This window comes from Fibrella aquatilis (assembly GCF_017353255.1).
Taxonomy (GTDB): domain Bacteria; phylum Bacteroidota; class Bacteroidia; order Cytophagales; family Spirosomataceae; genus Fibrella; species Fibrella aquatilis.
Window position 1 is genome coordinate 57,672 of the sequence record NZ_JAFMYU010000014.1, and the last position, 114,285, is coordinate 171,956.

General features: G+C 54.3%; 106 protein-coding genes and 1 riboswitch (2 of these 107 running past the window's edge). Of the genes, 38 read left to right on the plus strand and 68 right to left on the minus strand.

Translation table 11 applies throughout. The features are described 5' to 3' along the window. The 4 genes from J2I48_RS16955 to J2I48_RS16970 form a co-directional block, all read right to left on the minus strand. On the minus strand, positions 1–930 hold the 5' portion of the coding sequence (locus tag J2I48_RS16955) for a DUF6056 family protein (protein ID WP_207336668.1). The gene continues 525 nt to the left of window position 1, outside the view; the window shows 930 of its 1,455 coding nt (coding positions 1–930); its start codon is at positions 928–930; its stop codon lies off the left edge, out of view. A 26-nt stretch (positions 931–956) separates the two neighbouring features. Beyond that, positions 957–1,880 carry a DMT family transporter gene (locus J2I48_RS16960; protein ID WP_207336669.1) on the minus strand — a complete coding sequence of 308 codons (924 nt, stop codon included), beginning with the start codon at positions 1,878–1,880 and terminating at the stop codon, positions 957–959. Positions 1,881–2,008: 128 nt separating this feature from the next. Further along, positions 2,009–3,088 carry an LptF/LptG family permease gene (locus tag J2I48_RS16965; RefSeq protein WP_207336670.1) on the minus strand — a complete coding sequence of 360 codons (1,080 nt, stop codon included), beginning with the start codon at positions 3,086–3,088 and terminating at the stop codon, positions 2,009–2,011. 48 nt (positions 3,089–3,136) lie between these two features. Next, positions 3,137–3,808 (minus strand): metal-dependent transcriptional regulator, encoded by a 672-nt coding sequence (locus J2I48_RS16970; RefSeq protein ID WP_207336671.1) that lies wholly within the window; start codon positions 3,806–3,808, stop codon positions 3,137–3,139. Positions 3,809–4,019: 211 nt separating this feature from the next. Between J2I48_RS16970 and J2I48_RS16975 the strand changes: the two genes are divergently transcribed. From J2I48_RS16975 to J2I48_RS16985, 3 genes are all read left to right on the plus strand, one after another. Continuing rightward, a complete protein-coding gene (locus J2I48_RS16975) occupies positions 4,020–5,333 on the plus strand; it encodes an Nramp family divalent metal transporter (protein WP_207336672.1) in 1,314 nt (437 codons plus the stop codon). A gap of 110 nt (positions 5,334–5,443) precedes the next feature. Further along, positions 5,444–6,283 (plus strand): type IV pili methyl-accepting chemotaxis transducer N-terminal domain-containing protein, encoded by an 840-nt coding sequence (locus J2I48_RS16980; RefSeq protein ID WP_207336673.1) that lies wholly within the window; start codon positions 5,444–5,446, stop codon positions 6,281–6,283. 94 nt (positions 6,284–6,377) lie between these two features. Beyond that, positions 6,378–7,412 carry a hypothetical protein gene (locus tag J2I48_RS16985; RefSeq protein ID WP_207336674.1) on the plus strand — a complete coding sequence of 345 codons (1,035 nt, stop codon included), beginning with the start codon at positions 6,378–6,380 and terminating at the stop codon, positions 7,410–7,412. 10 nt (positions 7,413–7,422) lie between these two features. On the opposite strand, the gene J2I48_RS16990 is transcribed toward J2I48_RS16985, so the two are convergent. Beyond that, positions 7,423–8,406, minus strand: coding sequence for a hypothetical protein (locus J2I48_RS16990; RefSeq protein WP_207336675.1), 984 nt, complete (start codon positions 8,404–8,406; stop codon positions 7,423–7,425). Between the two features lie 64 nt (positions 8,407–8,470). Between J2I48_RS16990 and J2I48_RS16995 the strand changes: the two genes are divergently transcribed. Then, a complete protein-coding gene (locus tag J2I48_RS16995) occupies positions 8,471–10,111 on the plus strand; it encodes an amidohydrolase family protein (protein ID WP_207336676.1) in 1,641 nt (546 codons plus the stop codon). A 22-nt stretch (positions 10,112–10,133) separates the two neighbouring features. On the opposite strand, the gene J2I48_RS17000 is transcribed toward J2I48_RS16995, so the two are convergent. Beyond that, positions 10,134–11,177 carry a T9SS type A sorting domain-containing protein gene (locus tag J2I48_RS17000; protein WP_207336677.1) on the minus strand — a complete coding sequence of 348 codons (1,044 nt, stop codon included), beginning with the start codon at positions 11,175–11,177 and terminating at the stop codon, positions 10,134–10,136. A gap of 79 nt (positions 11,178–11,256) precedes the next feature. On the opposite strand from J2I48_RS17000, the gene J2I48_RS17005 reads away from it, so the two are divergent. Then, positions 11,257–11,871 (plus strand): LysE family translocator, encoded by a 615-nt coding sequence (locus J2I48_RS17005; RefSeq protein ID WP_207336678.1) that lies wholly within the window; start codon positions 11,257–11,259, stop codon positions 11,869–11,871. 83 nt (positions 11,872–11,954) lie between these two features. Here the strand turns inward: J2I48_RS17005 and der are convergent, their stop codons facing one another. Together der and J2I48_RS17015 are read right to left on the minus strand one after the other, a co-directional pair. Continuing rightward, the gene (der, locus tag J2I48_RS17010; RefSeq protein WP_207336679.1) at positions 11,955–13,262 is read right to left on the minus strand and encodes a ribosome biogenesis GTPase Der; all 1,308 of its coding nucleotides are present in this window, start codon (positions 13,260–13,262) and stop codon (positions 11,955–11,957) included. 112 nt (positions 13,263–13,374) lie between these two features. Continuing rightward, positions 13,375–14,505, minus strand: coding sequence for a GTP-binding protein (locus tag J2I48_RS17015; protein WP_207336680.1), 1,131 nt, complete (start codon positions 14,503–14,505; stop codon positions 13,375–13,377). Positions 14,506–15,480: 975 nt separating this feature from the next. Between J2I48_RS17015 and J2I48_RS17020 the strand changes: the two genes are divergently transcribed. The 5 genes from J2I48_RS17020 to J2I48_RS17040 all read left to right on the plus strand — a co-directional run bounded on the left by J2I48_RS17020 (position 15,481) and on the right by J2I48_RS17040 (position 19,912). Next, on the plus strand, positions 15,481–16,137 hold the full coding sequence (locus J2I48_RS17020; protein WP_207336681.1) for a hypothetical protein: 657 nt from the start codon (positions 15,481–15,483) through the stop codon (positions 16,135–16,137). A 23-nt stretch (positions 16,138–16,160) separates the two neighbouring features. After that, positions 16,161–16,778, plus strand: a complete 618-nt coding sequence (locus J2I48_RS17025; RefSeq protein WP_207336682.1) for a hypothetical protein — start codon at positions 16,161–16,163, stop codon at positions 16,776–16,778. Next, on the plus strand, positions 16,778–17,194 hold the full coding sequence (locus tag J2I48_RS17030) for a hypothetical protein (protein ID WP_207336683.1): 417 nt from the start codon (positions 16,778–16,780) through the stop codon (positions 17,192–17,194). Before J2I48_RS17025 ends, J2I48_RS17030 begins: the two co-directional genes overlap by 1 nt. 594 nt (positions 17,195–17,788) lie before the next feature. Continuing rightward, the gene (locus J2I48_RS17035; protein ID WP_207336684.1) at positions 17,789–19,426 is read left to right on the plus strand and encodes a sodium/sugar symporter; all 1,638 of its coding nucleotides are present in this window, start codon (positions 17,789–17,791) and stop codon (positions 19,424–19,426) included. A gap of 126 nt (positions 19,427–19,552) precedes the next feature. After that, the gene (locus J2I48_RS17040; RefSeq protein ID WP_207336685.1) at positions 19,553–19,912 is read left to right on the plus strand and encodes an endonuclease domain-containing protein; all 360 of its coding nucleotides are present in this window, start codon (positions 19,553–19,555) and stop codon (positions 19,910–19,912) included. Between the two features lie 110 nt (positions 19,913–20,022). Here J2I48_RS17040 and J2I48_RS17045 read toward each other — a convergent pair whose 3' ends face one another. Further along, complete coding sequence (locus tag J2I48_RS17045; protein ID WP_207336686.1) at positions 20,023–21,039, minus strand: LLM class flavin-dependent oxidoreductase; 1,017 nt, start codon at positions 21,037–21,039, stop codon at positions 20,023–20,025. A gap of 259 nt (positions 21,040–21,298) precedes the next feature. Here J2I48_RS17045 and J2I48_RS17050 point away from each other — a divergent pair, with 259 nt between their 5' ends. From J2I48_RS17050 to J2I48_RS17075, 6 genes are all read left to right on the plus strand, one after another. Further along, positions 21,299–22,174, plus strand: a complete 876-nt coding sequence (locus J2I48_RS17050) for an inositol oxygenase family protein (RefSeq protein WP_207336687.1) — start codon at positions 21,299–21,301, stop codon at positions 22,172–22,174. An 86-nt stretch (positions 22,175–22,260) separates the two neighbouring features. Then, positions 22,261–22,443, plus strand: a complete 183-nt coding sequence (rpmG, locus tag J2I48_RS17055) for a 50S ribosomal protein L33 (protein WP_207336688.1) — start codon at positions 22,261–22,263, stop codon at positions 22,441–22,443. 66 nt (positions 22,444–22,509) lie between these two features. Next, positions 22,510–22,665, plus strand: a complete 156-nt coding sequence (locus tag J2I48_RS17060) for a DUF4295 domain-containing protein (protein WP_207336689.1) — start codon at positions 22,510–22,512, stop codon at positions 22,663–22,665. Positions 22,666–22,792: 127 nt separating this feature from the next. Further along, a complete protein-coding gene (ftsY, locus tag J2I48_RS17065) occupies positions 22,793–23,755 on the plus strand; it encodes a signal recognition particle-docking protein FtsY (protein ID WP_207336690.1) in 963 nt (320 codons plus the stop codon). A 134-nt stretch (positions 23,756–23,889) separates the two neighbouring features. Beyond that, positions 23,890–24,348 carry a carboxypeptidase-like regulatory domain-containing protein gene (locus J2I48_RS17070; protein ID WP_207336691.1) on the plus strand — a complete coding sequence of 153 codons (459 nt, stop codon included), beginning with the start codon at positions 23,890–23,892 and terminating at the stop codon, positions 24,346–24,348. 180 nt (positions 24,349–24,528) lie between these two features. Further along, positions 24,529–24,984 carry a hypothetical protein gene (locus tag J2I48_RS17075; RefSeq protein ID WP_207336692.1) on the plus strand — a complete coding sequence of 152 codons (456 nt, stop codon included), beginning with the start codon at positions 24,529–24,531 and terminating at the stop codon, positions 24,982–24,984. On the opposite strand, the gene fbp is transcribed toward J2I48_RS17075, so the two are convergent. Next, complete coding sequence (gene fbp / locus J2I48_RS17080) at positions 24,954–25,973, minus strand: class 1 fructose-bisphosphatase (protein WP_374758162.1); 1,020 nt, start codon at positions 25,971–25,973, stop codon at positions 24,954–24,956. The genes J2I48_RS17075 and fbp overlap by 31 nt on opposite strands. A gap of 66 nt (positions 25,974–26,039) precedes the next feature. Beyond that, entirely contained in the window at positions 26,040–27,653 is a 1,614-nt protein-coding gene (gene pckA / locus J2I48_RS17085) for a phosphoenolpyruvate carboxykinase (ATP) (protein WP_207336693.1), read from the minus strand. Between the two features lie 121 nt (positions 27,654–27,774). On the opposite strand from pckA, the gene J2I48_RS17090 reads away from it, so the two are divergent. Then, positions 27,775–29,265: a helix-turn-helix domain-containing protein gene (locus J2I48_RS17090; protein ID WP_207336694.1), complete on the plus strand. Its 1,491-nt coding sequence runs from the start codon at positions 27,775–27,777 to the stop codon at positions 29,263–29,265. Between the two features lie 63 nt (positions 29,266–29,328). Beyond that, positions 29,329–30,648: a 30S ribosomal protein S12 methylthiotransferase RimO gene (gene rimO, locus J2I48_RS17095; protein WP_207336695.1), complete on the plus strand. Its 1,320-nt coding sequence runs from the start codon at positions 29,329–29,331 to the stop codon at positions 30,646–30,648. Positions 30,649–30,722: 74 nt separating this feature from the next. Here rimO and J2I48_RS17100 read toward each other — a convergent pair whose 3' ends face one another. The 6 genes from J2I48_RS17100 to J2I48_RS17125 all read right to left on the minus strand — a co-directional run bounded on the left by J2I48_RS17100 (position 30,723) and on the right by J2I48_RS17125 (position 35,374). Further along, positions 30,723–31,676 carry a PDDEXK nuclease domain-containing protein gene (locus tag J2I48_RS17100; RefSeq protein ID WP_229376406.1) on the minus strand — a complete coding sequence of 318 codons (954 nt, stop codon included), beginning with the start codon at positions 31,674–31,676 and terminating at the stop codon, positions 30,723–30,725. A gap of 103 nt (positions 31,677–31,779) precedes the next feature. Next, complete coding sequence (locus tag J2I48_RS17105) at positions 31,780–32,544, minus strand: hypothetical protein (protein WP_207336696.1); 765 nt, start codon at positions 32,542–32,544, stop codon at positions 31,780–31,782. A gap of 22 nt (positions 32,545–32,566) precedes the next feature. Then, complete coding sequence (locus J2I48_RS17110) at positions 32,567–33,598, minus strand: lysylphosphatidylglycerol synthase transmembrane domain-containing protein (RefSeq protein ID WP_207336697.1); 1,032 nt, start codon at positions 33,596–33,598, stop codon at positions 32,567–32,569. Between the two features lie 7 nt (positions 33,599–33,605). Beyond that, on the minus strand, positions 33,606–34,343 hold the full coding sequence (locus J2I48_RS17115; protein WP_207336698.1) for a glycosyltransferase family 2 protein: 738 nt from the start codon (positions 34,341–34,343) through the stop codon (positions 33,606–33,608). A gap of 9 nt (positions 34,344–34,352) precedes the next feature. Next, positions 34,353–34,685: a DUF2304 domain-containing protein gene (locus J2I48_RS17120; protein ID WP_207336699.1), complete on the minus strand. Its 333-nt coding sequence runs from the start codon at positions 34,683–34,685 to the stop codon at positions 34,353–34,355. Beyond that, positions 34,682–35,374, minus strand: a complete 693-nt coding sequence (locus J2I48_RS17125; RefSeq protein WP_207336700.1) for a glycosyltransferase family 2 protein — start codon at positions 35,372–35,374, stop codon at positions 34,682–34,684. The genes J2I48_RS17120 and J2I48_RS17125 overlap by 4 nt, the downstream gene beginning before the upstream one ends. Positions 35,375–35,569: 195 nt before the next feature. On the opposite strand from J2I48_RS17125, the gene J2I48_RS17130 reads away from it, so the two are divergent. Beyond that, entirely contained in the window at positions 35,570–37,663 is a 2,094-nt protein-coding gene (locus tag J2I48_RS17130) for a DUF7657 domain-containing protein (protein WP_207336701.1), read from the plus strand. Between the two features lie 186 nt (positions 37,664–37,849). On the opposite strand, the gene J2I48_RS17135 is transcribed toward J2I48_RS17130, so the two are convergent. Beyond that, complete coding sequence (locus J2I48_RS17135) at positions 37,850–39,010, minus strand: glycosyltransferase family 4 protein (protein WP_207336702.1); 1,161 nt, start codon at positions 39,008–39,010, stop codon at positions 37,850–37,852. A gap of 26 nt (positions 39,011–39,036) precedes the next feature. Beyond that, positions 39,037–40,077, minus strand: a complete 1,041-nt coding sequence (locus J2I48_RS17140; protein ID WP_207336703.1) for a glycosyltransferase family 2 protein — start codon at positions 40,075–40,077, stop codon at positions 39,037–39,039. A 55-nt stretch (positions 40,078–40,132) separates the two neighbouring features. Here J2I48_RS17140 and J2I48_RS17145 point away from each other — a divergent pair, with 55 nt between their 5' ends. After that, complete coding sequence (locus J2I48_RS17145) at positions 40,133–41,281, plus strand: hypothetical protein (protein ID WP_207336704.1); 1,149 nt, start codon at positions 40,133–40,135, stop codon at positions 41,279–41,281. Positions 41,282–41,290: 9 nt separating this feature from the next. Here J2I48_RS17145 and J2I48_RS17150 read toward each other — a convergent pair whose 3' ends face one another. The 7 genes from J2I48_RS17150 to rfbF form a co-directional block, all read right to left on the minus strand. Next, the gene (locus J2I48_RS17150) at positions 41,291–41,737 is read right to left on the minus strand and encodes a hypothetical protein (protein ID WP_207336705.1); all 447 of its coding nucleotides are present in this window, start codon (positions 41,735–41,737) and stop codon (positions 41,291–41,293) included. 89 nt (positions 41,738–41,826) lie between these two features. Next, positions 41,827–42,573 (minus strand): cephalosporin hydroxylase family protein, encoded by a 747-nt coding sequence (locus tag J2I48_RS17155; protein WP_229376408.1) that lies wholly within the window; start codon positions 42,571–42,573, stop codon positions 41,827–41,829. Then, on the minus strand, positions 42,570–43,418 hold the full coding sequence (locus J2I48_RS17160) for an NAD-dependent epimerase/dehydratase family protein (RefSeq protein WP_207336706.1): 849 nt from the start codon (positions 43,416–43,418) through the stop codon (positions 42,570–42,572). The genes J2I48_RS17155 and J2I48_RS17160 overlap by 4 nt, the downstream gene beginning before the upstream one ends. A gap of 57 nt (positions 43,419–43,475) precedes the next feature. Beyond that, positions 43,476–44,702 carry a class I SAM-dependent methyltransferase gene (locus tag J2I48_RS17165; RefSeq protein ID WP_207336707.1) on the minus strand — a complete coding sequence of 409 codons (1,227 nt, stop codon included), beginning with the start codon at positions 44,700–44,702 and terminating at the stop codon, positions 43,476–43,478. 82 nt (positions 44,703–44,784) lie between these two features. Continuing rightward, on the minus strand, positions 44,785–45,342 hold the full coding sequence (rfbC, locus tag J2I48_RS17170; protein WP_207336708.1) for a dTDP-4-dehydrorhamnose 3,5-epimerase: 558 nt from the start codon (positions 45,340–45,342) through the stop codon (positions 44,785–44,787). Continuing rightward, positions 45,339–46,457 carry a CDP-glucose 4,6-dehydratase gene (rfbG, locus tag J2I48_RS17175; RefSeq protein ID WP_207336709.1) on the minus strand — a complete coding sequence of 373 codons (1,119 nt, stop codon included), beginning with the start codon at positions 46,455–46,457 and terminating at the stop codon, positions 45,339–45,341. Before rfbG ends, rfbC begins: the two co-directional genes overlap by 4 nt. A gap of 18 nt (positions 46,458–46,475) precedes the next feature. Next, the gene (gene rfbF / locus J2I48_RS17180; protein ID WP_207336710.1) at positions 46,476–47,246 is read right to left on the minus strand and encodes a glucose-1-phosphate cytidylyltransferase; all 771 of its coding nucleotides are present in this window, start codon (positions 47,244–47,246) and stop codon (positions 46,476–46,478) included. 245 nt (positions 47,247–47,491) lie between these two features. On the opposite strand from rfbF, the gene J2I48_RS17185 reads away from it, so the two are divergent. Beyond that, complete coding sequence (locus J2I48_RS17185; RefSeq protein ID WP_207336711.1) at positions 47,492–48,709, plus strand: alpha/beta hydrolase family protein; 1,218 nt, start codon at positions 47,492–47,494, stop codon at positions 48,707–48,709. A 103-nt stretch (positions 48,710–48,812) separates the two neighbouring features. Here the strand turns inward: J2I48_RS17185 and J2I48_RS17190 are convergent, their stop codons facing one another. The 20 genes from J2I48_RS17190 to ilvD all read right to left on the minus strand — a co-directional run bounded on the left by J2I48_RS17190 (position 48,813) and on the right by ilvD (position 68,897). Beyond that, a complete protein-coding gene (locus J2I48_RS17190) occupies positions 48,813–49,745 on the minus strand; it encodes an HNH endonuclease (RefSeq protein ID WP_207336712.1) in 933 nt (310 codons plus the stop codon). A gap of 335 nt (positions 49,746–50,080) precedes the next feature. Then, positions 50,081–50,815 (minus strand): hypothetical protein, encoded by a 735-nt coding sequence (locus tag J2I48_RS17195; RefSeq protein WP_207336713.1) that lies wholly within the window; start codon positions 50,813–50,815, stop codon positions 50,081–50,083. Positions 50,816–50,943: 128 nt separating this feature from the next. Next, positions 50,944–52,083, minus strand: a complete 1,140-nt coding sequence (locus J2I48_RS17200; protein WP_207336714.1) for a 2-isopropylmalate synthase — start codon at positions 52,081–52,083, stop codon at positions 50,944–50,946. An 87-nt stretch (positions 52,084–52,170) separates the two neighbouring features. After that, positions 52,171–53,244, minus strand: coding sequence for a 3-isopropylmalate dehydrogenase (gene leuB / locus J2I48_RS17205; protein ID WP_207336715.1), 1,074 nt, complete (start codon positions 53,242–53,244; stop codon positions 52,171–52,173). Continuing rightward, positions 53,241–54,755, minus strand: coding sequence for a hydroxymethylglutaryl-CoA lyase-like TIM-barrel protein (locus J2I48_RS17210; protein WP_207336716.1), 1,515 nt, complete (start codon positions 54,753–54,755; stop codon positions 53,241–53,243). Before J2I48_RS17210 ends, leuB begins: the two co-directional genes overlap by 4 nt. Positions 54,756–54,863: 108 nt before the next feature. Continuing rightward, positions 54,864–55,475 carry a 3-isopropylmalate dehydratase small subunit gene (gene leuD / locus J2I48_RS17215; RefSeq protein ID WP_207336717.1) on the minus strand — a complete coding sequence of 204 codons (612 nt, stop codon included), beginning with the start codon at positions 55,473–55,475 and terminating at the stop codon, positions 54,864–54,866. Positions 55,476–55,594: 119 nt separating this feature from the next. Then, complete coding sequence (gene leuC, locus J2I48_RS17220) at positions 55,595–56,995, minus strand: 3-isopropylmalate dehydratase large subunit (RefSeq protein WP_207336718.1); 1,401 nt, start codon at positions 56,993–56,995, stop codon at positions 55,595–55,597. Between the two features lie 887 nt (positions 56,996–57,882). Further along, complete coding sequence (locus J2I48_RS17225) at positions 57,883–58,044, minus strand: hypothetical protein (RefSeq protein WP_207336719.1); 162 nt, start codon at positions 58,042–58,044, stop codon at positions 57,883–57,885. Next, complete coding sequence (locus J2I48_RS17230; RefSeq protein ID WP_207336720.1) at positions 58,041–58,577, minus strand: hypothetical protein; 537 nt, start codon at positions 58,575–58,577, stop codon at positions 58,041–58,043. Before J2I48_RS17230 ends, J2I48_RS17225 begins: the two co-directional genes overlap by 4 nt. Before the next feature lie 45 nt (positions 58,578–58,622). After that, a complete protein-coding gene (locus J2I48_RS17235) occupies positions 58,623–59,510 on the minus strand; it encodes a helix-turn-helix transcriptional regulator (RefSeq protein ID WP_207336721.1) in 888 nt (295 codons plus the stop codon). 23 nt (positions 59,511–59,533) lie between these two features. Further along, positions 59,534–60,730 carry a hypothetical protein gene (locus J2I48_RS17240; RefSeq protein ID WP_207336722.1) on the minus strand — a complete coding sequence of 399 codons (1,197 nt, stop codon included), beginning with the start codon at positions 60,728–60,730 and terminating at the stop codon, positions 59,534–59,536. A gap of 107 nt (positions 60,731–60,837) precedes the next feature. After that, on the minus strand, positions 60,838–61,881 hold the full coding sequence (gene ilvC / locus J2I48_RS17245) for a ketol-acid reductoisomerase (RefSeq protein WP_207336723.1): 1,044 nt from the start codon (positions 61,879–61,881) through the stop codon (positions 60,838–60,840). 49 nt (positions 61,882–61,930) lie between these two features. Further along, positions 61,931–63,109: a hypothetical protein gene (locus J2I48_RS17250; RefSeq protein WP_207336724.1), complete on the minus strand. Its 1,179-nt coding sequence runs from the start codon at positions 63,107–63,109 to the stop codon at positions 61,931–61,933. An 11-nt stretch (positions 63,110–63,120) separates the two neighbouring features. Further along, positions 63,121–63,654, minus strand: coding sequence for an acetolactate synthase small subunit (gene ilvN, locus J2I48_RS17255; RefSeq protein ID WP_207336725.1), 534 nt, complete (start codon positions 63,652–63,654; stop codon positions 63,121–63,123). Next, complete coding sequence (ilvB, locus tag J2I48_RS17260) at positions 63,651–65,390, minus strand: biosynthetic-type acetolactate synthase large subunit (protein WP_207336726.1); 1,740 nt, start codon at positions 65,388–65,390, stop codon at positions 63,651–63,653. The genes ilvN and ilvB overlap by 4 nt, the downstream gene beginning before the upstream one ends. 49 nt (positions 65,391–65,439) lie before the next feature. Then, positions 65,440–65,856: an ester cyclase gene (locus J2I48_RS17265; protein ID WP_207336727.1), complete on the minus strand. Its 417-nt coding sequence runs from the start codon at positions 65,854–65,856 to the stop codon at positions 65,440–65,442. Positions 65,857–65,953: 97 nt separating this feature from the next. Beyond that, positions 65,954–66,532 (minus strand): O-methyltransferase, encoded by a 579-nt coding sequence (locus tag J2I48_RS17270; RefSeq protein ID WP_207336728.1) that lies wholly within the window; start codon positions 66,530–66,532, stop codon positions 65,954–65,956. 6 nt (positions 66,533–66,538) lie between these two features. Then, positions 66,539–66,928 (minus strand): type II toxin-antitoxin system VapC family toxin, encoded by a 390-nt coding sequence (locus J2I48_RS17275; protein WP_207336729.1) that lies wholly within the window; start codon positions 66,926–66,928, stop codon positions 66,539–66,541. Further along, positions 66,910–67,161 (minus strand): hypothetical protein, encoded by a 252-nt coding sequence (locus J2I48_RS17280; RefSeq protein WP_207336730.1) that lies wholly within the window; start codon positions 67,159–67,161, stop codon positions 66,910–66,912. Before J2I48_RS17280 ends, J2I48_RS17275 begins: the two co-directional genes overlap by 19 nt. 35 nt (positions 67,162–67,196) lie before the next feature. Continuing rightward, on the minus strand, positions 67,197–68,897 hold the full coding sequence (gene ilvD, locus J2I48_RS17285; protein WP_207336731.1) for a dihydroxy-acid dehydratase: 1,701 nt from the start codon (positions 68,895–68,897) through the stop codon (positions 67,197–67,199). A gap of 278 nt (positions 68,898–69,175) precedes the next feature. Here ilvD and J2I48_RS17290 point away from each other — a divergent pair, with 278 nt between their 5' ends. Then, the gene (locus J2I48_RS17290; RefSeq protein ID WP_207336732.1) at positions 69,176–69,457 is read left to right on the plus strand and encodes a hypothetical protein; all 282 of its coding nucleotides are present in this window, start codon (positions 69,176–69,178) and stop codon (positions 69,455–69,457) included. Between the two features lie 80 nt (positions 69,458–69,537). Here the strand turns inward: J2I48_RS17290 and J2I48_RS17295 are convergent, their stop codons facing one another. Then, complete coding sequence (locus tag J2I48_RS17295; RefSeq protein ID WP_207336733.1) at positions 69,538–71,745, minus strand: alpha-amylase family glycosyl hydrolase; 2,208 nt, start codon at positions 71,743–71,745, stop codon at positions 69,538–69,540. 150 nt (positions 71,746–71,895) lie between these two features. On the opposite strand from J2I48_RS17295, the gene udk reads away from it, so the two are divergent. Together udk and J2I48_RS17305 are read left to right on the plus strand one after the other, a co-directional pair. After that, positions 71,896–72,510, plus strand: a complete 615-nt coding sequence (gene udk / locus J2I48_RS17300) for a uridine kinase (protein ID WP_207336734.1) — start codon at positions 71,896–71,898, stop codon at positions 72,508–72,510. 71 nt (positions 72,511–72,581) lie between these two features. Beyond that, positions 72,582–72,728, plus strand: a complete 147-nt coding sequence (locus J2I48_RS17305; RefSeq protein WP_207336735.1) for a hypothetical protein — start codon at positions 72,582–72,584, stop codon at positions 72,726–72,728. On the opposite strand, the gene J2I48_RS17310 is transcribed toward J2I48_RS17305, so the two are convergent. Both J2I48_RS17310 and J2I48_RS17315 read right to left on the minus strand, forming a co-directional pair. Beyond that, positions 72,711–73,625: a DUF4249 domain-containing protein gene (locus tag J2I48_RS17310; RefSeq protein WP_207336736.1), complete on the minus strand. Its 915-nt coding sequence runs from the start codon at positions 73,623–73,625 to the stop codon at positions 72,711–72,713. The genes J2I48_RS17305 and J2I48_RS17310 overlap by 18 nt on opposite strands. 33 nt (positions 73,626–73,658) lie before the next feature. Then, on the minus strand, positions 73,659–76,019 hold the full coding sequence (locus tag J2I48_RS17315; protein ID WP_229376426.1) for a TonB-dependent receptor: 2,361 nt from the start codon (positions 76,017–76,019) through the stop codon (positions 73,659–73,661). 214 nt (positions 76,020–76,233) lie between these two features. Between J2I48_RS17315 and J2I48_RS17320 the strand changes: the two genes are divergently transcribed. Beyond that, positions 76,234–77,133 carry a TraB/GumN family protein gene (locus J2I48_RS17320; RefSeq protein WP_207336738.1) on the plus strand — a complete coding sequence of 300 codons (900 nt, stop codon included), beginning with the start codon at positions 76,234–76,236 and terminating at the stop codon, positions 77,131–77,133. A gap of 61 nt (positions 77,134–77,194) precedes the next feature. On the opposite strand, the gene J2I48_RS17325 is transcribed toward J2I48_RS17320, so the two are convergent. Then, positions 77,195–77,902: an SDR family oxidoreductase gene (locus tag J2I48_RS17325; RefSeq protein ID WP_207336739.1), complete on the minus strand. Its 708-nt coding sequence runs from the start codon at positions 77,900–77,902 to the stop codon at positions 77,195–77,197. Positions 77,903–77,966: 64 nt separating this feature from the next. Beyond that, positions 77,967–78,383 (minus strand): hypothetical protein, encoded by a 417-nt coding sequence (locus J2I48_RS17330; protein ID WP_207336740.1) that lies wholly within the window; start codon positions 78,381–78,383, stop codon positions 77,967–77,969. A 66-nt stretch (positions 78,384–78,449) separates the two neighbouring features. Between J2I48_RS17330 and J2I48_RS17335 the strand changes: the two genes are divergently transcribed. Further along, positions 78,450–78,848: a MerR family transcriptional regulator gene (locus tag J2I48_RS17335; protein WP_207336741.1), complete on the plus strand. Its 399-nt coding sequence runs from the start codon at positions 78,450–78,452 to the stop codon at positions 78,846–78,848. Between the two features lie 9 nt (positions 78,849–78,857). Next, positions 78,858–79,790: an EamA/RhaT family transporter gene (locus tag J2I48_RS17340; RefSeq protein ID WP_207336742.1), complete on the plus strand. Its 933-nt coding sequence runs from the start codon at positions 78,858–78,860 to the stop codon at positions 79,788–79,790. On the opposite strand, the gene J2I48_RS17345 is transcribed toward J2I48_RS17340, so the two are convergent. The 8 genes from J2I48_RS17345 to J2I48_RS17380 all read right to left on the minus strand — a co-directional run bounded on the left by J2I48_RS17345 (position 79,787) and on the right by J2I48_RS17380 (position 87,305). Beyond that, positions 79,787–80,758: a Gfo/Idh/MocA family protein gene (locus tag J2I48_RS17345; protein WP_207336743.1), complete on the minus strand. Its 972-nt coding sequence runs from the start codon at positions 80,756–80,758 to the stop codon at positions 79,787–79,789. The genes J2I48_RS17340 and J2I48_RS17345 overlap by 4 nt on opposite strands. A gap of 87 nt (positions 80,759–80,845) precedes the next feature. Then, the gene (gene ybeY / locus J2I48_RS17350; RefSeq protein ID WP_207336744.1) at positions 80,846–81,268 is read right to left on the minus strand and encodes an rRNA maturation RNase YbeY; all 423 of its coding nucleotides are present in this window, start codon (positions 81,266–81,268) and stop codon (positions 80,846–80,848) included. A gap of 115 nt (positions 81,269–81,383) precedes the next feature. Beyond that, positions 81,384–83,756 carry a TonB-dependent receptor gene (locus J2I48_RS17355; RefSeq protein ID WP_207336745.1) on the minus strand — a complete coding sequence of 791 codons (2,373 nt, stop codon included), beginning with the start codon at positions 83,754–83,756 and terminating at the stop codon, positions 81,384–81,386. Positions 83,757–83,904: 148 nt separating this feature from the next. Then, positions 83,905–84,001, minus strand: a riboswitch (TPP riboswitch). Positions 84,002–84,070: 69 nt separating this feature from the next. Next, positions 84,071–84,409: a type II toxin-antitoxin system HicB family antitoxin gene (locus J2I48_RS17360; protein WP_207336746.1), complete on the minus strand. Its 339-nt coding sequence runs from the start codon at positions 84,407–84,409 to the stop codon at positions 84,071–84,073. Further along, on the minus strand, positions 84,402–84,725 hold the full coding sequence (locus J2I48_RS17365) for a type II toxin-antitoxin system HicA family toxin (protein WP_310587284.1): 324 nt from the start codon (positions 84,723–84,725) through the stop codon (positions 84,402–84,404). Before J2I48_RS17365 ends, J2I48_RS17360 begins: the two co-directional genes overlap by 8 nt. 7 nt (positions 84,726–84,732) lie before the next feature. After that, on the minus strand, positions 84,733–85,464 hold the full coding sequence (locus J2I48_RS17370) for an SDR family oxidoreductase (RefSeq protein ID WP_207336747.1): 732 nt from the start codon (positions 85,462–85,464) through the stop codon (positions 84,733–84,735). Positions 85,465–85,503: 39 nt separating this feature from the next. Beyond that, a complete protein-coding gene (locus tag J2I48_RS17375; RefSeq protein WP_207336748.1) occupies positions 85,504–86,265 on the minus strand; it encodes an SDR family oxidoreductase in 762 nt (253 codons plus the stop codon). A gap of 107 nt (positions 86,266–86,372) precedes the next feature. After that, the gene (locus J2I48_RS17380) at positions 86,373–87,305 is read right to left on the minus strand and encodes a helix-turn-helix domain-containing protein (RefSeq protein WP_207336749.1); all 933 of its coding nucleotides are present in this window, start codon (positions 87,303–87,305) and stop codon (positions 86,373–86,375) included. 117 nt (positions 87,306–87,422) lie between these two features. On the opposite strand from J2I48_RS17380, the gene J2I48_RS17385 reads away from it, so the two are divergent. Beyond that, the gene (locus J2I48_RS17385; RefSeq protein WP_207336750.1) at positions 87,423–88,451 is read left to right on the plus strand and encodes an MBL fold metallo-hydrolase; all 1,029 of its coding nucleotides are present in this window, start codon (positions 87,423–87,425) and stop codon (positions 88,449–88,451) included. Between the two features lie 99 nt (positions 88,452–88,550). Here J2I48_RS17385 and J2I48_RS17390 read toward each other — a convergent pair whose 3' ends face one another. Then, entirely contained in the window at positions 88,551–90,029 is a 1,479-nt protein-coding gene (locus J2I48_RS17390) for a M28 family peptidase (protein WP_207336751.1), read from the minus strand. A gap of 183 nt (positions 90,030–90,212) precedes the next feature. On the opposite strand from J2I48_RS17390, the gene J2I48_RS17395 reads away from it, so the two are divergent. Together J2I48_RS17395 and J2I48_RS17400 are read left to right on the plus strand one after the other, a co-directional pair. Beyond that, positions 90,213–92,564, plus strand: a complete 2,352-nt coding sequence (locus tag J2I48_RS17395) for a PSD1 and planctomycete cytochrome C domain-containing protein (protein WP_207336752.1) — start codon at positions 90,213–90,215, stop codon at positions 92,562–92,564. An 81-nt stretch (positions 92,565–92,645) separates the two neighbouring features. Continuing rightward, entirely contained in the window at positions 92,646–94,331 is a 1,686-nt protein-coding gene (locus J2I48_RS17400) for an alpha-glucosidase (protein ID WP_207336753.1), read from the plus strand. 161 nt (positions 94,332–94,492) lie between these two features. Here the strand turns inward: J2I48_RS17400 and J2I48_RS17405 are convergent, their stop codons facing one another. The 4 genes from J2I48_RS17405 to J2I48_RS17420 form a co-directional block, all read right to left on the minus strand. Beyond that, positions 94,493–96,163 carry a bifunctional metallophosphatase/5'-nucleotidase gene (locus J2I48_RS17405; RefSeq protein ID WP_207336754.1) on the minus strand — a complete coding sequence of 557 codons (1,671 nt, stop codon included), beginning with the start codon at positions 96,161–96,163 and terminating at the stop codon, positions 94,493–94,495. 11 nt (positions 96,164–96,174) lie between these two features. Continuing rightward, positions 96,175–96,600, minus strand: coding sequence for a DsrE family protein (locus J2I48_RS17410; RefSeq protein ID WP_207336755.1), 426 nt, complete (start codon positions 96,598–96,600; stop codon positions 96,175–96,177). 36 nt (positions 96,601–96,636) lie between these two features. After that, entirely contained in the window at positions 96,637–97,521 is an 885-nt protein-coding gene (locus tag J2I48_RS17415) for a c-type cytochrome (RefSeq protein WP_229376411.1), read from the minus strand. Between the two features lie 230 nt (positions 97,522–97,751). After that, positions 97,752–98,258 carry a VOC family protein gene (locus J2I48_RS17420; protein ID WP_207336757.1) on the minus strand — a complete coding sequence of 169 codons (507 nt, stop codon included), beginning with the start codon at positions 98,256–98,258 and terminating at the stop codon, positions 97,752–97,754. 112 nt (positions 98,259–98,370) lie between these two features. Here J2I48_RS17420 and J2I48_RS17425 point away from each other — a divergent pair, with 112 nt between their 5' ends. Beyond that, entirely contained in the window at positions 98,371–99,543 is a 1,173-nt protein-coding gene (locus J2I48_RS17425; protein ID WP_207336758.1) for an LLM class flavin-dependent oxidoreductase, read from the plus strand. Between the two features lie 57 nt (positions 99,544–99,600). After that, the gene (locus tag J2I48_RS17430) at positions 99,601–100,065 is read left to right on the plus strand and encodes a copper resistance protein NlpE (RefSeq protein WP_207336759.1); all 465 of its coding nucleotides are present in this window, start codon (positions 99,601–99,603) and stop codon (positions 100,063–100,065) included. 16 nt (positions 100,066–100,081) lie between these two features. Here J2I48_RS17430 and J2I48_RS17435 read toward each other — a convergent pair whose 3' ends face one another. Continuing rightward, positions 100,082–101,248, minus strand: coding sequence for a glutathionylspermidine synthase family protein (locus tag J2I48_RS17435; RefSeq protein ID WP_207336760.1), 1,167 nt, complete (start codon positions 101,246–101,248; stop codon positions 100,082–100,084). 48 nt (positions 101,249–101,296) lie between these two features. On the opposite strand from J2I48_RS17435, the gene J2I48_RS17440 reads away from it, so the two are divergent. Continuing rightward, positions 101,297–102,331 (plus strand): sugar phosphate isomerase/epimerase family protein, encoded by a 1,035-nt coding sequence (locus tag J2I48_RS17440; protein WP_207336761.1) that lies wholly within the window; start codon positions 101,297–101,299, stop codon positions 102,329–102,331. A gap of 27 nt (positions 102,332–102,358) precedes the next feature. Here J2I48_RS17440 and J2I48_RS17445 read toward each other — a convergent pair whose 3' ends face one another. Next, positions 102,359–102,997 (minus strand): Cj0371 family chemotaxis-regulating polar lipoprotein, encoded by a 639-nt coding sequence (locus tag J2I48_RS17445; protein ID WP_207336762.1) that lies wholly within the window; start codon positions 102,995–102,997, stop codon positions 102,359–102,361. 188 nt (positions 102,998–103,185) lie between these two features. Between J2I48_RS17445 and J2I48_RS17450 the strand changes: the two genes are divergently transcribed. The 5 genes from J2I48_RS17450 to J2I48_RS17470 all read left to right on the plus strand — a co-directional run bounded on the left by J2I48_RS17450 (position 103,186) and on the right by J2I48_RS17470 (position 111,352). Next, entirely contained in the window at positions 103,186–106,422 is a 3,237-nt protein-coding gene (locus J2I48_RS17450; protein ID WP_207336774.1) for an efflux RND transporter permease subunit, read from the plus strand. A gap of 61 nt (positions 106,423–106,483) precedes the next feature. Then, positions 106,484–106,879 carry a peptide-methionine (R)-S-oxide reductase MsrB gene (gene msrB, locus J2I48_RS17455; RefSeq protein ID WP_207336775.1) on the plus strand — a complete coding sequence of 132 codons (396 nt, stop codon included), beginning with the start codon at positions 106,484–106,486 and terminating at the stop codon, positions 106,877–106,879. A gap of 19 nt (positions 106,880–106,898) precedes the next feature. Continuing rightward, positions 106,899–109,529 carry a T9SS type A sorting domain-containing protein gene (locus tag J2I48_RS17460; RefSeq protein WP_207336763.1) on the plus strand — a complete coding sequence of 877 codons (2,631 nt, stop codon included), beginning with the start codon at positions 106,899–106,901 and terminating at the stop codon, positions 109,527–109,529. A gap of 114 nt (positions 109,530–109,643) precedes the next feature. After that, entirely contained in the window at positions 109,644–111,104 is a 1,461-nt protein-coding gene (locus J2I48_RS17465) for a M14 family zinc carboxypeptidase (protein WP_310587285.1), read from the plus strand. 53 nt (positions 111,105–111,157) lie between these two features. Next, positions 111,158–111,352 carry a cold-shock protein gene (locus J2I48_RS17470; RefSeq protein WP_207336764.1) on the plus strand — a complete coding sequence of 65 codons (195 nt, stop codon included), beginning with the start codon at positions 111,158–111,160 and terminating at the stop codon, positions 111,350–111,352. A 124-nt stretch (positions 111,353–111,476) separates the two neighbouring features. On the opposite strand, the gene J2I48_RS17475 is transcribed toward J2I48_RS17470, so the two are convergent. Further along, positions 111,477–112,415, minus strand: a complete 939-nt coding sequence (locus tag J2I48_RS17475; protein WP_207336765.1) for a fructosamine kinase family protein — start codon at positions 112,413–112,415, stop codon at positions 111,477–111,479. 95 nt (positions 112,416–112,510) lie between these two features. Continuing rightward, a protein-coding gene (gene glmS / locus J2I48_RS17480) for a glutamine--fructose-6-phosphate transaminase (isomerizing) (RefSeq protein ID WP_207336766.1) crosses the window boundary here: on the minus strand, positions 112,511–114,285 show its 3' portion. 64 nt of this gene lie beyond the right edge of the window; 1,775 of the gene's 1,839 nt are visible here — the last part of the coding sequence; its start codon lies off the right edge, out of view — the gene reads right to left on this strand; its stop codon occupies positions 112,511–112,513.

Consider the following 114,285-nt stretch of genomic DNA (forward strand, 5'->3'; position numbering starts at 1 on the left):
GCTCACGCGGGCATCAGCGTCGGTCCGCTTGGCCACTAACCCCGCCCCCAGCATGATCCAAAGCGCCGACAGGGGCAGCACCGGCGTTTGCAAAAACCAGCGCGGAAGGGTCAGCGCCAGCCACCGCAGCGACTGTACCATGCCCCCCACCAGATCACCATTGGCCGCGCCTCCCTGCATGCGGACGGCGTTGCCCGGTGCCCGAAACACCAGCCAGCCCGATACCAGCGCCACGCCAAGTTGCAGCAAAAGCTGTTTATCTACCTGCCTGTTTTTGACAAGACGATACACCAGAATGGCCAGCAGTAGGCTGATAATGAGCAGCATATGTGTTTCGCCGCAGCCCACGATCAGGAACACCAGCACACTGGCCCAAACGCCCGTGAGGGTGCGTAGTGTACTTGGCGGCTGGGTTTGCCAGCGCAGCAACACCGCCCCCCAATACATCATCAGGGCCGTGGGTACCGTGTAGACCGCCGCCGAAGCCGTCCAGATAAAGGCTTCGGCCAGGTTGGGCAGGATCAGGATGTAAAGAAAAAACAGCAGGCCGGTCAGGTACAATTGGGTACGGCTGCGGGTAGGAGCGGGGCTGCCCAGGCGGTTGAGCCATTCGCCCAGGAGGGTATAGGCCGCCAGCACCCAGCCAATGGCCAGCAGGGCCGGAATAAACTTGAACCCCGCATACCAGCCCCAAACCAACGGCGTACCGTGAACAATGAAATTGGAGAAGTAACGACCCGTCCAGCCGTCGTAGTAATACTGTTGTGCCTGCCAGAACCCGTAACGAACGGCCGTGTCGGCAAAACAATAATCGTCGGCAGCCGAGGGGTGATTGTAGTATGACAAAACGAGAATGGGCACGAAAACGGCCAGAAACAGCCCCGTTGTGGTAATAGGCAGCAAAAAGCGATGTAGTACTGATTGTTTCATGAATGGACGAGGCTGAGCAGCACAACTCAATTTGTGATCCCCGGCTCTTCTCGCATGGTTTGTTTACTCAAAAATGGGTATGCCAGCACAGCCAGCAGGATCACCAGCGTACCCAGGTAAAAGCCGCCGGTCATGCGTTCGCGGTCGTTGAAAATGAGGACGGCCAGCAAAATGCCATAAACCGGCTCTAAGTTCACGGTTAAAATGGCCATGTAGGGTGAAAATTTGCGTAAAAGGCCTACCCCAGCCGTATAAGCATAGACCGTGCAGACAAACGCCAGCACCAACAGCCACAGCCATTGCGCAGGCCGCTGTGGCAACAGCGTTTCGGGCGACGGATGTACCAGCGCTACATACACTGCTCCCAACACCGCCGAGGTCAGAAAGGCCCCCAGCATCTCCTGCCGGGCAATCACCAGCGAGGCGTAGCGTTGGGTAAAGCGGCTGTTGATGATCGTGAACAGGGCCGCCAGCATGGCCGAAAACACCGCCACCACCAGCCCGGCCACCTTGTCGAACTCGAACCTGAAGATGAGGTACAGGCCAAACATGACCACCGCACCCATCACAATCTCAAGGCCTTTCACCCGCCGCTTCAGCAGTACCGGTTCCAGCACCGACGCCCATAGCGAGCTGGTAGCCATGCCCGCCAGACAAACCGACGCGTTGGCTAGCCGGGCCGCCCAGAAAAACGCCAGCCAGTGCACGGCAATGATGCCCCCCGTAGCCAGCAGTTTCCAATTATCAGTCGGCGTGGGGTTGGCCGCTAGCGGGGTAGCGGGGCGGAAGTATAGTACCGCCCAAAGCCCCAGCGTCGCCAGTCCTGTGCGGAGTACCACCAGCGCAGGTGCACCCAGCGGCTCCAGCAATAGCCCCAAAATGGCCGTGAAGCCCCAAATGAGCACAATGAAGTGCAGGTGCAAATAATCGCGGAAGGTGGGGTTGGGCATGGAGCGTAGGGCAGAGGGCGTAGGGCAGAAGGCATGGAGTGTAGGGCTTAGGGCGAAGAAGATGGTAACCAAGCTTAAATGCTCTATGGCCTATGCTCTAAACCCCCTGCCCTAAGCTCTTCGCTCCTTCATCGTGGTATCGTATTGTACAAAAATACGCCGATGCCTGCGAAAATAAGGTTCGGGAGCCAGACCGCCAGCACGGGGTCCATGGCACCGGAGTCGGCCACGCCCTTGGCCAGCATGTAGAAGAGAATATAAACGAAGGCCAGAATAAAGCCCAGCGCCACCTGCCAGCCCACATCCCGGCGGCTTTTCCGGGCCGACATAATCACCCCAATCACCGTGAGAATAATGATGGCGAAGGGCCGGGTTTGGCGGGTGTACTTTTCGAGCAGATACGTCTCCACACCGTCGGCACCGCGGCTCTGAATCAGGCTGATATAGGCGTCGAGTTCGGGCTTGGTGAGGGTTTCAAACAGGCTGAAATCAGAGTCGAAATCAGACGGTTTCAGGTTCAGCGTCGAATCGATTCGGGAGCCGGGCGTAAGCGTTTCGTGCTGTTGCGCGTCGAACTTACGGACCTGGTAATCGTAGATGGCCCACTTGCCTTTTTTGGTGTCCCACTCAATCCGGTCGGCAGAGAGCTTCTGTTTCAATTCGTTGCCTTTTACCTCTTCCAGCGTGAACTTATAGCCGGTGTTGTTCAGGTTGTTATAGCTTTCCAGATAGGCGTAAATGTTGGGCGCGATCTTGATGTGCGTATTCCGACCTGTGAACGTGTAGGCATCTTTGGTATATTTCAACTCGAACCCAATGCGCGTTTTGTTGGCCACCGGAATAAGGTAATTCACCATGTAGTAACTGAGCAGGGCCAGGATCGCCGCGCCCATGACGTAGGGTACCAGCAGCCGGATAAAACTGACCCCACTGCTCAGAATGGCAATAATCTCGGTCCGTGATGCCAACTGAGAGGTCATAAACACCGTGGCAATAAACACCATCAGCGGGCTGATCATGTTGGCCCAGTGCGGAATAAAATTGAGGTAGTAGTCAATGAAAATGGCGTGGGCGGGGGCATTGTGCTTCCGAAAATCGTCCACTTTTTCGGTGTAATCCACCACGCAAACAATGAGCACAATCAGCAACACTACAAAAAAGTAGGTCTGCAAAAAGCGCTTTAAAATGTACCAGTCCAGAATCTTCATAAGCAGATAAAACGGTCGTACCAGGCCTGCGACATTATGGCTGCGGCATCATGCCTTCGTAGGGCCTACCAGCAGGTTTCTGGCTACGTCGTAACTAACAAATAACGTTTGTCCGGGCGGTATTGTCACCCGCATCGACCGGTCGAAGGGGCTGATTTCAGAAACATTAACAGTGCAGCCCAGCACCAGCCCGCTGCGGTCAAGGTGTTGCAGAAACGCCGCCGAGTGGTCGAGTACACCCAGCAAACAGGCCGATTCGTTGGGTAGCAGATCGGCCATTTTCTGCGACGGGGCAGCAGGCATGTGGCCCGCCGGGGTCGGGATAGGGTCGCCGTGGGGGTCGAACTGCGGGTTACCCAAAAAGCTGTCGAGGCGTTCCACCAGCTCGTCAGACCGGATATGTTCCAGCTCTTCGGCCATCTCGTGTACCTGATCCCAGCCAAAACCGAGCTTATCGACCAGAAACACTTCCCAAAGCCGATGCCGCCGGATGATAGTCAACGCCAGCCGTTCGCCTTCATCCGTAAGCCGTACACCCTGATACTTTCGGTAATGCACCAACTGCTTGTCGGCCAGGCGCTTAAGCATGTCTGTTACCGACGCCGCCCGCGTGGCTGTTACCTCGGCCAAGGCGTTGGTGCTCACCTCATCAGCCCCCCGACTAACCAGCGCGTAGATCAGCTTGAGGTAATTTTCTTCGGTAAATGAATGCGTCGACATAACAGCGGACCATTTTTTTGGCCGTTTGTGAATAGTCCGTGAACAGAACGAACGCAAATGTAGTTGTTTGATTAGCAAAAATAAATTTTTAGATTAGACTAAAAAAAGTTCAAGGTCTAATGTCTAAGGTCTAACGTTGCTTTGCGCATTACACGCTGAGCGCGAAGCAACGTTAAACCTTAGGCATTAGACCTTGAACTTCACCCTTGTAATGACTTGGCGAGACGAGAGCTATACCGAATCACTTTCTGAGGTGCATGCTAGCGTGCGGGTACCAGCGTCGGGCAATTTTTTTCGTACGCTGAAAGCCTACCTCGGTCCTGGGCTGATGGTGGCGGTGGGCTATATGGACCCCGGCAATTGGGCTACCGACATTGCCGGGGGGGCGCAGTTTGGCTACAAGCTGCTGTCGGTAGTGCTGATTTCCAACCTGTTTGCTATGCTCTTGCAGCACCTCTCGCTGAAACTGGGCATAGCTACGGGGCGCGATTTGGCACAAGCCTGTCGGGCGCACTACAGCCGCCCGGTAGCCATTGGCCTCTGGGTCCTGGCCGAAATTGCCATTGCCGCCTGCGATTTGGCCGAAGTTATCGGCGCGGCCATTGCCCTCAACCTGCTCTTTGGCCTGCCGCTAACGGTGGGCATTCTCATCACCGCCGTTGACGTGTTGCTGTTGCTTTGGCTTCAGAACAAAGGCTTCCGGGTTATCGAGATCATCGTGGCGGGGCTGATCTTCGTGATCCTGGCCTGTTTCGCCTACGAACTTATTGCCTCGCGCCCCGACGTGCGGGCAGTGATGGGTGGCCTGCTGCCGCGCCCAGAGGTGGTAACCAACCCCAAAATGCTCTACATTGCCATTGGTATTTTGGGGGCCACGGTCATGCCCCATAACCTCTATCTGCACTCCAGCATTGTACAAACCCGTGATTTTCCCCGGACCGACGAAGGCCGCACAGAAGCCATTAAATTCGCTACTATAGATTCTACGGGGTCGCTGTTTCTGGCGTTTTTCATCAACGGAGCCATTCTGGTACTGTCGGCGGCGGCGTTTCACTTTTCGGGCAACCAAACCGTGGCCGACATTACCGATGCTCACCGCCTGCTCGACCCGCTGCTGGGTGTGAAACTGGCGAGTGTGCTCTTTGCCGTGGCCTTGCTGGCATCGGGCCAAAACAGTACGCTCACAGGCACGTTGGCGGGACAAATCGTGATGGAGGGCTTTCTGAATATCCGGTTCAAGCCGTGGGTGCGTCGGCTGGTTACCCGGCTCATTGCCATTGTGCCTGCCCTGGTGGTGGCCTTTATCTACGGTGAACATGGCACGTCTGAACTACTGGTACTAAGTCAGGTAGTACTCTCGTTACAACTTAGCTTTGCGGTGGTGCCACTGGTCATGTTCACTAATGACCCTCTAAAGATGGGCCGCTTTGTTAATCCAGGCTGGGTTAAGGTGCTGGCCTGGGTTGTGGCTGGCTTAATTATCGGCTTAAATGGGTACTTACTAGTCGAATCATTAATTGGCTAGTTGATACCCTGTGGAAGATTTATTAAGTGGTAGGCGGTTGTAACTGATTGGTACGCTAGTTGCGGTTTATTTAGGTTTTGGAAACGTAGCCCATCGCCAATATTACCTTTATGTTAAAGACGGCCACTAGAATCACCCTTTTTCTTCTGTTAACCAGTCTGCTACAATCAGCCACCGCGCAGGTAATACTTTCGCCCGGCGCCATGGTTAATATGGCGGGTAAGCAGCGATTTTTGTCGCAACGAATGGGTAAAGATTACATGTTTAAACTCATCGGAAAGCAGACCGAAGTGGCCAGTCGGGAGTTGCAGGCGTCCATCGTTTTGTTTGAAGAAAACTTGAAAGCCCTGAAACTCACGATACCCAAGAGTACGTCGGCGCTGCTGGCCAAAGAAGAGTCGTTGTGGAATGACTACCGACGGCTACTATTAGCCGAACCGTCCCGGGAAAATGGACAGATAGTGCTTAACACCAACTCGCTGTTGTTGGCGGCGGCCAATGATGTAGTAGTTGATTTGGTAAAATGGGTTGCCGCACAACCCCGTCGAGAGAACGAAACAGGGACATCGTCTGAGCTTATCACTGAAAACATTAATCAATCGGGGCGGATACGGATGCTGTCACAACGGCTGACGTTCTATTACGGAGCCTACATAGCCGGATTGAACACCCCCAACAATGATATGGTAAAGCAACTGCAACAGATAACTGCGGGCATTCAGGTATGTATGAACGCTCTTGTGACGTCAGAAGCCAACACCGTGGATATTGATGATGCCGTCTCGGCGGCTATTCTGGATTGGCGCCCTATTGAGGAGCGTTGCACAAAAAATAACTGTCTGTCTTTCGAAGGAAAATTGATAGATTCTGGCGAGGTATTCCAGATTACCAACCGCATGCTGAATAAGATGGATAAAATTACCGCCATGTATGCCAAGCTACTCGAATAATCAGTTTTTAGCCTTGCGAACGTATTTTTATGTGGTACTGAGTGTACTTGGTGGCCTGGGTGCTCAGGCACAGAGCAATCCTAAATTAAGCAGAATGCCCCGTGTTCAAATCGAGCAGGAGGGGTTTGCAATAGGGTTTTCCGATACGTTGAAATCGGGTGGTAAACCATTCTGGTTTGAAGCATCGGCTATTCTATACGACGGTAAATCGATACTGGTAGCGCATGATAAACCCATGCCCGACGGCCGGTCGTCTATAGGGTTTTGGCCTGGTATTCGGGAAATGATGCTCAACCCACCCGCCTACTTCACCGACGACGTATTTAAGCGGGGTATTAAATATGAAGAACTAGCTCAAACGCCTGACCGGAAGTGGGTTTTTGCCACTACCGCCTTCGACCGTGTGAAAGAGGGAAGTACCGATTGGGATGGCTATAACCTGCTGCTCTGCTGGCCAGCCGGCAAGCCATCTAAGGCGCAGGTGTTGGGTAACGCTCAGGCCTTCACCACAGAAGGCACGTCAGTCTCATTGCGCGATAAGCTATCGTCGGCTCTGGCGCTGGAGGATCTTACATTCCTGGGTCTTGTTCGGTATTTTAAGATTGAGGGCCTAACCGCCACAGCCAGCCAACTGTATGTGGGCATTCGGGAGGAAGGCAATAGCTTTCAGGACTTTAAATCGGTAGTGCGCATATTAACCATTCCATATACGGTGGTAGGGCGGGGCGACAAGCAGCATATCGAGCTAACCGGCAATTTTACACCGATGGCCACCATCAAGGTAGATGCACAGAGCGACGAGAAACTGCCCGCCAATTTGGGTTTGTCAAGCCTGAAGTATGATCCGTCCCGAGACATATTCTGGATCATAACCTCTCATGAGTCAAGCACTAATGTTGGGTCCTACCTTTGGACCGCCACTGAAGCTGAGTTGACAGCGGGGAAAATGAACATAGTCCGGCTTCCCAACAATGAACCACTGCGGATGACCCACAAAGCAGAAGACATGACGTTTCTAAACCCCCGGACAGTACTCCTGATTAATGACGACGACCGCCTCCCCACGAAGATGTATAATAGTGTACGTAAGCCAAACCAGGCCGCTTATCTGGTTTTGACGGTGCAATAGGCCGCTTAGCTTAGAGAGAAAGCGCCTGTCGTAATGTGCTGTCGGCGGGCGTGTTATGATTCCAGTAATCTGACTGGATTGTTTTTCGGAGCATGGCGCGTGAGGTCAATACTTTCTCTTTCGACGTATAAGTCTCTTCCCAACCCACTATCTTATGGGGAAAAGCCGTCTCGAAAATAAGGGTCAGCTTTCGGCCCGGCGTGGACTTGCCATCGTCTTTGTAATCAAGGATATATGCCTTGCAGGGACCAACCGAAACACCGGGGATATGGGTGTTTGTCCAAGCCACGCCCTGCGCCGAATCGAGGGTGGCCGTTGCCGGAATAGACTCCAGTTTTTTATGACGCAGGCGTGCCGACTGTGTGCCTGGAATCAAGTGCACATCGCCGGTAGGTAACTTGCCGGGATCCAGCCTGATGCGGTTCCATAGTTCGTCTTCCAGCATGGCTTTCTCGACTGTGTAATCCTCAGTAACTTCCTGCTCAAAATAAGACCGCCCACTCACCTGGTAGGCATTGTCTTTGTAGTTTACCTGCACATAGCTATGCCCGCACCACTCCTGCCCCGATGTGCTGACTTTTAACGTGTTAGGAAACTTGGGTGAGCCAATGGGTGTAAACACCGACGTAAACAGCGAGTAGTCGTAGATCCCCGTAACAAACCGTCGTATGTAGTTGGTTTTCAGTACCGGAACAGATACCCCCCGGCTTGCTTCCGACTCTGCTTTCACCTGCTTATCGACCCGGAAATCTTCGGTTACAAAAACCAGCACGGCCTCGCCGGTATGCATGGCCCCGTATTGCGCTTGTTCGAGTTGATAGGTATTCAACTCGGCTTTCCCCCCGAACCAGTAAGCCCGGAACGCTTCTGTCGTGGCGGGCGAGGGAGTTGGCGGTGCTACCGGTTCGCGCTGATAGACTGTGGCTTTCATAGCCACGGCCAGTAACACGGCCATGACCATGATGATAAACAGAAAATTGCGTTGAATGAACATGGCTTCGTAGCGATTGATTAAACCGCAATATCTTGCATCCAATTGACATAACACACTCATCGCCATGCGCCGCCTTCGCAGACTCCTCACCACCGCCCTCATTGTACATTGTACATTATGTGTTGTAAACTCCTTAAAAGCACAGGTCGAAAAAGCGCCGGTGCGAAAAGCAGGCGAAGGTGGCGGACCGTATGACCAGCTCATTATCAGGGGTGTAACGCTCATAAACAGCACCGGCGCGCCGCCCATTGGCCCGGTCGATATTGTGGTAGAGAAAAACCGCATTGCCCAGATTAGGCAGGTAGGTTACCCCGGCGTACCCATCGACCCCAAAAGTCGCCCGCAGGCTACGGTGGGTACGCAGGAATTGAACTGCGAGGGTATGTACCTTATGCCAGGCTTCATAGATATGCACGGTCATATTGGCGGGAAAGACCAGGGTGCCAACGCCGAATATGTATTCAAGCTCTGGTTGGGTCACGGCATCACCACTATCCGCGACCCGTCGGCGGGAAATGGGCTGGATTGGGTGCTGGAACACCGTGCCAAAAGCGACCGCAACGAGATTGTGGCCCCGCGTATCAAAGCTTACACGGTTTTCGGCCAAGGCAGCAAAGACCCTATTACCACGCCTGAACAAGCCCGCACCTGGGTGCGTCTGAATGCTCAAAAAGGCGCCGACGGCATCAAGTTTTTCGGGGCTGAACCGGGTGTATTTCGGGCGGCACTGGACGAAAACAAGAAGCTGGGTCTGCGCTCAGCCTGTCACCATGCGCAACTGGAAGTGGCCCGGATGAACGCCCTGGCCACCGCCAAAGCCGGTTTGACCACCATGGAACACTGGTATGGTCTGCCCGAAAGTCTCTTTGACGACCGTACCGTACAGGACTACCCCGCCACCTACAACTACAACAACGAGCAGGACCGGTTCACCGAAGCGGGCAACCTTTGGCAGCAGGCCGCCAAGCCCGGCACCGACCGCTGGAACAAAGTAATGGACGAACTGATTGCCCTCGATTTCACCCTCGACCCCACGTTTAACATCTACGAAGCCAACCGCGAGCTGATGCTGGCCCGCCGCGCCGAATGGCACGACGATTATACTCTGCCCAGCCTGTGGCGGTTCTACGGCCCAAGCCGCATCTCGCACGGGTCGTACTGGCATGAGTGGGGCACCGAGCAGGAGGTAGCCTGGAAAAAGAACTACCAGCTCTGGATGCAGTTTATCAACGAATACAAAAACCGGGGTGGCCGCGTCACCACCGGGTCCGATTCGGGATTCATCTACCAGCTCTACGGCTTTGCCTATATCCGCGAGCTGGAACTACTCCGCGAGGCTGGTTTTCACCCGCTGGAAGTTATCCGGGCCGCCACTATCAAAGGCGCCGAAGCCCTCGGCATGGCCGACCAGATCGGCTCTGTAGAAGTAGGTAAACTGGCTGATTTTGTGATCGTTAAAGAAAACCCGCTGGCCAACCTAAAGACGCTCTACGGCACCGGGGCTATTCACCTAAACGAGAAAAACGAAGTAGAGCGGGTGGGCGGCGTGACCTACACCGTGAAAGATGGCGTGGTCTACGACGCCAAAAAACTCCTCGCCGACGTGAGGGCGCTGGTAGCCGAAGCCAAAAAGAAAGAAAACTTCGAGATCACCCAACCCGGTGTGCCCATGAAACCCGCGAAAGTAGGGGAGGGGAAGAATTAATGTACATTGTACATTAATTCTTTTACCTCATCACCATAACCCGTTTGGTCTGCGTACCGGTTGGCTCGGCTACGCGCAGGAGGTAGGTGCCACTGGGCAGATCGCGTACGTCAATTTGCAGGCGGCTATCGGTGGTAGCCTGGCGACGGCGGAGTTGCCCATTCAGGTCGAGTAGGTCAACAGTAGAGCCTGCTTCCAGGCCTGTTACGGCAAATTGTTCCGTTGCCGGGTTGCCCAGAATAGTCAATTCGCCGTTGCTCCGAATCAGCACGGCCCGCACCTGCGACAATGCAAACTGCCCGTTGGCATCTACCTGCCGCAGCCGGTAGTAGTTCGTACCTCGGCTGGGCGACTCATCGGTAAAGGTGTATATCTGCCGCGCGGCCGTAGTACCCCGGCCCTCCACGCGCCCAACGCGCGTAAATGCTTGTGCATCCAAACTGCGCTCTACATCGAAATAGGCATTGCCCGACTCGCTAGCCGTGGCCCAGTCAAGACTAGCCATGTGATTATTAGCCTTGGCATTGAACGAAGACAGGGTGACAGGAAGCGTGGCGCTGGTGACGGTAAACGTTGCTGTGTAGTTAGCCCCGCCATTACTGTCATACCGGTCGCCAACCGTCGAGTTAATAAAGAAGTATACTTCTAATGTGTATGTGGCTGATGGTAGCCCGCTGGCCAGATTGATGTTATAATTGTTCTTCTCCCAGCGTTGGTTACCAGAGCCGTAGTCCTGGCCAAAGTCGAAACCAAGCGTAATGAACGCACCAGGCGTGCTGCCTACTTTGTAAACTCGGTAGGCCATGTTAGCGGCGGTCACATCGGCAGAACTTTTGAACGATTTGAGCTGTCCGCCCTTTAAAAAGATGGAGTTTACGCTACCGAAATTGCTGCCCTGGAATGCTGCGTTGGTCACATCGTCATTCTTGGTACCATAGCGGTATTGGTTGCCTGTTGCGTTTATATCAAGGATGACGTACGAATTATAGATGCCTGCGTCAGCACAGGCGTCTTTGGCAAAGCACAATAAGATACCTGAAAATATAAGGGTGTAAAGTAGTTTCATAAATGGCGTCTTGTTTGATACGCAAGTTGCTAAGTGCTAGTGATTTTTCAATGACAGATAGTAATATTCCCTTATAAAAATGCTCTACCTGTTTCTCCTAACCTGTGCCATTAGCTTCCTGGGGTCTGTGCCACCCAGCGCGCTTAGTATAGCCTTGGTGCAAACCACACTAACGAGGGGGTGGTGGGCTGCTGTGTTACTGGCGCTGGGTGGCTGTGTGCCTGAAGTGCTTTACGGGGGACTGGCCGCAGGAGGACTCACACTGCTTTTGCCGAAGTATGTATGGCCTATATGGCTAACGTATCTGCCTGTGCTAGTGCTATTTATCGTTGGTGTTGCCACAATTCGTCAACGCCCTATAGACTCTACGGCGCTATCACCAACAGGGGGCTCCGTGTCATTTGGGCGCGGGTTGTTGCTTTCGCTTATCAGCCCGCAACTGCTCACATTCTGGTCGGCGGTGTGGCTATCCTTGCCGGGTGAACTGGTTGGGGTGGCGGGTGCCCCGTGGGCATTTGCGCTGGGTGCCGCAACGGGCGCTTTCGTCCTGCTCATGGGCTACGCCTGGCTCGCTACGCGCTACCGTCACCGACTGCTCCACTACCTGTCTAACCGCTGGCTGAACTGGCTATCCGGCGGCTTCCTAATCGCCATGGCCTGCTGGCGGTTAAGGGGAACAATGTACAATGTATAATGCACAATGTACAATGGCTTCGCACTGAGCAGGTGCCGAATGCGAAACCATTGTACATTGTGCATTATACATTGTACATTAACCTACTTTTGCCGGAAAAATAACGTCAGCGGCACACCGTCGAAACCGAAATGTTCGCGAAGTTTATTTTCCAGGAAACGTTCGTACGATTCTTTGATGTACTGCGGCAAATTGCAGAAGAAAATAAACGTAGGCGACGGCGTTGGCACCTGAAGCATATACTTGATCTTCACGTGCTTACCTTTCAGTGCCGGTGGTGGATACGCCTCGATCTCGGGCTGCATCAGCTCGTTTATTTTCGACGTTGGAATCTTCTTCGTTTTATTTTCATACACCTCCATCGCCTTTTCCATTACCTGAAAAATACGCTGTTTCTCGTGTACCGATGTAAAGATCACGGGCAGATAATCAATGGGGGCCATGCGCTGAAGGATTTCCTTTTTCCAGACGTCGGCCGTGCGGTGATCTTTCTCTACGGCATCCCATTTATTTACCATCAGCACCACGCCTTTTTTGGCTTTAATGGCCTGCCCGATAATGGTCATGTCCTGGCTTTCCATGCCCCGTGTGGCGTCGAGCATGATGATGCACACATCCGACTCTTCCATGGCCTTAATCGTGCGCAGCGTCGAATAGAATTCGATGTTGTCGCTTACGCGGGCTTTGCGGCGCAGACCGGCGGTATCGGTCAGGATCAGGTCTTGTCCGAAGGCCTTGTAGCGGGTATTGATAGCGTCGCGGGTGGTACCGGCAATGTCGGTTACGATGGTGCGCTCTTTGCCCAGCAGTGTGTTCACAAACGACGACTTACCCACGTTGGGACGGCCAATAATGGCAATACGGGGAATGCCCGCGTCGGGGTCTTCGACCTCTTCCGTTGGAAAATGCTTGATCACGTCATCGAGCAAATCGCCTGTGCCTGAGCCGGTTTGGGCCGAAATAGGGTACGGGTCGCCCATGCCGAACGAATAAAATTCAGACGCGGCCTGAAGGCGGTCGGTGGTTTCGGCTTTATTAGCCACCACATAGACTGGCTTTTTCGAGCGGCGCAGCACGTTGGCAAAATCTTCGTCCAGCCCCGTGATCCCGGTCATACAATCGACCACAAACAGGATCACCGTGGCTTCTTCGATGGCCATTTCTACCTGCTCGCGGATGGCCTCTTCAAAGACATCTTCCGACCCCACCACATACCCGCCGGTGTCGATAACGGTAAAAAACTGGTTGGTCCATTCGGCCCGCCCATAGTGCCGGTCGCGCGTTACGCCCGACTGGTTATCCATAATGGCCTGCCGTTGCTCGATCAATCGATTAAACAGCGTTGACTTACCCACGTTTGGGCGGCCTACAATTGCGACAATGTTTGACATTTTTTTAAAGGAGGAAAGGGAGGAACGGAGGAAGGGGAGAAAAGGGGTAAGGGGTTGTGCATGAGCATCCCTTTCCTCCTTTCTCCCGTTCTTCCCTTTCCTCCTCTCTTATTTATTCGTCATAGCCCAACCGCCGGAGCATGCGCTCTTTTTGGCGCCAGTCGGGTTCTACTTTGACATGTGTTTCTAAAAAGACTTTTTTACCGAAGAAGCGTTCCAATTCTTCGCGGGCCATGATACCCGTTTTCTTGATCATGTTGCCTTTCTCGCCCAGCAGAATGGCCCGTTGCGTAGGGCGTTCCACCAGAATTTCGGCGGAAATAACCAGCATGTCCTCGCGGTCTTTGAACCCTGTGATGACCACTTCCGAGCTGTAGGGCACCTCTTTCTTGTAGTTCAGAAAGATCTTTTCCCGAATCATCTCCGAGGCAAAGAAGCGCTCGGGCTTGTCGGTCAGTTCATCTTCCGGAAAATACGGCGGATGCACCGGCAGGTAACGCACGATATCGTCGAACAGCCGGTCGAGGTTAAACCCGTTCAGCGCCGAGATCGGAATAATCTCGGTGGCCTTGCGGGGAGCGCCAGGGGCGGCTTCTTCGGCAACGGGTTGGGCGTCGGTCTCGTCGTCGGCAAGGTCATCTTCGTCAACCAGGCTACCGTCTTCATTGAAGCGGAGCGAGTCTTCGTCAGGGATGCCTGCTTTCTTGCCTCCTTCACTGCTTTCATCCTCCAGCACAGCATAACCGCCCACGCTGAAGTGCTCTTCCCAGTACCGGATCTTCTCTTCTACCTGTTCGGGCGAGGCCTGATCGATCTTGTTGATAAGCAGGATAATGGGCACGTTGGCGTACTTAAGCCGCTTGATCACGTCGTCTTCGTCGTGTTGCTCGAAGATATCGGTCACAAACAGAATCACGTCCGCGTCTTCCAGCGACCCGCGCACGAAGCTCATCATCGACTCGTGGAGCTTGTATTTGGGTTGAATAATGCCCGGCGTGTCGGAGTAGACGAGCTGGAAGGGTTGCCCGTTGTGGTTGCCGTTGAGGATACCCATGATCCGGTGGCGGGTGGTCTGGGCTTTTGAGGTGATGATCGAGAGGCGTTCGCCAATCAATTGATTCATGAGGGTCGATTTACCGACGTTCGGCTTACCGACGATGCTCACGAACCCGGCCCGAAAATCGGGGGCGGGTGGGGCGCCCGGATTTAGTTCTCCGGGGGGTTGTATGTCAGGTGATCCCATATTGGTCTGATAACCAATGGCTTTGAGGTGAAGGCCATGCCTTATGTTTCACAACGGAAGGCGGCCAGAAAAATATTTTTACAAAGGTACTTGATTTTATTGAAAGTTGCCGTACATTTGCACTCCCAACATCGCGGGATGGAGCAGTTGGTAGCTCGTTGGGCTCAAGTAATTTGCATCATCAGCCAAGTAAGAACAGTAACGCACGAAGCTGTTCTGAGTGAGTCGAAAGACAAACAAACTGATGAAGTATGGGCAGCGTGACTGGTAACGGACACGTGTAAATTTGTCAAATTCGGGGAAGCCGGTAGTGCGGTAATCCCGAGCCAAGCCAAGGCGAAAGCTGCGGAAGGTGTAGAGACTGAATGGCAAAACCCTACCCACGTTTCGGCGTGAAGGGATAAGAGACAGTCCAGACCACAAACTGAGAGGGCAGCGAAAGCTGTAGTGGTAAGCATAACCCAAAGGTCGCTGGTTCGAGTCCAGCTCCCGCTACAAAGAAAACCCCTAATTATCTGACTGTTAGATAATTAGGGGCTTTGTCTTTTAAGGCGTGTACGGTTTGGTGTACGGAACTGCTTTTTACATCTGCTTAACCTAGTGCATAACATGACATTTTCGCAGCGTATGGGTCTGAAGCCAGTACGGACACTGATTCAGAAAGAAAGCGCAAATGCAACATTGAGAGGTCAAATTTGCGGTGGAATCAGAATCTTACAAGTAGTCGAGAGGTAAACAACAGCAAGGCCATGTAAACTGTACTCGTAACGGGTCGGATACGGACAGGCACTATTTCCATAACCAATAGCTTGATATACAGATAATTATTAAAACTGTTGCTTTTATAAGGCATCGTTCAGTTGCATACAATAAAATTTATATGATATTCGACCGATTTACCGTTGATTGAATTTGATAGGCACGCTTAGCGTTGCATATCAATGGTCGTACCAAATGTTACTATCTACTCCTCATATGGCTAAATTGAGAATACCGGATAGGTACAAGCCTGGCTTCACTGCCTTTGCTACCTTATCTGATCAACAACGTCAGCAGCTTGTTGACTTGCTAGCTGAAGTGTCGGTTGAGAATCCCAAATCTTCAACTGCTAAGCAAGTCGCGGATCGATTGCAAATTGATGATGCCTTGGCATTAAGTGTTGTAGATGCTCTGCTCAGTCTGCCTGTTGCTCAGGAACAGCTTGGTAATAGTATACAAGAGTTTGTCGACAACTTCATGGAAGCGCTCGCTTCGCCGGAATACGCGCTTAGCGATGAAACTTTAACGTCAATTCAATCAGTGTTGCTCAGTTTTTTCAATAGCAAGGGAAATTATCATTTAACGAATAAGGCCCGGATGCTCTCAATGCAACGAGAGCGGTTGTATATGAGTGCAAAAGTTTTGACAGATTTACGCCCCCTGTTTGCTGAAGAGGAAGAGAGTCAAATTCAAGCGTTAACAATCATCCATACTCTTCAAATTGAGTATCAAGAAGATAATGGCATCAAAACAATCCAGTTCGCTTTGGACAATGTAGATATCGGAGATTTGAAGATGCAGTTGGAACGTGCCGATAAGAAAGATTCTGTGCTGAAAAAGACGGTTGCCAATCTTCCTGACAAAATTTTGTAGTCTACGATTACTTCACCTGACTTATGGAAACATTTGATTATTTATTTGATGTCCGCGATGAAAAAAGACATTCATCGCTTGACACTGTAGAGAAATGGGTGATTGAGGAAGAGGGTTTCTTACCTAACCCTGACTACTCCTACCGGACTAAAACGGAAAGGCCGAGAGTCTTCACGAATTATGATTATTACAACTTTCAACCGTCACAATTAATTGCCGTTGAAACAATCAATGGCAAGACAGTCAACCTGCCCAAAACATATCAAGCGTGGGCAGACGCAATAAATAAGTCCAAATACATTCTTACCTATATCGATGTTAACGAGGAAACGGAGGAAAGGACTACGTATTGTCCTAAAACTTGGGCGCGTACAGTTGACCTGTTAGTTAGCGTCGCTAATCTCGCCGCGCAGGGCGATAAGCACCTGCCTGCACCAGCTATTTTTGATGGATATGAAGGTAGCATTGATATACATTGGGAAACGCCCCAAATGAGAATGCTTGTTAATGTTCCTAAATCGTTGTCAGAACTTATTTCATATTATGGCGAAGACTCGAAAGGTCAATCTGTAAAAGGAAAATTGTCCGACAGAGACGATCTGAAAAACAATTTGTTAGCTATTCTTAAGTCCGCCTATTGATGCAAGGATCAAACTGGCCAATTGAGCCTATTCCAAATGAGCACGATGTATACTTTAGGGTTCATAAAAACTATATTGTAAATGATGGTCCCTACATGTTTAAACCAAGAGCTTTTGTTGAACGCGGGGATAAAGCAGATCAACACAAAAGCATGTCAACCAATTGGGAAGAGTATTCTACTCCAGAGCAGACCCAATCCGAAGCAAAAATTCCCATGGATAACGGTGTAGTTGCAATGTCGGTGGGGGGATTGCGAAGCGAAAACCTGACAGTTAATCACGCTCCCATTCCTACAATTAGAGCTCATACGGATGTTAATGGACTGCCTGATGATATCAAAGATGTAGAAGTTCGGGTTAAACTTTTCAAGCACTGCCGCTGGGTAATTAATCCCGAGCTTAGTACCAACCCATAACAACAAAAGCCTCCCGGTGAGAGAGGCTTTTGTTGTTATGGGTTGGTACTAAGCTCGGGATTAGGATTATTGCCGTCTAGTTACTTGTAAAAATTAACAGGATAGGTACTATACCAGCGTTCAAATTCGGCGCGGGTACATACACAAATCAGTCTCCCCATCTTAATAGATCTAAGTCCCTTAGTTATGTAATAGTCTACCGTCTTGGGTCTTACGCCCAATTCGGCGGCTATCATTTCGCGGGTCATTAACGGAGTTGCGCCCGGTAAGCCAGCGTGCCGTAGGTACGCCACAACATAGGCGCGGTGGTCGCGTACCTACGGCACGCTGGCTTGCCGGGCACAACTCCGTCTTGCTACAAACATTCAATCGCTACGCGACCAGAACGCTACTTGTAGATAGCTTCCTGACAAGAGATAAATTACAGCACAGATTTATATAGGTTTTCAGAGCTAACCTTAAAATCGGCGTCTTTTAAGGTTAGCTATGAAAACCGACCTTAAAACCAAGAGCACAGTGGCTGTGTCGGTGGGTGAAATGGGTACGGAATAGGGTACGGTTGCCTTTACCACGTACCTAAACTTCTGCCTTCCTATGAACCATCTCGCTGCCGCTGATTACGCGGTGTTCCTGACCTATTTTGTCATTGTAGTCGGTTATGGCTATTGGATTTATCACTCTCGGCGAGCAGGGGAGACCGATACCAAGGCTTTTTTTCTGGCCGAAGGGTCGCTGACGTGGTGGGCTATTGGAGCCTCGCTGATTGCCTCGAATATTTCGGCTGAGCACTTTATCGGCATGGCCGGGTCGGGGTTTGCCATGGGGCTGGCTATCTCGTCGTATGAATGGATTGCGGCGGCGACGCTGGTGATTGTGGCCGCTTTTTTCATCCCCATCTACCTCAAAAACCGCATTTCCACCATGCCCCAGTTTCTGGCGCAGCGGTATTCCGACACCGTCAGCACCATTCTGGCGGTGTTTTGGCTGGTCGTCTACGTGCTCGTCAACCTTACGTCGATTCTGTATCTGGGGGCCATCGCCATCGAGTCGCTGGCGGGCATTTCGTTTACGACCTGCACCATCGGGCTGGCCGTTTTCGCCATTTTCATCACCCTAGGCGGCATGAAAGTCATTGGCTATACCGACGTCATTCAGGTGGTGGTGCTCATCGTCGGCGGGCTGGTGGTAACCTACCTGGCCCTGCAACTTGTGGCCGACAAATCGGGCGTGAACGGCGTCTGGAACGGGCTGCTGGCCCTTCGCACCCGCGCTGACGACCATTTTCACATGTTTTTTGCCGAGGGGCAACCGTATTATAACGCCCTGCCGGGGATGTCGCTGGTGCTGGGCGGTATGTGGATCAACAACCTTTATTATTGGGGCTGCAACCAATACATTGTGCAACGGGCGCTGGGGGCCGATTTGAAGACCGCTCGTAGTGGCATCCTGTTTGCCGCGTTTCTGAAACTGCTTATTCCGTTGATCGTAGTGATTCCGGGCATCGCGGCCTATGTGCTGTACAAAGAAGGTACGTTCGCCGCTGCCATGACCGGTGCTAACGGAGCCGTACGGCCCGACAATGCCTACCCCACGCTGATGAACCTGCTGCCCACGGGCATGAAAGGCCTGGCGTTCGCGGCCCTCACAGCGGCGGTAGTAGCCTCATTAGCAGGCAAGTGCAACAGCATCTCCACGATTTTCACGCTGGATATTTACCGGAAGTTCGTCGACAAGAACGCGTCGGAACAGAAGCTGGTGAACGTGGGGCGCTGGGCAGTGGTGGTGTCGTTTGTAGTGGCCATCATCATTGCCCCCATGCTTCGGTCGTTCGATCAGGTGTACCAGTACATTCAGGAATACACCAATTTCCTAACGCCGGGCGTATTTGCCATTTTCGTACTGGGCTTTTTCTGGAAACGCGCCACCAACCGCGCCGCCCTAACCGTGGCCATCCTGACGATTCCGCTCTCGATCCTTTTCAAATTCTGGCCCGAAATCAGCCACCTGTTTGGTAGTCAGGCCGCCGAAATGCCTTTCCTGCACCGCACCACCTGGGTATTTGGCATCGACATGGCCCTGATGGTGCTTGTGTCGCTGACCGACCCGGCGAGTGTACAAAATCCCAAAGGCCTGGCTATCGACCAGTCCATGTTCCGGGTGTCGCGGTCTTTTTTGGTCGGCTCTATTGTGATCGCAGTGATTCTCGGCGGGTTGTATACGAAGTTTTGGTAGGACCCCACCCCCGGCCCCTCCCCTGAAAGGCAGGGGAGGGGGGCAGAAAGGCGCGTTTTTTCTGTTTGGGTGGACTGTTCATGTAGCTTGTGCTTAAATTAGTTGCTTATGAATAACCCACTGTTTATGAGTCAACTAATACATAATCGAAAAACCGTTGAAGACGTACGTCGGCTACTACGAAAAAATCAGACAAGGCATGAGGCACTGCTTTGGGACAGGCTGCGAAGTAGCCAATTGAAGGGAAGAAAATTCAGACGGCAACACAGTGTGGGCATGTATATTCTTGACTTCTACTGCCCCGCCGAACGGCTGGCTGTTGAGATTGATGGCGACTCCCACACTACTGAAGAGGCTCGGCAGCATGATGTGGAACGTGACGCCACAATGACCCAACTCTGTATTCACACCCTCCGCATTACCAACTACGAAGTCGAAACAGATATAGAAGCTGTTTTGACCAAAATCTCGGCATACTTCAACTAGTCGTAGCCACGCGGACAGTCCACCCAAACGGAAAAAACGTGCCCTCTTGCTCCCCTCCCCTTGTTTAAGGGGAGGGGTCGGGGGTGGGGTAAACTCTCGCCTTGAAACAATTACCCCACCGAAACCATCTCACCCACCAGCGCCTCCCGCGCCTGTGCCGCCAATTCAAACGAATGCAGGCGGGCGGTGTGGTCGAATATTTGGGCGGTGATCATTAGTTCGTCGGCCTGGGTCTGGTCGATGAAGCGGGCAAGGCCCTGCTGAACGGTATCGGGCGCACCCACTACGGCGTAACGCAACATCTGGCCCGCACCCGTCTGCCGGAGAGCATAATCGAGCCGTTCGGGGTGGTCGACGGGGGGAGGCAATTGGCCCGGATTGCCGCTTCGGAGGTTGATAAACTGCTGTTGTGCTGAGGTAAACAACCGTTTGGCTTCCGCGTCGGTATCGGCCGCCACGACATTGACGCCCAGCATGACATACGGTTTTTTCAACGTTTCCGACGGTTGAAACTGCGTGCGATACGTGTGCAGGGCCTGCATGAGCGCATCGGGCGCAAAGTGTGACGCAAAGGCATAGGGCAGCCCCAGCATAGCGGCCAACTGTGCTCCGAACAGGCTGGAACCCAAGATCCAGACAGGTACGTTCAGTCCGGCGCCCGGCATGGCCTGAACGGCCTGACCCGGTTCGGCAGGTTGAAAATAGTGCTGTAGTTCAACCACGTCCTGCGGAAACGTATCTGGCCCGGTCAGGTTACGGCGCATGGCGCGGGCCGTAACCTGATCAGAACCCGGCGCGCGACCCACACCCAGGTCAATCCGACCCGGATAGAGCGAAGCAAGCGTGCCAAACTGCTCAGCGATCACCAGCGGCGAATGGTTGGGCAGCATAATACCGCCAGAACCAACCCGAATAGTCTGAGTGCCTCCGGCAATGTACCCAATCACCACCGACGTGGCGGCACTAGCTACGCCGGTCATATTGTGGTGTTCGGCCAGCCAATAGCGGTTGTAGCCCCACGTTTCGGCGTGTTGGGCCAGATCGAGGGCATTGTTGAGTGACTGTTTGACGGTGTTCCCGGCGGCAACGGGCACCAGATCGAGTACGGAAAATGGAACGTTATTCATGGCGTTGGAAAAGATAGCAGCCCAACTGAGTTGCTTACTGCATTACTTCTTCCCGTAACAAATTGGCCTGCTGAATAATTGCCAAGACAAAGTAGGGAGGTACTGTCTGGCAGCTTTCTCGAATCGGAATAATTATTGATGCCATCGCTTGGAGCGATGGCATCAATAATTGATTGTCCAGAATCCAGCATCCAACACCCAGTATCTTAAGGCTTTACCCGTACTTTTGTTAGTCTATCGCGTCAAATCCTGAATTACCATGCAGACCCAACAGGCTTTTACTCAGCAGGAAACTAACCCCCTCGCCAGCATCGAGCAGTGGGAGGACGATGTGTTGCTGCGCTATCCAGAGCCAACGCATAAAGCGAAGGAGGCTTACCGGAATTATGATAGCCCGGAGCGCGACACCGTACGGGAGTTTTACCGCCTCAATCACCGCTACCAGACGTTCGATTTTGTGCAGGAAAAGGAAGGCGAGTTTCTGAAGTTCGATAAGAAGGAAATGCCCGTCTGGAACGCAATGGAATTTCTAAATACACTCGTTGACGATTCAGACCCTGATACCGACCTCGATCAGCTACAGCACCTGCTGCAAACCGCCGAGGCTATCCGCGCCGATGGTCACCCCGACTGGTTTGTGCTGACGGGCTTTCTGCACGATATGGGTAAAGTGCTCTGCCTCTTCGGCGAACCGCAGTGGGCCGTGGTGGGCGATACCTTCCCCGTAGGCTGCGCACATTCCGACAAAATCGTGTACCCCGAATATTTTAGGGCTAACCCCGACAGTTACGATGAGCGGTATAATACCAAATATGGTGTCTACAGCCACCACTGCGGCCTGAAGAACGTACATATGTCGTGGGGGCATGACGAGTATCTGTATCAGATCACGAAAAATTACCTGCCCGAGCCGGCCTTGTACATGATCCGGTATCACTCGTTCTACTCGCAGCACCGCGAAAAGGCCTATGATCATTTGCTGGATGACCACGACCGGGCGATGTTCCCCTGGGTGGATAAATTCAACCCGTATGATCTGTATTCTAAAAGCCCAAAACCACCCGTGGTAAGCGAATTGAAGCCGTATTATGAAGACCTGATTGCTAAATATCTGCCTGCCACGGTTCGGCTGTAAGAATCTGACCCACAAGTGTAAGCGACGGTTGGAGTTTCAAAACAGCTTTCCTATCTTTGCGCTCCCGTTGAGAAAATAACATAGCCATGGCTAAGAAAGGTAATAGAATTCAGGTAATTTTGGAATGCACCGAGCAAAGGGCAGCGGGTGTTCCGGGTATTTCGCGGTACATCACCACCAAGAACCGCAAAAACACCCCTGCGCGTATCGAGCGCAAAAAGTACAACCCCTTCATGAAGAAGGTAACGTTGCACAAAGAGATTAAGTAATCAACTCATCAATGGCGGAACCCCGGCTTAGCGGCATGGTGGCATACGTCGAAACGACACAGCACAATGGCTAAGAAGGTAGTTGCAACCCTGAAAACGAAGGATAACGGCAAAGCATTTGCCAAGGTTATCCGCGCCGTGAAATCACCCAAAACGGGCGCTTACACGTTCAAAGAAGAAATGGTGCCGGTTGATGAAGTGCAGAACGCGTTCAAAGCGTAATTGCCTTCCATCCCAAACCCAATACAATGAAGTCCCGATGAGGGACTTTTTTTGTTATAGATTTGGTCATTGGCTTCGCTGTCATTTTACTGCGTAGTCATTCGCTTCGCTCTAATGACATTTCACTATGGCCTTCTTCGGATTATTTGGTAAAGAGAAAAAAGAGTCGCTCGACAAGGGGCTGGAGAAAAGCAAAGACAGCTTCTTTTCCAAGCTTGGTCGGGCTGTGGTGGGTAAAACCACCGTGGATGAAGACGTTCTCGACGAACTTGAAGACGTCCTGATCTCCTCAGACGTGGGGGTAGAAACCACTGTCAAGATCATCAAGCGCATTGAAGCCCGCGTGGCCCGCGACAAGTATATGGGCACCGACGAACTGGACACCATCCTGCGCGAAGAAATTGCCGGGTTGCTCTCCGACAGTACCGGCACGGCCATTACTGAACGTGCTGATTTTGAGCTGCCTGCAGATAAAAAGCCGTATGTGATCATGGTTGTCGGCGTAAACGGCGTAGGCAAAACCACCACCATTGGTAAGCTGGCCTCGCAGTTTCATAAGCGGGGCAAGAAAGTCGTGCTCGGCGCGGGCGACACCTTCCGGGCGGCGGCCGTAGATCAGCTCAAACTCTGGGGCGACCGTGTGGGGGTGCCCGTTATCTCCCACGGTATGAACACTGACCCCTCGGCCGTAGCCTACGACGCCGTGAAAAAAGCCACCGAAATGGGTGCCGATGTGGTCATTATCGACACCGCAGGGCGGCTCCACACAAAGGTGAACCTGATGAACGAGTTGTCGAAGATTAAGCGGGTGATGCAGAAATTCATCCCCGACGCCCCCCACGAAGTGCTGCTGGTACTGGATGGATCAACGGGCCAAAATGCCTTCATTCAGGCCACCGAATTTACCCGTGTGACGGATGTTACGGCGCTGGCTATCACCAAGTTAGATGGTACGGCCAAAGGCGGCGTAGTCATCGGTATCTCCGACCAATTCCGTATTCCGGTAAAGTACATCGGCGTAGGCGAAAAGATCGACGACCTGCAAACGTTTGACAAGATGGAGTTTGTCGATTCGTTTTTCAAGAAGTGAGTTTATTGGGCCACAGAGCTACACAGAGTTGAGGGGAGGTACACAGAGTTTCTTTTCTCTATTTTAGTTGAAAAAACTCTGTACACCTCCCCTCAACTCTGTGTAGCTCTGTGGCCCAATAACCTTTTTCTACTATGCGCTATATCCTGCTCTTGCTCAGCTTCTTAACGACCACTACTATAGCGCAGCATCGCAAAAAACCGGTGAACAGCAAGCAGGGTATTTGTGGTGTGGTAGTAGAGCGGAAGGGCAATCAGATGCCCGGCCCGGGTGCTAAATCCTCGCAGGGAGATCCCGTTTCGCGGGAGGTGTTGGTATATCCGGCCCTGATGATGGATGCCGTTGAGGGGATGGAAGAGGGCTTCGTTACCTCAACCAAAGGCGTAGAGCCGATCAAAACCACCCGCTCAGACAAGGCAGGTAAGTACTGCATCTACGGCCTGCCTTCCGGTACGTATACGGTGCTGGTGCGTGAGCCTAAAGGTCTGTATGCCAGCCTTTTCGATATCGACGGGCGGCTCAACCCGGTGACGGTGGAGAAGCAAAAAGTGGCCCGGCACAACATTCAGATTACGTATCAGGCGGCGTTTTAAATGGGAAATGTTTTATTGATCACGTTGCTTGTCCTGCTTCCATTTGGCTGGGTAATTTATAAGCTGATCCGATATAGTGCCGTGACAGTTGGCGACGAAGGGCCACTGAAGCAGCCTGTTCAGTATGCCTACGGTGAAAACGACGTGCTGAAGTGGTCGCAGATACCCCTGGTAGGTGTCATGGTTATTATGTTCACGTGGATCTGCTGGCTGCTGGTATCGAACTTGGCTACGGCGACAAAACCATGGCAGTATGGCCTCGTTATTTTTTCGGCGCTGCTGTGGTTGGCGCTGGTGTATTTACTTCTCGTCTTTTTTCGGTTGGAACGAAAGCTTTGGGGTATGTTGCGTGATACCGTACTTACCCTGGACCCACACACCAAATCAATTTCCGTTGACCGGGCCGGTGACGTCATTGAACTGACGACTGCAAACACGGCTTTGATCGAGCATCACTGGCTGAATCAGGGAAAATTCGGCCATTATTTCTACCGATTCGTTGATCACTCAGGCCGGAGTACTGCCTTTTATGATTATGGGAAAGGCCTTCCAGTTGCCCTGGATGTGTATTTCAAGGGTACACCTTACCGACTTGTTGAGCATCGTTACCCGTTTAAAGACATCCCGTTCAGCTGATTGATCATATCGCTTGAGCCGATGAACAGGGGTGAGCGCTGATGGAGAGATGTGGGCGCTATGGCCAAAATGCGTTGCTCACCGTTGCAGGCACGGCCACCGGCCTGCTCGGCAATGAAGGCCATCGGATAGCATTCGTAGAGCAAACGAAGCTTGCCTTCTGGCAACCGGGCCGTTTGTGGATAAAGATAAATGCCCCCTTTGATCAGATTCCGGTGGAAATCGGCCACCAGCGAGCCGATGTAACGGCCTGTCAGGCGTTGCTGCTTGCATTGTCGCAAATAAGCCTGCACGGGGATGGGGTAGTCGGCTTCGTTGCCGTCGTTGCACGAAAAAATCTGACCCGCACGGGGTTGCCGCAGGTTCGGGTGCGAGAGGATGTATTCGCCCAGCGAGTTGTCGTAGGTGAAGCCGCTTACGCCTTCGCCGGTGGTTAGCACCAGAATCGTGGAGGAGCCGTAGAGGATGTAGCCCGCCGCCACCTGCTGATCGCCGCCCTGTAAGAAATCGGCCAGCGTAGCCTTGCTCCCCACGGGTGTGATGCGCCGGTAGATGCTGAAAATGGTGCCTATCGACACGTTGACGTCAATATTGGACGACCCATCGAGGGGGTCGATGGCCACCACGTACTTGGCGTTGTCGTTGCCGGTATGGATGATGTCTTCGTCTTCTTCCGAAATCAGTGCGCAGACTTCGCCGCCATTCTTCAGCGCCCGGATGAACCGGATATTAGCCACCACGTCCAGTTTCTGCTGCGTTTCGCCCTGCACATTATTTCCCGACCCCGCCGAACCGGTGATGTCCATTAGGCCCGCCCGATTTATTTCGCGGTTGATGATTTTGCTGGCCAACGCCATGTCGCGCAAGAGTTGCGAGAGTTCGCCGGTGGCATACGGAAACGCCGTTTGCCGTTGCATAATGTACCGGTCGAGGGTGGTGCCGACGGGCAGAGCCAGATTGGCCAGCGCAGTCTGAACGTTCATGGTCATACGTGAGTAGTGGTGTAAGCTGTTACTGTTCAGCAAGTTAAACTGAACAGTAACAGGGTGGCTGGCTCAGTACTGATTAATTTCGGCTCGTTTGGCGTCGAAAAGGCCACAGACGTGGGTGGCCTGTTGGTCATACGCAGTGGCGTCGGTCCAGGCGTCGCGGGGGTTGAGCAGCGTGGCGGGCACATTGGGGCAGGTTTGCGGAATGGCCAGCCCAAAAACCGGATGGCGCTGATACGTCACCACGTCGGGGTCGAGGGCACCCGTGAGCGCGGCCCGGATGAGTGCGCGGGTGTGGGTGAGGCTGATGCGCTTGCCCACGCCGAAGCCGCCGCCCGTCCAGCCGGTGTTGACGAGCCATACCTCCGTATTATGTTCCCGGATCTTTTCACCGAGCATGGCCGCGTATTGGGTGGGGTGGAGGGGCATGAACGCTGCACCAAAACAAGCCGAAAACGTGGCTTGTGGCTCGGTAACGCCCATTTCGGTGCCTGCCACTTTCGCCGTATAACCCAGCAAAAAGTAGTCCATCGCCTGTTCGGGCGTGAGGCGCGAGATAGGCGGGAGCACCCCGAAAGCGTCGCAGGTGAGGAAGAAAATCGTGTTTGGATGCCCCCCTACCGATGGTAGTTGGACATTGTCGATAAAGTGAATCGGGTAGGACGTCCGCGTGTTTTCGGTCAGTGTCGTATCGGCGTAGTTGACCTGACCGCTACCGGGTTTGAACCGCGTGTTTTCCACGATAGCTCCGTAGCGGATGGCATCGAAAATCTGCGGCTCGTGTTCGCGGGTGAGGTCGATCACTTTGGCGTAGCAGCCGCCTTCAAAGTTGAAAATACCGTCATTGCTCCAGCCGTGTTCATCGTCGCCAATCAGGCACCGGTCAGAGTCGGCCGAGAGCGTGGTTTTGCCCGTGCCCGACAGGCCAAAGAAGACGGCCACGTCGGGTTTGCCGTCGGGGCGGGCGTGGCCGATATTGGCCGAGCAGTGCATGGGCAGCACGTTTTGCCGGGGCAGCAGGAAGTTGAGGGCCGAAAAAATGCCTTTCTTGATCTCACCCGCGTAGCCCGTACCGCCAATGAGCAGCACCCGTTTCGACAGGTTCAGGATGGCGAAATTCCCGTTCCGAGTACCGTCTTCGGCGGGGTTTGCCACAAAATCGGGCACGGCCAGTACGGTGAAATCGGGTTTGAACGTACCCAGTTTATTGTCAGGTACACGCAGGAACATGTTGTAACAGAATAGGTTATGCCAGGCCGAGGTGGTTAGGATACATAAATTCAACTGATGATCGGCATCGGCTCCGGCGTTGGCATAGCGTACATAGGCGGTCTGGTATTCCAGGAAATTCCGCATTCGCCGGTGCAGCCGGTCAAACTGCGCTTCATCGAACGGGATGTTTACCTTACCCCAATCGACGGTGTCGGCAGTTAGCGCATCGTGTACGATATACCGGTCTTTGGGCGAGCGGCCCGTAAACCGTCCTGTAGCGCACATCAACGCCCCGGTGTCGGTCAGTTGACCTTCGCCACGGCGCACGGCATGTTCGATCAGGGTTGAAGGTGGCAATTGGAAATACAGCTCGGCGGGGTCGCGGAGTTGTAAAAAATCAATCGCCTGATCGGCGGGTGATTGAAGCCCAATGAGTTGGGCAAACGGCTGTCCCTGTTCGATAACCATGTGCTTGTGTGATTGCTACGCTAACTGACATACAAAAGTATAGCGGATTTTATAAAAATAGCGAACGTTCGCTAAATTATTTTCAAACGCTGATTTAACGGTATCGCTTACTTTTGCAGCTATGACCACAGACCGGGAAAAAGTACGGCTCATTTTTGGCTTCAAACTGAAGCAACTTCGGCAGGAGCGGGGCCTGTCGACCTATGATCTGGCCGACCGGACGGGGTTGTCGCCGTCGTACCTCAACGAGATCGAGAAAGGCAAGAAGTACCCCAAGACAGAGAAGATTTTCGCCATCGCCAAAGCCCTCGACACTGACTACGACGCGCTGGTGTCGCTGAAGGTGAGTAAGCAGCTAGAGGCAGTAGCAGAGCTGCTTAACTCGAATATTCTCAATGAGTTGCCCTTGGAGCTGTTCGGTATTGAGCCGGGCTATTTCTTGGAAATGATGGCCGCTGCCCCCGCCAAACTGAGTGCGTTTATCAATACCCTGATCGAGATTGGCCGGAATTATGACCTGCGCGTGGAGCAGTTTTATTACTCGGTGTTGCGCACCTATCAGGCCATGCACGACTCCTATTTTGAGGACATCGAAGCGCAGGCCGATCAGTTTCTGGCCCACCACCCGCTACCCGTTGCCCCCGCCGATAGCCCGGCTTTTCTGGCACAGGTACTAACGGCTGAATTCGGTTGTGCTGTTGAACCCTATGATCAAACCAGTCAGCCGACTATGTCTACGCTACGGTCGGTATTTTTGCCAGAGAAGAATAAGCTACTGATTAACAAAGGGTTATCTGTAGAACAAACGGCATTCACACTGGGCCGTGAGGTGGGCTACCGGCAACTGAACCTGACGCAACGCCCCCTGGAGTCGTCGATGCTGGCGGCGGCTTCGTTCGACGAAGTGCTCAACAATTTCCGGGCGTCGTATTTCGCGCGGGCCATTCTCATGCCCCGCGCCCAAGTGCTGCCCATGCTGACCGACGCATTGGCGCAGCCTACCTGGCAACCCGACCGGATGCTGGCCATGATGGCCTGCTTTGCTGTGACACCCGAAATGTTCCTCTCGCGGGTGATGAACCTGATCGCCAGCCACTTCGGCCTGAAAGATTTGTTTTTTATCCGGTTCGACCAACCCACTGAGCAACAGCGGTTTGTAATTTCGAAAGAGCTACACCTGAGCCGTCTGCACGCGCCCCATGGCGTAGCTCGCGATGAGCATTATTGCCGTCGGCAGGTGGCCCTGACTATGCTCAACGACATGCGTACGCAGCAGGCCGACGGCAGTTGGGATGGGCAGCCTTTTTGCCAGGCGCAGATCACGACCTATGTACCCAATGGGCAGGCGTATTTCGTGCTGTCTATTGCCAAGTCGTCGCCGCCCTCTACCACCAACAGCAGCATCAATATTGGTCTGCCTATTACTGACGACCTTCGCCACGTCATTGCCTTCCTGGATGACCCCGCCATTCCCCGCACCGACGTCGGCGACACCTGCGAACGCTGCTCTATTCCAGACTGTCAGGTACGTGCCGCCCCCGCCACGGTACTGGCTAAACGTGAGCAGGTTGAGCATATAAAAGCGGCGATTGCTGGGTTGAGGGAGGAATGAGTCCGAACTTTGCTACCCAAAACCCTCGTTACCCTCTAGCGACGCTTACAACCGCGACTTGTTTTGAAAACCAAAGGCTTACTTAAGAATAAAATTAATATTGTCACACTGGGCTGCTCGAAGAATCTGGTCGATTCGGAGACATTGTATACCCAACTGCGGGGCAACGGCATGGCCGTGACCCACGAGTCGAAAAAGGATGATGCCAACATTGTGGTGATCAATACCTGCGGCTTTATCGACAATGCTAAAGAAGAATCGATCAATACCATTCTGCGGTATGTGGATGCCAAAGAAGCGGGCGTGGTCGATAAAGTGTACGTAACGGGTTGTCTGTCGCACCGGTATAAAGATGAATTGGAGGTGGAAATGCCCACCGTCGACGCGTGGTTTGGTACGAATGAACTGCCCCGGTTGCTGAAAACCCTCCGCGCGGACTATAAGCATGAACTTGTTGGCGAACGGTTGCTAACAACCCCGGCGCACTACGCCTACCTGAAAATTGCCGAAGGCTGCGACCGCCCCTGTTCATTCTGCGCCATCCCGCTCATGCGCGGTCACCACGTCTCCCGCCCTATGGACGAGCTGGTGATGGAAGCCAAATCACTGGCCCGGCGCGGCACTAAAGAACTGATTCTCATTGCCCAGGATCTGACCTACTACGGCCTCGATCTGGACAAAAAACGCTCTCTCGCCACCCTCGTTGACCGTCTTGCCGACGTGGAGGGTATCGACTGGATCCGGTTGCAATATGCCTACCCGTCGGGCTTTCCGCTGGACGTTTTGGACGTGATGCGCGACCGACCCAACGTCTGCAATTACCTCGATATGCCCCTCCAAACGGGTTCGACGGAGTTGCTGAAGCTGATGCGCCGGGGCATTACGCGCGAAAAAACGGAGGAGCTGGTGCATACCATCCGCGAGAAAGTGCCGGGTATTCACCTCCGCACCACGCTCATTGTGGGACACCCCGGCGAAACAGACGCCCTTTTCGAGGAAACGCTGGATTTTGTTGACCGGATGCGCTTCGACCGGTTGGGTACGTTCACCTATTCGCACGAAGACCAAACGCACTCCTTTTCTATGCCCGACAACATACCCGCGGAAGTGAAGCAGGAACGCGCCGATGCCATTATGGAGGTGCAGGAAGGTATTTCGCACGAAAAGAACCTCGCTAAAATTGGTCAGACCTACAACGTGCTCTTCGACCGCAAAGAGGGGGGCTACTTTATTGGCCGCACCGAGTTCGACTCGCCGGAAGTCGATAACGAAGTGCTCGTGCCTGTCACCAAAGACACGTATATCCGCCTCGGTGACTTCGCCCCCGTCCGCATCACCGACGCCCAGCCGTTTGATTTGTACGGGGAGCTGTTATTTCAGTAGTTCGTCTCGCTTCTCAAGACCTGCTTTTCGCTGGTGACTGCCCAGCCCATCACCTCGGCGGAGGAAGATGCTTGCTATTGATCGACTTTGGTAGCCTGTGATGATTCGCGCTCAAGGTCTTCAACGCTTGGTAACGTACCTTGTAGGTCGGCGGGAATGCTCTCTGTAAGGCGATATTCGGCAATACCGATAGGCTTATTAATATCCTTTAGCGCATATTCGGCAACGACTTTGTCTTTGTCCTGACAAATCAATAGACCAACACTGGGTTGATCCGCGGCTGTTTTTAACTGGTCATCCACAACCGACAGGTAGAAATTTAGCTTACCGGCAAACTCAGGCTGGAATTTGCCCCGTTTCAACTCAATTACTACGTAGCAGTGTAGTTTCAAGTGGTAAAACAGTAAATCAATGTAAAAATCCTGGTCCCCTACTTCCAAGTGATATTGCTTGCCAACAAAGGCGAATCCGGCACCCAATTCAAGCAAAAACTTGGTGATATGGCTGGTCAGCGCATTTTCGAGATCTTTCTCTTGGTAATCGTCCTGCAACGTCAAAAAATCAAACAGGTAAGGATCTTTGGTCAGTTGCTGGGCAAGGTCTGACTGTAGCGCTGGCAAGCGATCATCGAAATTGGATATTGCTTTACCCTGCCGTTCATGCAACCCCGACTTGATTTGCAGGCTTAGTATGTCGCGTGACCAGCCGTTTTCAAGCGATTTAGCAACGTAGAAGTCGCGTATTTCGGCAGTCTTCACTTTGTCGAGGAGGATGACGTGGTGCGCCCACGGCAATTGTGCAACTGGTCGTTGCACAAATTCATTACTCGGATAGGCTTCCGCAAATTTTCTCATGTAGAACAAATTGCGACGCGACAGACCATGCATATCGGGAAAATCTGCCCGGAGGTCGTCTGCTAACTTCTCTATTACTTTATATCTCCATTTCTCGGTCTTAGCTGAACTGAGTGAGGTTGTTGTGGGCTTTGCGCTACGCGCCCCTCGACTGCGCTCGGGGTGACAGGCCAATAAGCAACTAGCCTAGCTTGAGTCAAGGTCGTTGTCACCCCGAGCGCAGTCGAGGGGCACGTAGCGCAAAGCCCACAACAACCTCACTCAGTTCACTGAGCTGCTACTCCTCTACTCCACTAGCCCCCAGCGCCTCAAACAGCGTGTGCCAGTACCGCGTGATGGTGGGCTTGTTCTCTTTTGCTGAGGCTGTGGCGGAAAAAGGGAGTACCAGCCGAATGCTGGGCGAACCAATGGGGTACTGTTCACCCAGAAGTTTGGCATCGGTTTTAGCCCACTCGTCGGCTTGGGCGGTGGTGGCGGGGGGTATTTTGTGAAAATCGCGTCGGCCCGGACCGGTCATGCTTTCCACCATATCGCTCAGGTAATAAGCCCGCACCGTCCGGCCTGATTCGTTGGCCTGGGCCAGCACGGCGAGGCTGCCCCAGAGGTCGGTATGCTGATTGGAGAGGCCGGCATTGGGCTGATCGAGCCTGGCGAGCACCTGCCGCTGGATGGTGGCCTGTTCGCGGGTGAGTTGCAATTCGTAGTCGGTTTGGGCGGCGTCGCGGTCGGTGGGGGAGGCACCGTCGAGGTCGGGGAGGGGCGTGCGGGCGGTCAGCGATAGAGCGCGGGCTTTGGCGGTGTTGTCGTGAATGAAATAAACCGCTACCCGATCTCCTTTTTGATGCACGTTTTTGGCAATAGCCTCACGGACAGCGTGTTCGTAGATGGCGTGGGCTTCTGACTTAGTCCCTCCGGGCTGGTTGCTCAGGCTTTTGTCAATGAAAAAAACCGTGTAGCTCGGTTCATCTGCCGCCACGGGACGGTCTTTTTTGGCCGAACAGCCGACGAGAAATAGCAGGCAGAGGAGAAGGAGGCGGGTCATACCGCAAAATTGACCAGCAAACCTATACCGTTTTTGAAACCTTATAGGTTTTTGTTTTTTCGCCGCCCCGCAAAAAGCGAAGTGCGGCCAGGAAGCCCAACGCGCTGAAGGCGAAATTCACCAGCGTAATAATCGCGTGCGAAAACGTGGCCCAGATGGTACCAGCCATCAGCGTCATGCCATAGGCCACCAGCCCCCGGCTGGCCAGAAAATGGTACGAGCCGATGTTAGCTTGCGTGGGGATGGTGAGGCTACCCAGCGACGTCAGCGCAAAAACCGTCAGCGAGGCCGAATTGGGCAGGTTTTCGGTGATGGGCAGCGCCCGAAACAGCGACGCCAGCACCATCAGCGACAGGCCGTGGATACAGAACGTAGTAAGCCAATACAGACTGGGTTGCTTCACGGTGCGAATACTCAGCAGCCCCCGCCGGAACCCCTCTATCCGTTCGCGCAGGCGGATGCGTTCGGCCAGCCGTTGCACCGATTGCCAGCGCATGACGCTCCGCAAGCTAATGACTGTGAGGGCAATACAAACCGCCAGGCCTGCCAGCAAGCCCGCCCACTGCCCACCCGAAAGGACATGGAACCAGTTGGGCAACTGCATGTACTGCTGCACATAAGCCAGCAGTCGGCCCGATTCCAGCAATAGGGTTAGCGACAGGAAAACGGCCGTGGCCAGCAAGTCCACCAGCCGTTCGGTGATGATAGACCCGACGCTTTCGGTGATGGGTACGTTGTCGCTGCGTTGTAGCAGCGTACACCGCAGCAACTCGCCCGAACCGGGAATGATGACGCTCGAAGCACTCCCCGCCAGCATAGCCGACAGCGCCCGCCCGGCAGAGGGCGCATGGCCCAGCCCTTGTAGCAGCATCCGCCAGCGCACGGCCCGCAACACGGTTTGGATACCCATGACCAGGGCCGTTACGGCAATCCAGCCACGCGACGCTTTCTGAAACTGATCGATCAAACTGGCCAGCGGCATACCGCGCAGGGCGTAGGCGAGCAGGGCGAACGCCAGAACGACGGGGATGACCTGTTTTAGCAATTTCTTCATAAGCTAATCAGCGGTGCTGGCCGAGGCGGCGATAAACTATTCGTAACCAGAGAGTTAATGGTGGCTGAATGCCATTTATGGTCCAGGCCGAAGTCATTTCGCGGAGGCCCTGCACCACACTACGCCAGCCATTGTTTGATGCCCCACCGGCCCGCATTCGTACCAATACGTCTGGCAGGTGGCGGGCGCTGTAGCCTGTCATGTGCAACACCCGGAACATGATTTCGTAGTCGGCGGCCAGTGTAAGCTCGGTGCGGAAACCGCCCGTCTTAAGCAGCAGTTCGCGACGTGCAAAAAAGGCAGGGTGGGCGGGCGCGTGGCCCTGTGCAAACAATTTTTCCGAGAAAGGCCTAACCTGCCAGTGGCGGGTTATCTGCTCCTGCGCATCGACATAGACCAGATTACCATAGACGGTGCCCACGGTGGGGTCACGAAATTCACCCATTACCTGGGCCAGTACCTGGTCATGGGCGTAAACATCGTCGGCGTTGAGGAAAGCAATCACGTCGCCGGTGGCGCGGTGCAGGCCTTTATTCATGGCGTCGTAGATACCCTGGTCGGGTTCCGAAGTCCAGTTGGTAAGCTGGCTATCGTAGCGCCGGAGCAGTTCGACGGTGCCGTCGGTAGAGCCGCCATCCAGAATAAGGTATTCCAGATCAACTCCCCGCTGTGCCAGCACCGACTGTATGGTACGTTCCAGCACGGCGGCGGCGTTGTAGGCCACGGTGACAATGGTAATTTTCATCAACTGCCCTTATGCCTGATTCAGGGGCTTGGCCTGGTTCAGGGTCATGTTGCGGATGATCTCGGTTTGGGTGCGCTCAATCCGCCGGAGCTTGGAATACAGCACGACCATGCCAATAAAAAACACCACCCCGCCAACGTAAATTACCAGATCGACGCCGCGCCCCACGCCCACCGCCACGGCAATTTGGGTTGAGAGTTCGGGGAAAAGCACCAGCGTTAGTCCCACCAGGGCCACCAAAATCAGCGAGAGGCGGTAGAACGTCTGGTTTTGCAGGCGGGTTAAAAACAGCAGCACCAGGCCCAGCAGGGGCAGAGCGAGCAGAATTTTTATGGGTGTCATAACAGTAACTTCTTCAGAATGAGGTCGATCAGGATATTGAAGGCGTTCAGCGCGCTCTGTCCTTTCTGTTTCGAGTAGTCGGTGTAGACAATGTGGACGGGCACCTCCTGGTAGCGCAGCCGATTCTGCCGAATCAACGACAGTACCTCGGTGGCGTGGGCCATGCGGTTTTCAGTGATACGGATGGCCTCGGCAGCGCGGCGGTTCATGGCCCGAAACCCGTTGTGCGCGTCGGTGAGCCACAGGCCGGTAGTAAGGCCGTTAACAATGGTGGCCACTTTCAGCAACGCCCGGCGCAGCACCGGCACGGCATCAACATCATTGGCCCGCTGAAACCGCGACCCCAGCGCAATATCGGCCTCACCGGCTTTCACAGGGGCCAGCAGGGTCTGAATTTCGCGGTGATCGTGTTGTCCGTCGGCGTCGAAATGCACCACGTAGGCGGCTCCCTGTGCCAGCGCATAGCGCATACCGGTGTGCAGGGCCGCGCCTTGCCCCAGGTTGATGGGGTGGCGCAGGTAGTGTAGGCTCAGGTCCCGAATGGTGTCGAGCGTATTGTCGGCCGAGCAATCGTCAACCACCACCACCGAATAGCCTTCGTAGACCAGCGGCAGCAGCGTTTGGCGCAGGGCAGTAGCTTCGTTATAGGTCGGCACCACCACGAAGGTAGACGCGTTGGACGTGGGCATACGGTAGGGGCGGCTGGGCGCGTTTGGGTCTGTACAACAAGCCTTACCAAAGATAATGCCAAATTACGGGCAATTCTGGCATGGTATTCGTAGCGGGCGAATGGAAGTTTTAGTGATTTAATAACGCCCTACGCCCGTAAGGCCTTAGTTTTATGGTGTAAACTCACCTGAGCGAACGTCTGATCGTTGTCCCCAATGTCAAAGAAAAAACGGCAGGCCAGCCCGGATACGCAGGCGGCCCCCCCTACCCGAAAACCCGTTACCGTACCGGCTCCTACCCCAACCCTGGCCGCCAAACCACAGCCCGTTGCCCCCCTGCCCCCCAAACCCGCCGACCCCAACGAGCTGATCCGTTTCGACCGGCGCACCAACTGGACCCTGGGCATCATTGTCGGCCTGTTTTTGCTGATGGTGCTGGGCAAACTGCATTTTGTGTCGCTGCCTGCCTGGAATACCCTTGTGCCCGACGGTTCGCCCGTGAACCGGGGTTTGGTATCGGGTACGGCCAAAACCATCCGCATGGACGATTATGCCGTTGGGGCGCCCTGGATCATTTCCAACATAAACCGAGGTTATCCCATTGAAAATGAAGGCATTGGCGGCTTGAAATCGGCCATGTTGACGGTACCGGCCAAGCATATCGTTTCCTTTTTTAAGCCGCACAACTGGGGCTTTTTTGTGCTCGATGCCGAACGTGGCTACGCCTGGATGTACGACCTCTGTATTCCGCTGTTGCTGATCGGGTCGTTTTTGTTTTTCATGATGATCACCCGCAACCAGTATTTTCTGTCGCTAACGGGGGCCATTGCCCTGCTGCTGTCGTCGGGTACGGTCTGGTGGACATTTATTCCGGCCAGTATGATTGGCTACTGCGGCCTCACTGCCGTTACCGCCGTGTATTTGCTGCGCGAACGGAAACCCCTACGAATAGTCCTGCTGGCTTTCGGTCTGGTCTACCTGTGCATTGCTTATTTGCTGCAGCTTTATCCCCCTTATCAGGTGCCCATGTCGTACCTGTATATACTGGTGCTGGGCGGGTTCTTGTATAACGAGCGCAAACGGTTCTTCCCCATCAATGCCTGGGTGCTCAAGGCTGGCCTGCTGGCTGTGGCCGTGGCCGTGTTTGGCGCTGTGGTTTACCTGTTCTACAACGACGTAAAAGAGACCATTCAGGCAGCCAGCAGCACCGTATATCCCGGTCAACGAAGTGAGTCGGGTGGTTCTGGTTTTATAGCTAACTGGTTTTCAGAGTATTACAGCTGGGTGACCAATTATCAGTCGTACCCCAAAGGCTGGTTAAACATCTGCGAAATGTCGCACTACCTGACGTTTGCTCCTGTGATTTTGCCCCTGACGGTGGTGCTGTTCATCCAACGCAAACGTATCGACTGGATGCTGGCGGGAGCGGCCCTGTTCACCATTGCCCTGGCCATTTATGTAGAATATGGCTGGCCGAAATGGCTGGCCGAGAAAACGCTCGTCAGCATGGCCCCCTCGCGTCGGGCGCAGATTCCGCTGGGGGTGGGCAGTATTCTGCTGACGGTGATCTACCTCAGCGCCGTTCGTGATTATGTGAAGCAGGTGCCTGCGTGGGTCAACGTGGCGGCGGTGGCGGCTATTCTGGGTTTCATGATCTACACGGCCTGGGTAAACGTCAACGATTCGGAGGGGATTATCACTAGTTCGCAGACGTTCCTGCCGGTGCTGTTTTTCACGGCCATGAACGCCCTGCTGCTGTTTACGATTCAATCCAAATACCGCATCGCTCTATTCTGTACGGGCCTGATTCTCTTTTTGTTACCTAACCTGGGGGCCAATCCCCTCTCGAAAGGCCTGACACCCATTACCGACCACCTGCTCTACCGCGCCGTGCGGCCCCTGGTAGAGCAAAACCCGGATGCCCGCTGGATTGTCAACGGCAGTCAGTACGTTACCTACCTGGTTACGGCCACGGGTGCCAAGCAGATTACGGGGGTGAAATACCTGCCCGAACGCAAGCAGATTTTCAAGGTGCTGGACCCCACCATGAAGCGCGATTCGGCCTACAACCGCTACGCTCACGTCACGTTCCAGACTTACATAAACCCGCAACAGCCCGACACCACCATTTTGGCCCAACAGTTTGAAGACGGCTATATCATTGCCGGTGATCCCTGTTCGCCGAAGTTCAAGAAGCTGAACGTGAAGTACATGCTCTACGACCACGCGCCCCAGATCCCCTACGAAGTGCGCTGCATGAAAAAAGCCGTCGAGCTAGGATCCATGACGATTTACGAGCGGGTAGATTAGAGAGGTGGTTAGTGGTTTGTAGTTGCTACGCGCTGGTGTGGGCTGACGCCTGGCCCTTCGACTGCGCTCGGGGTGACAAGACACTAGAGCAATTTTCCTAAACTGATTCAAGGGTGTGTCACCCCGAGCGCAGTCGAGGGGCCAGGCGTCAGCCCACACCAGCGCGTAGCAACCACCAACCACAAACTACAAACCACTAACTTCTTCCAAAACCCCACTAAACACCTCGTGGGTGAGTGCCCAGTTAAATTGGGCGGCGTGGTGGATGGCGCCGGCCGAGAGGCGGTGCCAGAGAGTATCGTCGGTGAAGAGGCGTTGCAGCTGCCGAGCCAGTGACTCGTCAGAATCGTAAGCGAAATACAGGCCCGATACCTCGTTGGTAACGGTTTCGGCAGTACCACCAGTGCCGGTTACCACGGCGGGCGTACCGCAGGCCATAGCCTCGATGGGCGACAGGCCGAAAGGTTCATTATGAGCCGAGTGGACAAATACCTGACTGGTGCAGAGCAGGTTAGCCAGCTGTGAAGTGTCGTAGAACGCGTCGATAATGGTCACGGCGTCAGCGAGTTGCAGCGAGTTGGCTAGTTGCAACAGTCGCTCTTTTTCAACGCCCCGCCCTTTGATTTTCAACTCAATATCGCCGCAGCCGGGTTGCGCCCGCAACAACGCCAACGCCCGCACCACGGTATCGACCCGCTTAAACTTGTTCAATGTACAAACCATCACGATCTGCCGGTTCCGGGCCATTTCTGGCCGGGGGTAGAATGCCTCATGGTCAATGCCGCAGTATACCAGCCGGAGCCGGGCGGGGTCGAGGCGCGGAAATGTCTGGGCAATAGTCCGCTCTGAATACTGCGAATTGGCCACTACGCGGTCAGTGACGGGCATCAGCGCGTGTTCGATACGGCGGAAGATGGGGTTGAGCAGTTTCAGCCCCCAACGCATGTAATCGGGCTTGATGGAGTTTATCCAGGCGTGTTCAAAAATAAAGGCTGTGGGTTCGTGGCAGACGTAGACCAGTTGCACGGCCGGGTGTAGTTTTTTGTAGAACCACCCCCACCAGTTGGCCGGAAATGGCTCCGACACCACCACCGGCGACCCAATTTGCCGCGCCGCCCGGTGCACCCGCCAGTACATAAGCGGATACTGCACCCAAAACCAAATGGACGATGACAGCGGCCCGCCCACGTCGACAAACCGAACCCCCGCTGCCGCTGCCTCACGCACAATGACCGGATTAGACTGGATAGACACCACATATACCGGCCAGCCTGTCAGCACCAGCCGCTTGCTCACCTCCAGCAACACCGTAGTAGCCCCCCCCGCCAGCATACAATGCGGGTGCATAAACGTGATTGGCGGTTTACTAGAAGCTAAACTGGGCGTTTGATCCATTTCTGCGCGTAGATGTAAGCATCATACAAACTTGCTAATAAAGGCCTGCTGAACATACTCAAGGGTTTCTTAAGCAGCAACCGAATGAGTTTGGTGAAACTGGAAGGTAGGGCCAGAGACGTGGCTACTACGCTCAGCAAGCTCTCCGCTTCGCTGGCAGTAGAACCCTTTGTGAAGAAGTCGATTAGCACTGATAATTCCATGCGACGTGCCTGATACTGACGCCAGTTGGCCAATATGCTATCTGTCACATAGCCACGAAGTGTAGTTGACGTTTCTACTAATTCGACACACCGGCCGGCATCTCTGATAATCTCGCCAAGTCTGTTGCCACCTAACTTGCCGTCTTTGGCCGCCCAGATTCGGAACTTGCCAATGGGTTTGTCAACATATAAAATGCTCCCCGCCTCATGAGCTTTCAGCAGTAGGGCTACATCGAAGCCATACGTAATTCGTCCATTCAGCACGTCGCGGCAATGCTGATAGGCGTCGCGCCGAATCATGCCGCCGGGTATCCAGGCAAAAAACGGACGCTGCCCGATGAGTTCGTTTAGTGACTGGGCAGGTGTGCGAAGACCCGTGGCCTTGCGGTTGTAATAAAATTTGATCTGGTCCAGATTCTGAAAATCAACACTGGCTAATTCGCCATAGGCAACGGCGGCACTGTCATTGTTGGGCAGATGATTTACCAGCGTTTCTACGCATGTAGGGTAGAGATAGTCGTCAGAGCAGAGATACAAAATCCAGTCGCCCTGCGCCTGATCAGCGGCAAACTGAAAATGCTCGACCATAGGTAAAAACTGGTCCGGCTTCACTACGCGTAACCGTGTATCGGCCTGCGTAGCCAGCCAGGCTGGCACCTCATTGGTGGAATGATTATCTGAAACGATAATCTCAACAGGCCCGTATGTCTGGGCCAAAGCACTGAACAGTGCTTCCCGAAAATAAGGCAACTGCTGGTTGTACAGCGGAATAACGATACTGACGTAAGGGTGCTTGTTTAGCGATTGTGATACCATCGGCTACCAGGTGTATATACTTAATCACTATCATTGTTCAATCAACTGATTTACTATGCATCACCTACCCACCTTTGTAACATTGCTCTTCATATTTTTTCATAGCATTTCGTCAGTCGCTGCTAAATCAGATGAACGACCAGCGAGTGTAGATAACCCCAAAAGTAGCACATGCTCAACCGTAACGTTCAGCTATACTGTTACTGGTGCCAGAGCGACTACACTTTCCAACCAAAACGGTTCCAGTAGTAGTACAGTTGTTATTGTAGCAGGTAAGTACATGGTTGTTAGCGGGTTAACTGCCAATGTGCCAACGGCTAACCTCCGGTTTATTGAAGCACTGGCTTCTAATGGTAATGTAGTTTTCACGGGTAGTCGTGTTCCTGTGATGCGTGCACCACAAGATTATTCAACAGCTTATTTCGGGCAAACATATGGACCTTATACGCTCGTTAACCCAGCCGTTAGTGGCGCGCTCAGCGAAACCTTCACGCCTTACATCGATCTGAACAACAACCGGCAGTATGACGCTGTTTCAGAATGCCTAGGTGATCCGGTTGTGCTGAATTACGAAGTAAAGCCAATGGCTGTCTTTAGCTATACGGCTACCGGCAGTACCAACGCTTTTTTATCCAATCAGGCAGCGTCGGCCATTGGCACGGTGGCAATTTGTGCTGGTGGGTGGATGGCCGTCAGCAAGCTTATTGCCAACGTTCCAATCAGCAACCTGCGGTTTATTGAGGCAACTACGTCAAATGGAAATGTTGCCTTTGGGGGGTATACTGTGCCAGTTAACCGGTCATCTCAAGATCTGTCGAGCAGCTATTTCAATCATATATACGGAATCTACACCCTGCTTAATCCATCCATTACAGGTACACTGAGCGAAACATTTACCCCCTACATCGACACAAATACGAATGGCCGTTACGATACCGAAACAGAATACCTGGGCGACCCTGTAGTGTTGAACTATGAAGTAAAGTCAGGTGCCGCACAGGCAACGATTCAAGCTGGCACCTGGTCAACAAAGTCCATTTGGTCATGTGGCCGCCTCCCTACCAGCCTTGAATCGGTGCTTATTCAACATACTGTTACTGTTCCCGCCGCCTACAACGCTCAGGCAAAACAAGTTTTGTATGCCCAAAATGGGTCTTTGTTATTCTCGCCCGTCAGCACATTATCGATTCGGAACGACCCTTAGGTTGGGTTCTTATCTGGGCGTTCTGGATGCTTGTGCCAATGAGTTCGTTCCATTGCGCAAATACGACTCAGTGTAGGTGAGCATCGACTCACTATAGGTAACATTATCCCAGTTAATAAGTCGAATGTCTCCCGAACTCAAGGTGTAAGCGATTTTGGTCTTGTCGTTATTGACGAAAGTCCACGTAAAACTGACCGAGTTGCCCTGCCAGTTTGTAGTACCAGTACCGTCTAGATTAAACTTGATGATGGCATCGTCAAAGTTGACATTGTTGCCGTTACCTCCCCGCTTGTAGTAGTAGCTCGTATTGTTCTGTAAATAGCGAATTTCATTCATCTGCCACACCTTGCCAGTCAATAGCTGAAGAGGGTCAGGATCTGGATCGGCTTTCTTACAGGAAATCAGGCATAGAAGAAGGCAGAGTGACAAAAAAGGAAAGTATAGCACCTTTGACATAGTATGTAGTTTTGATGGTGGTTTGTAGCCGTAAATGTATACAAGCCATATCTTCTAATCAACCTACAGCCATTTCTTGCTGCTACAGTCTACTTCACCCGCTTCAGATACCCTTCTGGTGCCACCGAAATCAGCAACTTATTATCAATCTGATGGTCAATCTCGAAGTTGTCGTTGGTTTTCAGGTATTCCCAGACGGCCGTTTTGGGGTTGTTACCCACATCCCAGGGGCGGTCGTAAGCACCTTTGGGCATGTCTTCCACAATGGTGTCGAACACAACGCAGTAAGAGCCGACAGTAACGAACGGAGCGTACAATTCCAGTTCGCGTAGAACGTGGTCGTGGGTGTGGTTTGAGTCTAGGCAGACCATAACGGTTTGTTTGCCTTCGGCCCGGCGTGCCACCTCGGCAACCAGATCCTCATCAATGGCCGACCCCTGAATCATCTGAATCCGCTTGAACATAGGGTGCGCCTCGATCTCGCGCCGGTTATGTTCGCGGATGTCGATGTCGATACCCAGCACTTCGCCCTTGCCAATCAGCTCCATCAGCGAGGCGTAATAAATCAGCGACCCACCGTGGGCAATACCCGTTTCAATAATCAAGTCGGGCTTAATCTCCCAGATCAATTCCTGCATGGCAATCATGTCCTGCGGGTACTGAATAATGGGGCGGCCCATCCACGAAAAATTGTACGAATACTGGTCACGGTTTGAGACGACGTTGAATGTGTCGGCAGCGGCTTTTAGCTCGACATTATCGGCATAGGCGGCTACACGCTCGGCACGTTCCTGCTTAAATTCTTCGACGGGGTTACTGGCTGTTGTGGTCATCATTGGGTTATGAATTTCAGTTTTGTGTTGTCCCCCCAGAACGCCATGGGTTCATAGTCGGGGTAGGGGTAATGGCCCAGGTTAAGGCCGATTTTGGCATTCAATTTCTTCACATGGTCTTCTACCAACCGCCGCACCGAAATGGGCTGGCCGCTACAACAGTTGATTGGCCCGGTTACCTTGGTTTGTTCGGCAATCTGACATAGGTATTTAGCTACGGTGTCAACCGGCAGATAATCACGCAGTTGTTCGCCACCCGACATGTTAAACACTGGTTCGCCCGCCGTTACGGCCCGCTCCAGCAGGGGCAGCAGTGAGGTTGGGTTCTGGCCGGGGCCGTACATGTAAAACAGCCGCGCCCACTTCAGGCTAAAGGACTGTTCGGTCTGAAGCGTCTCTAAAAACCGCCGCAACGAGTCCTTCGCCAGGGCGTAGGCATTGGCGGGGTAGGTAGGGCCATCTTCGGACAAACAACCGCTTTGCATACCATACTCAAAACACGTGCCAGTAGCAGTAATGTTTATCAAGCCATTGACAATCAGATTCTTGAGAAAATGGTAATGCCCAAACAGATTCTGGTCTAGGTGGAACGAGGCTTTGTAGTTGGGCAACCCCTGCCAGGCCAGATGCAGCAGCGCGTCGGGTTGGCCGAAGTGGGCAAACAGATTTTGCTCGTCAGCATTCGGTGTGAGCCTGTATGGTACCACCGTCACCTGGTCATACCAGTCAACGTAAGCAAAGCTATCTACCCGCGTAGCCGAAACCGTGACGCGGTGCCCCCGCGTCAGCAACGCCCGCACCACGTGCTGCCCCACAAACCCCGATGCGCCGGTAACGAGAATATGCATGTACTGATTTACGATTTACGATGTAAAGGCACCATTGAGCCCATTCCAACGGTATACTTACAACACCCTCACCTCCGGGATGGGCACGACAAACTGCCCGCCCCACTCCTGAATATACGCTAGTTGCTTCGTGATTTCGTCGCGGAGGTTCCAGGGCAGGATCAGGACAAAATCGGGTTGGCGGGCTTTCAGGACGGCTTCGGTCACGACGGGAATGTGGCTGGCCGGCATGAACTTGTCCTGTTTGGCGGGGTTTGCATCCACCACAAAGTCGATAAGGTCGCTTTTGATGCCGCAGTAGTTTAGGAGTGTGTTGCCTTTTGCCGCAGCCCCGTAAGCAGCCACGGTTTTGCCCGCCCGTTTTTGGCTGCTCAGAAAATCGAGCAGGTCGAGCTTCACGGTCAGGGCGCGTTGCTGAAAGCCTTCGTAGTAGGCCATCGTAGTCAGGCCCGTGTCTGCTTCTTTCTGAAGCATGGCATCCACGGCGGGTAGCACGGGTTTGCTCTCATCGGCGGTGTGCCGGGCGAAGATGCGCAACGAGCCGCCGTGGGTAGGCAACTCTTCAACGTCGAACAGCGTAAGCCCCTGTGCGGCAAAGATTTGCCGGACGGTGGTGAAGGAGAGATACGAGAAATGTTCGTGGTAAATGGTATCAAACTGGTTGTTCTCTACCAACTGCAACAGGTGCGGAAACTCCATCGTGACCACGCCCGTGGGCTTTATCGCCAGGGCCATCCCCGCCACAAAATCGACAATGTCGGGCACGTGGGCCAGCACGTTGTTGCCCAGCAGCAGGTCGGCTTGTTGGCCGTCGGCGGCCAGTTCGCGGGCCAGTTCGGTGCCGAAAAAACGGGTGATGGAAGGCACCCCTTTGACAATAGCCGCCGCCGCCGTGTTGGCCGTGGGTTCGATGCCCAATACCGGCACGCCTTTTTCCACGAAATACTGCAACAGATACCCATCATTAGACGCTACCTCAATTACCTGCGACTCTTCGTTCAGCCCAAACCGTGCGGTCATAGCCTCGACGTAGCGCTTCGAGTGGGCCAGCCAACTGGTTGAGAATGAAGAGAAATAGACGTAATCGCTGTCGAAAATCGCGTCCGATTTTTTGTACTCGTCAACCTGCACCAAAAAGCAGGTGGGGCAGGTGAAGACTTTCAACGGATAAAACGTTTCCGGCTCGTTCAGTTGTCCGGCGGTCAGAAACGAGTTCGACGCGGGCGAGTTGAAGAGGTCAATAAAGACGTGGCTCAGGGGCGTATGGCAGAATCGGCAGGTCATGGAAGAGAGGATTTACGATGTACGAATTACGAATTACGATTTGGGCTGACGCCGGAGTATTCTCGCCGCACCGGCGGACCGGTCAGCCCAAATCGTAATTCGTAATTCGTACATCGTAAATCAGTTCAAACCCCAGATCCCGTTCGGAAATATCCGCTACGGGGAGGGGCCAGGTGATGTTGATTTTGGGGTCGTTATAGCGGATGCCGTCTTCGTGGTCGGGGGCGTAGGCAGCACTATGGCAATAGATCAATTCGCAGTTGGGTGTCAGGGTTTGAAAGCCGTGGGCGCAGCCTTCGGGAATGTACAGCAGTTGCCCATTTTGGGCCGACAGTTCGGTGCCAAACCACTGGTAGCGCGTGGGCGAATCGGGCCGAAGGTCTACCAGCACGTCGAATACGCGACCAGCCACGCAACGCACCAGTTTCACTTCGGCGGCGGGGGCGTGCTGGAAATGCATCCCCCTGATGCTGCCCGGTTGGGCGGTCATGGAATGGTTCATCTGTACCCAGTTACCACACAAACCCCTGTCAGCGAATAAGTTTTGATCGAACGTGCGCATGAACCAGCCGCGATGATCGCCACGGGGGGCAGGCGTAATGACAAATGCTCCGGCTATAGGTGTTTCAGTGAAGATCATACGGCCCAGGGGAGGCTAGCGGCTTGGGCCTGTGCTATGTAGGCCCGCAGGTCATGAGCCGTGCGAATCTTGCCAAGTTCATAATAATGCCAGTACCAGGTCACTGTGTGTTGAATGGCCGTTTGGGTGTTCCAGACGGGTTTCCAGCCCAGTTTTTCGTGCGCTTTGGTGCAGTCCAGACTCAGCAGATGCGCTTCGTGGGGGTTGGCGTCTGAGGCGTGTTCATGGCATTGAATGGCACCCCAGGCGGCTTTGGCCTCACGAATAACATCGCGCACAGGCAACACGTCGGCCACGTCGGGTCCAAAGTTCCAGCCCTCGGCGGCGGCTGGTTCACCCGACATAAGGTGCTGACCCACAAGCAAATAGCCTGATAACGGTTCCAGCACGTGTTGCCACGGGCGCACCGCCAGTGGATTGCGAATCTCGACCGATTGGCCGTTGCCAGGGGTGCCAATACCGACCTCGTCCTGTTGCGTACTGCGAATAAGGTCGGGAATGAGTCGGTCTGTGGCCCAGTCGCCGCCGCCGATAACGTTACCCGCCCGGACGCTGGCTATCAATACGTTATGCGTTTTTCCATACTGCGCCAGATTGAAAAACGAGTTGCGGTAACTGGCCGTAATCAGTTCCGCTGCCCCTTTCGAGACACTATACGGATCGAAACCACCCATGGGGTCCGTCTCGCGCAGGGGGCGACCATCTTCCGGGTTTTCGTAGCATTTGTCGCTCGTGACAATCACCACGCCCCGCACCGACGGTGTTTGCCGGACGGCCTCGAGCAACCGCGCTGTACCCAAAATGTTCGTTTCCAGCGTTTCCAGGGGGGTACGGTACGATTCGCGCACCAGCGGCTGGGCCGCCATGTGAAACACAATATCGGGCTGCGCAGCCTGCATCGCTCTTGTCAGGATACTCAAATCGTTGAGGTTAGCCAGCGTTTCCGGGAAGCCCGGCCCCAACAGCCCATGGTGGCTGGGCACCGTTGGCGCAGGCAGCGAATACCCCACCACGGTAGCCCCCAACTGCCGCAGCCAATACGCCAGCCACGAGCCTTTGAAGCCCGTATGTCCAGTCAGAAAAACAGTTTTGTTGCGGTAGGCGTCGTTGAACATAATGAGTCTCCTGTTTTATTACCATACTTTCCATTCCGCCTGCCCGGTGGTCCAGGCGGTTTCGAGTTCGGTTTTGTCGCGGAGGGTGTCCATGGGTTTCCAGAAGCCATCGTGGCGGAAGGCCATCATCTCGCCGTTGGCGGCCAGGGTTTCCATGGGGTAACGCTCCCAGGTAGTGTCGTCGCCTTCGATGAGGTCAATTACGGAGGGGTCGCAGACGAAAAAGCCGCCGTTGATCCAGGCCCCGTCGCCTTTGGGTTTTTCCAGGAAAGACCGCACGCCGTCGGTGGGGTTTACGTCCAATGCCCCAAAACGGGCCGAAGGCTGCACGGCCGTGAGGGTACATTTTTTGCCGTGGGCCTGGTGAAAAGCCACCAGTTTGGTAATGTCTACGTCGCCCACACCGTCGCCGTAGGTCATCATAAACGGCTCATTGCCAACGTGATGACGTACGCGCCGGAGCCGTCCGCCGGTCATGCTGTCGCGGCCGGTATCAACCAGCGTCACCTTCCAGGGCTCGGCCTGTGAGTTGTGCACGTCGATCTGATTGGTACTCAGGTCGATAGTTACGTCGGACTGGTGAAGGAAGTAGTTGGCGAAAAATTCCTTGATGATATACCCTTTGTAGCCCAGGCAGATCACAAATTCGTTGTAGCCGTGGGCCGAGTAAATTTTCATGATGTGCCAGAGAATCGGCATACCGCCAATCTCGACCATCGGTTTGGGTCTGAGGACCGTTTCTTCGCTTAGGCGGGTGCCAAGGCCACCGGCCAAAATCACTACTTTCATGGGTGCGCGGGCTACGCGTGGGTTAGTATGGGCAAGATAAGGCCATCTGCCCGATGTCTGATGAGGGGTTGTCAATTTCCGTGCCAGACGAGGGTGTAAGCAGTGGGCGGCGGCAGTGGAGCGGACAGGTTGGGAACCGTACAGGCAATAAATAGGTGTTCTTGTGGCCTACGTTGCCAACGCCTGCACATTCGGGCGTATTTTTTCGTTGGTAAAAGACAACGTCTGTCTTGTGCTGTCACTCCATGAAATCGATTCGATCTACCTCCTTCTGGCTTGTGCTGCTAACGCTGAGCCTGAATTTTACCGCCTGTAAAAATAACGGCGACGTTACCCAGCCCGCCGCTAACGTAACGCTGGTTGGTAGTACGCCCATTACCACGCTCACCAAAGCGCAACTGGTAGAGCGGGTGTCGTCGTCGGGTTTGTTACCGGCTCAACTGACCAGCTTGCTGAACCTGCTGCTTCAGCGCGACGTGAAGGCCTACCGGCTTACGTACAAAACCAAAAACAGCGATGGCACCACCATTACGGCCTCGGGCGCGCTGATCGTGCCTGTGCCCGTTGGTAATGAAACCTACCCGATGATCAGCCAACAGCACGGCACGCTGTTTAACGAACCCGACGCCCCGTCTTACTTCGGCAACAACAGCGAAGCCGCTAACATTGGTGCGCTGTTTTCGTCGGCGGGCTACATCCTCGCCTGTCCCGACTACGTGGGCTACGGCGAGTCGAAATCGGTGCCGCACCCGTATTTGCACCGGCAAACGGAAGCCCTTGCCAGCCTCGACATGCTGCGTGCAGCGAAGGAGTTTATGGCCCAAAACGGGGTGAAATGGGACAACCGGGTGTTTATCACGGGCTATTCGCAGGGGGGGCACGCCAGCATGTCGCTGCTGAAGATGATGGAGGAGCAGTACCCCGGCGAGTTTACCATTACGGCGGCTAGCTGCGGCGCGGGGCCATACAACGTGGAGGGCTTTATGCAAGACCTGGTTAATAAAGATACCCACGGCATTGCCGCCTATAACAACCTGTATGTCTGGGTGTTGCAGACGTTCAATCGCGTTTATGGCCTCAACCGGCCCATGAGCGCCTACTTCAAAGAGCCGTATGCCACCGACGTGCAGGCCAACGGCACCCGGTCGAACATCAACGTAAGCATCAACAAAGCCTTTTCCGATGCCTTCAGAAACGGCATTAACACTGGCAGCGACACTGATTTCCTGAAAGCTGTGCGCGACAATAACGTATACGACTGGGCACCCAAAACGCCCCTGCAACTCTACCACGGCACCGCCGACAACCAGGTGTTCTACCGCAACTCGACCGACGCCCTCACCGCCATGAAAGCCCGCGGCGTCACCACGGTGGAACTCATCACGATCCCCAACAAAGACCACGGCCCCGCCATCCAGGACTACATTCAGGGCACGTATACGTTCTTTAGTGGGAAGAAATAATCATTGGTCGTATCCAGCTACCAATGACTATTGAATGACAGCGCAGCGAATGACTAATGACCTACAGCAGCACACATTTCCATGCACCCTTGCTGTTCTGATTTTATGGACGAAAAATATATTGGTTGTGGTAGTCTAAATAATGCGATGAGGGCCTGTTAGAAATAGGCTTTGGCAGCACAAGCAAGTCTTTTCCATGATACTGATAGTACTCACGACCATTTTGAAACTCCTCTCTAATTCGAGTACTGACTTCCACTTTCAGTTCGGAAGTAACCGTGATATAGCCATCGTCGAAAAGCTTATGCATGTCTGACCTGAGAAGTAGGCCATTCGTTAGTTGGTGAGGTCCATCTTCTGAGTAAGGCCTTATGTGAGCAGCTTCCAGGACAGGCAATGTCTTTTCGCCTGTTATGGCGCATCGCTTTTGATAAGCATCCATTACAGAAAGCCGGAAAGCCCCTTGACCAAGACGAACTTTTCGTAAGACGCTCTTACCATATTGTGACACTCCTTCTGACACTTCAGAACGCTCATAGGGGTCTGACGTAGACAACCTGTATCGGTTAAGAACTTCTTCAAGCTGTTTCCACAGAGATAAACCTATTTCGCTGGTAGTACTGTATTTCTTCCCCTGAACGATACTATTACTCCAATCTGCGGGAATCGTTATCCAGTCTTCCTCCTTAAAAAAGATTGGGCTTGTTAATGCTATGCAGCCAATTGTGGGATTACGTTCATTGGAATTTCGGTAGTGTTGAATAGCTATCCTGAATTGTTCCAAGGTGTCGAAACCATTGCGCTTCTGAAAAGTATCCCATGCCACTGACAGAGGCAATTGACTTTGCGCGGCAAAAAAACCGATACCGCCGATGGCATTGTAAGGACTTTTCAATTTGAACAGAAATGGGCCGTTTACGTCAAGAGCGCGAAAAGCAGTGCGCCCCCCAGGTTGCCAGAAGTTCACATCTTCTGGATTTTGTTTATGTAAATAATTGTACCAACGCCAATCGGTTACGCCCAAATAGTATTCCATACCGTCAAGATGAATAATTATAGATTCTGTAAGGTGTGGGTCAGAAACACAGAGCATACATCGCCGGGGCCGCTAGGCGAAATTATGATTAACCTGCGGAACGGTGCAAAGTCAGTCGAATTACTGCTGTATCCTGACGATCAGCGCAAGTTTGTCTGTCTTAGCACTGATGAACCGCCACAGCAAGGACCACTTACGCCTGACTCACTCCACAAAATCATGCTTTGGCTGAATAGGTAAGCTATTCGATTATTTTATAAGCACAAAAAGGCGAGTGGCTGGGATACCTAGCCACTCGCTTCGCTTCAGACGTGTATGTTCGTTGCTTGCTGATGCTACCGGTTTTTGTTGGCCCGTTCCATGCCGTTGTAGATTTTGTCGGCGGTGCTGTAGGCTTCTACGTAGGCGGGGCCAGAGACCATGAATTGCTTGCCATCGGGGCTGATCTTTACGGCCATGTCTTTGGCAGTTGAACTGATCGATACCGTGAAATGGGCCTCCCCGCTCTTGGGCGACCATTCGGGCGTGGCTTGGCCAATGCGTTGCATGACTTCGTAGGGGTAGCGCATCATCATTTCATAGGCTTTGCCGGTGCAGGCCACGGGGGCCTCTACCGTCAGCGAAAATTTGCTGCGGAGGGTCTTAATCATCTCGTCAATCATAGGGCGGTTTTCCTTTTCTACCTGCTTGTCATCAACGGCAAGGGTCATCAGATCGCCGATTTTCTCGCGCTTGGCGTACTCCACGGCGTAGCGTACCCAGTAGCGCATGGACGGGAAACCCCCTTCGTTGGTGTCGATGTTGGGGTCGGTAAACTTGGTCCAGCAGGTGGGTGAAAACTTAAACGTGAAGCACTTGTCCACAATTTGGGCGTTGAGGTAGGATTGCTCCGAGAAGAGTCTGTCTACAAATTCGGCCTTTTTTTCTTTGTCTTCAGCCGGAGCCGTCGAGGCTGGGGCGGCCGCTGAAGCAGCGGCGGTGGCGGGTTTGGCAGCGGCCGTTTTTGCCGATTGGGCCTGGGCGAGGTAGCCCGCGCTGAGTAGAGCAAGGGTAAGTAATGGTCTGATCATGGGTTAATTGGGTAAGTTGTCACCGCTATAGTACACCCATAGACTGACTTTTGCCAATGTCATTTAGCAATAGGCAACCAGGGCACAAAAAAGCCCCCCGCTATGTAACGGGGGGCGCGGGTTGGCAGCTATCGAACCAACTCCATTAAATCTTTGTCATTCACCTCTTTACGTACGTCGGCCATGTCGAGAAACTGAGTGTAGATGGTGTCGAGGGTGGGTTTGTCGTAGCGGTAGCCCAGCAGTTCGAGGCGGTGTTTCAGGGCGTGGCGACCGCTGCGGGCGGTCAGGATAATCAGTGATTTATCAACCCCCACGTCGAGCGGGTTCATGATCTCGTAGTTCTCCGTATGCTTCAGGTGCCCGTCCTGATGAATGCCCGACGAATGCGCGAAGGCGTTGCGGCCCACAATGGCTTTGTTGGCCTGCACCGGCATCCGCATCAGGTCCGATACCAACCGGCTGACGGGGTAAAGCCGCCTCGTGTCGATGCCTGTTTCAAAACCAAGCTCGGAATGCACCTTCATGGCCATCACCACTTCTTCCAGCGAGGTGTTGCCCGCCCGTTCGCCAATGCCGTTGATGGTGCATTCAATCTGCCGCGCCCCGTTCATGATGCCCGCCAGCGAATTAGCCGTGGCCAGGCCCAGGTCGTTGTGGCAGTGAATGGAGATGGTGGCTTTGTCTACATTGGGTACGCAGTTATAGATGTATTTGATCTTCTCGCCATATTCGCCCGGTAGGCAGTAGCCCGTGGTGTCGGGGATGTTGACCACCGTGGCGCCAGCTTTGATGACGGCCTCGGTAAGGCGGCAAAGGAACTCCAGATCGGCCCGACCGGCATCTTCGGCATAAAACTCTACGTCGTCCACGTAGGTCCGGGCGTGCTTCACGGCACGTACGGCCTGCTCCAGAATGGCTTCGCGGGTGCTGCTGAATTTATTCCGAATGTGAATATCCGATGCACCGATGCCCGTATGAATCCGGCCCCGCTTGGCATGTTTCAGGGCTTCACCCGCCGCGTCGATGTCGCCAACTACGGCCCGCGAGAGGGCACAAACGGTAGGGTTGGTCACGGCCTTGGCAATCTCGACCACCGACCGGAAATCACCTGGACTAGAAATTGGGAAACCTGCTTCGATCACGTCTACCCCCAGTCGCTCCAGTTCAAGTGCTACCTGCACTTTTTCGCCTGTAGTGAGCTGACAGCCAGGCACCTGCTCGCCGTCGCGAAGTGTAGTGTCGAAGATATAGATACGGTTTGCCATAGTTTGTAGTGAAATACCGCGCTTAGCGAAATTTCACTACAAAAATAGAACAGCTTACCTAACAGCCAAATATGCCGCGCAATTTTATCAGGCCAACTGAGCCAGCACTTGCGCACCCATTGCCGCTGTGTTCAGCAGTTTGTCGGCGGGGGTGTTAGCGTCGGCAATATCGCGGGTCCGGTAGCCCGCTTTCAATACGGCATCTACGGCGGCAATGACGGCTTCTGATTCGGCTTTCAAACCAAACGAAATATCAAGCAGCAGCGCCGCCGATAGCACCGACGCCAGCGGATTAGCCACGCCCATGCCCGTGATATCGTGCGCCGACCCGTGAATGGGTTCATACACGCCCGTGCTGTCGCCTACGGAAGCTGACGCCAGCATACCCATCGACCCGGCAATTTGGCTGGCTTCGTCGGTGAGGATATCGCCGAAGAGGTTGCCCGTCACGACCACGTCGAAGCGTTTAGGGTCCTTAATCAGCATCATGGCGGCAGAATCGACAAACTGATGTTCGGTCTCCACGTCGGGGTATCGTTTGGCCACTTCCTGCACCACTTCGCGCCATAAGCGGCTGCTTTCCAATACGTTGGCTTTGTCAACCGAGCATACTTTGCTGCGGCGGGTGCGGGCGGCTTCGTAGGCTTTCACGGCAATGCGCTCGATCTCATAGCGCTGATACACCATCAGATCCGAGGCTGTGTTGCGATCTTCCGAGCGTTTCTTTTCACCAAAATAGACATCGCCGGTTAGCTCGCGGAAGAACAGAATGTCCGCCCCGCGCAGGATTTCGGGCTTAATGCTCGATGCATCCAGCAGTTCGTCAAACAGCTTAATAGGCCGCAGGTTGGCGTAGAGACCCAGCTCTTTCCGCATCTGCAACAGGCCCTGCTCCGGCCGCACCTTAGCCGAGGGGTCGTTGTCGTATTTGGGGTGGCCCACGGCACCAAACAGCACGGCATCGGCAGCGCGCATCTTGGTCAGTGTCTCGTCGGGCAGGGCCTTACCCGTGGCTTCGATAGCTACGTGGCCAATGAGGGCTTCGTCATACGTGAAATCGTGCCCGAACTTGGCGGCAATGGCTTCCAGAACCTGCTTGCCAACGGTGGTTACTTCCGCCCCGATACCGTCGCCGGGGACTATGAGGATGTGTTTTTTCATTCTAAGTTATTCAACATTTTCTGCGTTGCCTTGATGGCCGACACGGTTTGGTCAGAGTCGAGGCCGCGGGTTTTGAACTCGTGGACGCCTGATCGCCAGGTAATGATAGTTTCGCAAAGGGCATCGGTCCGGCCCCCCGTCGGGATCCGCACGGCGTAGTCGATGAGGTCGGGAAGGGTCTGGTTTTTGTGGCTGTACACCTTTTTCAGGGCATTCATGAAGGCATCATATTGCCCGTCGCCCTGGGCGTTTTCTTCAAACAACTCATTGTCGACCCGTACGCGTAGCGTGGCCGAGGGTTTCAGGTCTTTCGAGTGCGTCAGAACATAGTTTAGCACTTCCACCCGCGCCACAACGGCCGTATTGTGCAACACGTCGGCTATCACATAGGGCAAGTCTTCTCGTGTGACGGCCTCTTTCAGGTCGCCGAGTTCGATTACCCGGTCGGTTACTTTCTTCAGATCATCGTCCGAGAGTTGAATGCCCAACTCGCGGAGGTTGTTCTCGATATTGGCCTTGCCCGACATTTTTCCCAGCGCATAAGAGCGTTTCCGGCCAAAGCGTTCGGGCAGTAAGGCGTTGAAGTACAGGTTGTTCTTCTTGTCGCCGTCGGCGTGGATACCCGCCGTTTGGGTAAAGACGTTGTCGCCCACCACGGGTTTGTTGTCGGGAATGCGCAGGCCCGAAAACGTCTCCACGATCTTGCTCACCTGGTACAGCGATTTTTCGGCCACTCCCATGCGCAAATCGGGCATGAAATCGCGGAGGGCGGCCAGGGTACTGGCCAGAGGCGCATTGCCCGCCCGTTCGCCTAAGCCATTGACCGTCAGGTGGATACCGTGTACCCCCGCCCGAACGGCTTCCATCACGTTAGCCACGCCGAGGTCGTAGTCGTTGTGGGCGTGAAAGTCGAAGTGGAGGGTAGGGTAGCGGCTTACCAGCTGATTGACAAAGGCGTAGCTTTCGGCGGGCGTCAGCACCCCCAGTGTGTCGGGCAGGAGCACGCGGCGGATGGGCTGTGTGGCCAGGAAATCGAGGTATTGCAAGACATATGCCGGCGAATTACGCATGCCGTTGCTCCAGTCTTCCAGGTACACATTTACCTGTAAATCAGCCGTTTGTGCGCAGGAAATGACCTGCCTGATGTCGGCAAAATGGGCTTCGGGCGTTTTCTTGAGCTGGTGGGTAAGGTGATTCAGCGATCCCTTCGTGAGCAGGTTCATTACCCGCGCCCCCGACGCCCGCATCCAGTCGAGCGAGGCGTGGCCGTCTACGAAGGTGAGCACCTCGATCTTGTCGAGCATACCCACGCCGGTAGCCCAGCGGGTGATCTGCTGCACGGCTTCCAGTTCACCCGCCGACACCCGCGCCGAGGCTACCTCCACGCGATCTACTTTGACCTCGGTGAGCAGCAACTGCGCCAGGGCCAGCTTTTCGGCAGCCGAAAATGACACCCCGCTGGTCTGTTCACCATCGCGGAGAGTCGTGTCCATGATTTCTAAGTAGCGCATGGTAGAGGAGTGATGAGTGGTGAATGGTAAGTGATGAGTTTGCTGCCGCAGGCGAACTACTCTGGCGGCAGCAAACTCATCACTTACCATTCACCACTCATCACTTAGTCAAAAGGGTCTCGCGTCAGCAAACTGGACGATCTCGTCTTTCATGGAAAGCAGGTAGTCGATATCGTCGTAGCCGTTGAGGAGGTTGTTTTTCTTGTAGCCGTTGATGTCGAACGACTCGCTTTCGCCGGTTGTCAGGAGCGTGATGGTCTGGTCGGGCAGGTTCACTTCCAGTTCCGTGTTGGGGTCGGCGTCGATAGCGGCGAAGATGCGGGCCAGAAACTCGGGACTAACCTGCACGGGTAAGATGCCGATATTCAGCGCGTTACCTTTAAAGATGTCGGCAAAAAAGCTCGACACTACGCAACGAAAACCGTAGTCATAGATGGCCCAGGCGGCATGTTCCCGGCTCGAGCCGCTGCCGAAGTTTTTGCCACCAACCAGAATTTTGCGGGGCAACCCTTCGCCAGTGTATGTTGGGTCATTTAGTACGAAATCGGCTTTTGGTGAGCCGTCGGCAGTGTACCGCCAGTCGCGGAACAGGTTGTCGCCGAAACCTTTGCGCTCGGTGGCTTTCAAAAAGCGAGCAGGGATAATCTGGTCCGTATCGACGTTCTCGATAGGCATCGGAACGGCGGTGGAGCGAAGTATAGTGAAGTGGTCGTAGGCCATATTTTTTGAACGATGAGTGCTAAACGATGAGCGGTCCGCCGCTGCGGTGATGAGTTTGCTTACGCGCGAGTTGTAAGCTTGCGACAGCAAACTCATCACTCATCGTTTAGCACTCATCACTAAATTAGTTCTCTTGGGTCTGTTACTACGCCTGTGACGGCGGCGGCGGCGGCAACGAGGGGGCTGGCTAGGAGGGTGCGAGCACCGGGGCCTTGCCGACCCTCAAAATTGCGATTGGAGGTCGATACGGCATATTTGCCCGCCGGAATTTTGTCTTCGTTCATAGCCAGACAAGCCGAACAACCGGGCTGACGAAGCGCGAAACCGGCCTCGGTCAGCACGTCGAGAATACCCTCTGCCTTAATCTGCGCTTCCACAATATGCGACCCCGGCACGAGCCAGGCCGTCACGTTGACGGCCTTTTGACGGCCCTTCACGATGGACGCAAACGCCCGGAAATCTTCGATGCGGCCATTGGTGCAACTCCCCAAAAACACAAAGTCGATGGGCTTACCCAGCATAGACTCGTTTTCGGCGAAACCCATGTACGTCAGCGACTTCTGGTAGCTGGCATCACCGTCGGCCTGATTGGCCGATAGCGGAATTTGCCTCGTCACGCCCGTGCCCATGCCAGGGTTGGTGCCGTAAGTAATCTGGGGTTCAATGTCCGCTGCGTGAAATGTCATGTCCACGTCGAACGCAGCTCCATCGTCTGTTTTGAGGCTTTCCCAATAGGGCACCAGCTTGTCCCAGGCGTCACCCTGCGGAGCCAAATCGCGGCCTTTCAGGTAAGCCAGCGTGGTTTGGTCGGGGGCCACCATGCCGCCGCGCGCGCCCATTTCGATGCTCATGTTGCAGACCGTCATGCGGCCTTCCATGCTCATGGTGCGGAACACGTCGCCGGCATATTCAACGAAATAGCCCGTGGCGCCGCTAGCCGAAATCTGCGAAATGATGTACAGGGCCACGTCTTTAGGCACCACACCCTTGCCCAGCGTGCCGTTGACCGAAATCCGCATTTTCTTTGGCTTGGGCTGCATAATGCACTGCGTAGCCAGCACCATCTCTACCTCCGACGTGCCTATACCAAACGCAATGGCCCCAAACGCCCCGTGGGTAGAGGTGTGCGAGTCGCCGCAGACGATGGTCATGCCGGGCAGGGTAATGCCGTTTTCTGGCCCCACCACGTGCACAATGCCATTTTTCTGGTGCCCCAGGCCCCAGTGCGAGATGTTGTATCTGGCACTATTCCGTGCCAGCGCATCCAGCTGATTCGCCGACAGCGGGTCGGCTACGGGCAGGTGCTGATTAAGCGTGGGCGTGTTATGGTCGGCAGTGGCGAAGGTGCGTTCCGAGAACAGCACGGGGGCATTACGGCCTTCCAGACCCAGAAACGCCACTGGCGAGGTTACTTCGTGGATGAAGTGCCGGTCGATAAAGAACACGTCCGGCCCATCATCGATGTGCCGGATCACGTGCGCGTCCCAGACTTTGTCAAAAAGTGTAGTGGGGGTAGGCATAGTTGACGAGGAGGAAATTGAGTACGATAGTACAAAGTTGTCTCTTCGCCCTCACCCACACATCCCGCCATTCGTCCAGTAAATAGCGATTTTAGTTCACGGGGTAATGATGGCCGTGGAACTGCATTACCGTTCAGGCTAAACTTAACACTGTAGTACCTGAAGGAATTTTATTCAGCAGTGCTTGATGTAGCGGTTTTAGCAAGGGTATAGTATTGCTAAAAGCAGTAAGCAGTTAACCTTCAGCAAGGGTAACGAGTTTGGCGCTGCACTTGTACAAATTTATCTTGATCACATGGTATGAATAAGTATAGTTCTGGCTACTTTTGTGTATAGGAAAGCGATACAGTTAGACGATATCTAGTACAGAGTGCATTATAATTTTAAAATTGATAGGTCAATGATTAAAATAGAGTGCCCTACCTGCGGTGATGTAACTTATGCAGGAAAAGAGAAAACAACTAATCGCACGGTTGAGGTAGTGTATGGTCGGTGTACAGATGGTAGTGGTGAATATGATTGCTCTGTGTGTTGCACTGACACCAGTCCACGAGAAAGTACCTTATTTATAAAGGGTGATTTCGATGACATCGTGGTGGGTATTGAGAGCAAATACACAGTTGATGAGTCAACGGGAACCCAGAACTGTTTTTAACGAGTTGAGCTTTTACGGATAGATTTTAGAGGATCCTTTTGGGGACCTCTTTTTTTATGCCCTAAATTCTTTGCTGATTTCGCCTCGTCTTACGTGCTGCTTTGATCATTGCACTACGTTTGGCTTTATTCGCAGCAATGAATTCACTGAGTAACAATTTTTCTCTTTCCGTCAGTGGCCTTGGGTCAACTACGAAGTCAACGTCAATGGGTTCTTTGAGCAGGCCCATAGCTTATGCAGGGTGCCGTTTTGGGCTGACTATTCTTCCTGTAGATGCTTTGCGAATTAGTCGTTGTTTTTTTGATGCGAAATAGCGCGATAGGGCTTGTTCTTCCTCTTTGGTCAACGGTCCCTGACCACCAATAAAATCAGGTTCGATTAATGGCTTTTTCATAAGCTGTCAGTTTTAAAATAACGGTTAATCAGTTTTAGAGCGGCTCTGGTCTCGATTATCATCACCCGACCACCGAAATGAAATGCACCCAGTGTCTTTTCATAATGGTCAACTAGTTGAGTCTTAGAAATGAAAGAGACATTGCCTTCAAAACCATTCTCAAACGCTTGTTTACAAGCAAAGGCAACCAAATTACCCGCCACACCCGCGTAAATTTTTGTTTGACCTTTGTTAAATGGTGCGTTTTCGACAAGGTGCATATATACGTGATCAAATTTGATTTCAAGGCAAATTAACCCCTGAACGATAGTCGGATTACCTTGAATTGTCAACTTATAAACAGCTCGCTGAGGCTGTTTATGCTCGTGTTTCCAATTAAAAAGCCATCCGTTCTTCTTTGTCACTTTTTTCAGATCAGCAAGCGAAACGAGTGTTATCTCCGTCGGGAAACTATCTCCAGTGATGGCATTTTCAATGCTGTTTGTCAGCTTGTCAATCAGGAAGTCTTGTGCTTTTGGAAACCGTTTTGCCATGTAGTCGAAGTTACGAAAAAACAGATTATAATTGCCACAACTGCTTCACACCGCCTGCTTGGGCGTGGCCCCAAATTGCTGTTTGTAGGCTTTGATGAAGTGTGAGACGCTTTCGTAGCCGATCTCCATACTCACTTCCGAGACGTTTTTGGGCGTGTTGCGCAGGAGGAACTGGGCATGTTCGAGACGTTTGTGGCGAATCCATTGGCCGGGTGGTACGTGAAAATGGGCCTCGAAATCGCGCTTAAACGCTGATAAACTCCGGCCCGACAGGCGTGCTAACTCGCTCATGGAGAGGGGCTTGAGCAGGTATGCACTCATGAGGTAGTCGAGGTCTGCTTTCTGGCCCTGGTAGATTTGGAGCAGGATGGTCTGTAGCTGTCCGGCGGGGTTGGCGGCGGCGTCGAGTTCGAGCAGATGGAGCAGTAGTTCCTGGAATTTGAGCCGCAACAACTCATTCAGATACGGCGATTTCCCCCCGAAATAGGTCAGCAGTGACCGGGTGAAGGTCACAAACGTTGGCGAGGCCGTCATCGCCAAGATCAAGTCGGCGGGGGGCGGGGTGGGGTGGGGGCGGAAGAGGCTAAGGTGCTGACCGACAAACTCTTTCAGCATCTTTTCATTCATAAAAAACACCAGACTCCGGTAGTTAGCGTCGACCGTTTCGTTCATGGAATAGCAGCCCCGCTGGAAAAACAGAATCTGACCTTTGCGTACGTGTAGCTCCTGGGTAGGTGAGCTGAATTTCTTCTCGCCTTCCAGCACCACCACCACAGCATGCTCCTCGAAAAAGATCTCATTCCGGGCGGGGTACACATCGCTCCGGTAGGCCACAAACGTCATTTCCGAAGCGTCAGCCCGCGCCTCATCGGCTCGGCGGATGCTCAGCATCTCGAATTGATTAGCCCGGATAGAGGATGGAACGCGTAGCATTGACAATCAATTAACCACCTTTTCTACATTAACGGAATGCCGTTCAAAATGCGCAATCGGTTGGGGAGTGGGCTGATGAGCAGGCTGCAAACGATGACGAGCAACGCCCGCCGCAGTTCGGTTTTGGTGGTGAGTTGCGTAAGGGGCAGCAGAGCGCAGAACAAGGCAATGTAGCTGTAGGAAATGGCCCGGTTCACGTCGCCGACAATGAAGCTGAGGTTGATCGTGATGGTCAGCAAGCCTAGCAGCATGACGGCGTCGAGGTAGCGGCGGTTGTAGATGAGCAGCACCGCCGATAGTCCCACCAGCAGCCAGGCACCTTGAAAACCGCTCCAGACTTTGAAGCCGATGATCTTGGCGTTTTCGTAATAGATAGAGATGAATTCGGCCAGGAAATCGCCCCCGGTGGGTGGCAGCGCAAAGTGGCGACTGATCCAGTAGCGCAGCAGCAGGTATAGCAGGCCACTGCCCACCACGGCTGCTTGTGTGCCTGTGAGGCGGTAGCGCGTTTTGTCTGTGCGGGTAGTGAAGATGTGCCAGAGCAACACAAACCCCGCGCCCGGAATAGCCCGTTCGTCGGTCCAGAAGGCGGCTTGCAGGGCCAGCACCACCACCAGCGGATGGCGCGTGTAGATAGCGATGATCAGAAACAGGTACGCGAAAAAATCACCGTAGGCCGTCATGTCCAGCCAGGCCGACCGCAACGGATACAGCAACGAAATGGCCAGCGCCACCAGCGACGAGTTAACCCGGTCGGCGGTAAGTCGGAAAGCTAACTTGCTGGTTATTAGCATAAAAACGGTGCTTAGTGCCAGTTGTAGTAGCCAGAACGTAAGGCTTATCTTCGAGATGCCGAACGTGGCAGCCAGGGCGGGTTGCAACAGCCGAAATTGCATTTTAGCGTTATGACTCCGCGACTCGTAGCCCGCACCCGTGAAGTGCGACAGCCCCAGGTCGGTATAGAACGTGGCTGCCTGCGCCTTCACGGTATTGTAGGCGTCGAATTCCTCTCCGTTCTGGATTGTGCCCAAAAAGCCCTGGTAAAACCACAGACAACTGGGGTTGGTCACCACCATATGCACTATCGAAATCAGCAGGCAGCTCCAGATAATGCGCCATTGCCAGTGTTTCCCCGATAGCCACCGCTCCAGCGCCTGGTCAAGGTTAGCGAGCAGCGACGTAAGTGAACGGGGCGAGAGGGGTGGTGGGTGGGTGGGCATGGGTGGTACAAATGTAGCATGTACAAAAAACACGAGACTATCCACCAGGTTGGTTACTAATCTCGTGTTTCTATGCGAACGTATAAGCCCAAAACGGGCCGATTTGTCTAGCTCCGCTCTGGGCGCAGGTTGCGCACGGCGGCACCGGCCTGCCACATCTCCGATTCACGGAGTTCAGCCAGTTCTACTTCCAGTTTTTCGCGGTAGTCAGGTTGCGAGTTGCGGGTAATGCTAATTTCGGCCTGCTCCTGGGTTTTCACCGAGTTGTACAGCTGCTCGAAAACGGGCTTGGTGGCGTCGCGGAAGGGTTTCCACCAGTCGAGGGCGCCGCGTTGGGCGGTTGTCGAGCAGTTGGCATACATCCAGTCCATGCCGTTTTCGGCCACGAGCGGCATCAGCGACTGGGTCAGTTCTTCCACCGTTTCGTTGAACGCCTCCGATGGGCTGTGTCCGTTGGCGCGGAGTACTTCATACTGCGCCGCGAAAATGCCCTGAATAGCGCCCATCAGGGTGCCGCGTTCGCCGGTGAGGTCAGAGGTAACTTCTTTGTAGAAATCGGTCTCGAACAAATACCCTGACCCCACGCCGATGCCCATGGCAATGCACTTGTTGCGGGCGTTACCGCTGGCATCTTGGTACACGGCGAAGCTGGAATTCAGCCCTTTGCCTTCCACAAACAACCGCCGCAGCGACGTGCCCGAACCCTTCGGAGCCACCAAAAACACATCGACGTCAGGTGGGGGTACAATGCCGGTTTTCTCTTTGTAGGTTACGCCAAAGCCATGCGAGAAGTACAGCGATTTGCCAGGCTTCAGGGCGGCTTTCACCGTGGGCCACAGCTCAATCTGGGCGGCGTCTGACAGCAGGAAGCAGATGATGGTGCCCTTTTCCAGTGCCTCTTCAATCTCGAACAGGGTTTCGCCGGGCACCCAGCCGTCGGCCACGGCTTTGTCGTAGGTTTTGCCCTTGCGCTGCCCCACAATGACGTTGAAGCCGTTTTCGCGCATGTTCAGCGACTGACCGGGGCCTTGCACACCATAGCCGATGACGGCAATGGTTTCGTCTTTGAGCGTATCCAAGGCTTTTTCGAGAGGAAACTCTTCGCGGGTGACGACGTTTTCGACGGTCCCGCCAAAGTTGATTTGTGCCATTTTATTACTTGGTTATTGAAATTGGTAAGATGGGAGATACAATAGGTTGTTATTCGAACAAGTACATAATTTCGGGGCGATACAGCAGCAGGTATCGCGTAGGAAAAAACACGCAGAACAAGGCTACAATGAGCAATAGGTGTTGCAGCCGCGACAGCCGCAGTTGCGCCAGCGCCGGGGGCAGCACAATCAGGAACAAAACCAGTCCGTAGCCCATGCTCCGGCTGGTATCGGCCACCATCACCGACACGACCATCGACACCGTCAATGCCGCTAATGTGCTGATTAGCAGGAGCGTTTGGCGCTGCTGCCACAGTCCCCACAGCCCCACCAGCACCAGCGCCCAGAGCAACTCATACGAGCGCCCCAGCTTCAGCAGGTTGCTGTGCAGGGGAAGCGTGGTCAGGAAATCGAAGCCAGCGCTGTTGGTGGGCGTTTCCGCATGATAGAGGTAGCCCAGCCCAAACCGCAGGCCCAGATAAGCTATCCAGCTACCCAGCACTGCCCCACCGGTAAGCCAGTTTTGTCGGCCAAAAACGGGCTGGTCTTTGGCAACTACCAGACATCGGTAAATCAGCACATAAGCCGAGTTAATCAGCGACCGTTCATCAACCCAATAGGCCAGGAATAGGCTGATAGTCAACACAAAGCGATTGCGACTCACGGCTGCCAGCAGCAGAAAAAAGTACGCGAAGGCATCGCCGCAAATGATGAAATCGAAGGGGAAAGCACCGCCAATGTAGAGGCCCATAACCGAGAGGGTCAGGTACAGAGCTACCGACCGGCTGTGGGTCAGTTGCTCGGCTTCGCGGGCGAGGAGGTACAGGAACACGGGCCAGCAGAGCAGTTGCACAGCGTACACGCCTATGCGGCCGCGGACAACGGCCAGCAGGGCGGGCAGAAACAGCCGGAATACCATTTTCTCTTCGTGGCAGCCGGGCTTTTCGTCGTAACAGATGATGGGCTGTAGGGGATGAATGAGCTGATCTTCAATAGTATCCCAGAAGTAGAATTTGGTCTGGAAAGCGGCCCAATATTCTGTGGGGAGATTCCAGAGGCCGGGGTGGGTGGGGAAGAAAATAAGCGGCGTTATCAGGCCCAGCACTACCACTTTCCACAGCCAGTTGTCACCCTGTAGCCAGCCATCAACCAGCCTATGAAAACGGGTTAGCAGCGTGGTAAACGACGAAGATGATGGGGGTGAAACGGCGGAAGTTGGGGTAGGCATTGGCTTGACAATCAGAGGGTATAGGCCCAGTCGGCTTCGGGGAGGTACTCGACCAGTCCTTTCTCGGTTTTACCCACGGCCACCCGACCTGAGCGCACAAACTCCAGGATCTCGTACTGCCGCAGGTAGTCGAAAAAGGCAAAGATATCGGTTTCGTTGCCCGTCTTCTCGATCACCACATAATCCAGCCCCCAATACACTACCCAGGCTTTGTGCTCTTTATTGATCGTTTCTACATCCAGCGGTTTGCTGCCCAACGGCGTCGAGATCTTGAACAGCGCGATTTCGTTATAAACAATTTCGTCGTTGAGGTAGCCAAAAACGGCCAGCACCTCCACGATTTTCCGAATCTGCCGCACTAATTTCTCCACTTCATCGCGTGACTCGTGCTTGATCACAATCGTAAACCGCGACACGCCATTCCGCTCTGTTTCTGAGACCGTCAGGCTCTCAATATTGATTCGTCTGCGCGTGAAAATGATCGTAATCCGGTTCAGCAGACCAATCGAATTCGAGGTAAAAACGCAAATAGTATACGTCGTCATTTCAGTCTGATCTGGGCTACTGATGCACCGGCTGGCACCATGGGGAATACGTTCTCTTCTTTTTCTACGATCACTTCCAGCAGATAGGGGCCGTCGTGGGCCAGCATTTTGTCGAGGGAGTCGGAGAGGGCTTCGCGGGCCTCGCAGGTGTGGCCTTCCATGCCGAAACCCCTGGCAATCATCACGAAATTGGGGTTTTGCAATTCGACAAACGAGTATCGACGGCTGTGGAAAAGCTGCTGCCACTGCCGCACCATGCCCAGGAAATTGTTGTTCAGGATGATGGCCTTTACGGGCTGCTTATTCTGCACGATGGTACCCAGTTCCTGCAACGTCATCTGGAAACAGCCATCGCCGATGATGGCCACCACCTGCCGGTCGGGCGCACCAACCTGCGCACCAAAGGCGGCGGGCAGGGCAAAGCCCATGGTACCCATCCCGCCCGACGTAACGAGGCTATTTTTCCGCCGAAACTGATAATATCGCGAGGCCATCATCTGGTGCTGCCCTACATCCGTCACCAGCACAGCCTCGCCGTTGGTCTTCCGAGAGAGCAGGTCAATGACCTCGGCCATCTTGATTTTCTCGGTGTCGCCGCTCAGTTCAGGTGTCGTAATGGTCTCGTTTTCAATGACATCGTATTTCCTAAACTCATTGCGCCAGATCGTGTGGTCATTATCATGCACCAGCGGCAATAATGCTTTGAGCACTTCTTTCGCATCGCCAACAACGGGGGCGTGGGCCTTAATGATCTTGTCAATCTCCGACGGGTCGATCTCGATATGCACCACTTTGGCCTGCCGGATGTACTTGCTGGCATCGCCCGTAACGCGGTCATCGAAGCGCATCCCGATGGCAATAATCACGTCGGCCTGATCGGTGAGTACGTTGGGGCCGTAGTTGCCGTGCATACCCAGCCAGCCAACGTAGTTGGGGTGGTTTGTCGGAATGGTTGATTGCCCTAGCAGCGTAGTGGCCACGGGAATGCCCGTTTTTTCGGCAAAAGCGAGTAACTCGGCTTCGGCTTTGCTGATCTGCACCCCGTGCCCTGCGAAGATATAAGGTCGCTTGGCCCCATTAATCAGCTTAGCAGCAGCCTGTAGTTGCTCCATTTTGGGCAGCAGGCGGGGGCGATAGCTGATGATAGTTCGGCACTTCTCGTATACAAACGGCTGCGTCATCAACTCTAATTGCGCCGATTTGGTCATGTCGATCAGCACCGGACCGGGGCGACCTGCCTGGGCAATGTAGAACGCTTTGGCCATGACCTCCGGCACTTCGTCGGCAGTGGTAATCTGGTAGTTCCACTTGGTAATCGGCATGGTCACGCCCATTACGTCGGCCTCCTGGAAGGCGTCGGTGCCCAGCAGCTTTTTGCCCACCTGCCCCACAATGCACACCAGCGGCGTAGAGTCAATCTGCGCGTCGGCGATGGCCGTGACGAGGTTAGTGGCACCGGGACCAGACGTGACCAGGCAAACTCCTGCCCGACCCTGCATACGGGCGTAGCCCTGTGCGGCATGACCTGCGCCCTGCTCGTGGCGTACCAAAATGTGGTTAATCTGCTCCTGGAAGTCGTAAAGGGCGTCATAGACGGGCATGATGGCTCCGCCGGGATACCCAAAAATAGTGTCGACCCCCTCGGCCACGAGGCATTCCATCAGGGCCTGCGACCCCGACAGCAGCCGGGGCATCTCGGCAGGTTCCAGTTCGGGCATTACGCTAATCGCTTGCATAGGCGTTGGTGCGTTGGCTATTGATAGGTACGATGTGCTAATCAACTTGTCAGTTTGTTCGGCGAAGTGCGCCGATTGTTATCATCATATCGGTATTGTTCACCACGTCCCAGTGCTCAACAATATTGCCGTCAACTAACCGATACAGATCGGATGCGTAAACTGTAACTTCCTGATTCGTAGGGACGTGACCTAGAAAGTTGCCCTCATGACTACCCTTCCATTCCGTATAAATAGTCACCAGGTCACCATCTGCAAGCACTTGTATAACCTTTACCATCCGATTTGGAAAGGCGGCGTTCAGCATGGAGAAGTACTTGCTCACACCATCCCGGCCTGGAATTGCGTTGCGGGAGTGATTGACAAAGTCAGCACTAATGTAGGCGTTGATTTTGTTGAGCTGTTTCTGGTTCAATACAACATTTACGAACTCGAGAACACGGGCTTTATTGGCGGCAGGCGACATGATCATTGTGGATTGGGCCAGAACGAGTGGGCTTATTAGAATATTAGCTATTAGCGCTATGGATGTCTTTGTAAGCATGTGTGTGATGTGAGCCATGTCACTTTTTCGTGGCTAGCAAAATTCCCGTCGACCAGGCTAACCGAGCTACATGCAGGTCGTCGCGGCTTTCGAGGTCGGCAACCAGCCGGTCTACGTTGTCGCCGTGGCCGTCGGGCCAGTTGGGCTGGGGCAACATATCGTCAATGACGTACAAACCGCCCGTTTTCAGGGTGCCCAGCGTGGCATCTAGGTTGGCGTATTTGCCGGGCCAGGCATCCGCAAAAATTAGATCAAACTGTTGATCCTGAGCATTTTCGAGCCAGTTGCCCGCGTCGGTGCAGTGCAGTTGCAGGCGGGTGTCGTCGCCCAGGATGTTGTCGGCCACGGCCTGGTATTTCGCGTCGTTATCAATGGACAACAGCGTGGCGTTAGCATCCATCCCGGCCAGGAGCCAGGCTGTGGCGAGGCCCGTTCCAGTGCCCAATTCCAACACCCGCGCCCCCGGCTTCGACCCCACCAACGCCTTCAGCAACGCCCCCGTCTGCAAATCGGAAGGCATGGAAAAGCGAATGGCTTTGCTGGCCGTTTCAATGGCTGCAAACCCTCTTGGTAGTGTGTGGATTGCGTCGGTGAACATGCCGATTTAGTTAGAGAGGCTTTGATATTTCAACGTACTAATTCGTTGAAAATCAACATCATTGGTTGACAATAGCGTAAGTTTATTGACCATAGCCGTGGCGGCGATGATTGCATCGGGTAGTTTCAGGCCTTTGTAATGACGGCGTAGTTTGATGGTCTGCTGAATGATGGGTTCGGATAGTGGCAACACTATAGAACTGTCTACGATGTTCTGGACAGTTTCTTCAATTGCCTTGTTGCCTGGTATCCAGCTAAGCAATTCCATTCTTGTGATAACAGACAGAATGCTTTCTTCACGAATGACTTGTTCAAAGAAAATGTACGGTCCTTCTACCAGCCTTTTAGTGATATAATAGCTATAGGCGGAGGTGTCAATCAGATATCTCTCTCCCATTCGTTCCGCATGTTGTCTAAATCACCAAGCATCCTATCTGTTGCTTCGCTGGATAAGTAGGCGAACTTTCCGCCAAACTGCGTCAAATCAATTTTGGGCTTTAGAACAGGTACAGGTTCTACCTCTTCGTCCAATATCAGTTTAAGTGTGGCCCCCTTTCCTCTCCAGTCTGCTGGGATTGGCACGGTCAGGGTGTCGTCGGTCAGTTCTACATGTTGTTCGATGACGTTCATATGCTTGTCGATTAGCGTTTTATCGGTAACGTAATCTAGGCCTCATCCGTCACACAACCTTCGCTGGCGCTTTTCACGTTGCGGATGTATTTGCCCAATATGCCTTTGGTGAACGGCGGGGCGGGTTGGGTCCACCTGGCGCGGCGGGCGGTCATTTCGTCGTCGGAGATGTGCAGGGTTAGTTCGCGGCCAACGGCGTCGATGGTAATGCGGTCGCCGTCTTTTACCAGGGCAATGGGGCCACCCTCGAAGGCTTCGGGCGTGACGTGGCCCACCACAAAGCCGTGGGTGCCGCCCGAAAAACGACCGTCGGTGATGAGCGCTACTTTGTCGCCCAGGCCCGCGCCCATAATGGCCGAGGTTGGTTTCAGCATCTCGCTCATGCCGGGTCCGCCTTTGGGGCCGCTGTTTCTGATCACGATCACCTGACCGGGTAGAATCTCGCCTTTCGAGAGAGCCTCCACTACCTCGCTTTCGTGTTCGCAGACCTTTGCCACACCCTCGAAACGCAGGCCTTCTTTGCCCGTAATCTTGGCTACCGACCCCGTGGGGGCCAAGTTGCCCCGCAGAATCTGAATATGGCCGGTGGCTTTGATCGGGTTGCTCAGCGGGTGTACGATAGTTTGTTCCTCGAAATCAAGGTCGGGTGCATCGGCCAGGTTTTCGGCCACGGTTTTGCCCGTCACCGTCATGCAATCGCCGTGGATCATACCGTTTTCCCAAAGGTACTTCATCACGGCCGGCACCCCGCCAATGGCGAGCATGTCTTCCATATAATACTTGCCGCTGGGCTTCAGGTCGGCCAATAGCGGCACGCGGTCGCTGATCGCCTGGATATCGTCGATAGATAATGGCAGGCCAGCCGAACGGGCAATAGCCAGAAAATGTAACACCGCGTTGGTAGACCCGCCAAGGGCCATCACCACCGTCAGGGCGTTTTCCAGGGACTTTGGGGTGATAATGTCGGCGGGCGTGATGTTCCGTTCGAGCAGTAGGCGCATGGCGGCACCAATCTTTTTGCACTCGTCCTGCTTGCCCTCGTGGGTGGCGGGGTAGTTGCTGCTGAAGGGTAAGCTCAGGCCCATGGCCTCAATGCTGGCCGCCATGGTGTTGGCCGTATACATGCCCCCGCAGGCCCCCGCGCCGGGAATCGAGTTGCGGATCACGCCCTCATAATCTTCGTCCGATATCTTGTTGGCGTATTTCTTGCCCAGCGCTTCAAACGCCGACACGATGTCGAGCTTTTGTCCTTTATAATGCCCCGACCGGATGGTGCCGCCGTAGACCATAATGCCGGGCCGGTTTATGCGGGCCATGGCCATCACGGCACCGGGCATGTTTTTGTCGCAACCCACCACCGTCACCACGCCGTCGTACCACTGCGCCGTCACTACCGACTCGATACTATCGGCAATGAGGTCGCGGCTGGGGAGCGAATACTGCATACCAGCATTACCATTGGTCATGCCGTCGGATACGCCGATGGTGTTGAAGATTAGTCCAACCAGGCCGTTGGCCACAATACCCTGCTTTACGTAGACAGACAACCCGTTAAGGTGCATGTTGCAGGTGTTGCCTTCGTAACCCGTGCTGGCAATGCCAATCTGGGGCTTTTGCATGTCTTCGCTCGTTAAGCCCACGCCATAGAGCATGGCTTTGGCGGCGGGGTTGTCCATCTGCTGGGTGAGCGTCTGGCTAAAGCGGTTTAGGTTGTCGGTGGCGGTTTCTGCAATCATTGTCTTTTAGCGAAATTTCGCTGGCTGCGTAATCACGCTGTAAAGAAAAGGATTGTTTTTGGCTTACGAAAAATTTTAGGCAGAATTAATCTAGCCGGTCAATAGTCAATTACTTAGGTAATACGCTGAATATCTGATAGTTTGGCCAATGGTTTAGCTTATTACCTACCAACCACCTAACCAACACTGCTTACATGAAGAAAACGTACACATCTCTTTATGGCCAAATGGCTTATGTTATCATAGCCGGCTTACAGCTAACGTTCATTCCTAACACCTTGCTAACCTTGTTTGGCTTCGCGTCTACCAACGAACTCTGGATTCGGGTATTGGGCGCACTGGTGCTTACGCTGAGCTTCTACTACTACGCCATGGCCCGCCACGGCACCCGGCCCGTGGTAGCTGCCACCGTGCGCGGCCGTTTATTCTTCTGCGGGACCTTAATCGCCTTCGTTGTCCTGGGCCTAGCCAAACTCCCACTCCTCGGCTTCGCCATCCTAGAAATCGGCCTGGCGCTGTGGACGTGGAGAGAACTGAAGAGAATGAATAATGAACAATGAACTGACGCGTTGGCTTCGCGCTCAGAACCCGTTGAGCGCGAAGCCAACGCGTCAGTTCATTGTACATTATTCATTGTTCATTAAATTCTTCCCCCCAGCACCTGAAAAGGCTTCAGCGTGATTGTCAGCGTGTTGGCGGTGGGTTTGATCATCATGGCGAAGCCTGTGTAGACATCGGTAAGGGAGCGGGCGGTGGTGGCGGTGGGCAGGGTGATGGTGGCGGTCTGGGGTTGGTCGCTAAAGTTGGCGAGGACTAATGACGACTTGCCTGCCAGTATGCGTATACCGCTGAAAATATGCGGGTTAGTGCTGGTGACGGCTTCCAGCTGCACCGCTCCGCCGATGAACTCCGGCAATTGCCTGCGGAAGGCGAACAGGCTTTTGTACAGGTTGTATGTTTTGCCCTGCTCGTCGTCGGGGGTGAAGGGATTGTCGGGATCACCGGCAAAGACTTCGGGGATGCCAAATAGGGCGTGGACGGCTTCGATGGCCATGAATCGCCCGTCGTACCCGTTAAACTTGTCGAACCAGGAGGTGTCGTGGTTGCGGGCAAAAAACACGCGGTTGGCTCCGGCGGGCAGCAGGTTATATACGCCCAGCAGGTGCTGCTTGTAATCGTCGGCGGTGTAGGTGCCCACGGCCATGCGGCGTTGCAGGAGGGCAACGGCCTCGGTTTGGTTGTCGTGCCCGAAGTTGCAGACGTTCAGAAACACCGGCCCGAAAATTTCGCTCAGCAGTACCGCATCGGGGTGCTGTCGGCGCAGAGCCGCCAGCATCTTTTTCAGCAAATCGGGGGCTGCCGAGCCGTCGCGGTAGGCGGGGTAGGGCACGTTGGGGTTCCAGCCCGCCCCCTTATACGCCGCCGCATCGACCCGGTAGCCGTCGTTGCCATATTCGCGCTGATCATGCAGCACCAGATCGATCATGTATTGCTGATAGGCGGGGTTGGCCCAGTCGGGGGTGATGCTGCCCCAGGTGGGGTGCATGCCCAGCCGCCCGTCTTCTTTTCGCACAAACAAATCGGGCCGTTCGCGGGGCACCTTCGATTCGACGTTGAAGCCGTGGATCACCATGTCGAAAATGACTTTCATACCCAGCCCGTGCGCCGTTTTCACCAGGGCTTTCAGGTCTTCGGGCTTACCAAATTTTGCATCAACCTTATATAGATCGAGCGGGCTGTAGCCGCCGTCCCAGTGCGGCATGAGGTAGATCATGGTAAACCCCACCGATTTATAGAACGGCAACCGCGCAGCCAGTTCGGCCAAACCACCTTTGTAGTATTTCGGGTACACCTCCAGAATAACCTGTTCCCGCACCCAGGCAGGCGTTTTAGGGTCAAGCGGCAGGGTGCGCGTGGTCAGTTGCTGGTACTGTGCCATAGCCAGCGCGGGCGAATCGGTCAGATCGAGGTGGTGGATGTCTGAGCTTACCATTTGCCCCGGCGCGAGGTAGTATGCCCGTTTGTTGTCGTGGCGCATGGTCACGGTTTGGCCGTTGCCTTCCAATGACGAGGTGTAAGTCACTTCGCCGCCCGTTTCCACGTAGCTCGCCAGGGTGTGCCGGTTGGCCAGGTTGGTCAGCATCAGGAAGCCAAAACCCAGGTCTGGAGCGTTGTGGAAACTCTTTCTTGTCCGTGCCAGCGAATCATACGGCGTAGCGGGCCGCACCAGCGAACCAGCCCAGAATGGTCCCGGCACGGTGAACCGGCAATCCTGCGTGTCGCCCACGTGAACGCCCGGCACCTCGAACCGAAAGCCGTCGAAATGTTGCCGTTGCGCAGCCGTGGGGGCATCGGTAGCATTCCGCAATACCTGTACCTGCCGCTCCAGTTGCGCCACGCCGGGCAGCAGGCGGTAAGTAGTGGTGAGTTCGTAGGCGTGTTTGCCCGTGGTTTTATCGAGTGGGCCGGTGCCCACCGTTACGCTCAGGGTAGCCCCCCGTCGGTTGGGGTCAACGGCGTAGGCGTGGCGCAGGTAGGTGGTGCCAAACGTAGCTGCCATGTAGGCATTACCGACGCTGAAATCGGCCGTGGGTGAGCCGGTGTTGGTGGTTGCGGAGGCTGGTGGGGTAGTGAGCAGTTCGCCCCGGAAATCGCCCCCGTCGGCCAGCAGACTCAGCCACCGCCCGGTTTGGCGATCAATGGTGAGGCGGAGGCGCTGGTTGCCCAAAATGAGTTGGGTGTCGGTTTCCTGCCGGTAGATATCCTCGAAAAGGGGCGTGGCGGGGCCAAAAGACAGCAGGGGCAGGAGTAAGAGCAGGTAAATCGCAGACCGGAGTAAAAGCACCATAGCAGGTTGAGAAAGAAGGGTCGTTTAAGGTATGAATGGTACTAACTGCCAAATTTCCTCATTTACCCGCCTATTCGTGCCGTACCTTTGCCCGGTTTTTGGCCTGACTTAACAAATAAACCGGCCACTATTCATTTCGTCACCAAGTCCATGAAGCCATACATTGTGGGTATTACCGGCGGCAGCGCGTCGGGGAAAACATCATTTCTGAAAGGGCTGCTCAATGCGTTCCACGAAGAGCACATCTGCCTTATTTCGCAGGATAACTATTACCTCGACCTCGACAAAATTGCCGTTGATGACCAGGGTGTCCATAATTTCGATATGCCCGAAACCATCGACCACCATCTCTACGCCCAGCACATTGGCCAGTTGCGGCGGGGCGAGCCGGTTGTGCAGAAGGAATACGTGTTCAACAACCCCGACGCGTTGCCCACTATGCTGACCTTCAACCCCGCGCCCATTATTGTGGTCGAGGGCATCTTCGTCTTCCACTTCCGCGAACTGGCCGACCAGATGGACCTGAAAATCTTTATCGACGCCAAAAACAGCATCAAGCTGGAACGCCGCGTGAAGCGCGACGCCGAAGAGCGCGGCTACGACCTCGACGATGTGATGTATCGATGGAAAAACCACGTTAAACCCACCTACAAGCAGTTTATCAAGCCCTACCGCGCCGAAGCCGACATTGTCATTCCCAACAATATTCATTACCAAAAAGGCCTCGACGTGGTCATCGCCTTCCTGAGATCGAAGATTGTCTGACGAACTTTTGCGACTGGTATAAAATTTGAATAGGGATCAGCTAATCACTTGGTTAGCCGATCCCTATTCTGATGAAAACTGTACTGCTACCTGTCCTGACCATCGCAGCTTTTGTTGCGGCGTTCATTACCGTATCCTGCTGCGCCATTTTCATTGGCGGTATGGCCGTATACACCATCTCGCGCCGGATGCTGGGCTTGTCAGTCCCCACCGCGTAGGGTTTCTTTGCCCACAATGGCTGTGCGGGTCCGCACCGGCGATACCAGGAAGAAGCCTACGGCGGCAGGCCCGGCGGCGTTGGTGTTGCGGATGTTGCTGGGCACGTTGGCGGGTGGGGTGGCAAACAAGCCCGCGTTTTGCAACTGCGCCCGCAGCAATTCCCAGAACAAATACCCCTCGGCCGTCATCGTCCGCATTTCTATGCGCATGGTGTCATTCAGGGCAAACAGCTTTTCGGGGTTTAGCGACTGCCGGATGGGCCGGATAAACATCAGCCCGTCGGTGTTGGCGCTGCCCCTGAACGCCCCGTCATAGGCCAGACTGATGTCCTGCGGGCGGTTTTGCAGCACCCCGTTTCGGTAGTAGCGCAGGTAATAATAATCAATAGCCCCGGCTGGGTCGGTGGCATAGAACTCACTTCGGTAGCCCTCTTCTTTCGACACCGGCGTAATGGTCTTCTTCCTGAAAATCAACGAATCGATGCTCGTAGTACGGGGCATTTGCGCCACCGATACGTAGGTATTGCCTTGATACTGAATGCCCAGCGTGTATGTCCGGCCAATGATGCCCAGGCGCGTGGTGTCGCGGGTGCTGGCGGGTTTCCAGGTGTACACGCCGTCGTTGTCGGGGTCGGTGAAGGCAAACGTACGGCCAGTATTGTCGCCTACTACCACGCTGGCACTGGTAGCGGGCGTGCTGGGGCCGTTATTGAAATAATTGGCCGTTTGGGTCAGCGTAATGCGCTGTTGCCCCGGCTGATCGGTAAGCCAGGCGTCAACTGCCAGCTGCGTTGGCCCCGATGCAATATTGGCGTCGATAATAGTTTCGCAGCCCATGAGACCCCAAAGGGAAATCAGGACTACGGCGAGTTTTAGAACTACTAAACTACGTTTCATGGCGAGGAACCACCCCCTGTAAGGGCGAGGCTTTTAGAACTTGAAGTTGTACGTTACCGAGGGTATGATCGTGGCGAAAACCGAATAGCGGATGGCCTGGGTCTGGGCCAGGTTGTCGGGGTTGGGCCGGTAATATTCCGAGAAGGGGTTCTTGCGGGCGTAGGCGTTGTAGACCGAAAACACCCAGCTATCTTCTTTCTTTTTACCAGGCCGCTTGCGACCCTGTAACGTGGCGGCCAGGTCGAGGCGGTGGTAGGGCTGGATGCGGTAATTGTTGCGCACGTTTTCGGCGTTGGTGCCCACGGCAATGCTCTCAAAGTCGAACCGGTTGCTGAAGAACGTGGCGGGCGTACCCGTGGCAAACACAAACGTGGCCGAATAACTCCAGCGACTTCTAGACCCGTCGGGGCGGGCCTGCGGATCATAGAGCAGCACGGCGTTGAGCGTGTGCCGCTTGTCGAAACGGGTTGGGTACCAGCGGTTTGCGTTCACACCATCCACTAACCGTTCGGTTTTGGCCAGGGTGTAGCTAAGCCAGCCGTTAAGGGCACCTTTGTTCTTTTTCAGGAAAAATTCGGCCCCATAAGCGCGTCCTTTACCCGCCAGTAGGTCGCCCTCCAGGTATTTGTTGAGCACCAGGTTGGCCCGGTCAATGTAGTCGATCTGGTTTTGCAGCGACTTATAATACACCTCCACAGAGGCCTCGTACAGGTTACCGTCGCTCCCGCCAAAGTTTTTGAAGTACCCACCCGCCACCTGATCGGCCAATTGTGGCGCTACGTTGTTGGTCGAAGGGGTCCAAACGTCGAGGGGGGTAGAGGCGGTGGTGTTCGAGAGCAAGTGGACGTACTGCGCCAGCCGGTTGTAGCTCAGCTTGATCGAGCTGCTGGGCGAGAGGTCGTATTTCAGCGCAAACCGGGGTTCCAGGTTGCCGTAGGTCTTGATCACCTCGCCCGAACCATACGTCTGCGTATTCAGCAACGGGCGGGGTCGCAGACCGGGGGTTTCAGCGGGGCCAAACGTATATACTTCACCGGGACCGAGGTATTGGTAAAACGAATAGCGTAGGCCATACTGCAACTGAATCCGGCTGGTAGCCTGTTGTTCGTTGCCAATATAAAGTGAGCTTTCCAGGGCGTATTTGCTGTTCAGCCCGAAGGTGCGCACGGTGCCTGCACTAGCAGCGGTGGCCGTGCCGGGCTGGAAATCATAGAGCAGGGCCTGCCCGCCGAAGGTGACAGTGTTCTTGTTCAGAAACAGCGTAAAGTCGGGCTTGATGCTGTAGTTGACAATCTTGGCGTTGGTGCGGAAATAATCGCCGGTGTTTTCGGGTTTGCGGCGCAGGTCAGAATCCAGCGAATAGTCGTAATTGCTGTAGAAGGCGGTGGTGTTCAGAAAGAGCTTGTTGTTGAAGACTTTATTCCAGCGTAGCGAGGTGGTGGCGTTACCCCAGTTGAACCCAAAGTCGGCCCCGAACACGTCGCGCCCAAAATAGCCGGAGAGGAAAATGGTGTTCTTCTCATTAAGCCGCACGTTGGCTTTGGCCGTGAGGTCATAAAAATAAAACTGCGACCCCTTCAGATTGCCCGTCAGAAATGGTTGTGCCAGCACGTCGGCATACGACCGCCGCCCGGCAATAATGAATGACCCTTTACCTTTGAACAGGGGACGTTCGTAAGACAACCGGCTGAAAATGAGGCCTATACCCCCGTTGATTTCCGGCTTCTTGGCGTTGCCCTCCTTCAGCCGAACGTCGAGAATCGACGCGATACGGCCACCATACATGGCCGGAATGCCGCCTTTGATGAGCTTCACGTCCTTCACCGCGTCGGGGTTGAAGATGGAAAAGAAGCCAAACAGGTGCGACGAGTTATAGACTGGCGCTTCGTCGAGCAGGACCAGGTTTTGGTCGATGCTGCCCCCGCGGACGTTGAAACCCGTAGCGCCTTCGCCCACCGTACTCACACCGGGCAGCAACTGAATGCTGCGTACCACGTCTACTTCACCCAGCAGGGCCGGAATGCGCTGAATGGTCTTGATGCCCACCCGGTTCACACTCATTTCAATGTTTTTGACGTTATCATCTTCGCGACGGGCTGCTACAACCAGCTCCTGCAATTCGCGGCCTTCTTCAGCTAGTTCAACGTCCAGCCGGACATCTTTGTCGGTCAGTTCTACGGTGCGGCTCTGGCGTTTGTAGCCCACATAAGTGACCACAAATGTGTACGTACCTTTAGGCAACGTGACCGAATAAAAGCCGTAGTTGTTGGTTACGGCTCCGGTTCCCGTTTCTTTGCTATATACCGACACCCCGATGAGGCCTTCGGCATTGGCAACATCTTTTACGTAGCCGCTCACGGTCAGCTTGTCCTGCGCGTTGGCCAAAAGAGCCATCAGACTAAGCAAACTGCTGAGCAGAACGGTTTGTACGAGTTGTTTCATGGTGGTTGATCGGCCCGCACAGTAAGGTTACTCACCACTGAGGCACGCTATTTGTTACTATAAAACAAAAGTGTAGTCTGATGTTTTGGCTTTCGTGTTAAATTAGACAAAAGCCTGAAAACAGGGGTTAAACGGTCCAAAGTGTAGTACATATCCAACTTTCACCATGCGTCGGCTCTTATTCATTTCGCTCTGGTTGCTGAGTTTATCCACTCAGTCGCAATCGCTACTCTGGCAGATTTCCGGCAACGGGCTAGCCAAGCCGTCGTATCTTTTTGGTACCTATCACATCCTGCGCGACAGCTATTTGCAGGGCGACTCGCTGACCCGTGCCCACTTCGAACAAGCCGAGGGTGTGGTGGTGGAAATGGTGTTCGATTCGAGCGAACGTGCCAAAGTGGTGCAGTTCAGTACTATGCCCGACAATAACTTGATTCGGCTTATCGATGCCAACGACTACAAGCTCGTGGCCGACGAGTTCAACGCCGTTACGGGGCAGGAATTATCTTTCTATAACCAGATAAAACCGGTCATCATTGCCACGGCCCTCAGCACGGCCTACGCCCGCCGAGAGTCCGATACGCTCACCCATTTCACGGGCCAACCCATCGACCTGTTTTTTGTGCGCCAGACGCAGGCGGCCAAGAAGCCCCTTTTGGGCCTGGAAACGCTGGAAGAGCAACTCAAGCTCCTTTACGACCGGCAGCCCGTAGAGCAACAGGCCGACCAACTGGTGCAGATGGTAAAGCACCATAACGAATCATCGACCCGCAAAGGCCCCGGCCTGACCGATATGTATCTGAAAGCTAACCTCGACGGGATGTGGGACCTGTTCCAGCGCGAAAGCAGCAGCCCCGCCGATTTATACACCCTGGTGGATGATCGTAACGTGCGGTGGATGAGCCAGTTGCGCGAGACTATGGCGCTCCGGTCTACGTTTATTGCCGTCGGTGCCGGTCACCTGCCCGGCCCAAACGGTCTGCTGAAACTCCTCCGCGAAGCCGGCTACACTGTAGAGGCCATCCGCAACAAAGAAGCCGTCCCCGATTTAGCAGCGGTGAAGTGAAGGGAATGAACAATGGGCTGACGCGAACATACTCTCGCGTCAGCCCATTGTTCATTGTACATTAATATTCTTGCTCCAGCGGGTGGACCATAAACTCGTCGATGACGACGTGGGCGGGGCGGCTGATGATGAAGAGCATCGACTCGGCCATGTCTTCGCTTTTGAGGTAGCCTTTTGAGGATTCGTGGCCGTGGCCTTTGGCGTGGAAATGTGAATCGACCAGGCCGGAGTAGACGCCCGTTACTTTGATGCCCAGGGGCCGAACCTCCTTCCGCAACGCGCCCATAAACGCCTCCTGCGCATACTTGCTGGCTGTATACAGCGATCCACCCGCGAAAGTGCGCTTGGCTACGTCAGAAGCCACCACCACAATATGGCCGCTGCCTTGGGCTTTCAGGGTGGGCAAAGCCGCTTTGGTGAGCACGAATGTGCCCGTTACGTTGGTAGCCATGGTGGCATTCCACTCGGCAAGGCTGATTTCATCTACGTTCTTGAAAACGCCCACACCCGCATTATTGATCACAATGTCGAGCCGACCGAATCTGTCAAGGGCTGTTTGCACCACGGCAGCCATGTCGGCTTCGTTGGCTACGTCGCCCGCTACAGCCACGATATTGCCATTACCTTCAGTTTCGAGGGTTTTCAGTTCCTCAGCATTGCGGGCTGTGGCTACGACTTTTGCTCCGTTTTGGGCTAGTAGTAGGGCTGTAGCCCGCCCAATGCCCCGCGAGGCACCAGAAATTATAACTACTTTGTTGTTTAGATTCATAAAGCAAAAGTAAGCCGCAAACCAACGCTACAAAGTCAATTATCAACCAGTCTTTAGAAACTAGTTAGGGTCGATTAGTCAGGCCCATTACCAAACCAGTCATTTCTTTGGTCTCAACTGAATCACCCATTTTTAGCGAAACTGGGCCTTTGTTTGGCCGAATAGTAAGTTGAAATTTTAACCACGGACAGCATACCCGCTCGAACTCAATAAATTCTATCAACTCAGCCAACAGCTTGTCATCAGGCTGTTGAAACACTATTTCGTAACTATGTTTATACTCGGTCAGCCTGTTAATCTTCTTAAAAAGCGTTTGATGTAATTCGTTCATCCGTTTAATCTGCTCAGGGGCTGTCAATTGGCAGGCCAAGGCAATCTTTTTGGTCATTTTTGCTTTATGAGTCATAGCCTGCGTAGACGTTTGCCCGGCGGCACAATGGCTGATTAGCCAGAGTAGGGCGTTAAATAATACAGTTTTCATTGCCTTTTTTGCCAAATCTAAACGCTGGAGTATACTCCATTGTCAAGCACTTTATTACAGAACAGTATGTTGATCGGTGAACTTTCCAGTCAATCCGGGTTTTCTCGTGACACTATCCGGTATTATGAAAAACTGGGCTTGCTTACCTTGCCCCGTTCAGCCCGCCGGACAAATAATTATAAAGAATACACCGCCGTTACGCTTGCCCGGCTACGGGCTATCCGCGCGTTGAAAGACATCGGTTTCACGCTCTTAGAAATTCAGCAAACAATTCAATCGTTTGATCATGAGGGCATTGATTGCGCTAAGGGTGTTCAGCAAATTCGCGCAAAACTGGTTTTGATTGATGAGCAGATCAGCCAGTTACAGCTATGTAAAAGGCAGTTGCTGGACGTTTTGACCCACTGTTCAACGGAGTGCCAGGTAAACGCCATTTTGCATGATATATTCCACCGTCCTACTTAATGAGTACACATGATTTACCTCTTTGCCAGCATTGTGCTATCGGTGATACTGCTGTTGAATTTTCGGCTGTTTCCGCGCTTCAATGTCAATACCGTTCAGGCTATCAGCCTCAATTACCTGGTCTGTTTTGCCACCGGATATGCCCTCCTGCCCGGACCGGTACGCCGGTGCGGCGGGACCGCACCCGATGTGCCCTTTTCGCTCGATTTTGGCCAAACCTGGACGTGGGTGGCGCTGGGCATTGGCGTGGCATTTGTCGTTACATTTTTGCTATCTGGTGCCTCCACGCAACGCAATGGCATCACGGCCACGTCGCTGGCCAATAACCTGTCGCTGGTGATTCCGGTGTGCGTGAGCCTGTTTGTGCTGGGGGGCGGTGGTCGTGCCTTCGACGGCTGGAACTACCTCGGACTGGTGCTCGCCGTAGTAGCCGTGGGGCTTAGCACTTACAAAAAAAGTGCCCCCGACGAACCAAAAACGGCCAAAACGTCGCCATTAGTAGCCTTGTTACCAGTGGCGGTGTTTTTGATGTACGGCTTCACCAACACCATGATCAACGTCATGAACGTACGCTACATCGCCAAAGGTGCCAGCCCCGTGGTGGTCACGCTCACGATGGTGGTAGGAGCCATTGCGGCGGGTACGCTTTTGTTTGGGTATCGCCTCATCCGGGGTATCGACCGGGTAGAGAAGCAAAACCTGATCGGGGCCGTTACGCTAGGCATTCCAAACTTCCTCAGCTTCTACACACTTGTGCTGGCGCTGTCGGCATTCAAGGGTAACGGAGCGTTTGTGTACCCCCTCTACAACATCGGCGTGATCCTGCTGGCGGCGGCGGTAGCGGCGCTCTTTTTTCGGGAAAAACTGCTGACTGTCAATAAGATCGGGCTTGCCCTGGCCGTAATTGCCATTGGACTGATCTCGTGGCAGGAGCTGTTTTAGACTGTTATCCAGTCCAGAATCTGGCTGGCTCGTGCACCGGTCTCGCCCGTGCTGGGGCTTTTCGGCCCGCCGCGTAACTCGTTCACTATCAACTCAATCAGCGGCTGTTGTACGTGTTCTGGAAAAGGTACGGTAAGGGTCTCCGTTCCCGCTGCTGTGTCAACGGTAATGACAAAATTTTCGAAGAACGAGAACGTGATTTTGCCCTGACTGCCAATTAGTTGCGTTTGCTCCAGGCGCTGTTCTTTGTTCACCGTAAAGCACCAGCTTCCGGTACCCACCACGCCGGATTCAAACGCAAACGAGGCTACCACCATATCGTCGGCAGCATACAGACCGGCCTGGTTTCTGGCTATGCCGCTGGCCGATTGAATGGGGCCAAGCATAAATGCCAGCAAGTCGAACTGGTGCGAAACGAGGTCGTGAAACAGCCCCCCGCCCGACACGTCTGGTGATACCCGCCACCCGCGCCCGGCCACGGTTTCGCGGTCGTCGGGGGGCCAGTTTAACTGTACATTTACTACCCGAATATCGCCAATTGCTTTATTATCAATGAGTTCCTTCACCCGCAGGAAGTAGGGCAAGGCCCGGCGGTAGAACGCTACAAACAGCGGCATACCCGTTTCGCGGCTTACCTGATTCATGGCTGCGCACTCAGCCGCGTTCAGCGCCATGGGCTTCTCTACATAGACGGGCTTACCCGCCTGCATGGCCCGGATGGCGTAGTCGGCATGGCTATCGGGTGGGGTAGCCACGTAGACAGCATTCACGTTGGGGTCGTTGATGAGGGCATCAGCGTCGGTATACCAAGCAGGCACCCCATGCCGGTGGGCGTAATCGGCGGCTTTTTCACCGTCACGCCGCATCACGGCAACCAGCTGTGAATGAGGTGCTTTGCTAAATGCCGGACCGCTTTTTACCTCCGTCACGTCGCCACAGCCAATAATACCCCAGTTGATTTGGTTCATGAGAGTTAATGTACAATGGATAATGCACAATGCACAATGGTTGCTGACGCGAGAGTAGGTTGGCGCGAAGCCATTGTACATTATACATTATCCATTGTACATTAATAACCACTCCTCTTCCTTCATCCGCATCACGGCCACTTCTTCTTCGGTTTTGTCGCCGTAACCGCAGAGGTGGAGCAGGCCGTGGGCCAGTACGCGGCGCATTTCTACTTCAGGTGCAATACCAAGTTGGGCGGCATTGTCGGCCACACGGTCTACGCTGACGTAGATATCGCCCTCGATGGGGTCGTCGACATACTCGCGGTTATCGAAGGTGATGATGTCGGTGTAATAGTCGTGTTGCAGGTATTCCTTATTCACGTTCAGCACGTACTCATCCGTGGCGAAAATGTAGTTCAGATCGCCCATGTCGTGCCCCTCGGCTTTGGCCTGCGCCGTGAGCCATTTCTTCACCGCCAGCTTCTGCGGCAGCTTAAAGTCAGTGTCTTCGTTGAAAAAGCGAACCATGATTTGATTTACGAATTACGATGTACGATTTACGATTTTTGCTGACGCGTCCATTTACGCTACAGCAAGCTGACGCGTCAGCAAAAATCGTAAATCGTACATCGTAATTCGTAAATCAAAACTTCACCCTCACCCCCGCCAGGAAGTTCCTGGTGGCTTGGGGGTAATAAGCATTATAGGAGGCGACTTTGCCTTCGCTGATATAGGCGTAGGTATAGCCGTTCGATTCGTACAACTCGTTGAACAGGTTGTTGATCAACAGTGTGAAGGCAATTTCCTTAGCAAAGGTCGGTTTCAGCGTGTAAATAAACCGCAGATCGTTGACGAAATAGGGGTTTAATTTCCGGTCGGTGCTGCTGGTGTTGTCCAGAAACTGCCGCCCCACGTATTTCGATAACAGCCCGATTTCCAGGCCATTAACTGCTGTTAGCAACAACTGAGACCCCGCCACCACATTGGGCGAAAAAGCAATGTCGGTTTGGGTAAACTGACGCTTATCCTGCCCGGTGTCGGTGTCGAAGAACTGCGTGTAGTTCCGAATCTTGTTTTGGCTGAACGTGCCGTTTACGCTCCAACGCAATGTCTTGGTGAGCAACGTAGTGGCCTCCACTTCGACCCCGGCGCGGTAGCTGCTGGGTACGTTGATGCGGTTGAACGCGCCCACGTCGTTGATGGCCCCGTTGAGCACGAGTTGGTTCGTGTAGTCCATAAAATAGCCATTCACACTTAGGGCCACGCGGTTGGTGCGGGTTTTCACACCCGCTTCCCAGTCGTAGAGCGTTTCGGGCAGGGGGCGGCTGCCGGGTGTCGATTGCGTGTAGTCGTCGCGGTTGGGTTCTTTGTTGCCCACGCCAAACGAGGCATACGCCGTGGTGCGGTCGTTAACGGTGTAAGTCACGCCTGCTTTGGGGTTGAAAAACGTGAGCGAGGCTTGCTGCTGCACATTTTTTAGCTGGCTGTTGAAACCCAAAAACGAGTAGTTCACCTGCCGAACCTGTAAATCCACGAACGCATTCAGCTTTGGCGTAAACTGGTAAAAGGCTTTTCCATAGGCATTTACGTCGGTTTTGGAAGCATCGTCCTCGTAGTAGCGGAACGGTGTGGCGGGCACAAACTGCCCCGAAACCACTTCGCCATAGTGCTCGCCCGTGTACCGGTTCAGTCCCCCGCCAATGTTGGCCGTGAGCCGGTTTTTCGAGTCATAATCAAATGAGAAAACGGTGCCGTAGAAGTCGTTATCCAGCCACCGCCGACGCACCAGATTCGTCCGCGTCGTGACCGAATCGCGGATGACCACGTTGGGCAGGCCGTACTTGCTCAGCTTGTCATTTTCTTTAAACTCTTCGTAATAGCCCCGCCCTTTGGTGTAGAACAACGACACGTTGGCCCGCCAGTTTCGGCTTAGCTCGGTTGATGTAATCAGTTGGTACTGATCCTGTTGGTAATTATCGGTCTGGTTGGGATAGGTGAATTCGTTGTACCGCCGGTTTGTAGCCAGGATGTCTTCCGGTACGCCATTCCAGGCCTGATAGGTCTTCTCCTGCCCCGAAAACACGTTCAGCCGCACGAAGCTTTTCTGGTTGTAATACCCACCCGACACGTAAAACGATTTCAGATCCGACGCCGCCCGTTCGATATACCCATCCGACGCGATTTTCGACAGCCGGGCATCCACGACAAAGTGTCCTGACATAAGGCCCGTACCTGCCTGCACCGTGGCCCGGCGCGTGTTGAACGACCCGCCCGACAAGTTCACTTCGGCATAGGGTTCTTTCTGGAGGGCGTTGGTTTGCACGTTCACGCTCGCGCCGAAGGCCCCGGCCCCGTTGGTGCTCGTGCCCACGCCCCGCTGAATCTGCACGCTATTGACCGACGAGGCAAAATCGGGCATGTTCACCCAGTATGTCCCCTGCGATTCGGCGTCGTTGTAGGGAATACCATTGAGGGTAACGTTCACCCGCGTGGCATCGGACCCGCGAATGCGAATGCCCGTGTAGCCCACGCCCGCGCCGGCATCAGACGTGGTTACGACCGAGGGCGTGAAGTTGAGCAGCAAGGGCAGGTCCTGCCCCAGATTGAGTTTCACCAGGTCGCGCTTGGTCACATCGGTGTAAGCAATGGCCGATTTTTCGTTAGCCCGCGTGGCCAGCACTACTACTTCGTCCATAACCACTTCTGACCGGCGCAGGGTCAGTGTCAATGGTTCGGAAATGGGAACAACAACTGGCTGATCAATAGGCAGATAACCAACCAGTGAAGCGTGAAGCTGATATGTACCTGGCCGTAAATTGGTGAGCCGAAATGCCCCGCTGGCGTCGGTGTTGGTGCCTTTCAACGACCCGTCGAGCGTGATGGCCGCGCCGGGTAGTGTGCCGTCGGCATCACGGACGGTTCCCGAAAGGGTAAGCGATTGCGCCCAGGTGGGCAGGTGAAACAGGCTCCACAGCAGCAGTGTGGCAGCTATACGATAGGTCGTAGCGTTGGTCATGACGACAACGGTTTACGAAAGGCTAGGGGCCGGGGCCTATCTTGGTGAGAAAGAGAGTTTAAGGTTTAACGTTTGATGTTTAAAGTTGGCTTGCGCAGGCATATTTATTGCTCTCGCGCAAGCCAACTTTAAACATCAAACGTTAAACCTTAAACTGTTTTTACGTTCCCTTCGGCGGCATTACCCGCATCAGGTTCTATGGGTATAATCTCAGCCCGTTGTTATAAGGCACCCCTGTAAGATTAACGGCGCAAAGGTAAAGCGAAAGGCCGTCTAAATCTTAGTTCATCTGAATTAAAAGTTGCCTTGACAACCTATTTTGAAGCAACGTAACGAGTAACAGCTTCGCTGACCAACTGATTTAGGGAGACTCCTTTTTCTAAAGACCGCAGAGCCGCTTTTCGATGTAACTCCGGTTGCATACGTACATTGAATGTACCAGCAAATGCTTTCTCTGGTTTCTTACCAACAGCTTCACAGAGTATAACGTATTCATCCACAGATTCCCTAAATGCCTGTTCAAGCTCGTCTACGCTGCTGCCTTCAAAGGAGACCAAATCGACAATAAACTCAAGTTTACCGTGAAAAACGTGATCGTCAGCGCTATACGCAACGCTTCCTACAAAATCCTTATATGTCATCAAATTATTCATCGTCGCTCAAGTCTAATGTCATCAAAACCTGATCAAGAATATATCGTTTTACTGTGTTCTCAGGATGAGGTTTATGTAAACTGATAATCTGACCTGTTTTAACGTTTACGAACGCCCTGCGGCTTCCGCCCGTTTTTCCTTTTGTGCGTTCCTCAAATCCATGGTAAGCAAGCACTTTGACCAATTCATCCCACGTAAAGTCAGTGGGTTTTCTTAACAGACGAGCAATTAACTTGTCAATCTTGGTCATTATAGGATGGCCTTCTTTAGAACAAAGCAACTGATTTTTAGTTGCAAAACCGAGCGAAGGTGACACAAAAAATTTACCCGTTCATCCGCTCAAACATCATGTCTAGTTCAGCGCGCGACGACTGACTTAACTTTGCCGATATTTGATACGTAATCTCTTGACTATCAGTAGCTAATTGTTCCATCACGCTGTCGGCGTATTCATCCAGAGCTACACCAAACGAATGGTCGGTGCCGCCGAGGTTGGTGTGCACCGCCGGCGGAATGATCTCGATCACCTGCACCGGCGTGTGAGCCAACTGATGGCGTAGCGACTGCGTGTAGGAATGAATGGCTGCCTTGGTGGCACTGTAGATGGGAATCCGCGCTATGGGAGCAAATGCCAGTCCCGATGATACATTCATGATGACGGGGTTTGTCTGCTGCTGTAAATACCTGGTAAACAGGGCTACCAGGTGAATGGGTGCTTCGAAGTTAATGGCAATCTCAACGGCCCGGGTTTCCCAGTCTTCATCTGCCTCGCCAAGCTGTACTTCCCGCTGAATGCCCGCGTTGTTGAGCAGTACATTCAGGTGCGGAGCCTCGGTAATGGCCCACTCGAACAGCCGCTGACGTTCCGCAGGTTTGGCCACGTCGCAGACCAGCGTACGCAGACCGGGCAGGCGGTCGGCGGCGGTTTGCAGTTTGGTAGCATCCCGTCCACAGATCAGCACGGTGTTGCCCGCCGCATGGAATCGCTCGGTCAAGGCCAGGCCGATGCCCGCGCCACCACCGGTAATCAAAATCGTGTTTTGCGTAAGTTTCATGAAGTTCGTCTATGGTATATGTACTGATCGGATGTAGAGCTACAGGCGATGTCCACCCGACACTTCAATGCGTTGCCCATTGATCCAGTGGGCATCGTCGCTGCACAAGAACGCCACAACGCCGCCAATGTCATCGGGCAGCCCTACGCGGCCAAGTGCCGTTAGTTGGGCCAAATGCTTGTTAATCTCCGGGTTGTCGCGTACCACACCGCCACCAAAATCAGTTTCGATAGCACCGGGCGCTACCACGTTGACGGAAATGCCCCGGCTGCCCAGTTCCTGTGCCATGTAGCGCGAGAGCGTTTCAATAGCGCCTTTCATGCTGGCATAGGCCGCGTAGCCCACGCCTACAAACCGGGCCAGCCCCGTTGAGATGTTGATGATCCGTCCGCCGTCGTTCAGGTAGGGCAATGCCTTCTGCGTCAGAAAAAAGACGCCCTTGAAGTGGATGTTCATCAACTGATCAAAATCGGCTTCTTGGGTGTCGGCAAAAGTGGCGTACACACCCGTACCCGCGTTGTTGATCAAAAAATCGAAACGGTCAGTGCCGAAAGTGGTTTGCAGTGCGGTAGCCACTTCGCCAAAGAACGCGTCGAAGCGTGAAACATCGCCGGTATCCAGTTGCAGGGCGGCGGCTTTTTGACCAAGGGCCTCAATCTCGGCTACGGTGGCCTGCGCTTCGGTTTGATTGTTGTGGTAGGTCAGCAATACGTTGATGCCTTTTTTGGCCAGGCTGAGGGCCATGTTTTTGCCCAGTCCGCGGCTGCCGCCGGTAACGAGTGCTAGTTTGGGAGTTGCCATGTGTTAGACAATTGAGGGTGAATAAATACGCCACAAAGGTCTGCCCTACCCAAAGCCAGACTGTTGCAAGCATCAATCCGATGTTTGCAAAATTCAAATCAATCCCTTCACGCCCGGAAAGCCACCGGCGAAAGAGATGTCTGTTTTTTGAAGAAATTTGAAAAGTGCGCCACTTCGTCGAACCCAAGGCTGTAGGCAATTTCCGACACGTTCCAGTCAGTTTGTTTCAGTAGAATTTTGGCTTCCTGCGCAATCCGACTGCTGATGATGCTTGTGGTGGTTTTGCCTGTATGCTCCTTCAGCACCTTGTTGAGGTGGTTTACGTGAATGGCCAAGCGGTCGGCGTAATCCTTGGCCGTGCGCAAACTTAACTGCTGCTGCGGCGACTCAATCGGGAACTGCCGTTCCAAGAGTTCAATAAACAACGACGATACGCGCGCCGAAGCCGTATGGGTTGGATAGAGCGACGTGGCCGGTTGCAACTTCTGTCCGTAGTGTATTAATTCAACTACATAATTGCGCAGTAAGTCATATTTATGAACATAATCTGACCCTATTTCTTTCTGCATTTTGCGGAAGATATAGGCAATGTCTGCTGTATCGTCGTCTGTCAGCCCAAAAACGGGGTAACCTCCTGGTTTGAAAATGGGTAGCTCGTCGAGTACCACGCCGCTTTTAGCTTGTAGCAAAAACTCGTCGGTGAAGATGCAGAAGTAGCCGCCCGACTGATTGGCGTCGAGTGGTACATAATGATAGGGCACTTTGGGCGTAGCAAACAGTAGGGCATTTTTGTCAATGTCGATCACCCGGTCGGCATACTCGGCTCGGTTGCGTCCGCAGATCAGGCTGATCTTGTAGTAGGCACGGCGATTGTAGGGCATGCCCGGCTTTTGCTTCAGGCGTTCACGCAGATCATCTTGACTAAACACGTTGAAGTGCCCAATTTCTTTGTTGATGCCCTTTGGCAAGAGCGCCTGTAATTCGGTTTCCGACCCGAAGGCAATCTGCTGGTAAAAGCTTTCTACAGAGGTGATGTTCATAGCATGATCAGTTATAAAATTCAAATATAGCTTCTTTATGGCAAGCAGGCTTTTTGAGTAGCTGTTATCATTTCGGCCGGGCTTGTCGTACTTTGACCACATAATCCTGTTGTGCCAATGATTCGCCGCTACTCAACGTTAGTCTTTCTGTTGCTTGCCGCCTGCGCCCCGCGCTACAAAGGGCCGGTGACGGACCATTTCAATGGCAAAAAATTTGTCAACACCGGCCCACCCGTGGTGCGGCAGGGGGGACTGTTCAAGTGGCTGCTCCACCGCGACAAAGGCCCTTGGCTAGACAACCCCAATGCGCAGCCCGGACCCAAACCCCAAACCCGCATCTACGGCGACAGTCTGGTGGTCACGTTTGTAGGTCATTCCAGCTTCCTGTTGCAAACCGACGGCCTCAACATCCTGACCGACCCTGTGTGGAGCAACAAGATTGGTCCCACCAAATGGCTGGGTATCAAACGCCGCCGTCCGCCCGGCATCCGCTACGAAGATCTGCCGCCTATCGACGTGGTGATGCTGAGCCATTGCCACTACGATCACCTTGATTTACACACCCTTAAACGACTAGCTAAGGATTTCAATCCACTCATGGTTACGCCGCTGGGAGTGTCCTACCTACCTAAAAAAGTAGGCGGCAAAACCACCCGTGAACTGGACTGGAACGACACGCTGCGGGTATTGCCCAACCTGACCGTAACCGCCACTGAGGCCCGCCACTTCAGCAACCGCGGCATGGGCGACCGTGACCGAACGCTCTGGGCGGGCTATCTGCTTCATACCCGGTTTGGCACGATCTACTTCGCGGGAGACACCGGCTACGGCGATTTATTTCCCAAAATTGCCCAACGCGCCGCGCAAAGCCCATCTGGCCCCGTCAAGCTGGCCATGCTGCCCATTGGCTCTTACCGCCCCACGTGGTTTATGGCCCCGGTGCATATGTCGCCCATCGGGGCGGTGCAGGCCTTTTCCGACCTGGGTCGTCCGCAGACTGTGGGCATTCATTTTGGCACTTTCCAGCAGGGCGACGACGGCCTGTTTGAACCCCGCGATGACTTGACGGCTGAACTCCTGAAGCAAAAAATTCCCCTCCAACGCTTCACCGTGCCGGTAGAAGGGAAGGGGGTTGTTTATAAGTGATAAGTGCTGAGTGGTAAACGGTGAGTTTGCTTACGCTAGCGTAACTACTATGGCGTAAGCAAACTCACCGTTTACCACTCAGCACTTATCACTATTCTCTCACCGCTCCAGCTTAAACCCCACATCCACAGCCGGTTTCGTGGCGCCGTTGGCTACGCGCCAGGCGGTGAGGTACATCCAGCGGGTCATACGGGTGAGCTTGGCGTAGTCGATGCGGGCGGGTTCGTCGCGGGGGGTGTGGTAGTCGGGGTGCAGGAGCGTGGTGAAGCAAATAGCCGGGATACCCGCGCGGGCATAAGGCAGGTGGTCCGACCGGAAATACCAGCCTTCGGGGTGGTCGGGGCGGTCCCAGAGCGTGTCAAGTTTAAATTTCGTGTCGGCCCTATTGGCTTCCATCGCGTCGTTGACCAAGGCTATCGAGTTGCGGTGCGGCAGTTGCGACCCCAGCAAGGCGGCTGAATCGGGGTTGTTGCGGCCCATCATTTCGCCATTCAACACCGCCACAATGCTTGATTTGGGCACCATGGGGTGTTCCACAAAATACCGAGACCCCAGCAAACCGCGCTCTTCGGCGCCGTGGAAAACGATCAGCAGGCTGCGCTTGCCTGGTTTTTGCACAAACGCCCGGCCAATAGCCAGCGCCGCCGCGCAACCCGTAGCGTTATCATCGGCCCCGTTATAAATCGAATCACCGGCCACAGCCCGCCGAATGCCGTCGTGGTCCTGATGGGTGCTGATAAGCACATTTTCGTCGCGCAGTTTAGGATCAGTGCCGGGCAGTTTCGCCACAATATTCACCGACGGGTAGCTAAAGCTTTCTACGTTCACCACGTTGGTAAACTGTTGATTAGGCTGTTTCACCAGTGGCAACTTGTCGGCGGGCATCCAGAGCAGCGGCGCCTGCGAAAATACCCGCGTGTTGGGGCCACCCGGCAGGTCATACCGGCCCATTTCCATAGCGCTGCTCCACCAGTTATACACCGCCTGCGCCCGGTCGTCGGAGATAAAAATGGTGGCCACGGCCCCGGCTTTGACCAATTCGGCAGCGCGTTTGTTCATGGTGCTCAGCATAAACCGCCGGAAACTCAGATCGCCCGGTGGGTTGCCCGAAAACAGAATGGCCACCGCCTTCCCCTTCACGTCGACGTTGGCCATGTCGGCGGGGGTGCCCGTGCCGACGTACACTAGTGGGGCGTCAACCGAGGCAATGGCGGGGGCCAGGGCAATCACGTCGGGGCCGTAGGTAAAGGCTTTGCCGCCCAGCACAAACCGGCTCGTTTCGCTCACTCGGGTACGTTGGATGTGGAAAAACTGGAAGTAGGTGCCGTCATCACCAGCCGGTTGCAGGCCCATGGCCCGCAGTTGCTCAGCGATCCAGGCTGAGGCTTTTAACTCGTTGAGCGACCCCGCCACGCGCCCCTGAAAGTGGTCATCGGCCAGTTTATAGAGATCACGTTTAATGTCGGCCTCTTTAATAGCCTGCCGGTTGTCTGAAGGCACTTTTTGGGCAAAAACGGCGCACGAAGAAAGAGACAGTAGGAGAGCGGCCAGCCCAATACGTTGAGTAAGGTTGATCACAGAAACAGTCGGTTAGATGAAGAACGAAAGTAGCCTATTCTACATAAATGCAGTGATAAAGAAGGTATGATGTGGCTTTGCGAGTGTTGGCTTCGCGTCCGGACGCGAAGCCAACACTCGCAAAGCCACATCAGTAAAATAGGTTGACACACTGGTTATTAACTAAATCAGCATCAACGTGTAATGACCCTTCTAGCTGCATCGTTCTGGCTCTGGCAATTGCTGGGGCGGCTTCATCCGCTTATCGTTCATTTTCCGGTTGGGCTGCTATGCGTCGCGGGTTTGCTCGAACTGGTTGGGGCATTTCGGCGGTCGGGCGAGTGGCGGGCTGGTGTTCGGGCTATGGTCTGGATCGGAGCTGGTAGCGCGGTTGTGGCGGCGGCATTGGGGCTGCTGTTGGTCAATCAGGAAAGCTATACCGGGGCCACCGTTGCCACCCACCAATGGCTGGGTGTAGCTACCATGGCCCTCGCGCTCCTGACGGTCATTGCCCTGCAAGCAAAGCGTATCGTGCTGTACCGCAGCTTATTAGCCATAACCGTTATTGGCCTCAGCCTGGCCGGACATTACGGGGCCATGGTTACCCACGGCGACGATTACCTCAGCAGCGTGCTACCTTCCGGCCAGCCCGCCACCGCGCCCGCCGACCCGAAATTTGCCTTCGCCAGCACCGGTCAACCGCTTGATGCCAAGCAGGTGGCGCAGCTAAATCTAGACGTACGGTCTATTCTGGCCCACAACTGCTACAGTTGCCACGGGGCCAATAAAGTGAAAGGTGGTTTGCGGCTCGACAGTCGGGCGGCGGTGATGACAGGCGGCGACGATGGCCCTGTGCTGGTGGCCCATTTTCCCGAAAAAAGCGACCTCATTCGACGCGTGAAACTCCCCGCCGGGCACGACGATGCCATGCCCACCAAAGGCAAGCGACTGACCGATAGTGAGATCGCTTTGCTCGAATTCTGGATAAAACAGGGTGCGCCCTGGCCCAATGGCCCGGAAAAGAGCCTGTATCGTGTGGCTGCGCTGGAACCCCGTACTCCTGCTCTGCCCCCCGCCACCGCTGACTTGACAAACCCCGTCGACCGGTTTGTGAACGTGTATTTTCGGCAGCACCATATTGCCTGGAAAGCTCCTGTGGATGACCAGACGTACCTGCGCCGGGTGTATCTGGACGTGGTGGGGCTGTTGCCGTCGCCGGAGCAGGTAAGCGCCTTCACAGCCGATACCCGGCCTGACAAGCGGGAACGGCTGGTGCATGAGCTGCTAACCCGCGATGCCGACTACGCCCAGCACTGGATGACCTTCTGGAACGACGCCCTACGCAACGACTACACCGGCACGGGCTATATTACGGGTGGCCGGTTCGACATTACCAACTGGCTCTACACCTCGCTGAAGGCCAATAAGCCTTACAATCAGTTTGTTCGGGAGTTGGTTAGCCCCACCAAAGCGTCGGCGGGATTTATCAAGGGGATTCACTGGCGCGGCACGATCAACGCGAGTCAGAAAACCGAGATGCAGGCGGCCCAAAACGTGTCGCAGGTGCTGCTGGGGCTAAACCTGAAGTGCGCCTCCTGCCACGACAGCTTCATCAGCGACTGGAAACTGGCCGACGCCTATGCTTTCGCTAATGTGTTTTCCGACACGATTCTGGAGATCAACCGCTGCGACAAACCAACCGGAAAGATGGCCGACCGGAAAATTATTTTTCAACAGCTGGGTACCATCAACGGAAAGGCACCAACGGCTGAACGCCTTCGCCAACTGGCCGAGTTTATGGTGCAGCCCAAAAATGGACGGCTCTACCGCACGGTGGTGAACCGGGTGTGGGCGCAGGTAATGGGCCGGGGCCTAGTGGAACCCGTCGACGTGATGGACAACGAACCCTGGAGCCAGGATCTACTCGACTGGCTGGCCACTGACTTTGTGTCTAACCGATACAATATCAAGGCGTTACTGGCCCAAATCCTGACTTCCCGAACCTACCAGCTACCCACTGTTGGCGTAAAAGACCCGGATGCGCTGATGGCCCCCGGCTTTGTATTCACGGGCATGGTGCGCCGCCGACTCACCGCCGAACAATTTGCCGATGCTGTCAGCGCCGTGTTTACCCCGATCTATCCCGACTCGGCGGTGGTGACGACGCTTTTGCCCAGACAGATTGGGCGGGAGATGCCTTTTGCACGGGCCGTTTTCGTGAAAAATGACCCGTTCCTGACCGCGTTGGGTAGGCCCAACCGCGAAACCGTCAGCACCAGCCGGACGTCGCAGGCGAACCTGTTGCAGGCGCTGGAACTGACCAATGGTGAGCAGTTTAACAAAGCGCTCAGCCGCGCCGCACAGCAATGGAAAACAAGGTATCCGGCGGCAGATGTATTGGTTAAACAGTTGTATAAGAAGGCGTTAGCTCGTGAACCAACCTTAAAAGAGCAAGCAGTTGCCGAGCGAATTATTGGCGCACAACCGGGCACCGAAGGCGTTCAGGACCTGATTTGGGCTATCAGCCTGCACCCCGAATTTCAGTTGATTTACTGAAAAAGTACGGAACGCAGACGAGGCGGCCAATAGGAGAAAGCTTGTGCTTACTTTAGCCAAAACTTATGCGCAGAAATAGTAATGCCCGACTATAAAGAATCCATTATTTACCAGATCTACCCGCGCTCTTTTGCCGACGCTGACGGCGACGGCGTGGGCGATTTGCGGGGCATCATTGGCAAGCTCGATTACCTGGCCGATCTGGGCATCGACATCCTATGGCTTAGCCCCATTTTCCAGTCGCCAAACGCCGATAATGGCTATGATATTGCTGATTATGAAGCTATTATGCCGCAATTCGGCACTATGGCCGACTTTGAGGAACTGCTGGTCGGGGCGCACCAGCGCGGCCTAAACCTGATTCTGGACCTGGTAGTCAACCACAGTTCCGACGAACACCGCTGGTTTCAGGAAAGCCGCAGGAGCAAAGACAACCCGTATCGGGATTATTATATCTGGCGAAAAGAGATTAACAACTGGCAGTCGTTTTTTTCTGGCCCGGCCTGGAAATGGGATGAGCAAACGGGGGAATATTACCTGCATTTGTTCGCCGAAAAGCAGCCCGATCTCAACTGGGAGAACCCCCGGCTGCGGCAGGAGATTTACCAGATGATGCGGTTCTGGCTCGACAAGGGCGTAGACGGGTTTCGGATGGACGTGATTCCGTTCTTGTCGAAAGACCCCAATTTCCCCGATTACCCCGAAGGCCGCTTTGGCGACCTGACCATCCACGCCAACGGGCCGCGTATTCACGAATTCTTGCAGGAAATGTACCGGGAAGTGCTGGCGCATTACACCACTCATGACGGCAACAGGTTGATTACCATTGGCGAAGGCTTCGGTGTGTCGGCAGATGAGGCGAATTTGTATGTAGGCGACAACCGGCACGAGTTGGGCATGATCTACCACTTCGACCATGCTGTGCCGCGCGAAGAGTACCGCTTCATCGATCCTGCGCCGGAGTTCACGCTGCCGCAGTTGAAAGCCATCTTCAGCAAATGGAACACTGCGCTGCAAACGCCTGTCTCTGAGCATGGTACGGATTCGGGTGCGGGCTGGCAGAACGTTTATTTCGGCAACCACGACAACCCCCGCGTACTCAGCCGCTTTGGTGATCCCGACCGGTTTCATTACCAATCGGCTACGGCGCTGGCCACGGTGCTGCTCACTCAACGGGGTACGCCGGGCATCTATCAGGGCGACGAAATCGGCATGACCAACTGCCCGTTTACGAACATCGACGACTACGACGATATTCAGGTGCGCAACGCTTGGCAGGCACTGGTGGCACCCAACCCCAGCCTGGCCGATACATTTCTGACCACCGCCAACCGCATTGCCCGCGACCACGCCCGCACCCCCATGCAGTGGACGGGTGACTCACCGGACCGGCCGGGTGCAGGATTCACCACCGGCACACCCTGGCTGACGATCAATCCCAATACAACGGCTATTAATGTGGCTGCGCAACAAGCTGATAACCAGTCGGTTTTGGCTTACTACAAACGCCTAATTCACCTCCGCAAGCAGACCTCCGCCCTGCACCACGGCACCTACCGCGATCTGCTCCCCGATCACCCCACCGTTTGGGCGTTCGAGCGGGTACTGGATAAGGTTAGGTTCATTACCGTCGTCAATTTTTCGTCCGAAAACGTACTTGTTCCCGTAGGTGTAACTGGCAATCTGGTGCTGGGAAATTACGGTGACGAGCATAGTGAGCTACGCGCCTGGGAAGCGCGGGTGTTGGTTGGGGAGTATAGTTTGTAGTTTGTGGTTTGTAGTTTGTAGTTGGCTGACGCCTGGCCCCTCGACTGCGCTCGGGGTGACAGGTAACTAGATTCAAGCCATTGAGTTGATTCAAGGTTGTTGTCACCCCGAGCGCAGTCGAGGGGCCAGGCGTCAGCAAAACCACAAACCCCTCCCCTTCCTTAACTAAACTGATAATCAACGCCATACACCTGCGAGAGCAGGGTTTGGGGGCCGTCGATGATATGGGCGGCGTGGGGCAGTTTGGGGCTAACCGGCGACGAAGCAGCCAGATATTCTTTCACCACCGAATGCATGGTATCGGTGGTGTTTTGCCCGTCGCTCACGCCTTTCAGGCGGCACAGCATATCGGCGGGGTCTCCTTCGCGCTCACAGGCCGCGAGGGTGTAGATTCGGGCCGGGTCGAGGGATTGGCCACCGATGCGCACGGCCTGCACCCGCTCACCCGCCGGGGCGTAGGCCTTGAAGTCAACTTCCATGCCTTTGAAACGCACCACCCAGCCGCCCAGCCGTTTGGCGGCATCCTGCGCAAAGACATTTTGCAGTTCGCGCTCCAGCCAGTCAAGTATTTGTTTACCAGTGGCTTTGGCCGTTCGTACGCGGGCATCAACGGGCAGCATGTCATAGAGATAGCCCTCCGTGATGGCCACCCGCCCGTCGGGACCAGCGGTGCGCGGGGGGCAAAACCGGAACCCGTTAGACAGCACCACGTCGGACTTAATCTTCCATATCAGGGCATCGGTGATGAGCGTGTCGATGGTGTTTTCGACTACAAAATTGCGATAGAGCGGTTCAGTGCTGTAGCCCAGCACATGGTTAATGTCGGCTTTGTAAGGGGCTTCCAGCTGCTCCACCAATTGCTGCACGGCGGGGTTGGCGGGGTATCTTTTGGGGTCTACCTCCAGCAGTTCGTAGCGTTCGCTGGTTACTTTTCCATCTTTCACCGTGAGGTCGAGACGGCCGATAAACGAACCAAACGCGCCGGGTTCAACCACTTTGGCGTATTTGCCCTGAATAGGCTTGCGCACCCGTTCGTGCGTGTCGGCCCCGAAGATGTAGTCTACGCCCTCGGTGTCGGGGTGGTTGGCCAGGGCCAGTTGCTGCGACAGCCCCAGGTGCGCCAGCACAATCACCACAGCGCATTGCTCCTGGTTCCGCAGCACATCGACCCAGTATTTGATGCTCTCGTCGGGTTTGGTATACACGATACCCTTGCTGTACAGAGGCGACTGCCGAATGGGCACCAGCGGGTCGGTATAGCCCAGAAAACCGATTTTCACGCCCAGCCGGTGCATGGTCTGATAGGGCTGAAAGATCAGTTCGCCCTTTTGGCCGTCGCCCCGGTCGTGGTGCATGTTGGTACATACCTTGGGTGCCTGAAGCCCGCCTAGCAGGTGCTGCATGGCCTTTTTGTAATAGACCACCTCCCAGTTACCAGGCAAAAACAAATTATAATTAAGGGCATTGAGCAGCGGCACGAAGGCTTCACCCTGGGTTTTCACCGAGAGCATACTGCCCTGAAACATATCGCCGGTATCGACCAGCACCGTATTGGCCGGATTCTTCTGGCGGATGCTTTCGATAGCCGTGGCCAGGTGCGCGTACCCCCCCGTTTTGCGAAACGTAAGTTGATTCTTTTCCCAAAACAGCTCGTCGTGCGGGTGTAGCTGGCAATGCACATCGGTGGTTTGCAGGAGCGTAATGGTGCCACTACCCGGCCCTTGCTGCGCCTCTATCTCTGCCTTAACAGGCTGACTAACAGCCGATAATGGTATACCAGCCGAAGCGCCAGCCAGCAAACCCGTTTGTAGAAAAGATCGTCTGGTGGTCATGGGGGGTGGGGTTAGTAGCCAGCCTTGATATATGACCAGCCTTCTTCCTGCTTCATCACCAGCTCGGCCAGGCCGACGGGTACATACGAGGCTTGTTTCAGCATTTGTTCTTTGGTGAGCTTGCTGCGCCGCATCGAGTTTTCGCAGACGGCAAAGGCAATACCCTTTTCAGACAACACCTTAATCTCTGGCGATACCGTCGATTCGAGCCGCATGAAACCCAGCGCCCAGGCGTGAACCACCACCTCGATATTGGCCTTAGGCCACACCTCCAGCAGATTATTAAGCTGCCTCACCAGCGTACGGTGTACCACGGTGTCGGCCGAGGCCAGGTGGAACACAATCCGGTGTTGTTTAGCGTCGGGTTTGGTTTGTGCCAGTGTGGGTGTGGCCAGCAAAAACAGGCCAATAGAGAACAGAAACAGGGATTTTTTCATACGCGAGCCAGTCGGCGTTTAGCGGGGTTGACGAATTTATTTGTGGGCTTCCTTCCAGTCTTTGATGGGCTTAAACGGCCCGTACTTGTGTTGCTGTTCGCTGAATGGGTCGGTGTAGGGGCCAAAGGGATGGTCGAACGGCTTACCCGCCAGGTTGGGCCAGTCGCGGCTGATGTCGCCAGCGGGGCGGGGTTGTGAGTTGATGTAGGCGGCCAGATCCCAGGCTTCTTCGTCGGTGAGTTGCGGAGCTTCGTAGGTAGCACCCAGGGGCATGTTGTAGCGCACGTAGCCCGCCAGGTTCGACAGCCGGAATAGCCCCGCGCCCTGATTGTAACTGTGCGTTCCCCACAGCGGCGGGTAGGTGTAGCTCTTACCCCCCTCGGCCAGCACCCCCTCGCCGTTGGCCTGATGGCACACTTGGCATTTTTGAGTGTACAGGGTCAGCCCTTTGTCGGAGTTGGCGGGGCGAGACAGGCCTTTTAGTTTGAACAGGCCCGCCCCACGCGGAATCTGTTTAGGCGGCACATCGCTACCCAGCCATTTGATATACGCCAGGATGCCCCGCATTTCACGGCTGGTAGAGTCGAGCGGGCGACCGTTCAGGCTGCGTTGAAAGCAATCATTCACCCGCTTCACCTGATTTTCGACCGTGCCCGACCGCTCCCGAAACTTGGGGTAGGTGGCCTGCACCGCGCCGTAGTTATTGCCCCAGGGCTGCGTACCGGCATTCAGATGGCAGTTTTGGCAGTTCATACCATTCGACATCCGCATCACCGACCCCTTCGGCCCCAGGTAGTTGGCCGTGTGGGCGATCAGGTCGCGTCCATACCGAATCAGGGACTGCTGATTGGTTGGCAGCCGTTTTAATTGAGCTTCGGTTGGGGCGGTCCAGAGGTTTGTGAAATTAGAGTCTGGCGGCATTATCAAGGCAACAATTGGCGGAGTTGGCACAGCAGGTATCACTCGCCAGCCTACTAGCAATAAGCTTAACAGGCAAACCGACAAGCCAACGACGTATGTCAGGTCACGGAAGAATGGGTGCTTACCAGATAGCTTCATGTAGGCCGGGCGGAGTTGAACTACGAATGAACGAAAATCTCGCCTGATTGCCAGCCAATATCCTGTATTCGGCTCAATCAACCTAGCATACACTACTCCACCGTAGTGATCGATTTCCAGAGCGTCTTTGCGGCTGATTGCAGGAAACCGGGGCTTTCGGCTTTGCCCTCGCTTAGCTCAAGCTGGTAGCCGTCGGGGTCGGTGATGTAGATAACGGGTTTGCCAGCCAGGCCCACTTGCCGCGCCACAGCCGGGTTACGCTGGCGTAACTGCTGTTCGGCTTGGCGCAATGAACTCACTACCAATGCAATACGTGAATTAGTAGCACCAATGGCACCGCCGTCGGCACGGCCTTCGATCAGCCGGATCTGTTGTCCGCCACCTATATTAAACCACGCCTGACTGTTGGCTAACGCCGATGGAACCGCCACCGGCTGAAGGCCAAGCACCGTATTGTAGAAGGTCAGACTAGCCGACAGGTCTTTCACGGGCAGGGCCACGTAGGCGCACCGCAACACACCCAACCGCGACTGCGCCTGGGTTACGCTGACCAAAAAAAGCAACCCGATACTCAGTAACAGCCCTACGAATCGTTTCATACGTTTACACCCGGAAAAGCACGAATTACGAGTTGCTTTGTCAATCTGCCAAGTAGGTTGTTGATTCGCATACCTCGACATTCGTAACCGATACCGTTTAATTTTTTGCTTCATGCTTGACATCATCACGCCCGTTCACATCCGTACCCAAGAACGCGTGGCCGAAATTGCCTGGTTCTGCGACCTCTGTGGGGGCGATACCGAGTTCCTTGGCCAACTCGATCCCGACCGGCGCAGCAACTTCGACCACTGCCGAAACATTCTGTTAACGGCTGAACGTCAGGGTTTTAAAAACATATTATTGCCCACATCCTTCATTGTTGGGCAGGATCCGGTGGCCTTTGCCGCCGCCGTAGCCTGCCTCACGTCCGACATCAGCTTGCTCGTGGCGATCCGCACCGGCGAGGTGCATCCGCCCATGCTGGCCCGCGCCCTGAGCACGCTCGACCACCTGCTGAAAGGCCGACTGACGATCAATATTATTAATTCTGACCTGCCCGGCTACCGGGAAGATGCCGGTTTGCGGTATCAGCGTTGCACCGAGACCATCCAGATCTTGAAACAAAGCTGGGCCGGCGGCGACCGCATCATCCACGACGGACCGGTCTATGGTCAACTAAACCTGCCTGCTGCTCCGGCGACACCTTACCAGCAAAACGGCGGGCCGCTGCTCTATTTTGGCGGCATTGCCGACGGGGCTAAAGAAGTCTGCGCCCAGCACTGCGACGTGTTTCTGATGTGGCCCGAAGCCGAAGAAAGCCTGATGGCCACCATGCAGGACGTGTCGGCCCGCGCCGAACGCCACGGCCGGACGCTCGATTTCGGGTTGCGGGTGCACGTGGTGGTGCGCGAAACCGAGGCCGAAGCCCGCTCCTGGACCCGGCGTATGATGTCGAAGTTTGATCAGCAGCAGGCCGAAGCCCTCAAACACCGCGCGCAGGACAGCAAATCGCTGGGGGTGGTGCGGCAGGACGAGTTGCGCCAAACGGCTGATGATGAGGGTTTTGTAGAGCCGATTTTGTGGACGGGCATTGGCCGGGCACGGTCGGGCTGCGGGGCGGCGCTGGTGGGTACGCCTGACCAAATTTTAGCGCAGTTGAATCGTTACATGGACATGGGCATACGGTCGTTTGTGTTGTCGGGCTATCCGCTCATCGAAGAATCCGAATACTTTGGTCGGCTGGTGCTGCCGCATTTACCCAATGTTCGCCTCGGCGATTTACAAAATCGCCGACCAATACACACGCCCAAAACACCCCTTACATTTGGTGAGTTGACATATTAAGTTATTAGTCGTTCGGATGTTACTGATGACTTTTTCCATTTTCAACGAGAAAAGAATATGAAGAACCATCTGTCATTATTTCTGCTTTTTGCATTTATTACTGGCTGTGATCCAAAACCAAAAGAAGACACCACGTCGATGGTGGATACGATCTTTAACAACCTAGACAGTTCACGCATTGCCCCGAAGATTACCAAAAAGAAATCTGTTGATTATCAGGGCACTTATAAAGGAACGTTGCCATGCGCTGGCTGCTCAGGTATCAAGCTGGAAATAGATCTGAAGCCCGATTCGACGTATCGGATGATGACGATTTATTTAGGAAAAGACGACGAAAAACCAATTACCAAACAAGGCTCTTTTTCGTGGAACAAAGCCGATTCATTAATTACGCTCAATGGCGTTACTGACCAACCCAATAAATACCTTGTTGGCAACAATACTATTTCACAATTAGATATGGATGGCACTAAAGTATTAGGGCCATCGGCAAGGCGCTATATTTTGCGAAAAACGGAGTAGGACAATAAACAGAAGACTACTCCACCACATGCCCCACAAACTGGGCTGTATTGTCGAGCACCAGCCCGCCGCGCCGGAAGCCGAGGGCACACGCTTCGCCCGCGAAAAATACGCCGGCCTGGTACCGCTGACCTGCTGAGTCCTGCGGGAAATCGACATACTGCTGGTAGATTTTGGGGTAGTCGCCGTAATCGCCGTCTACTGTTGTGGTGGCCTCCCCATCGGCGTCGAGCAGACGGATATTAGCCCCCTCGCGCCCAAAAAGCACTTTTTCTACCGACGGCTGTCCGGCTAATGGCCGAATGTCAGTTCGGAGTAGCAGCGGGTGGTGGGGATATAACTCCCAAAGAACGGCCAGAATTGCTTTCGACTGGAACAGCAGCGCGTAGGCGGGGTTAATTACCACGGCCTTGCGTTGTTGCACAATCTGGGTCAGGATGTTGGCTAGTTCGGGTTCGTCGTGGGCGATGTATTCCCAGGGAATGAGCTTAAACCAGAAATCATAACGCGTGAATTCACCGTTGGCGAACTGGTAGATACCTTCTTCTGCCGAAAATTCTACCTCATCTACGTACGCAAATGCTACCTCAAAACCCGCCTCGCGGGCGGCTTCGCCCAGCAGGGCAATGTTGGTGTCGTCTTCGGGCGTATCGCGCATGGCCGAGAGTAGCAGCGTAGGCATTAAGTCGTCGTTCTGGCGTTTCAGTTCGGCAAACTGACTTACCAGCGTCTCAAATAAGCCGTTGAACTGCTGGCTGTCGTCCAGGCCATTAGCCCGCAAATGGGCATACTGCACCACCGCCGTTTCGGGCAGGCAGGTAGCCGTATCAGCGTTGAACTCGATGAGTTTAATCGCTTGATTATCAACACCACCGGCCAGGTCGAACCGACCGTAGAGCAAGATATTCCGGTCGTCATTCCAGGAGTGACGAATCAGCTCGACCAGGTTATCGGGAATACCCAGTTCGGCAAATCGGTTCTGATCGATCACCAGTTGCCCGGCGGCCACGAGCATCTCAAACAGGGTGTTTGCCGCGTCGGCAAAGGCATCTGCTTCGGCGGCAGTCACCACCACGGCTTCGTTGGTTAGGTAGGGTAGGGTATCGGTGCCCAGCATCCAGTCCCAGCCCAGGTTACGGAGCTGATTGGTAGGTGCTTGTGGTAATGAACGGAGAGTAAGCATAGGCATTGAGGGACTTAACACGTTTGAACGACCTTCTATTAAACTACTATGAGCATCTCCAATCGCCGCCAGTTTTTAGGTACGGCCACGGCCCTTATTAGCGGGACCGTGCTGACTTCGAGCAAAATTTTTGGCGCACCGGCCATCATCCGCCACCTCGACAAGCCCAATTCGCGCATCGGTGGGGTGCAAATTGGCACTATCACTTACTCCTTCCGCGACATGCCCGACCAAAGCGCCGAGGCTACGCTACAGTATGTGCTCGACAGCGGCATCAGTGCTATTGAACTTATGGGTGGCCCTGCAGAAAGCTTTGCTGGTGCCCCAAAAAACACCGTCGATATGCGCACGATGTTTCCGCTGATGCGCAAACGCTTTGAGAAACAGCCCCTCACCGATGATGAGCAAAAGCAACTGGCCGATGCCGACGCCCAAGCCAAGGCCTACCGAAGCGAACTGCAAAAGTGGCGGCTATCGGCTCCGATGAGCAAATTTGAGCAGGTACGTAAGCTGTACAACAACGCGGGTGTCACCATCTACGGTTTCAAGCCCGACGCCTTTGGTCTACAAAACAGCGACGCCGAGATCAATTACGGCATGGCAGCGGCAAAGATGCTGGGGGCCAATCAGGTAACGGTAGAACACCCCGGCAACGATGCCCAAACCCTGAAACTGGGGCAGATGGCCCAAAAGCACGGCATCCGGGTGGGGTACCACGGCCACGAACAGCAAACGCCCACCTTCTGGGATACGGCCCTGGCGCAGTCGCCGGGCAACGCTATGAACCTCGACTTGGGCCACTACATCGCCGCCGGACAACCCGACCCGCTGGGACTGATCCGGCAAAAGCACGACCGCATTTCGAGTATGCACATCAAAGACCGGCAGAACCCCGCCCACGGCAAAGGAAACCTTGCCTGGGGGCAGGGCGACACCCCGCTGACCGACGTGCTGAAACTCATGCGCGACCAGAAATACGCCTTCCCCGCCACCGTCGAGCTGGAATACAAAATACCGGAAGGGTCTACCTCTGTGGCCGAAGTGAAAAAATGCGTAGACTACTGCCGGAAGATTCTAGGGTGAGTTTACGGTTTGCTGTAAACTTCAAACTTATCCCCCAAACCCCCGACCAAATCCACCACCCCCACTGCGGCCACGGCTGAAGAAGCCGCTGCGGCCACCGCTGGGGCGGCTGGTAACCACCCGCGACGAACGAACCGACTCGCCCACGCCACGCGAGCGGCTATAAAGGCTGTTGTTTGCGTAAACTCCTGAGCTATAACGTTGTTCGTTGTAGCTGGGTGTGCGGTTACGGCCAATCATGTAGCCCAGACCACCCCACAGCAAGGCGTTGGCCAGGCCATTGGAATGGTGCTGCCCATACTGGTTGGGGTTGTTGAAATACTCGCGGGTCGAGGGGTCACTCTGCACCAGTTTCCGCGCTGCTTCCACGCCAAGGGTATCTGAGTGGCCATCTTTGTAATTGACAATGGCCCCTGATTGGCTGGGATCGGCTTCCACTTCGTCCGTAATTTTAAACTGGCTGGGCGCAGTTTCGGTGATTACCGACCGAACGCCTTTTTTGTAGGTCACGGTTTCTTCGGCCGTGCCGTCGCCGTAGTCGCCCTCATCGCGGCTACCGCAACTTTGCAACATGGTGGTGCCACCCAGCAGGGCCAAGGTGAGGGTGGTGCCGAGGGTAATGTCTTGTACCCGCCGGATAAGCGAGTGTCGACGAATGGAAGTCATGGTGTTTGCAGAGCAGGTTTAGTAGGTTAAACGTCAGGGACTAACGAGAGGTTGCAGGAATGGGACAAACGGGAGGCAGGCCTGTTGTACGGACTATTATTTGGCCTTCTGCAATTAAATAGTCAACTTACTTTACTTATCATATTGTAGAAAGGTACGATCTCTTTATGCCTTTCTTTCTGACGCTTATGTGGATCGTTAGGCTTGCGCTCGAAAAGAAATATACCATCGCAGTGATGGCCCTGTTGATACTGATTATGGGCACGGTGGCCAGTTTACAAATGCCCACCGACATCTTCCCGCGCATCAATATCCCCGTGGTCACGGTCATCTGGGGGTACACGGGCCTGTCGACCAACGAGATGGAGAAGATGGTCACCAACTTCTCGGAAACATCGCTGATTAACAACGTTAGCGACATTCAACGCGTTGAATCTCAGACATATAATGGCACGGCGGTCATCAAACTCTACTTCCAGCCCACGGTACGGATTGAGGAAGCGCTGGCGCAGGTGGCGGCCATTTCGCAGACCATTATCGTGCGGATGCCGCCGGGTACCCAGCCGCCGCTGATCGTGCGCTACAACGCCACCGACGTGCCCGTACTGCAACTCGGCCTCTCGTCTGACAGCCTCACCGAACCCCAGATTACCGACTACGCCGCCACGCGTATCCGCCCACAGATTGCCACCGTACCCGGCAGCCGCCTTTCGCAGCCCTTCGGCGGGCGCACCCGGCAGATCATGGTCGACCTGGAGCCGGAACAACTCATTGCCCACGGCCTCACGCCCGAAGACGTCACCAACGCTGTTTCGGCCCAAAACCTGACTCTGCCCAGCGGCATGCTGCGCCTGGAAGAGCGTGAGTATCCTGTGCGCCTCAACAGCAAACCCGACGTAATTAGTACCCTCAACGACCTGCCCGTGAAGGTGGTGGGCGGCAGCGTAGTACACATGCGCGACGTGGCCAACGTTCACGACGGGGCGGCCGTGCAGGCCAACGTGGTGAAACAAGACGGCAGCCGGGGGGTGCTCATGAGCATTGTGAAAACGGGAAATGCCTCGACTACCAAAGTGGTCGACGAAATCAAAAACCGCATTCTCCCCACCATCCGGGCTTCGGCACCGGCAGGCCTGCGCATCGTAGACCTTTTCGATCAGTCGGTGTTTGTGCGGGCTTCTATCAAAGGGGTGTTGCTGGAAGGCATCATTGCGGCCCTGCTCACGGCGGCGATGATTCTGCTGTTTCTGGGCAGCTGGCGCAGTACGCTCATTGTGGCCACGTCGATTCCGCTGTCTATTCTGGCCTCGCTCACAACCCTCTACCTGCTGGGCGAAACCCTCAACATCATGACCCTGGGCGGGCTGGCGCTGGCCATCGGTATTTTGGTAGATGATGCCACGGTGACGATTGAAAACATTCACCGCAACGAAGAGCTGGGCCTGCCCCTGCGCGAGGCCATTCTGGAAGGTGCCGCTCAAATCGCCACGCCCACGCTGGTAGCCACGCTCACGATCTGTATCGTGTTTGTGTCGGTACTGTTTCTGGAAGGTCCGGCGCGGTTTCTGTTTGGCCCGCTGGCTATGGCCGTGGTGTTTGCCATGATCGCCTCCTACATCCTCTCGCGGACACTCGTGCCCATGATGGCCGACCTGATGCTGCGGGGGGAGAAGCATGGAGCAGAGAGCGGGGGGCATGGGGCGGAGAGCGGGGAGCTAAGGGCAGAGGGCGGAGAGCCAACAGGCATTACTCCAAGCTCCAAGCTCTCTGCTCTTCCCTCTCCGCCCCCTGCCCCTAACTCTTCGCTCTACGCCCGTTTCAACCGTGGATTCGACCGGTTTCAGGCGGGGTATATGGGGGCGCTGGCGTGGGTACTGGTGCATCGAAAAACGGTGCTGGCCCTGTTTGTGGGTGTGGTAGCATTTACCTTGGCGCTGATTCCGTTTGTGGGTCGCGACTTTTTCCCGCACGTCGATGCCGGGCAAATAAAGCTGCACATGCGCGGCCCGGCGGGTACGCGGCTGGAAGAAACCGAGCGGCTTGCGGCTGAAACAGAGGCCATTATCCGCGAAACAATTCCTGAACACGACATCCAATCGGTGATCTCGAACGTGGGGCTGACGGCCGAACGGTACAATTTTATTTTCACCGACAACGCCGCCGCCGGGGCGGGTGATGCCGAACTGCTCATTTCGCTCAGCGAGGATAAACAGCGCCCTACCGACGATTACGTCCGCGAACTGCGCAGTCGCCTCCGCGACGACATGCCCGAAGAGACATACTTTTTCCTGGCTGCCGACATCGTGAGTCAGATTCTGAACTTCGGCCTCACCTCGCCCATCGACGTGCAGGTGAGCGGGTTCGACCGGGGAAATAACCTCAAGATTGCCCGCGAAATGCAGCAGCGCATCGCCCAGATTCCAGGAGCCGTTGACGTACACCTGCATCAGGTGCTCGATGCCCCCGAAATCTTCCTCGACGTTGACCGTGAACGGGCCGGGCAGTTTGGCCTGACCGAACAGCGCGTGGCCACCAACCTCAATATTTCACTCAGCGGCACGGCCCAGGTTCGTCCCAACTTCTGGCCCGACCCCGTCACGGGTTTCCCCTACCTGATTGCCGTGCAAACCCCACCCTACAAGCTGGACACCTACGATAAACTGCTGCGCACGCCGCTGATTTCGAGCCAACAAGCCATGCCGCAGCTACTAAGCAACGTGGCTACCGTAAAGCGCACCACCACGCCGCAGATCATCAATCGGGTGAACACTCAACCCACCTACGACGTCTACGCCGCCGTAGAGCACACCGATCTGGGATCGGTGGCGGCCGAGCTAAACAAGCTGGCTAAGGAGTATGAACCACAGCTAAAACCAGGCAACAAAATTTCGATCCGGGGGCAGGTAGAGAGTATGGAGAGCGCGTTCAGCCGACTGGGCATTGGTATCATCTTCGCGGCGGTGCTGGTGTATTTGCTCATGGTGGTCAACTTCCAGTCGTTTCGGTATCCGTTTATCATCATCACGGCCCTGCCCGGTGCGCTTTGTGGCATGGTCTGGATGCTGTTTCTGACCCACACCACGTTCAGCATTCCGTCGCTGATGGGGGCTATCATGAGCGTAGGCGTAGCTACGGCCAACAGTATTCTGCTGGTGAGTTTCGCCAAAGACCACCTGCCCGACGTAAACGGCAACGCCCATGAGGCCGCCCTAGAAGCAGGCCGGACGCGCCTGCGGCCCATTCTGATGACCGCCATTGCTATGATTATCGGCATGTTGCCCATGTCGCTGGGCCTGGGCGAAGGGGGTGAGCAAAACGCGCCGCTGGGCCGGGCCGTCATTGGCGGCTTGCTGCTGGCCACGTTTACCACCCTGCTATTTGTGCCCACCGTATTTAGCTATCTGGTGAAAAAGCCGAACGCCTGAAAAACGCGTTTATAGGCGTTGGCGATCTTCCCCTCAACACAACAAACCAAACCAGCGTACTATCATGGAAAAAGTAATCAAAACAGACGACGAGTGGCGGCAGATCTTGACGCCCGAACAGTTTCGGGTGGCCCGGCAGAAAGGCACCGAACGACCTTACACGGGTGAATACTGCGAATCAAAAGAGCCGGGCATCTACGCCTGCGTCTGTTGCGGTACGGAACTGTTCGAGTCGACAACCAAATTTGAGTCGGGAACGGGCTGGCCAAGCTTCACGGCCCCGCTGGTGGAAGACCGGGTTCGGCTGGAAAAAGACTATAGTTACGGCATGTACCGCGTGGAAGTGTTGTGTGCTATTTGCGATGCCCATTTAGGCCATGTTTTCGACGATGGCCCACCACCAACGGGCTTGCGCTACTGCCTGAATTCAATATCTTTGGTATTACAACAATCCTGAGTTTGATCCAATTACGTCTATGATAAACCGTTACGCGCTGCGCTGTTTGGTGGGAGTGTTATGTCTGGTGACCGGCTCGGTGCTGGCGCAGAAAAAACAGAACCCGGCCCGCAATCTGACTCCCTACGAAAATTTCGCTCTGCGTAACCGCACCATCACGCCCGACCCCATCATTTGCTATGGACTGCGGCAGAATGCGTTTACCTATATAGATGCACCAGCTAGCTTCTCCAAAGCCCGCCGCGCCCCAACGTCCACGTTTATTGTCGACTATGTAGGCTACCCCGCCGATGCCAAAGCTGCTTTCCAACGCGCCGTAGATATCTGGTCAACCTTAATAGTCAGCCCCGTACCGATTAGGGTTAAGGCAACTTGGCAACCGTTAAAAACTAACGTTTTAGGTAGTGCGCGACCAGCCACATACATCTATAGTCCCGATGGCTCCCAAAAAGTTACGTCCTATTATCCCATAGCATTAGCCGAAAAGATTTCCCGTAGGGCGTTGAACAGCCCTGACAGTGCTGACATCGTTGCCAATTTTAGCAGCAATAATAATTGGTATTTGGGGTTGGATGCTCGCCCAGGTCCGGGTACTACTGATCTGGTGACTGTAGTGCTACACGAACTAGGTCATGGACTTGGATTTACAGGCCTCATCCGGGGCGATGGAACTAGCCGTTTGGCCGATAAGTTAAGGACAACTGTTTTCGACCAGTTTATAGAAAATAATCCGGGCGTTAAAATTGCTGATCCACAGACATTTACAACGGCTACTACTCTCTTCAACCAATTGGTAGGACAAAATTTGTATTTAAACGGTCCTGTATTGCGCCAGAAAACGGGTGATAGGGCAAAGCTCTACGCTCCCATTACTTACAGCGACGGTTCATCGCTGTATCACTTAGACGAAAGCACTTTTCGCTTAGGAGATGCTAACTCATTGATGACGCCAATTATTAACAATGCCGAGGCTATCCATAACCCCGGCCCCATTGTCATAGCTTTTTTCGAAGACATGGAGTGGAAAACGACCTCGCTATTACACGAGCCAATCGAAGACCGCGAGACTGTCGGCAACGTAGTAGTACGGGCACGGGTCTTTAGCGATACAACGTTGGGAGCTACACCTCCTCAATTACGCTTCCGAGTGGGCACGCCAATACCAAATACGGATACTACTTACCAAACAGCCATTATGACACCTACTGGCACCTCTAATGGCGTACAGTCATTTAGCACTATAATTCCGGCGGCGAGTGCACAAGCAAAAACGGTTTATTATATCCGCACTAACGATGGCGTTGGTCGTAGCTATACCAACCCCGGCCGTAACATTAATAACGTTCAATATTATTACTCGTTTACGTCAGGCGTTGACCGAGTGGCTCCAACCATTACCCACACGCCCGACCAGACAATACTGTTTTCTGCTGCCACAGATAGTATTCCGGTTATTGCCAGAGTAACCGATGATCGGCGGCTGACGCGTACCATTGGTGCCAAGCTTAAGGTGGGTATCGACACCGTTTACGTAGAATACCAAATCAATGGTAAGCCAAGTGCCCCGCAGTCTATGACACTGGCCACAAGCGACAGTCTGTGGTACACCAAACTAGTTATACCCAGCAATTCGTTAAAAACGGGCGATAAAGTAAGTTATCGCATCGTAGCCCGCGATTTGGCAGGTACTCCCAACCAGGCAGTAAGCCCTGCATCTGGCTTTTATACGATTACCATTGTAGGCCCGCAGACAACGGTACTGACCCGATACACTAATGATTTTGCTAATGTGACAACTGCGTCGGCTGATTTTGTGGGTAATGGTTTCCGTATTGAAACACCCTCCGGCTTCAGCAGCCCAAGTATCAACTCGGACCATCCTTACAAAAACGGTAGCGATCTCTTCAACGAGTCTAACTACACCTATACGCTATTGGCACCAATCAAAGTAAAAGCCAACCCCGATAGTGCTAAAATTAGGTTTGATGAGATCGTGCTCGTAGAGCCGGGCGCAGCAGGTTCGTCTTTCGGCAGCGACGATTTCTTCGACTATGTGATCGTTGAAGGCAGTAAAGATAATGGCCGCACTTGGTTGCCCTTATTATCGGGCTACGACTCAGGTAGTAATAGCGCCTGGCTCAATGCTTGGAATGCGTCGCAGATTCCAGGTTTACCAGGTGAGACCAACTCGGGTACGTTAGGAACACCAACTCTGCTGAAAAGCCGCTCGTTCAGCATTCAGGACCGGGGTGATTTCCGGGGCGATGACGTCATTCTCATACGGTTCCGACTATTTGCTGACCAACTGGCGCACGGCTGGGGCTGGCAGGTAGACAACCTCAACATTCAGGTGCCTCCGCCGCCACCAATATTGGCCACTGAACCCTTACCCACTTCCGCCTTCTCGGTCTATCCGAACCCGGCTTCGGGCAGTATGCGCGTGATGGCCGAGCTAAGTCAGCCTGCTACGGAAGCTACGCTTACGCTTACCTCGCCCACGGGTCAGGCGCTGCGGCAGGTGTCGGTGCCTGTTTCGGGTCAGAAACTGACGGAGCAACTTGACGTGAGCCAACTGCCCGCCGGTCTGTATTTCCTGCAACTCACCGCAGGCGATGCCCGGCAGACCAAAAAAGTAATGGTGGTGAAGTAAATAAGGAGTAATGGCAGAAAGGAATAAAGGAGGAAAGAGCTTGCATCAGCATATTTACGTCGTTGCAAGCTCTTTCCTCCTTTATTCCTTTCTGCCATTACTCCTTTTATCCATATGCTTTCTCTTCGCCTGACCCGGCTGGCTTGTTTACTTTTGTGCATGACCGCTTTGCATCAAACTCACGCACAAGACCTGGCTCGTCGCCTGTTCGACGCCCACGAGGCCTACAAAGACACCACGTTTACCCACCGTCGGTTCAAGCACAAGGCTATTGTGCCGGTGCTTTCAACGCTAGGTAACCCTTTGTCGGTCAGTCAGGTAGGTACGTCGGCAGAGGGGCGCAGCCTGAATCTGGTGCGGGCCGGAACAGGGCCGATACCGGTGCTGCTGTGGTCGCAGATGCACGGCGACGAAGCCACCGCCACCATGGCCCTGTTCGATCTGTTCCGGTTTCTGCAAGCCTCCGGCGACGGGTTCGACGATATGCGGCAGACTATTCTGGCCAAAACCACCCTACATATGCTGCCTATGCTCAACCCCGACGGGGCCGAGCGTTTTCAGCGCCGCACCTCGGCCGATATCGATATGAACCGCGATGCCCTCCGGCTGCAATCGCCGGAGTCGGTGGTGCTGAAAAACCTGCAACAGACGCTGAAACCGCTGGTGGGCTTTAATCTGCACGACCAAAACCCGCGCTACAGCGTAGGCAACACCGGCAAGCAGGCGGTGGTCTCTTTCCTGGCTACGGCCTACGATCAGGACCGTACTATCAACGACGTGCGTAGACGGTCGATGCAGCTGATCGTGGGCATGAATCGGGTGTTGCAGCAGTTCATCCCCGGTCAGGTGGCCCGCTACGACGACGATTTTGAACCCCGCGCCTTTGGCGACAATATTCAAAAGTGGGGTACTACGCTGATCCTGATTGAGTCGGGCGGGCAAGTGGGCGACGTGGAGAAAATGAGCATTAGGCGGCTCAATTTCGTGGCCATTCTCACCGCACTCAATGCCATTGCCAATGAAACCTATGGCAACGAAACCCCCGCCGAGCGAGTGGTCGCGGAGTATCAGGCCATTCCCGAAAACGGCCGCGCCCTGTTCGACCTGCTCATCCGCAACGCCACCGTCGTGCGCAACGGCAAGCCTTACACCATTGACCTGGGCATTAACCGGTACGAGGTCAACACCGACTCGGCGCGGGCGTTTGCTTACCGCAGCACCATCGATGACCTCGGCGACCTGTCTACTTTTGGCGGCCTTACCGAGTTCGACGCGACCGGCCTCACCCTCACCCCCGCCCGCCTCTACCCCGACACCCTCGCTTCCCCCACCGACCTGCGCAGGCTCGACGTGGCTAAACTTCGGCAGGAAGGCATCGTGGCGGTGAAGGTGCAGACGGCCAAACGGGGTAGTTTTCCTCAGCAGCCGCTGCATGTTTTGTGGGAAGGAAAGCTGCCTGGACGGCCTCCGGGGCTGGGTCAAGTAGCTACTTTTTTACTAAAAGAAGGAAATTCTATAAAAAAAGTGGTCTTAAACGGCTTTCTGGACGAATCTGGTAACGGAATTATTGATTAGTAGTTGCTTGTCAATCAAAAAGGTTATCTTTGGGGCTTCTACTAAATAAGTGTATGAAAACAGGTACAGTTAAGTTTTTTAACGAATCTAAAGGATTCGGTTTTATTGTTCCCGACGGTGGTGGTGAAGACGTGTTCGTTCACATCTCAGCCCTCAATGGTTTGACTCTGCGTGAAAACGACAAAGTTACCTACGAAGTTGAACAAGGTAAGCGTGGCCTCAATGCAGTAAACGTACAGCGCGCTTAGTCGTTTGTTGTTCGTACTGGTTTAGCGATACAAATCTGAAATAAGCGGTTTGTACAACGTCTCAAATAAGATTTACGGCTGCCGAGTAGCTGTAAATCTTTTTTTTTTGCCCTTTATTTCCAGCCTAAAACCGGCTCAGCACTCGCTCCACCCCCGATACATAGCCCGACCCGAAGAGGTTGACATGCACCAGCAGCGGATACAAATTATAGACCGGAATGCGCTCGGCGAAGCCCGGCTCCAAGGGGAAAAGTTCTTCGTAAGCTGCCTGAAACTGCCCGTCGAACCCCCCAAACAGCTGTGTGAAGGCCAATTCTGCCTCCCGAAAGCCATAATACACCGCCGGATCCACTATGGCAGGTTGCCCCTCCTCCGTAATGAGCACATTACCCGTCCACAAGTCGCCGTGAAGCAGAGCGGGGCGTTCGGCGGGGAGCAGGTCGGGCAGGCGTTCGCGCAGGCGGAAGAGGGCGTCGTAGGTTGCTTTTTTCAGTAGCCCATTATATAGTGCCTGCCCCGCTTGTGGCAGTAGTCGCTGGTCGAAAAAGAAGTCATAGCCACTGTCTGTCAGCGTATTACGCTGCACTAATGAGCCAATAAAGTTGTCGTGGTCTAGACCGAACTGCGGTTGCGTGTGGGCGTGGAGGTGCGCTAATTGGTGGCCTAGCTGGGTCCAATAGGTGGGCGGTGCGCCCCGCAGGCCGTCGGCATCAGGTTCCAGGTATTCCAGGATCAGGTACGCCCGTTCGCCCATGCGGCCGTGGCCAATTTCGGCGGGCACACGAATGGCATTAGTCTGGCGCAAACGGGCTAGTCCCAGCGCTTCCACGGCAAACAGATCGTCGCCGTCGGCCATGGGCTGGTCAATTTGGTGTCTACCGGTGCCACTGAGGTTGGCCTGATTCCATTTCACGAAAAACACCCCCTCCGACGTAAACACCCGCGCCGCCGTGTTGATGTCGCCCCCGCTCAGAAACTGGGCATCGAGCACCTCTACCGGTTGCTCCAGATGCTGGTAGAGAATGGTTTCAAAAAAATCAGTCTGTTCGTTTCCCCAAAACATGGCAGTAGGCGTGGCGTAAGAATGTGGAACACATCACGCAATTGATGTTTCGAGTGTCTGCATACCATCGTGGGGTTCTGCTTGCCCGTTACATACTACTCTACCGTTACCGACTTGGCCAGGTTGCGGGGTTGGTCTACGTTGCGGCCGCGCATAACGGCGATGTCGTAGGCCAGGAGTTGCATGGGAATGACCGAAATCAGGGGCATCAGCATGTCATGCACTTTCGGAATTTCAATGGTGAAATCGACCATAGTGGGCAGGTGGGTGTCGCCCTCGGTGACTACGGCAATGACGCGGCCTTTGCGAGCTTTCACCTCCTGAATGTTCGACACCACTTTCTCATATGAACTGTCTTGCGTGGCCACTACCACCACCGGCATGTCTTCGTCGATGAGGGCAATAGGGCCGTGTTTCATCTCGGCGGCGGGGTAGCCCTCGGCGTGTATGTAGCTGATTTCTTTTAGCTTAAGTGCGCCTTCCAGGGCCACCGGAAAATTCAGACCCCGGCCCAGATAGATAAAGTTGCGGGCGTAGGTGAAGATATAGGCGATCTCCCGAATTTTCTCGGCGCTCTGCAACACACGCTCCACTTTGGCCGGAATGGTCTCCAGTTCGGCCAGCAGTTGCCGGAACAGGGTGTCGGAAATGGCCCCTTTGCGCTGCGCGGCGGCCAGGGCCATCATGGTCAGCACCGTCACCTGGGCGGTGAAGGCTTTGGTACTTGCCACGCCAATTTCCGGCCCGGCGTGGGTGTAAGCGCCCGCGTGGGTAGCCCGCGCAATAGACGACCCCACCACGTTGCAGACCCCGAAAATGGTGGCCCCTTTCGACTTGGCCAGTTCAATAGCGGCCAGCGTATCGGCCGTTTCGCCCGACTGTGAAATGGCAATCACGATATCGCCTTCCTTGATGATCGGGTTGCGGTACCGGAATTCCGAGGCATACTCTACCTCAACAGGAATCCGGGCCAGCTCTTCAAAGATGTATTCGGCCACCAGGCCCGCGTGCCACGAGGTGCCGCAACCTACAATGATGATCCGCTTCGACTTGGCCAGCTTGTCCATGTAGTCACGGAGGCCGCCGAGTTGCAGGGTTCCTTCATCGGCGTTGACACGGCCGCGCATGGAGTCGGCAATGGAGCGAGGCTGTTCGAAGATTTCTTTGAGCATGAAGTGCTCAAAACCACCCTTTTCAATGGCCGCCAGTTCCATCTCTACTTTCTGGATGTAGGGTATGGTTTTGGTGTTGTCGAGGGTAACGATACTCAGCTTGCCGTTTTGCACGTTGGCCACCTCATAGTCGTTGAGGTAGATCACGTCTTTGGTATACTCAATAATAGGCGAGGCATCGGAGGCAAAGAAGTATTCGCCCTCGCCCACACCAATCACCAGCGGGCTACCCTTGCGGGCGGCCACCAGTTGGGTTGGGTCGGCGGCGTTCATGACCACGATGGCGTAGGCCCCGGCTACTTCTTGAAGCGCCGCTCGGACAGCCTCTTCCAGCGTACCGCCTGCGTTCTCCCAGATGTCTTCAATAAACTGCCCCAGCACTTCGGTATCGGTCTGACTGGCAAAGGTGTGGCCCTTGCGCAACAGCGTTTCTTTGATGGCCGCGTAGTTCTCAATAATCCCGTTGTGGATGATAGCCAGCTTCCGGTGGAACGAGTAGTGCGGGTGGGCGTTCACGTCGTTAGGCTCACCGTGGGTGGCCCAACGGGTATGCCCCATGCCAATGGTGGCCTGCAATGGCTTATTGGCTAACTCCTGCTCCAGAGCCGACACTTTGCCTTTTTTCTTGTAGACAACGAGTTCTTCGCCGTTGTTCAAGGCCACACCTGCGCTGTCGTAACCCCGGTATTCGAGGCGTT

Excerpts from the sequence above, each read along its gene's own strand:
- J2I48_RS16960 (WP_207336669.1), bottom strand. The coding sequence starts at position 1,880 with ATGCCCAACCCCACCTTCCGCGATTATTTGCACCTGCACTTCATTGTG.
- J2I48_RS16965 (WP_207336670.1), bottom strand. The coding sequence starts at position 3,088 with ATGAAGATTCTGGACTGGTACATTTTAAAGCGCTTTTTGCAGACCTAC.
- J2I48_RS16970 (WP_207336671.1), bottom strand. The coding sequence starts at position 3,808 with ATGTCGACGCATTCATTTACCGAAGAAAATTACCTCAAGCTGATCTAC.
- J2I48_RS16975 (WP_207336672.1), top strand. The coding sequence starts at position 4,020 with ATGACTTGGCGAGACGAGAGCTATACCGAATCACTTTCTGAGGTGCAT.
- J2I48_RS16980 (WP_207336673.1), top strand. The coding sequence starts at position 5,444 with ATGTTAAAGACGGCCACTAGAATCACCCTTTTTCTTCTGTTAACCAGT.
- J2I48_RS16985 (WP_207336674.1), top strand. The coding sequence starts at position 6,378 with ATGCCCCGTGTTCAAATCGAGCAGGAGGGGTTTGCAATAGGGTTTTCC.
- J2I48_RS16990 (WP_207336675.1), bottom strand. The coding sequence starts at position 8,406 with ATGTTCATTCAACGCAATTTTCTGTTTATCATCATGGTCATGGCCGTG.
- J2I48_RS16995 (WP_207336676.1), top strand. The coding sequence starts at position 8,471 with ATGCGCCGCCTTCGCAGACTCCTCACCACCGCCCTCATTGTACATTGT.
- J2I48_RS17000 (WP_207336677.1), bottom strand. The coding sequence starts at position 11,177 with ATGAAACTACTTTACACCCTTATATTTTCAGGTATCTTATTGTGCTTT.
- J2I48_RS17005 (WP_207336678.1), top strand. The coding sequence starts at position 11,257 with ATGCTCTACCTGTTTCTCCTAACCTGTGCCATTAGCTTCCTGGGGTCT.
- der (WP_207336679.1), bottom strand. The coding sequence starts at position 13,262 with ATGTCAAACATTGTCGCAATTGTAGGCCGCCCAAACGTGGGTAAGTCA.
- J2I48_RS17015 (WP_207336680.1), bottom strand. The coding sequence starts at position 14,505 with ATGGGATCACCTGACATACAACCCCCCGGAGAACTAAATCCGGGCGCC.
- J2I48_RS17020 (WP_207336681.1), top strand. The coding sequence starts at position 15,481 with ATGGCTAAATTGAGAATACCGGATAGGTACAAGCCTGGCTTCACTGCC.
- J2I48_RS17025 (WP_207336682.1), top strand. The coding sequence starts at position 16,161 with ATGGAAACATTTGATTATTTATTTGATGTCCGCGATGAAAAAAGACAT.
- J2I48_RS17030 (WP_207336683.1), top strand. The coding sequence starts at position 16,778 with ATGCAAGGATCAAACTGGCCAATTGAGCCTATTCCAAATGAGCACGAT.
- J2I48_RS17035 (WP_207336684.1), top strand. The coding sequence starts at position 17,789 with ATGAACCATCTCGCTGCCGCTGATTACGCGGTGTTCCTGACCTATTTT.
- J2I48_RS17040 (WP_207336685.1), top strand. The coding sequence starts at position 19,553 with ATGAGTCAACTAATACATAATCGAAAAACCGTTGAAGACGTACGTCGG.
- J2I48_RS17045 (WP_207336686.1), bottom strand. The coding sequence starts at position 21,039 with ATGAATAACGTTCCATTTTCCGTACTCGATCTGGTGCCCGTTGCCGCC.
- J2I48_RS17050 (WP_207336687.1), top strand. The coding sequence starts at position 21,299 with ATGCAGACCCAACAGGCTTTTACTCAGCAGGAAACTAACCCCCTCGCC.
- rpmG (WP_207336688.1), top strand. The coding sequence starts at position 22,261 with ATGGCTAAGAAAGGTAATAGAATTCAGGTAATTTTGGAATGCACCGAG.
- J2I48_RS17060 (WP_207336689.1), top strand. The coding sequence starts at position 22,510 with ATGGCTAAGAAGGTAGTTGCAACCCTGAAAACGAAGGATAACGGCAAA.
- ftsY (WP_207336690.1), top strand. The coding sequence starts at position 22,793 with ATGGCCTTCTTCGGATTATTTGGTAAAGAGAAAAAAGAGTCGCTCGAC.
- J2I48_RS17070 (WP_207336691.1), top strand. The coding sequence starts at position 23,890 with ATGCGCTATATCCTGCTCTTGCTCAGCTTCTTAACGACCACTACTATA.
- J2I48_RS17075 (WP_207336692.1), top strand. The coding sequence starts at position 24,529 with ATGGTTATTATGTTCACGTGGATCTGCTGGCTGCTGGTATCGAACTTG.
- fbp (WP_374758162.1), bottom strand. The coding sequence starts at position 25,973 with ATGACCATGAACGTTCAGACTGCGCTGGCCAATCTGGCTCTGCCCGTC.
- pckA (WP_207336693.1), bottom strand. The coding sequence starts at position 27,653 with ATGGTTATCGAACAGGGACAGCCGTTTGCCCAACTCATTGGGCTTCAA.
- J2I48_RS17090 (WP_207336694.1), top strand. The coding sequence starts at position 27,775 with ATGACCACAGACCGGGAAAAAGTACGGCTCATTTTTGGCTTCAAACTG.
- J2I48_RS17105 (WP_207336696.1), bottom strand. The coding sequence starts at position 32,544 with ATGACCCGCCTCCTTCTCCTCTGCCTGCTATTTCTCGTCGGCTGTTCG.
- J2I48_RS17110 (WP_207336697.1), bottom strand. The coding sequence starts at position 33,598 with ATGAAGAAATTGCTAAAACAGGTCATCCCCGTCGTTCTGGCGTTCGCC.
- J2I48_RS17115 (WP_207336698.1), bottom strand. The coding sequence starts at position 34,343 with ATGAAAATTACCATTGTCACCGTGGCCTACAACGCCGCCGCCGTGCTG.
- J2I48_RS17120 (WP_207336699.1), bottom strand. The coding sequence starts at position 34,685 with ATGACACCCATAAAAATTCTGCTCGCTCTGCCCCTGCTGGGCCTGGTG.
- J2I48_RS17125 (WP_207336700.1), bottom strand. The coding sequence starts at position 35,374 with ATGCCCACGTCCAACGCGTCTACCTTCGTGGTGGTGCCGACCTATAAC.
- J2I48_RS17130 (WP_207336701.1), top strand. The coding sequence starts at position 35,570 with ATGTCAAAGAAAAAACGGCAGGCCAGCCCGGATACGCAGGCGGCCCCC.
- J2I48_RS17135 (WP_207336702.1), bottom strand. The coding sequence starts at position 39,010 with ATGCACCCGCATTGTATGCTGGCGGGGGGGGCTACTACGGTGTTGCTG.
- J2I48_RS17140 (WP_207336703.1), bottom strand. The coding sequence starts at position 40,077 with ATGGTATCACAATCGCTAAACAAGCACCCTTACGTCAGTATCGTTATT.
- J2I48_RS17145 (WP_207336704.1), top strand. The coding sequence starts at position 40,133 with ATGCATCACCTACCCACCTTTGTAACATTGCTCTTCATATTTTTTCAT.
- J2I48_RS17150 (WP_207336705.1), bottom strand. The coding sequence starts at position 41,737 with ATGTCAAAGGTGCTATACTTTCCTTTTTTGTCACTCTGCCTTCTTCTA.
- J2I48_RS17155 (WP_229376408.1), bottom strand. The coding sequence starts at position 42,573 with ATGATGACCACAACAGCCAGTAACCCCGTCGAAGAATTTAAGCAGGAA.
- J2I48_RS17160 (WP_207336706.1), bottom strand. The coding sequence starts at position 43,418 with ATGCATATTCTCGTTACCGGCGCATCGGGGTTTGTGGGGCAGCACGTG.
- J2I48_RS17165 (WP_207336707.1), bottom strand. The coding sequence starts at position 44,702 with ATGACCTGCCGATTCTGCCATACGCCCCTGAGCCACGTCTTTATTGAC.
- rfbC (WP_207336708.1), bottom strand. The coding sequence starts at position 45,342 with ATGATCTTCACTGAAACACCTATAGCCGGAGCATTTGTCATTACGCCT.
- rfbG (WP_207336709.1), bottom strand. The coding sequence starts at position 46,457 with ATGTTCAACGACGCCTACCGCAACAAAACTGTTTTTCTGACTGGACAT.
- rfbF (WP_207336710.1), bottom strand. The coding sequence starts at position 47,246 with ATGAAAGTAGTGATTTTGGCCGGTGGCCTTGGCACCCGCCTAAGCGAA.
- J2I48_RS17185 (WP_207336711.1), top strand. The coding sequence starts at position 47,492 with ATGAAATCGATTCGATCTACCTCCTTCTGGCTTGTGCTGCTAACGCTG.
- J2I48_RS17190 (WP_207336712.1), bottom strand. The coding sequence starts at position 49,745 with ATGGAATACTATTTGGGCGTAACCGATTGGCGTTGGTACAATTATTTA.
- J2I48_RS17195 (WP_207336713.1), bottom strand. The coding sequence starts at position 50,815 with ATGATCAGACCATTACTTACCCTTGCTCTACTCAGCGCGGGCTACCTC.
- J2I48_RS17200 (WP_207336714.1), bottom strand. The coding sequence starts at position 52,083 with ATGGCAAACCGTATCTATATCTTCGACACTACACTTCGCGACGGCGAG.
- leuB (WP_207336715.1), bottom strand. The coding sequence starts at position 53,244 with ATGAAAAAACACATCCTCATAGTCCCCGGCGACGGTATCGGGGCGGAA.
- J2I48_RS17210 (WP_207336716.1), bottom strand. The coding sequence starts at position 54,755 with ATGCGCTACTTAGAAATCATGGACACGACTCTCCGCGATGGTGAACAG.
- leuD (WP_207336717.1), bottom strand. The coding sequence starts at position 55,475 with ATGGCCTACGACCACTTCACTATACTTCGCTCCACCGCCGTTCCGATG.
- leuC (WP_207336718.1), bottom strand. The coding sequence starts at position 56,995 with ATGCCTACCCCCACTACACTTTTTGACAAAGTCTGGGACGCGCACGTG.
- J2I48_RS17225 (WP_207336719.1), bottom strand. The coding sequence starts at position 58,044 with ATGAAAAAGCCATTAATCGAACCTGATTTTATTGGTGGTCAGGGACCG.
- J2I48_RS17230 (WP_207336720.1), bottom strand. The coding sequence starts at position 58,577 with ATGGCAAAACGGTTTCCAAAAGCACAAGACTTCCTGATTGACAAGCTG.
- J2I48_RS17235 (WP_207336721.1), bottom strand. The coding sequence starts at position 59,510 with ATGCTACGCGTTCCATCCTCTATCCGGGCTAATCAATTCGAGATGCTG.
- J2I48_RS17240 (WP_207336722.1), bottom strand. The coding sequence starts at position 60,730 with ATGCCCACCCACCCACCACCCCTCTCGCCCCGTTCACTTACGTCGCTG.
- ilvC (WP_207336723.1), bottom strand. The coding sequence starts at position 61,881 with ATGGCACAAATCAACTTTGGCGGGACCGTCGAAAACGTCGTCACCCGC.
- J2I48_RS17250 (WP_207336724.1), bottom strand. The coding sequence starts at position 63,109 with ATGCCTACCCCAACTTCCGCCGTTTCACCCCCATCATCTTCGTCGTTT.
- ilvN (WP_207336725.1), bottom strand. The coding sequence starts at position 63,654 with ATGACGACGTATACTATTTGCGTTTTTACCTCGAATTCGATTGGTCTG.
- ilvB (WP_207336726.1), bottom strand. The coding sequence starts at position 65,390 with ATGCAAGCGATTAGCGTAATGCCCGAACTGGAACCTGCCGAGATGCCC.
- J2I48_RS17265 (WP_207336727.1), bottom strand. The coding sequence starts at position 65,856 with ATGTCGCCTGCCGCCAATAAAGCCCGTGTTCTCGAGTTCGTAAATGTT.
- J2I48_RS17270 (WP_207336728.1), bottom strand. The coding sequence starts at position 66,532 with ATGTTCACCGACGCAATCCACACACTACCAAGAGGGTTTGCAGCCATT.
- J2I48_RS17275 (WP_207336729.1), bottom strand. The coding sequence starts at position 66,928 with ATGGGAGAGAGATATCTGATTGACACCTCCGCCTATAGCTATTATATC.
- J2I48_RS17280 (WP_207336730.1), bottom strand. The coding sequence starts at position 67,161 with ATGAACGTCATCGAACAACATGTAGAACTGACCGACGACACCCTGACC.
- ilvD (WP_207336731.1), bottom strand. The coding sequence starts at position 68,897 with ATGATTGCAGAAACCGCCACCGACAACCTAAACCGCTTTAGCCAGACG.
- J2I48_RS17295 (WP_207336733.1), bottom strand. The coding sequence starts at position 71,745 with ATGGTGCTTTTACTCCGGTCTGCGATTTACCTGCTCTTACTCCTGCCC.
- udk (WP_207336734.1), top strand. The coding sequence starts at position 71,896 with ATGAAGCCATACATTGTGGGTATTACCGGCGGCAGCGCGTCGGGGAAA.
- J2I48_RS17305 (WP_207336735.1), top strand. The coding sequence starts at position 72,582 with ATGAAAACTGTACTGCTACCTGTCCTGACCATCGCAGCTTTTGTTGCG.
- J2I48_RS17310 (WP_207336736.1), bottom strand. The coding sequence starts at position 73,625 with ATGAAACGTAGTTTAGTAGTTCTAAAACTCGCCGTAGTCCTGATTTCC.
- J2I48_RS17315 (WP_229376426.1), bottom strand. The coding sequence starts at position 76,019 with ATGGCTCTTTTGGCCAACGCGCAGGACAAGCTGACCGTGAGCGGCTAC.
- J2I48_RS17320 (WP_207336738.1), top strand. The coding sequence starts at position 76,234 with ATGCGTCGGCTCTTATTCATTTCGCTCTGGTTGCTGAGTTTATCCACT.
- J2I48_RS17325 (WP_207336739.1), bottom strand. The coding sequence starts at position 77,902 with ATGAATCTAAACAACAAAGTAGTTATAATTTCTGGTGCCTCGCGGGGC.
- J2I48_RS17330 (WP_207336740.1), bottom strand. The coding sequence starts at position 78,383 with ATGAAAACTGTATTATTTAACGCCCTACTCTGGCTAATCAGCCATTGT.
- J2I48_RS17335 (WP_207336741.1), top strand. The coding sequence starts at position 78,450 with ATGTTGATCGGTGAACTTTCCAGTCAATCCGGGTTTTCTCGTGACACT.
- J2I48_RS17340 (WP_207336742.1), top strand. The coding sequence starts at position 78,858 with ATGATTTACCTCTTTGCCAGCATTGTGCTATCGGTGATACTGCTGTTG.
- J2I48_RS17345 (WP_207336743.1), bottom strand. The coding sequence starts at position 80,758 with ATGAACCAAATCAACTGGGGTATTATTGGCTGTGGCGACGTGACGGAG.
- ybeY (WP_207336744.1), bottom strand. The coding sequence starts at position 81,268 with ATGGTTCGCTTTTTCAACGAAGACACTGACTTTAAGCTGCCGCAGAAG.
- J2I48_RS17355 (WP_207336745.1), bottom strand. The coding sequence starts at position 83,756 with ATGACCAACGCTACGACCTATCGTATAGCTGCCACACTGCTGCTGTGG.
- J2I48_RS17360 (WP_207336746.1), bottom strand. The coding sequence starts at position 84,409 with ATGAATAATTTGATGACATATAAGGATTTTGTAGGAAGCGTTGCGTAT.
- J2I48_RS17370 (WP_207336747.1), bottom strand. The coding sequence starts at position 85,464 with ATGAAACTTACGCAAAACACGATTTTGATTACCGGTGGTGGCGCGGGC.
- J2I48_RS17375 (WP_207336748.1), bottom strand. The coding sequence starts at position 86,265 with ATGGCAACTCCCAAACTAGCACTCGTTACCGGCGGCAGCCGCGGACTG.
- J2I48_RS17380 (WP_207336749.1), bottom strand. The coding sequence starts at position 87,305 with ATGAACATCACCTCTGTAGAAAGCTTTTACCAGCAGATTGCCTTCGGG.
- J2I48_RS17385 (WP_207336750.1), top strand. The coding sequence starts at position 87,423 with ATGATTCGCCGCTACTCAACGTTAGTCTTTCTGTTGCTTGCCGCCTGC.
- J2I48_RS17395 (WP_207336752.1), top strand. The coding sequence starts at position 90,213 with ATGACCCTTCTAGCTGCATCGTTCTGGCTCTGGCAATTGCTGGGGCGG.
- J2I48_RS17400 (WP_207336753.1), top strand. The coding sequence starts at position 92,646 with ATGCCCGACTATAAAGAATCCATTATTTACCAGATCTACCCGCGCTCT.
- J2I48_RS17405 (WP_207336754.1), bottom strand. The coding sequence starts at position 96,163 with ATGACCACCAGACGATCTTTTCTACAAACGGGTTTGCTGGCTGGCGCT.
- J2I48_RS17410 (WP_207336755.1), bottom strand. The coding sequence starts at position 96,600 with ATGAAAAAATCCCTGTTTCTGTTCTCTATTGGCCTGTTTTTGCTGGCC.
- J2I48_RS17415 (WP_229376411.1), bottom strand. The coding sequence starts at position 97,521 with ATGCCGCCAGACTCTAATTTCACAAACCTCTGGACCGCCCCAACCGAA.
- J2I48_RS17420 (WP_207336757.1), bottom strand. The coding sequence starts at position 98,258 with ATGAAACGATTCGTAGGGCTGTTACTGAGTATCGGGTTGCTTTTTTTG.
- J2I48_RS17425 (WP_207336758.1), top strand. The coding sequence starts at position 98,371 with ATGCTTGACATCATCACGCCCGTTCACATCCGTACCCAAGAACGCGTG.
- J2I48_RS17430 (WP_207336759.1), top strand. The coding sequence starts at position 99,601 with ATGAAGAACCATCTGTCATTATTTCTGCTTTTTGCATTTATTACTGGC.
- J2I48_RS17435 (WP_207336760.1), bottom strand. The coding sequence starts at position 101,248 with ATGCTTACTCTCCGTTCATTACCACAAGCACCTACCAATCAGCTCCGT.
- J2I48_RS17440 (WP_207336761.1), top strand. The coding sequence starts at position 101,297 with ATGAGCATCTCCAATCGCCGCCAGTTTTTAGGTACGGCCACGGCCCTT.
- J2I48_RS17445 (WP_207336762.1), bottom strand. The coding sequence starts at position 102,997 with ATGACTTCCATTCGTCGACACTCGCTTATCCGGCGGGTACAAGACATT.
- J2I48_RS17450 (WP_207336774.1), top strand. The coding sequence starts at position 103,186 with ATGTGGATCGTTAGGCTTGCGCTCGAAAAGAAATATACCATCGCAGTG.
- J2I48_RS17460 (WP_207336763.1), top strand. The coding sequence starts at position 106,899 with ATGATAAACCGTTACGCGCTGCGCTGTTTGGTGGGAGTGTTATGTCTG.
- J2I48_RS17465 (WP_310587285.1), top strand. The coding sequence starts at position 109,644 with ATGCTTTCTCTTCGCCTGACCCGGCTGGCTTGTTTACTTTTGTGCATG.
- J2I48_RS17470 (WP_207336764.1), top strand. The coding sequence starts at position 111,158 with ATGAAAACAGGTACAGTTAAGTTTTTTAACGAATCTAAAGGATTCGGT.
- J2I48_RS17475 (WP_207336765.1), bottom strand. The coding sequence starts at position 112,415 with ATGTTTTGGGGAAACGAACAGACTGATTTTTTTGAAACCATTCTCTAC.